Raw genomic sequence first — 82,373 nt, forward strand, 5'->3', positions numbered from 1 at the left:
GCGGCGCCATCAGCCTGACCAACACGTCAACGACCCTGACCATCACCGGGATCGACCAGAGCGGCACGGCCGGCGGCTCGGATGTGACGATCGACCAGACCGGGAGTCTCTCCGTCACCGCCGCCATCTCGACCACGGCCGCGGCCAACGGTGCCATCAGCCTGACGTCGACCGCGGGGATGACGTTCACCGGGGCGGTGACCGCGGGGGGCTCGGGCGATCTGAGCGTGATTGCCAACCAGGCCGGGGTAACGTCGGGGACCTTCGACGGTGTCTTCATCAACGGCCCGACGCTCCAGAGCGGCACGGGGAGCGTGCTCGTCCGGGGGACGGCAGGTAGCAGCGCTGTCGGCGGCAGGGGTGTAATCGTCCAGGGAGGTGGGAGGGTCATCACGACGGGCGGCACGGGCACGGTCACCATCCAGGGGACCGGCGGGACCGCGACGAATGCCGGCCAGGAAGGAGTCGTGATCTCGGGGAGTGGCTTCGTCGTGACGTCCGGCGGCGGCGACGTCTCGATCATCGGCACGGCCGGGGGATTCGGGGCCAGCGCGGCGAACATCGGCGTCGTGGTCAACACGGGCGTCCTGGTTACCGCGGGCGGAACGGGCAAGGTCACCGTCCAGGGGACCGGCGGCGGGGTCAACACGAACAACAACTGGGGCATTCAGGTCCTCGGCACCGTCACTTCGTCCGGCGGCGACGTGATCGTGACCGGGGTCGGTGGCGGGGCCGGGGGCGGGGCGAGCAATGCCGGCGTGATCGTCAACAACCTGATCACGGCGGGTGGAACCGGCACGGTGAACGTCACCGGCACGGGTAACGGCGGCAACGGCGTCCTCGTCACGGGGACGGGGACGGTCATGTCCAACGCCGGCGACGTCTCGATAACCGCCCTGGTCAGCGGACTCGTCGTCAATCCAGGGACCGCGGTGATCGCGCCCGGGGCACACTCCGTGAGTCTCACGGCCAGCAACGGCGTGATCTCCATCCAGGGCACGGTCAGCTCGTCGTCGGGCGCCATCAACGCAACCACGAGCAACGGCCTCTCGGAAACGGGCGCCGGCCGATTCAGCACCACGGGTACGCTCACCGTTTCCGCCGTCACCGGCATCCTCCTGAGCGGAGCCGGCGCAAACTCGGTGGGAGGCTTCAGCGCCTTCAACGCGACGAGCGGCCCCATCAGGCTGGACAATACCGCCGCAACGCTATCCGTGATTGGCATCACCCAGAATGCCACCGGCGCCTCGACGGACGTGACCATCAACCAGACCGGCGACCTGATGATCAGCGGCGCCGTGTCCACCATCGCCGGGAACAACTCGACGCTTTCGCTCACATCGTCCGGGGCGACGACCATCAACGCCGGCATCTCCACGGGCGGCTCAGGGACGGTGACGCTGCAGGCGAATCAGGCCGGCACCACGGCCGGGACCTTCGACGGCCTGACGGTGAACGCCCTGGGGAGTATCACGACGGCGAGTGGGAACCTCAGCATTCAGGCGGTGGGCGGGACGGCCGGCGGCAGCGGGGTGAACATCAACGGCGGGGCAGACGTCCATGTCGGGGGGACCGGGATACTCGGCATCACCGGCACGGCGGGGGGCGGCACCGGCGGCTCTGGCGTGGAGATCTTCGGCACGTTCGGGGGCACGGCCGTCGTAAGCTCCTCGGGCGGGTCGGTGACGGTAACCGGCAACGGCCACCAGAGCTATGGCGTCCTCCTCTTCCAGGGCGGCCAGATCACCGGGGCGACGTCCGGGAACACGGTCCTGGTCCAGGGGATGGCCACGACCTCCGGCATCGGCGTCTACGTCGTGTCCATCTCCGCGGACGTCTCTCAGATCAGCTCTGGCGGTGGGAACGTGCAGGTGGTCGGCTTCGGCGCCGGCACCTGGCAAGGGGTCGTGGTCAATGGGTCCGGCGGACCGAACACGGCATTGATCACGACCAGCGGGGGAAACTCCGTGAGTGTGACCGGCTATGGGGGGGGCATCGGGGCCAACGGCAGCGGCGTGGAGGTGAGCCAGTACGGCGCGATCACGTCCTCGGGCGGTCCGGTCTTCGTCCAGGGTGTTGGTTCCACCTCCGCCTACGGCATCTCGATCGGCGGGGCTGGGTTGCCCGCTTACGTGACGAATCCCGGCGGCGGATCCATCTCGCTGACGGCGGATTCGCTGAATATCGCCTCCGGCGCCAGCGTCTCGGCCGGGACCGGGCCGGTGACGATCGTGGACAATGCGACGGGCACCCCGATCAACCTCGGCGGCGCGGACGTCCTCTCGGGAACCCCGACGCTCGGCCTCTCGGCCGCGGAGCTGTCGGCGATCACGGCCGGCATGCTCTATATCGGCAGCTCGACGAGCGGCGCGATCACGGTCAGTGCGGCCATCAACCGATCCTCGCCCACCGACATGATCCTCCAGTCCGGTGTTGGCGGTGACCTGAGCTTCGTCGGCTCGGGCGTCATCAATTCGGCGGGCGGCAGCGTGCAGCTCTGGACCTCCGGCACCCACGCCATCACGTCCACAACCGGGGCGATCGACGTCATCGCGGGCGCGGGGTCGGTCTTCCTGACCGCCGGCACCGGCGGGATCGGTGCCAGCGGCAATCCTCTCATCGTTTCCGGCACGCTCCTGAGTTCCACGAGCGGCGGCTCCTCCAGCCAGTTCCTGTTCGTGGCCGGTTCGATCACGATTGGCCCGGGCGGCCTCAACCCGGGCGGCGGTGGGACGCTCGAGCTGGACGGAGGGACCTTCACCCTCGGCGGCTCCAACCGCATCAACGACGCCGCGAGCCTCAACGTCAATGGCGGGACGTTCTCGCTGGGCACCTTCAGCGAGACGGTGGACACCGTCACGCTGACAAGCGGCAGCATCACCGGATCGACGGGGGTGCTCACGAGCACGAACACCATCCAGACCCAAGGCGGAACCATCAGCGCGATCCTCGCCGGAGGAAACGGGCTGACCCAGACCACGACCGGCAGCACGACCCTTGCGGGGGCGAACACCTACACCGGCACGACGACCATCAACGGGGGGGCGCTGCTGGTCAACGGCAGCCTCGCGGGCCCGGTCCTGGTTTCCGCGGCCGGCACCCTGGGAGGGAGTGGCTCGGTCGGATCGGTGACCAACCAGGGGACCGTCAGCCCCGGCAACTCTCCCGGCATCCTGACGATCAACGGCAACTACGTCCAGACCGGCACGTTGCTCGAGCAGGTCCAGGGCACGAATCCCGTCACGCCGGACTTCGATCGCCTGATCATCACGGGGAACGTCACCCTGGGGGGCACGCTGAATCCGGTCCTCCTCGCCGGCTACCTCCCCTCCCTCGGGAATTCCTATCAGATCCTGGACAACAACGGGGCCTCGCCGATTTCGGGGACGTTCGCCGGCCTGGCCCAGGGGGCCCGGTTCGTCTTCGACCGGCGATTCTTCACGATCAGCTACACCGGCGGCGACGGCAACGACGTGGTCATCTCGGCGTCGGGCCTGGCCGTGACCAACACGAACGACGCCGGCGCCGGTTCGCTCCGGCAGGCGATCCTCTACGCGAACTCCAGCACCGGGGCCGAGGAGGTCGATTTCGGGATCGCGGGCGCCGGGGTCCAGACCATCTCGCCGCTCTCCGGCCTCCCCGCGATCACGCATCCCGTGACGATCGACGGGAGTTCTCAGCCGGGTTACATCGGCTCTCCGCTAATCCGCCTCGACGGCACGTCGGCGGGGGCCGTCCCCGGCCTCTGGTTCTCGACCGGCTCGGACGGCAGCACGGTCCAGGATCTCGTCATCGGCCATTTCGGCGGCTCGGCGGGGACGGGAATCCTCCTGAACAGCAACAACAATCGCATCCAGGGGAACTTGATCGGCACCGATGCGACGGGTACCGTCTCGGCGGCCAACACGAATGGCGTCTCGATAACGGGGACTGGGAACACGATCGGCGGTGTGACCGCGAATCTACCGAACACGATCGCCTACAACACGGCCGACGGCGTCCAGGTGATCAGCGGCACGGGCAACGCGATCCGAGGGAACGCGATCTTCGGGAACGGCGGGCTGGGCATCGAGTTGGGGACGTCCGGCGTGCCTTCCCAGAACGTCCTCGGGGGTGCGGGGGCCGGGCCGAACCTCTCCCAGAACTACCCGGTCCTGACCTCCGTGACCTACTCCGCGGCCAACGGCACGCGGATCACCGGGGACCTCAACACGGCACCGGGCACCACGGTCTACGTCGACCTCTATTCCAACCCGGGCGTGATCTTGCCGGCCTATGGCCAGGGGCAGATCTACCTGGGAACGGTCGTGGTCACGACGGGCGTGTCCGGCGGCGCCCAGTTCACGTTCAACGCCCCGGCGCTGGGGTTGGGATCGATCATATCGGCGACGGCGACCGACGCGGCCGGCAACACCTCCGAGTTCAGCTTCGATCTCGCGGAGGACAATCCGCCCTCGGCCACCATGATCGCCCGAATCGGGGCGACGCCGGGCACGTCGTTCAACGTCGGCCAGCCGATCACCTTCGACGCAACCGGATCGATCAGCCCGGATTCGTATCCGCTCACCTATTCCTGGGACTATGGCGACCACACGACGGGCATCGGCCTGACCTCGTCTCACGCCTATGCCTACGACGGCACCTACGTCGTCACGCTCACCGTCAACGACGGTCACGGCGGGATCGAGAGCACGACCAGGGCGCTCACGATCAACCGCGTCCCGCTGCTCTTGACCCTGAGTGCCCTCCCCGCCAGCATCGCCGCGGGCACTCCGCTCCTGGTCTCCGGGACGGTGACGGACGCCGCGTTCAACCCGGTCACCATCGCCCTGAACTGGGGGGACGGCTCCGCACCGACGACCCTGAACCTGGCGGCGGGCGTCACGACCTTTTCCGCGTCGCATACGTATCTCTCGGTCCTGCCCGGCGGATTGCCGGCCGCGATCACGGTCAGTGCGGTCGACGCGCCCAATCCGGCCGCGATGCCTCCCACCGCCCCCCTGGTCCCGCTCACCACCAGCACGCCCTTCGATGCCGGCGGTTCGACCGGCCAGCTCGTCACCTCGATCAACGTGGTCGCCCCGCCGATCTCCGTGTCGGGACTCACGCAAACCGCGACCTCGATCCACGAGAACGACTCGATCTCGCTGACCGGCTCGATTGTCGACCCCTATCCGCAGGCGTCCCACATCGTGACGATCGACTGGGGAGACGGAGCGGGGTCCGTCTCGACCGTCGCGCTCAACCCGGGCGTCTTCTCCTTCTCGGGGACGCATCGCTATCTGAACAACCCGACCGGCGTGGCGGCCGGGTCGTACCCGATCGTCGTGACGGTCACGAACGACCACGGACAGGCCGCGACCCTGTCCCGTTCCGTGACGGTCGCGAACGTCACCCCGTCGATCGCGATCCAGGCGCTCGCCCCCCCCGACGCCTCGTCCCTGGTGCCCCTCCAGGCCGTGGTGACCGACCCGGGGACTCTCGATCCCCACACCTACCAGTGGTCGGTCAACGGGATCGCGGTGGCCGGGGCCAATCAGCCGGTCTTCCTGTTCAATCCCAAGGACTTTGCGACGTCGACCGGCGGGACCTATGTCGTCTCCGCGAGCGTCGGCGATGACGTCGGCGCGACCTCACAGGTCACCGCCTCGTTGCTGATCGGTCCCTCGACGCCGGGCCACACAATCGTCCTCCTGGGTGCCGGCGGTGGCCAGGTCACCGTGACGGTCGACGCGCAGCCCGTGGGGACGTTCACCCCCGGGAACTTCGTCGTCTTCTACACCGCGAGCACGGGCAACCGCGTGACGATCGATCCCAGCCTGACCCAGCCGGCCGCGCTCGTCAGCACCCCCGGCGGGTCGAACACGCTGGTCGCGGGCTCGGGGGACGACACCCTCGTGAGCGCTCGCGGCAAGGACACGCTGATCGGCACCACGGGCCCCACCACGTTCGTCCTGGTCCTCACGGGCGACGACCCGGTGCTCCAGGGCTCGACGGGGCTGAACACGATCGACCTCTCGCAGACGCCCCAGGACGTCACCCTGGACCTGGGCCTGACGACCCCCCAGGTCGTCGACTCGGGGGGCGACGTGATCCAGCTCGCCTCCGGCACCTTCCAGAAGGCGATCGCGGGATCGGGCAACGTCACCCTCTACGCCGCGAACGGCGTCGCCTCGACGCTCATCGGCGGCACAGGCAATGCCCGGCTCTTCGCCGGCACCACCGGGAATTCCACCATCATCGGCGGGTCCGGCAACGCGACCGTGGTGGGAGGCGGCGGAAACTCAATCATCTACGGGACGACCGCAGGCACCACCTCGGTCGTCGGCGGATCCGGCAACGCGACGGTCGTCGGCGGTGGCGGAAACTCGATCATCTACGGGACGACCGCAGGCACCACCTCGGTCGTCGGCGGATCGGGCAACGCGACGGTCATCGGCGGCGGCGGGAACTCCATCATCTACGGCTCGACATCGGGCACCACCTCCGTCGTCGGCGGGGCGGGGAACGCGACGGTCATCGGCGGCGGCGGTAACTCGATCACCTACGGCTCGACAGCGGGCACCACCTCGGTCGTCGGCGGATCGGGGAGCGCGACCGTCGTGGGCGGCGGCGGAAACTCGATCATCTACGGGAGCACCTCCGGCACCACCTCGGTCGTCGGCGGGTCAGGCAACGCGACCGTCGTGGGCGGTGGCGGAAACTCCATCACCTACGGGAGCACTTCCGGAACGACCTCGGTCGTCGGCGGGGCGGGGAACGCGACGGTCATCGGCGGCGGCGGGAACTCGATCATCTACGGCTCGACATCGGGCACCACCTCCGTCGTCGGCGGGGCGGGGAACGCGACCGTCGTGGGCGGCGGCGGAAACTCCATCATCTACGGCTCGACATCGGGCACGACCTCGGTCGTCGGCGGGTCCGGCAACGCGACCGTGGTGGGAGGCGGCGGCAACTCCATCATCTACGGCTCGACATCGGGCACGACCTCGGTCGTCGGCGGGTCCGGCAACGCGACGGTCGTCGGCGGCGGCGGCAACTCGATCACCTACGGCTCGACGTCGGGCACGACCTCGGTCGTCGGCGGATCGGGGAACACGACCGTCGTGGGCGGCGGCGGAAACTCCATCATCTACGGGAGCACCTCCGGCAGGACCTCGGTCGTGGGCGGGGCGGGGAACGCGACCGTCGTGGGCGGCGGCGGAAACTCCATCATCTACGGCTCGACGACTGGCACGTCCTCGCTGGTCGGGGGGAGCGGCAATGCCACCATCGTCGGCGGCGGCGGCACCAGCATCATCTACGGCGGGACCGGGAATGACTCGCTGGTCGCGGGATCCGGTCCGGCCACGCTCCGAGGGGGCGGCGGATCGGACATCATCCGCGGGAATGCCGCGAGCTGGCTGATCGAGCAGGTGCCGTCGAACAACGGGACCACCCAGACGGCCACCCTGACCGACACCTCGCTGGTGGTCCCCGGCCACCAATCGGAGACGATCGACGGCGTCGGCCATGTGGTGATCTCGCTCGGCAACGGCCAGTTCCTGCTGGACGCTTCGCAGACAACCAGGGGGGTCAAGCTCATCGGCGGGGCCGGGGCCAGCACCATCCTCGCCGGCTCGGGCGCGGACTCGCTCGTCGCCGGCTCGGGCGCGGACTCGCTCGTCGGCGGGGCCGGTCACGACTCGTATTACTTCGGTCCCGACGCATCCGGGACCGTCACGATCGACGACGTCAGCGATTCCGGCGAGACCCTGGACTTCTCGCAGTTCTCGGCCGGCATCACGCTCGACCTCGAGAAGACGACCCCGCAGGCCGTGGCCCCGGGCGTGCTCACCCTGACGATCACGAATCCGTCCGCCGTCACGCGGGTCGTGGGGACCGCCTACGCGGACCGGATCCTGGGGAACGGCGAGGGCGACACCCTGATCGGCAACGGTGGTGCCGACTATCTCGACGGCCGAGGCGGCGGGGCCACGGTCCAGGGCGCGGCGACCCAGGTGGTCTACCTGAACTTCCGCCCGGGTGCCGTGGACTACACCTCCCAGACGGTCCGGGACGCGATCCAGGCGCGAATCGCCGCGATCTACGGCGCCTTCAGTTTCGTCTTCACGCAGTCGGTCCCGCAGGGCGGCACGTATGCCGAGATCGACTTCAACGTGCCGGCCGGCACGTACCTCGGCGGCGAGGCGACGGCGCTGGACTGGAGGAACCTGGACCTGACCGGCTCGGCGACCGTCGACATCAGCAAGTTCCTCCAGTTCCCCGGCCTCGTCGGCGTCGCCGGCCTGCCGGCGGCGACCACGCAGAATATCATCAACATGTCGGCGACCATCGCGGCTCACGAGCTCGGCCACCTCAGCGGCCTGCTCCACGAGGATGCCTTCGGCGCCATCGGTTCGGGGGTATCGCTCACGCTCCTGGCCGACCCGAACCTGGATGGATTCTATCCGGGCTATGGCGGCCCCTCCGGTGCAACCGAGACCGCCTACCACGTCATGGGCTCTCCGGCCTCGGTGGGCACGTCGCTCTACGACGCCACCCGCGTCACGTTCTTCGGCGAGCGCGAGGCGGTGAAGCTCGCGTTCGCGGACTCGGGGACCACGGTCGTCGAGGCTTCCGGCGCCAACAACTCGGTTCCCACCGCGCAGGCCCTGACGCTGACGCCCGTGGCGGTCCCGAACACGCTCCTGGTGGGGCAGAACGTCGGCAAGGCGTTCCAGGTCGCCGCGGTCGACGTGAATGCGGCCATCACCCTGGCGGACGATGGGACCAGCCACGTCGACTACTATTCCTTCACGGCGACCGCCGGGCAGCTCTTCAACTTCTCGGTCTTCTCGCAGACGCTCACGCGCAACGGGACGCAGGTCATCGATCCGGTGCTGACCATCCTGGAGGCGGACGGCCACACGATCGTCCCTTACGGCTCGTTCGCCAATGGCACGTTCGTCCCGTTCGCCAGCGGTGCCGTCGCCAGCAACGACGACTCGTTCCAGGATCCGGACTCGGTCCTGTACGACGTGACCATGCCCTACACCGGGACCTACTACATCCAGGTCAAGAATTACGTCCCCGTCAATGAGTTCAACATCGCCCTCAATTCGGCCGTCGGCCGCTACGAGCTGTTCGCCTACAGTTTCGCGGCCTCCGGGGCGGGGAGCGGCCTGAGTGCGCTCGAGGAGCTAATCCCCGGCAGCGATCCGGGATCGATGAGCGGAGACACGCTCATCGGCGGTTCGGGCATCGACACGCTGATCGGCAGCTCGGCGAACGACCTGATGGCCGTGGCCCCGGGGGACAAGGTCGTGGCCGGCTCCGGGGCGGCAACGATCGCCCCCCTGCCCTCCGCGCTCAGCGTCCAGGCGGTTGCCGGAGGATTCTCCGGTTCCTTCATCGCCGCCAACGCGTCGCTCTCTTACAGCGTGGTCTGGCACGTCACGACCAGTAACGGGCAGTCCATCGCGGACACTTCGCAGTCATTCGACGCGGGCGAGCTGAGCTCGACCGCGGCCACACCCCTCTCGTACAGCCTGCCGACCTCGGCTCCGGGAGTTTACGCGGTGACGCTCACCGTGACCGATGGTCTCGGGCTCAGCCGGTCCGCGAGGACGACCAGGACGATCGGCACACCGCTGGTCGTCGGCATCTCCCTGGGCAACTCGCCCGTCGTCGGTCCGATCCTCGACACCATCGGAACTCCGATCACACTGACCGCCACCGGCGCGACGACCTATGCGTGGACCGCGACCCTCGACGGGGCGAATGGTCCCGAGGCGACGGGCTCCAGCCCGAGCTTCGTCTTCACGCCGGGCGCCTCGGGGACCTACACGATCAGCCTGGCCGCCACGGATGCGTTCGGGCAGCAGTCCGTGAGCGTGGTCACGGTCCTGGTAGCCGCCCCCAGCGTGCAGATCCTTGGGGTTCCCGCGAACGGCTACGTGGCCGAGGGGTCGTCGTTCTCGCTCTCCTCGCTGACCAAGAATGCCCCGGCCGGCTCGAGCCTGGCCTGGACGATCGCGGTCGGCGCCGGGACGGCCGGGCCGGCCGTCGGCGGATCGAGCTTCACCTACACGCTCCAGGACGTCGGCTCGTACAACGTGACGCTCCGCCTGCTCGATGCGAACGGCCATGCGATCGCGGCGGCATCCCAGCAGATCATCGGGATCGGCGTGGCACCGACGGCGGTCCTTTCGGGCGGACCGACCGGCTCGTCCAGTCCGGAGGGGACGGCCCTGACCTTCCAGGGCACGGCGTCCAGCGCGACGGCCGCCGCGACCGCCCTGGGCTACTACTACAAGTGGACCGCCACGCGGGGAGGCGTGACCTATGCGAGCACCTCGACCGGCACGCTGAGCACGTCGCCCTCCTCGTTCGCCTTCACGCCCGGGCAGGCCGGGACGTACGTCATCCACCTCTCGGCCGTGGACTCGCGCGGCTTCGAGGGCCTGGAGGTCACCCGCTCGGTCGATGTCACCGCCGTCCCGCCGACGGTCGCCATCACCGGGCTCCCCGCCAACGCCACGGCGGTCGTCGGATCGACGCTCTCGCTGGGGGCGTCCGTCACGGCCGCGACGGGTCCCCTTCAAGGCGCCGGCTTCTTCAACACCTGGACCGTCGCGTACGCGGGGATGACCTATGGCCCCTATTACGGTTCCGGGCTGAATCTGACCACCAACGGCGTGGGGCTGTACGCGATCACGCTCAGCTCGGAGGACGCCGAAGGGGTCTCCGGCCAGACGACGGCGGTCGTCAACGTCGTGGACGTCGCGCCCGTGGTGTCTCCGACGGCCGGCAGCCTGGCGGCGACGCAGGGGAGGATTTCGACGTTCGCGCTCGGATCCGTGGCCGGTCCCGGACTGGCCCTCGGCCAGGGCACGCTCCTGGTGAACTGGGGCGACAGCACGTTCTCGTCGTACCCGATCTCGTCCGCGGGGACGCTCCCCCTGGCCTCTCACGCCTACAGCCTGGCCGGCTCCTATACCGTCTCGGTCGGCGTCACGGACGTCTATGGAATGCAAGGCTCCGCGACGCTGACCGCGGTCGTCTCGGGTATCGCTCCCGTGCCATCGATCCTCGGCGTCCCGTCCTCCTGGGCGGCCGGCGTGCCGGTCACCCTGGGAAGCTCGGTGAGCGTGGCTAGCCAGGCCGAGGCGGCCTTCGGCCTGTCGTACTCGTGGACGGTGACGAAGGATGGGGCCGCATACGCGATCCCGGGGAACCCGGTCACCAACCTCTCGAGCTTCACCTTCCAGCCCACGGTGGCCGGCGCCTACGTGATCACCCTCTCCGCGACCGGCCACAACGGCCTGGTGGGGCACGCCTCGACGAGTTTCACGATCAACCAGACGGTCTCCGTCGTCAGCGTGACGGCCACCAGCGCCTCGTACAGCGGCTCCGCGTATGGGGGCTCGCCGGTCACGACCGTGAACGGGACAGCGACCACGCAGGGCGTCGCATACAGCTATTACCTTCAGGGCTCGACCACGCCGATCGCGGCGCCCGTTCATGTCGGGTCGTACACGGTGAAGGCCAGCTACGCCGGTTCGGGCCTCTACACCCCGGGATCGGCCTCGGCGAATTACGCGATCAACCCGGCCTCGACGTCGGTGACCGGCTCGAGCTCGGGGGTGGCATTCGGCGGCTCCAGCCTCATCGCGACGATCACCTCGGCCGCGGGGATCCCGACCGGGAGCGTCTCCTTCTACGACAGCACCACCATGACCGCCCTGGGGTCGGCCCCGGTCGACGCCACGGGAAAGGCCACGATCACCCCCTCGATCCCCCTGGGGGCGGGTGTCCATTCCATCCTCCTGACGTTCACGAGCACCTCGGGGGATTTCAACGGCTCGAGCGCGAGCTTCGCCGTCAACAGCCAGGCGTCGATCTACGTGCTGAACGCGACGGCCTCCGCGGCGATCAGCGTCTCGGGAAGCTCGGTGGTCACCGTGCCGGGGACAATCCAGGTCGCCTCGAGCTCGTCGACGTCCGTCGTGCTCTCGGGCGCCTCGAGGCTGAACGCGGCGTCCATCGGCGTGTACGGCGGGACGTCGGTCTCCGGGAGCTCCGGCTTCAGCGTCACCCCGACCAGGCTCACGAGCCGCCCGGCCGATCCGCTCGCCGGCCTGCCGGTCCCCTCCGCCACCGGCCTGGCGACGAAGGCGGCCGTGAACGTCGCCGCGAACTCGGTCGTGACGATCTCGCCGGGGATCTACCCGTCGATCACGGTCGCCGGCAGCGGCAAGCTGACCATGCAGGCGGGGACCTACGTGATCACGGGCGGCGGCTTCAGCGTCAGCGGCGCGGGCTCCGTCACGGGTTCCGGTGTGTTCATCTACAATGCCGGGAGCAACTACAACGGCGGGTCGGGGAGCACGTTCGGCTCGTTCGCGCTCGGCGGCAGCGGCACCATCAACCTGACGCCGCCGACCTCCGGCACCTATGCGGGCGTCTCGATCTTCCAGTCCCGCGACAATACCCGCCCCATGTCGCTCAGCGGCGCGGCCGCGGCCCAGCTCGGAGGGGGGACCATCTACGCCCCCGCCGCGGCCCTCAGCCTGAGCGGCAGCACCCAGGTCGGAGGGACCGGAGCGGCAAGCAGTAGCCTGATCGTCAGCACGTTGACTCTCACCGGTGCCACCGGCGCCTATCAGTTGGCAAGCGGATCGGCACCGTCGATGACCGTCTCCACCTTCAACTGGATCACCGCCCCGGTGCTGACGCTGGCGGCAGTGGACGACACCGGGGCGGGCCTCGATCCCGCCAAGCTCGCCGATCTGGGCGCCGCGATGTCTTACGTGAACCAGGCCCTTGCGGCCTTCGGGGTGAATCTCTCGTGGGCCGGAGACGCCACGACCGCCGACGTCATGCTCCACTTCGCGACCACGACACCCGCGGGCGGGGCTGATGACGGTGTGATCGGTTACACGACGGCCCAGAACGACGTCTATTTCGTGGATGGCTGGAACTACGCCACGTCCCTCGATCCGGCTCAGACCGGCCCGGATCAGTTCGACTTCATGACCCTGGCGATCCACGAACTGGGGCACGTCCTGGGGCTCGGTGAGAGCGACGATCCCGGCTCGGTCATGTATGAGTACCTGTCGCCGGGGACCGTCCGCCGCGAGTTCACGACCTCGAACCTGACCCGGATCAACACCGACGCCGATCGCTTCATGAAGGTCGCGGCGGCACCCAGCGCCCACCAGCGGGTATCCTTGTCTTCGACTCCGCGGCTCGCCTGGGACCCGGGGATCGTCACCTCGTCTGCGGCCCCGAGCGCGATTCCGGGCGCGAAAGGCCTGGGAAAGAGCGCCGCCACGAGGCCCCGAGTCGCGATCCCATCGAGCCGATCTGGGCGAGCCATCCTTCAAGGCACGATCCGGGTCGACATGGGGCCCTCCGCCGGAATCTCGTCCGATGACTCCAGCCGGGCCGCCCTCATCGACCTGGCGATCGACCAGGCGAGCGTCGCGGGAGGGCTGCTGCCGCGTGTGGCGAAGCGGCCCGGCCGAGGCTAAGATGTGCCCCATCAACACCGACGTGCCACATCCGCTGGGCCTCATCTACGACGACGACGCCTACGTCGAGATCGAGGCGCGCCGAGACCCGACGAGCGATGGCCGTGCCGCCGGCCTCATGGGCCGGCAGGTCGCCGGTCAATCATTCCTCGGTGCCCTGCTCCGCCATGGCACCTGGACGGATCTCGCCGTGCTCGCCCGCCATCCGGGCGCGGAGCGGTCGCTGGAGCGAGCCTGTCGCGAGAATCCATCCGAACGTCCCAGGAGGCTGCATCTCTTCGACGAGAGCCGGCTGCTGGACGACCCGCGGGGCCTCCCGCCCGCCCGGCTCCTGCACATGCCCTCGCCGCTCGATTCGCGCCACGCCTGGGCGCGGCAGTCGATGGGCGCCTCCTCGTTTAGCCTGACGGGGGTGACGCATACCCTCTGCGCCGCGGAGGCCGTCCGCCAGCTCTGCGACATGGTCACCGCTCCGTTCGAGGCGCACGACGCCCTGATCTGCACGTCGTCCGCGGTCGTTCGCATGGTGAGGACGGTGACCGACGACTACGCGGCGTACCTCCGTGACCGGCACGGGGGCTCGCCATCGGTCCGCGTCCGGCTGGAGACGATCCCGCTCGGGGTCGATCTCGACCGGTTCCGTCCCGCCACGCCCGAGGAGCGGGCCGACTGGCGGTCGAGGCTGCGCGTGGGCGACGATGAGATGGCCGTGCTCTTCGTGGGCCGGCTGGCCCATCATGCCAAGGCACACCCTTTCCCGATGTTCCGCGCCTGCGACCTGGCGGCCAGGTCGTCGGGCCGATCGATCCACCTCATCCTGGCCGGGTGGGCGCCGCATCGCGCGATGCTCGACGCGTTCATCGAGGGCGCCCGGACGTTCGCGCCGGGCGTGAAGGTGACGCTCCTCGACGGGATGAACGCCGACGTCCGGTTCGGCGTCTGGAAGGCGGCGGACGTCGCCGTCTCGCTGGCGGATAATCTCCAGGAGACCTTCGGGCTGGTCGTCGTGGAGGCGATGGCGAGCGGACTGCCCGTCGTGGCCACGGACTGGGACGGATATCGCGATCTCGTCGAGCACGAGATCACCGGCCTGCTGGTCCCCACCGCGATGGTCGCCGGCGCCACGACGGGGACCACGGCGAGGCTGCTCTACGGAGCGATCGGGTACGACCAGTTCCTCGCCGAGACCAGCCAGTCCATCTCCGTGGACGTGACCGCCGCCGCCGCCGCGATCGGCCGCCTGGCTGCCGACGAGTCCTATCGTCGCGAGCTGGGAGCGGCGGGCCGGGCGCGGGCCGTCGAGAACTACGCCTGGCCGGTCATCATTGCCCGCTACGAATCGCTCTGGAGGGAACAGGAATCGATCCGCGAGTCGCTGGCAGCCACCGCCCCGATCACGCATCCTCCCGCGATCTACCCGCCGCCGGATCGCTCATTCGCGGGCTATCCCTCGCGCTGGATCCTCGGCGACCCCCAGGAGGTCGCCGCGACGGAACGGGCCGCGAGCGACCTGGCCCTCTTCCTGGATCTGCCGTTGACCCACCACGCCGCCGAGGCTCGCATCGGGGATGCGGGCCTGATACGGAAGGCTCTCGCCGCCGCGAGCCCCCGATGTTCGGTCGCGAGGCTGGACGACCTGTTCGCGTCGGCCGGCGTCGATTCGGGCCGGGCTCGGGCGACCCTGGCATGGCTTCTCAAATACGACCTCCTTCGACTCGTCGACCGCCCCGGGACCGAGTGACCATGCGGATCCTCTTCGTCCACCAGAACTTCCCCGCGCAGTTCGGCCACATTGCCCATCACCTGGCGAAGTCGCGAGGCTGGACGTGCGACTTCGTTACTCAGCCGACCACCGCCGCGCTCGACGGAGTGAGGACGATCCCCTACACGATCAGCGGGGGGGCACGCGAGACCACCCATTACTTCAGCCGGACGTTCGAGAATGCGGTCTGGCACGCCCACGCCGTCTACCAGGCCTGCCAGGCGGTCCCCGATCTCGCTCCGGACCTGATCGTCGGCCACAGCGGTTTCGGATCGACCCTCTACCTCCCGGAGCTGTTCCCGGGCGTCCCCGTGCTGAACTACTTCGAGCACTTCTACCATCCCCACGGCTCCGACCTGGACTTCCGCCCCGACTTCCCCCCCGAGCCTCGAGACTTCCTTCGGGCCTCGACGCGGAATGCGATGATCCTCCTGGACCTGAACAACTGCCGGCTGGGCTATAGCCCCACGCACTACCAGCGAAGTCTCTTCCCCGCCGAGTACCAGCCCAGGATCGAGGTCATCTTCGACGGCATCGAGACGAACGTCTTCCATCGCCGCGAGAACGTCCCTCGGCGCGTGGGGAACCGGGAGATCCCGCCAGGGACCCGGATCGTGACCTACGTCAGCCGCGGCTTCGAGTCGATGCGCGGATTCGACATCTTCATGCGAGCGGCCCGCCTCATCGCTCGTGAGCATCCGGACGTGCTCTTCGTGGTCGTCGGCAGCGACCGTGTCTGTTACGGGGGGGACGAGAAGCACATCCGCCATCGCACCTTCCGGGAGCACGTCATGGCGCAGGATGATTACGACCCGAGCAAGTTCCTCTTCACGGGTCTCGTGCCGACGGACGCCCTGGTCGACATCCTCAGCCTGAGCGACCTTCACATCTACCTGTCGGTGCCGTTTGTGCTCTCGTGGTCGCTCATGAACGCCCTCGCCTGCGGATGCGTCGTCCTGGCCTCCGACACGGAGCCGGTCCGCGAGGTCATCCGAGAGGGCGAGACGGGCCTCCTCGCCGACTTCTTCGACCACGAGGCCTTCGCGCGGCGGGCGATCGAGGTCCTCCGCGAACCTCGTGCGTTCCGAAGCCTCGGGGATCAGGGCGCCGCCATGATCCGGGAGCACTACGCCCTTTCCGCGATCCTCCCGAAGCTGGTCGGACTCTTTCAGCGGGCCGTATCGGGCCCGTGAAAAATGACCTTCGTCTCGACGCTGGTTCGTTCGATCGACACGATCAAGGATCCCCAGGCCAAGGTGACTCGGAGCCACGCCCGATGAGCGAGACGCGCAACCCTCCCGCGGTCGACACGACCGTGATACCGTCGGGAACGCCGGCGGGCGAGACGGTCGAGGCCGCAACGGCCGCCGCGACCGTCGGCGCCGCGGCTCCCTCGATGTCTCCCACGATGGACGTCAGCCCCGGCCCGCCCCGCACGGAGCATCCCGCGACGGTCGTCGGCCAGTCGCCGAGCATGGAAGGGACGCTCCCCGACCGGCGGGCCGATCCGGGCGAGACGCTCGACGAACCGCGCCGGGCGGACACCACGCTCGCGGGGGGAGCGTCCGTCACCGATCCGGGTTCGCGCGCCGGATTCGACCTCGATCTCGACGCCACCGAGGATCCGGATCGGACCGAGGCCCCGACCACCGAGCCGGGAGGAGGGGCCTCCGCGCGGCGTCGGCCGCGAGCGGCTGGCGTCGAGGTCCCTGGCTACGAGATCATCGCCGAGATCGGCCGCGGCGGCATGGGAGTCGTCTACAAGGCGAGGCACGTTCGGCTCAACCGCCTGGTCGCCCTCAAGATGATCCTGGCCGGTGCCCATGCCTCGGACGACCAGATCGCAAGGTTCCACATCGAGGCCCGGGCCGTCGCCCAGATCCAGCACGAGGGGATCGTCCAGATCCACGAGGACGGCGACCACGACGGGCTGCCGTACTTCTCCCTCGAGTTCGTCCCCGGGGGGAGCCTCCATCAGTTGATCGGCGGCAAGCCGCAGCCCCCCCGGGCCGCCGCGTCGATGGTGATGGCCCTCGGCCGGGCGATGGCGGAGGCCCATTCCAAGGGGATCATCCACCGGGACCTGAAGCCGGCCAACGTCCTGCTCACACTCGACGGCAAGCCCAAGATCACGGACTTCGGCCTGGCCAAGCAGATGGAAGCGGACTCGAAGCAGACCCGCTCCGGCGCGATCATGGGGACGCCCTCCTACATGGCCCCGGAGCAGGCGTGGGGCCAAACCCACGAGATCGGGCCTCTCAGCGATCAGTACGCGCTGGGGGCGATCCTCTACGAGATGCTCGTCGGCCGTCCCCCCTTCCAGGGTGCGACGGCCCTGGAGACGCTCGAGCTCGCCCGGACCCAGGAGCCGGTCCCGCCGACGCGGCTCCAGCCCAAGCTGCCGACCGACCTGGAGACGATCTGCCTCAAGGCGCTCCAGAAGGACCCCGCCAGGCGATTCGCCGACGCCGCCGCGATGGCGGAGGACCTGCGGCGGTTCCTCGACGGCGAACCGATCGTCGCCCGCCCCGTCGCCGCCCCCGAGCGGTTCTGGCGTTGGTGCAAGCGGAATCCCAGGGTCGCGGCCCTCGCCGGAGTGATCGCGCTCATGGGGATCGGGATCACCGTCGGGTCGGCGGCGTTCGCCTCCTCGCTCAGGAAGCTCAACGGGGAGCTCACGAATGCCTACACGAAGGAGGAGAGCGCCCGCAAGACGGCGCAGGCCAACGAGCTCGCCGCAATCCAGGCCCGGAACGAGGCGATCGCCGCCACCAAGGGGGCCTTCGCGCAAAATCGCAACGCCCTCGAGGCGCAGCGAGTCTTGAGCGTCCTGCTCAATCAGCGGCTACTCTCGATCCCGGGGACCCAGGGGATCCGCGAGGAGCTGATCAACACGACGCTGACCGGCCTCGAGGCGACCATGGCGTCCCTGGAAGGCCTCGGAACCGTCGCGCCCGATCGGGAAGGGAACGCGCTGGCGCTGAGGACGCTCGCGGGGATCAACCAGCGAGCCGGGCTGATCGCGATGGAGTACGGCAAGTACGACGAGACGGCCCGCTACTTTCGACGCATGGAGGAGCTCGCCGAGAAGCTGGCTGCCGCCGACCCCGGGGCCGTCGAGCCCATCAAGGTGAAGGGGAGCGTGAAGGCGACCGTCGGCGACTTCGAGCTGGACCGGATCGGCGACGCCGAGGCCGCCCTCCGGCACTACGAGGAGGCCCTGGCTCTGCGTCGCGACTGGCTGGCTCGCGAGCCGTCGAACGACGAGGCCAAACGGGGCGTGGCGAACATGCTCGGTGCCCTCGCTCGGGCCCGCCTCCAACTGGGGGCCCCGGCGAAGGCGCGCGACCTCTACCGCGAGGAGATCGCGCTCCGCGAGCAGCTTTCTCCGTCCCTCGCCGGACAGGTCGAGGTCCGACGGGAACGGGCCGGCCTCGAGGACAAGCTCGGCGACCTGGAGGTCTCGCTCGGCGATCCGGCGGCGGGCCGAGCCCACTTCGAGCGGGCGCTCCGGCTCCGCCGCGAGATCGCGGCCGAGAACCCTGGCGAGACCCAGGCCCAGCGCGACGTGCTCCTGTCGCTGGAGAAGCTGGGGAACGACGCGTTGATCGCGCGTCGGGACGCGAGGGCGGCCCTCGCGCCCTATCGCGAGGCGCTCGACGGCTTCGTCGCGCGACTCAAGCTGGAGCCGTCGTCGGTTCAGGCCCGGATGGACGTCGCGCTGGCCCATTACTACGTCGCCACGGCCGAGCTTCGTGCCGGGGATCCGAAGGCGGCGGCCTCTCATTACCGCGCGTGTCGCGATATCCGCGAGGAGCTGGCGAAGGATCCGAAGACCAAGATCAGCACCCTGGACCTGATGCTCGACCTCGCCCGGACCGGCGACCACGCAGGGGCCTCGGAGATCGCCGAGGCGATGATCAAGGAGCCGCCCCTCGATGCACGCGTCTACTTCCAGGCCGCGTGCGGCTTCGCGCTCTCCGCCGGCGCCGTGGCCGATTCAGGCCCGTCCGATGCGAGTGCCCGACAGGCCCGGCACTATACCGACCGCGCCTTCGACGCGCTCCGCCTCGCGCTCAAACGCGGCTGGAGGAGCGCCGACCAGGTCGCGACCGACCCCGATCTCGACCCGATCCGCGCCGATCCCCGGTTCGCGACGCTCCTCGAGGACTTCCGGAAGGCAGGGCCGTGAGAATCCTGGTCGCCATCCCCCATTACTTCGACGCGGCCGGCTCCTCCCCGGAGTCGTTCCGCCACGGTTCCCTGTCTCGCGACCCGGCACCGAGGGCCGCCGCGCTCACCGCTTGCCTCTCCGCCCTGAGGCAGACGTTCGACGGCCCCCAGGTCATGATCGACCTGGCCACCCGCCGAGCCGTCCCGGCGAATCACCGATTCGTGGCGTCGAAGCTGGACATCGTCGTCTGCACGACTCGCGGGTGCCACCTGCTGTCCGGCCTCTCGATTCCCCGGGACGACTACATGCATCAGCCGGCGGACGTGGAGCCGCTCCTGCTGGGATTCGAATGCCACGCCGCCCTGCACGAGCGGATCGGCGACTACGACTACTACGCCTACCTCGAGGATGATCTGGTCGTCACCGACCCCTGGTTCTTCGCGAAGCTCGCCTGGTTCCACGATCAGGTCGGGGTCGAGTCGCTCCTCCTCCCCAACCGGTACGAGGTCGCCAGCGGCCGCGTCGCGAGGAAGGCTTACCTCGACGGCGATCTCGCGCCTGAGGTCACGGCCCCGTTCCAGGACCCGACCGATCGGCCCGAATTGCGGTCGAGCTTCCTGGGCGTGGATGCCCGGTTCGTCCGGCCGCTCAATCCCCATTGCGGCGGCTTCTTCCTATCCCTGGACCAGATGCGACGCTGGGCCCTGCGGCCCGATTTCCTGGACCGCGACTGCAGCTTCATAGGCCCGCTGGAGAGCGCCGCCAGCCTCGGCATGATGCGTACCTTCCGCGTCTACAAGCCCGCACCGGAAGTCGCCAGCTTCCTCGAGATCGCCCATCACGGGACGGGATTCATCGACAACCTGCGGTACTCCTAGTCTGACGACGTTCGGTTGTATCGGACGAATGACGCGAATCCGGGGGGACACTGGATAACTTTGGTTGCAGTTTACTATTCGTTGACTCGATGATAAGCACAGTCTAGTATTCGTATGGGCGATTGAAGTACGACCAAGTCCCATCACGTCCTCGAAGACGTGGCACTCTATCGACCTCGCTTCCAGTCTCGCTCCGCGTGCTCTGAGTCTCCGCTCCCCGCCTCGGATCTCATCCCTTCGCGGGATGCTGGTCCTCGCGGGCTCCCTCCCTTCTCCGGGCGGAGATGTGTCAGGCACGACAGGTCCCGGCTTCCTCCTCGTACCACGGGAGACCGCGCCGCATGCACGCTCTAGCGCACTCCATCCGCATCGGAATGGCCCTTTCCTTCCGGCTGATCGGGGTCGTCCTGGCGATCGGGTTCGCGATCACCACGGTCGCCGCCGACGAGCCGGATCCGAAGTCCTACTGGGACGTCAAGGATCTGCGCCCCGGGATGAAAGGGACCGGGCGGACGGTGATGGTGGGGACCCGGCTGGAGGAGTTCGGCGCCGAGGTGCTGGGGGTGATGCGCGACGTCAGCCCGGGGCGGGACATGGTCCTCTGCCGCCTGACGGGGTGCAACCTCGAGCACGCCGGGATCATTCAGGGGATGAGCGGGAGCCCGATCTACATCGACGGCAAGCTCGTGGGGGCGGTCGCCTACGCCTGGGAGTTCGCCAAGGATCCGATCGCCGGCGTGACGCCATTCCAGCAGATGGTGAGCTACGTCCGGGCCAGCGACCGCCGGCTCGCCGCCGAGTCCCGCGATCGGTCCCAGGGCAAGGGCTTGCAAGCGGCGCGTCTGGCCGTCTTCCCCGAGCTGCTGGATCCCTCCGAACCCAACTCACCCGACGCGGCCTCGCCCAGCCCCGAAGCCCCCCTGCCCCTGGCCGGTGGCGGCATGGCCGGCATGCGGCCGATCGTCACGCCGCTGGCCGCGTCCGGGTTCAGTCCCCGTGCCCTCGCCCAGCTCGAGACGAGCCTGCGCCCGCTGGGAATGGCGCCGATGGCCGGCGGCATGGCCCCGGACCACGTCCTTCGCGAGGAGAAGTCGTGCGCCCTCAAGCCGGGCTCGCCCCTCTCGATCGCCATGGTCATGGGCGACTTCGACCTCTCCGGGATCGGGACGGTCACGCATGTGGAGGGGGGACGCGTCTACGGCTTCGGGCATCCGATGTTCAGCCTGGGCTCCTGCGAGATGCCGATGATGACCGGCTACATCCACACCGTCTATCCTCGCGCCAGCGTCAGCATGAAGATGGGCTCGCCGCTCCACGTCGTGGGGGTGATCGATGCCGACGTCAGCACCTGCGTCGCCGGCCGGATCGGCCCCGAGCCCGACATGCTGCCCGTCAGCGTCCGCGTCAAGACGGGCCGGTACGCGGACTCGAGGACGTACCGGGTCCGGATCGTCCGCGAGCCGACCCTCCTGCCGAACCTGCTGCTCTCGGTCCTGACGAGCGCCATCGACACCGAAGGGAACTTGCCGGAGGAGCTGACGGCCCGGCTCTCCGCCACCTTCAAGATCAAGGGGCAGGAGCCGATCACCCTCGCCGACACGTTCAGCGGCCCGCGGTACGGCGGCCAGTCCGGCGCCTCGACACTCTTCGGGCCGCTCGCGGCGATCGCCAACATGCTCGTGCACAACCCGTTGGAGCCGATCCGGATCGAGGAGATCGAGTGCCTCGTGGAGATCGAGCCGGGGCGGAAGGTGGCCACGATCGAGTCGGTACGACTGCTCTCCGACACCGTCGAGCCCGGGAAGGCCCTCCGCGCCTTCGTGACGCTCAAGCCGTTCAAGGGCGAACGCGAGATCCTCGAGGTCGAGCTGCCCATCCCGGCCGACTTCCCGGAAGGGGCCCACGAAGCCCTCTTCACGGACGTCTCGGGCTCGATCCGCCGCCGGTTCCGCAACGAACCTCCGCTCTCGGAGCCTCGCGACCTGGCGACCTTCATGAGGTCGATCCGAGTGCAGACGGAGCCGCGGCGGACGGCCGTCTACGGCCATGTCGCGACGCCGGAGCGCGGCCTGGCCGTCGGCGGCCACGAGCTGCCGAACCTCCCCGGCAGCGCCCGGGCCGCGTTCGCGTCGCGGAAGGAAGTCGCCCCTCAGCCGATCCGCTCTGACCTCATCACCGCCAGGCCGGTCGGCTGGGTCGTCGAGGGGAGCCAGAGTCTCCGCTTCACCGTGGCCAGGGACCCGGGGCTTTCGCTATCGTGGAAGTGAACCGCCCCGGCCGCTTGGAGTGGCGAAGGTAGACGATTCCAGCTCCTGGACCCGCCCTGGGAAGGGATTTCCGCGTCATGATCAAGCCCCCGATGCGCCTCGTCGCCGCGACCCTGATCGGACTGGCCCTCACCCTGCCCGCGACGGCAAAACTGGAGACCTGGCGGCAGGAAGGCCCGGCGGGCTTCGCCCGGAATCGTCGCGAGCGGATCGTGCTTTCGGACCAGGGCCGCGCCCGCCTCGGGCGCGAGCTCGAGCCAACCGGCTCGCTCCCCGCGGAACGAGTCTGGGACCTGGCACGAGGGAAGGACGGCGCGGTCTATGCGGCCACGGGCGACGGCGGCAAGGTCTTCCGGCGGGACGCAAGGGAAGGATCGACCTGGGTGCAGGTCCTCGCCGCAGCCGACGGTGAGGTCCTCTCGATCGTCACGACCCCGGACGGCCACACCTTCGCCGGGACCGGGCCGACCGGCCAGGTCGTGGACGTGACCGACCCGGCCCATCGGTCCTCTCGTCCCGATCCGCACGTCCAGTACATCTGGGACCTGGCGGCGGACGGGTCCGGGAATCTGTATGCGGCGACGGGCCCGACGGGGCAGCTGTGGAAGCGAACGCGAGCGGGCACTTGGTCGCTCCTCCTCGACAGCAAGGCGAGCCACCTCCTCTCGGTCGCGGTCACACCCGATGGAATCGTCTACGCCGGCAGCGATGGCGAGGGCCTGATCTACCGGATCGAGAAGGACGGCAAGGTTTCGGTGGTTTACGACGCACCTCAATCGGACATTCGTGCCCTGGTGGTCGCGACCGACGGGACGCTTTTCGCCGGGACGGCCGCGGAATCGAACGCGAATGCCAGTCGGCTCGCCGCGCTATTCTCCCCTGCCGCGGACGGGCTGGATGCCGGTCCTTCCTCGGTCGGTGGGGTTCGGTCCTCGGCTCCGACCGGAGCCGCCGGACACGTGGAGGCGGCGAGGGTCCCTCAGGAGCGTGCCCCCCTGGCCGAGCGAAGGCCGACCGCGTCCGGAACCGCCGCACTGAGAACCCTCATGCCGGGCGAGAACGCCGTCTATCGGATCGAGGCCGACGGGGCCGTGCGCGAGATCTTCCGCGCCCGGGCCCTGATCTTCGCGCTCGGATGGTCCGCCGATCGACTCCTCGTCGGGACGGGGCCGGATGGGCAGCTTTATGAGATCCGCGATCGCGACGCGGAGAGCACGCCGCTGGCGAAGCTTGACAGCGGTCAGATCCTGTCCCTGCTGCCCGAACCCGAAGGCGGGATCCTGCTCGGCACGGGCGATCCCGGCACGGTAGTGAGGTTATCCTCCCGTCACGCTGCCCGGGGAGAGATCGTCTCGGAAGTCCACGACACAAGACTCCGGTCCCGGTTCGGAGCCCTCTCCTGGCGGGCCGACACGCCACCCGGCACGACCGTCTCACTCCAGGTACGCACCGGGAATGTCGGCGAGCCGGACGAGACCTGGTCCGCGTGGTCGGCCGAACAGACCATCGCCTCGTCGTCACGCGCCGATGTGCCGGCCGGGCGGTTCGTCCAGTATCGGGCCAGGCTCGCCACAAGCGATCCGGCCGTCACGCCGGAGCTCGCAACGGTCGCCCTCTCCTACCGCTCCGTCAACCTGCCACCGGAGATCACGAAGCTCGACGTCCCCGACGTGAGCGTCGCCGACGGATCGACCCGCCAGGCACGCATCAGCGTCCGCTGGGAGGCGATCGATCCCAACGACGACGACCTCGCCTTCACGCTCCAGGTCCGCAAGGACGGCTGGCCGAGCTGGATCTCGATCACCCCGTCGGCGATCACGGAGAAGAGCTTCAACTGGGACGCGACGACGTTCCCCTCGGGGACCTACCGGATCCGCCTCTCGGCCACGGACCGGCCGTCGAACGGCGAGGGGGACACGCTCACTCGAGATCGCGAGAGCGGCCCCTGCCTCATCGACCACGAGCCGCCGACCGTTTCGATCGACCCGAAGCGCGATCAGGCCGGGATCTCCCTGAGCGATGGCCTGACCCGACTGGCGAAGGCCGAGTATTCGCTCGACGGCGGAGCCTGGACGCCCCTCTTCCCGGACGACGGCCTCTTCGATACGCTTCGAGAAGCAATCACTCTCCCCCTGTCCGGCCTGAAGCCGGGTGCCCACATGCTGATGGTCCGCGGGACCGACGCCGCGGGTAACGTGGGCACAGGGGATGCGCTCCTCACCGTGAAGGATTGATTGATGTCCCCCCGGCTTCCACGACGCGCCGGGGCCACGGCGGCCGATCTTGCGGTGGGCCTGGGCCTGGCCGCGGCGGTCCTCCTCACCGCCCTCATGGCCCTTCCTCGCAGTCGCGAGCAGGCCCGTCTTGCCGCCTGCCAGCGGAACCTGGGCCAGATCGGCCTGGCGCTGGCGCTGTATGACGGGATGGAACGGCACCTGCCGGCGATCGGCAACCTGGAGGTCATCGACGCCTCCTCGTCGCCGCAGGCCGCCCCGGCTGGACCCGGGCCATTGCGGGCCTTGCTGGACACGCTTGGCCTGGAGAACTTCCAGGGCTTGAAGCCGGGAGGCGACCTGCCTCGAGCCGCCGGATCGGTCCCGGAAGAGGGCCCGGTCGCCGGCTTCGTCTGTTCGAGCGACGCCATGGCCACGACTCGCAAGCTCCGCGCCCCGGTCAGCTACCGGGCGGTTACCGGGGGAGACACGCTGGGTCGCGACGGAGCGTTCGCACCGGGTCGGTTGCTCCGGATCGAGATGGCGGAGGCATCGGACGGCGCCAGCTTCACGGCCGCCTTCTCGGAACGGAAGGTCGGCAACGGTCGCGACGAGCAGGGTTACGAGGGCAATTTCGCCGCCGCCCCGGGCCCGATCCCGCCGGGAGGTTGCCCCGAACCCGGGGGGTTGCACTGGTATGGAGACGCGGGCTCGTCCTGGGTCCGGGCGGGCTATCGCTCAACTCTCTACAATCACTCCCTGACGCCGAACGCCGCCCCGTCCTGCGTCGCCACGGACGGAAAATCGGCCGCGATCGGCGCCTCGAGCGGCCACCGCCAGGGCGTGAACCTGCTCATGCTGGATGCCTCCGTGAGGCTGGTCACCCCGACCGTCTCCTCGAAGGTGTGGAAGGAATTCGCCTCCCTGACCGACAATGAGCGTCCGCGTTGAACTCGTCCTCTCGGGATGCACCGATCATGACCCGGCCCGCGCTGATCTTCGACTTCGGCAACGTGGTGGGATTCTTCGACTATTCCCGGATGTATGATCGATTCGGCCGACGGCTGGGCGTCACGGGGACGGACCTGGAAGCGAGCCTGGCCAGGAAGGGAGTGGCCTCGCTCGGGCGCGAGTTCGAGCTCGGCAAGATCTCCGCGGAGGAGTTCGCCCGGCGGGTGTCGGATCTCGCCGGGCTGGACATGGGCTACGAGGAGTTCGAGTCCGAATGGCCGGACATCTTCACGCTCAACGAGCCGGTCGCACGGCTCGTCGAGGGCCTCGACCGGGCCGGCTATACCCTGCTCCTCGGTTCCAACACCAATGCCCTCCACGCGCGGTGCTTCCGGAGCAAGTTCCGGGAGACGCTGGACCGCTTCGATCATCTGGTCTTCTCCTTCGAGCTGGGTGTCATGAAGCCCGATCCGGCCTTCTTCGCCGCGTGCGTCGCCCTGGCCGGCGTACCGGCCGAATCCTGCATCTTCATCGATGACGCGGCGGCCAACGTCGCCGGAGCCATCTCCGCCGGCCTGCGCGGCGTCACGTATCGCGACCCGGCCGGCCTGGTGGCCCAGCTCGCCGACCTGGGCGTCTGCGCACCGGCCGCAAGCCAGGCCTGACGCCGACCGCCGTCCCGAGGGGATCGAAGCTGATCGATTCCGGGCCGGCCGAACCGCAAAGCGCTCGTGCATGATGATATCTTCGAAGTGACTCAACGTAATGGTTAGGCCGATCCTTGCGGACCTCCCCGCCCATGTCGATTTCGAGGATCGGCGCGGAGGCGCGGACGAGGGGGCTCGACGAGGCGGCGAGTCGCGGTCGAAAACCGGCGAGATCCCTGCGGCGGTTTGACTTCTGGGTTCCAGAGGACAGACTCGTACTAACGCGTATTCCCGCGTCGAGCGACCCGGAATTCGTCTGTACAACCCACCTCGCCATCACTTCCTCGAATTCTTTCCCCAAAGGGCTTGACGAACGGAATCGACCTAGTCATCATTGACTGCGTGCATGGAGCCAACCACACAAACACGGTAGCGAGAGTCGCCGGCGGCGCGCCTCGTGGGGCGAGGCGCGGCAATGGCGCTCGACGGGAAGTGGAGCATCCGGGCGTTGCGAGGCCGAGGGGTTTCCCGCGGTCGAGGCGAGCCCGGATGCGGTGCGGAAGCAAACAACCGAGAGGCGTTCGCCGCGGGGTCGGCGGGCGTCGAGGAGCGAGGATCGGTCCGCGGTCAGGTCCAGGAGTCCGTCACATTCCGGTCGGCCGTCGGAGGGGTGCGGGGTCCCGCGCCGAAGGCGGCCGCGGCGGCGAATTCGGGTAGATCATCTTGATCGAGGGGTCGGGGGCGAGCCCGAGGCGCGAGTTCAGGCGTGCCGGGCGGGCCGGCCGGATCCCGCAAGCGAACCGGGGAGTCTGTCGATGGGAAGCTTCGGAGAAGAGAATCGGGGACAGGGACCCAGCCGTCGCCGGGACAGGAAGCATGCCAGGCGGAAGTCGTTCCACTGGCTGGAGGGGCTTGAAGACCGCACCTTGCTGTCGGCGAACCCGTACTACCTGCCCACGACGACCGACCTGGCCGACATCCAGCACGGCCCCATGGCCAACATGGGCGGGTCCCTCGTCAAGGTCTACCAGACGTTCCTCCAGAAGAGCGGCAACACCTCTCAGGTGGCGAGCGCCTATCCGCTCCTCTTCTTCAAGGACAACTCGGTCCTGATCGGGCTGAGCGGCAACGGCAACTTCTCCGGCCTGGTCTCCCAGGCGAAGAACCTGGGGCTCCAGGTCATCAACCAGAACGCGGACTACCAGCTCGTCACGGGCTGGATGCCGATCAGCCAGCTTCCGGCCACCGCCAAGCTCCCCGACCTCATGAGCGGCCACGCCGTCGTCCGGCCCCAGGTGAACGCCCTGGCGGTCAACGAGGGCGACTACACGATGTACTCCAACGTCGTCAAGCAGAACTCGAACTTGACCGGCGCCGGGGTCTCCGTCGGCGTGATGAGCGATAGCTTCAACTACCTGGGCGGCTACGCGACCGACATCAGCACCGGCGACCTCCCCTCCGGCGTGAACATCGTCAAGGAGATCCCCTCCGGGTTCACCGGCACGGACGAAGGCCGGGGCATGGCCCAGAACGTCTACAAGATCGCCCCGGGGGCGACGCTCTCCTTCGCCTCGGGCTATCCCGACGTCGCCGGCTTCGCCGACTCCGTGAACCAGCTCGTCAGCGCCGGCGCGAACATCATCGTCGACGACCTCAGCCTCGCCAACGACCCGATGTTCCAGCAGGGCATCATCGCCCAGGCGATCTCCAAGGCCGTCGCCCAGAACGTGACCTACCTCAGCTCCGCGGGGAACTCCGCGGATCACGGCTACCTGTCGAACTTCCGCGGCGTGAGCGGTACCGTGACCGGCCTCGGCTCCGGCCGGTTCATGAACTTCAACCCCAGCGGCACGTCGCTGACGATGCCGATCACCGTCACCGCCGCCGGCGCGATCATCTCGTTCCAGTTCGACCAGCCGTTCAACACGCAGCAGGTCGACAAGACGAACATGGTCACGTCGCAGTTGAACTTCTACCTGCTCGACCCGACCACCGGCGCCATCGTCTACTCGGGCACGGACGACAACACCCAGACCCAGGAGCCCTTCCAGTTCCTGTCCGGGATCGCCGCGGGCAACTATCTCGTCGCCATCCAGGTCATCAAGGGTCCTGACCCCGGCAAGGTTGAGTTCGTCCAGTTCGGCGACTCGGACATCACCATCCCGCAGACCTTCGGCTCGGCGGGCGGAACCTTCTACGCCACCTCGTTCGGCCACAACGCGGACCCGAACGTCATCGGCGTCGGCGCGATGCCCTGGTGGGCGACCTACCCCGACATCGTCCAGAACCCGATCCGGAACGAGACCTTCAGCTCGTTCGGCCCCCAGATCCTGACCCGCGACGCCAACGGCAACCCCCTCAGCTCGTCGGTCCAGGTCGCCAACCCCTCCGTCACCGGCCCGGACGGCACCAGCACCAGCTTCTTCGGCAACCCGCCCCCGAACGACACGACCCTCTTCAACCCCCCGACGACGACCAACCTCTACGCGATCTTCACGCCGTCTCAGGTCAACACCTACGCCTTCTTCGGCACCTCGTCGGCCGCGCCCAACGTCGCCGCCGTCGCCGCCCTGATGCTCCAGAAGGCGCCGGGCTCGACGCCCGCCCAGATCAAGTCGGCCCTGGAGACGTCGGCCCGGGGGATGAACTCGACCCCCGCCGGGTCCCTCAATCTCCAGTCCGGGTTCGGCCTGGTCAATGCGATCAACGCCATCAACGCGATCGACCTGCTCCGCGTCTCCGAGACCGACCCGGCCAACGGCGCCACGGTCACGACCGCGCCGGGGGGTATCACGGTCATCTTCTCCAAGGCCGTGCAGTTCTCCACGGTCCAGGCCAGCGACCTGGTCTTCACGTCGGTCCCGGCCGGGGTCACCGTGACGCTGGGCACCCCCGTCGCCCTCGACAACCCCACCACGCCGACCAGGGTCTTCTTCCCCTACACCTTCACGCGGTCGAGCGGGACCGCCACCGCCAACGGCCCCTACACCTTCCAGGTGAACGGGCCCATCTCGTCGACCGACGGCAAGGCGCTGGTCCCTTCCGGGAACATCACCTTCACCCTCGCCGACACCACCGGCCCGAGGATCACGAGCGTCGCGACGCTCTCTCGCGTGGTCACGATCACGTTCTCCGAGGCGATGGACGCCAGCACCATCAACCTCAACAATGTGATGGTCCTCCGCCAGAACAACACGGGGAACTGGAACAACGCGATCAACCTCAATGCCGACCCGCGGACCAGGCTGACCTACGACCCCACCACCCGCACCGCCACGCTCGATTACAGTGCCCTCCCCCAGACGGCGTTCCCGTCCGACCGGTACGCGATCGTCGTCACCGACAGCGTGACCGACCAGGTGGGCAACGCCCTCGACGGGGAGTTCAGCGGCACCTTCCCGTCCGGCAACGGCCAGCCGGGCAGCAACTTCAACGACGACCTGGGCTATCTGACCCTGCAGGCCCCCGTGATCACGTCGTTCGGGATGACCTCCGCGAGCGACTCCGGGATCCCCAACGACCAGAACACCAACCTCTCCCAGCCCACGTTCATCGGCCAGGTCTACAACTCGTTCCTGGGGACCGTCGCGAACCTTCAGGTCTTCGTGCAGTTCAACGGACTCCACCCCGAGCTGGGGGGCAACTTCAGCCTGGCGCCCGGAGGCGGCTCGCCGCCGCGCGGGACCACCGGGACCTATGACCTGGTCGCGACGACGGATTCCTCGGGCGCCTTCACCTTCACCGCCCCCGTCCTGCCCGAAGGGTTCCAGAGGGCCAAGCTCGTCGTCGTGGGCGGGGCGGACTCTCCCCCGCTGCCGGGCCTCTCGTCCCAGTTCGAGCGGGCGTTCCGGATCGACAAGACCAGCCCGTCCGTCGTCGGCGTCTCGCTCGTCAACGGCGCGGCCCCCACGAGCCCGTCGCCCAACATCGCGTCCCTGCAGTCGATGCAGGTCGACGTGACCGACTTGGTCAATCAGCTCTACCCCTACATGGGGACGCCCGATGTGGTGCTATTCCCCGCCATCGACCCGACGACCGCGTCGAACATCAGCAACTACTCGCTCGTCCGGACCAACTCGGACGGCACCACGACCGACGAGTCCCAGTACCTGACGAACGCCGCCTTCGTCGCGACCGCGGCCGCGACCTCCGGCGGTTTCGTCACGGCCTACAACGGGCACATCACGCTGACGTTCGCTTCCGGGCTGCCGGGGGGCAACTACTCGCTGGTCGTCCACACGACGCAGCCGCCGTATCCCGGCCTGCTCGACGCCGCCGGGAACAAGCTCGCCGCCAATTTCACCTATTCGTTCAGCGTGGCCACCAACCCGGCCTACGTGACCAACGTCCAGATGCAGAGCACCTGGAGCCCGACCGCCGCCGAAGGCGCGAATACGGTCGGGGGTCCGCGTTCCTACTACGAGGTCCCGTCGACCGACCCGACCTACATCGCCCGCGCGGCGGCCCCGCCGAGCGCCTGGGTGGTCGACCTCTCGACCCCGATCCCGTACACCAACTACACCGGCCTGGCCGCGAACCAGCTCCCGCTGCAGCTCATCGGGTCTGCGGATTCCACCGCGGCGGCGGCCGACGGTGCGTTCGGCACCCTGGGCGTCGCCGGGCTGGGCTCCACCGGCTCGGGATTCCACATCGTCGGCAACGTCTCGCTGGCGCTCTACAACTATGACGCGACCACCGGGACGTCTACCCTCGTGCCGCAGGGCGGCCAGGGTAACAGGCTGGTCCTGACCTACACCGGCGGCGGCAACCTGGCCCCGGATTACTACCGCCTGTACATGCCCAACCAGGTCAACGGGGCCCTGGACACCCGCCTCTTCGACATCTACGGCAACCAGCTCGACGGCGAGTTCCTGGGCGATCAGACGAACACCGGGGCCTACGAGACCCTGATGTCGGACGGGACCTATCGCACCGGCATCTCGGGCGACGGCGTCTCCGGCGGTGCGTTCATGACCGGCTTCGTCGTGGTCCCGGCGGGGAACATCATCTTCGCCCGCCCCGACTACCAGGAGGATCCGCTCCTCTCGAGCACCGTGCCCGACGGCAGCCTCGCCAAGCCGTATTCCGCCTTGGCCCCGGAGAGCAACCCCAACACGGCGCCGGCGAACCCCACCCACGATCCCAACGGCGGCCAGAATAGCAGCCAGTTCTTCCTCTCCGGCTTCAACAAGCAATTCGACCGCAACGGCAACGGGGTGTTCGACCGGTCGGCCCTGTACGCCGCCTCGCAGCTCGCCTTCAAGGGTCCGGTCGTCGTCGTGGCCCTGCCGGGGACGCCCCAGCGTAATCCGGTCACCGGGGCCGTCACCCAGCAGCCGTTCGTGCTCCAGGCCCCGGCCGGCCCCAGCACGCTGATCAACGACGCCAGCGCCTCGGTCCCGTTCGACACCACGCTGGTCTTCACGGCCGGCTCGGCGCTCAAGGCGCAGAACGCGTCGCTGTTCGTCCAGAACCAGGGGAGTGCCCTGCAGGCCCTGGGCGGCTTCTCCACGTCGTCGCAGGTCAATTTCACCTCGTACAACGACACGAGCGTGGGCGGAGCGACGAACAACAACCCGGTCACGACCCCCCGTTCCGGCGACTGGGGCGGCATCGTCTACCGCAGCTACGACCAGGCCGCCCAGCCCACGGCGACCTTCCCGATCGACACGACCCTCAAGGGGATCAACGGCCTGGCCGTCTCCGGCTCGGACGACGTGATGTCGATCGTCAACAACGCCAAGATCCAGTACGGCGGCGGCTCGGTCCCGCAGTCCTCGGGCACCTTCTACAGCGGGATCACGCTGTTCAACGCCCGGCCGGCGATCACCAACGACATCATCACGAAGGTCGGCGGCACCAACGCGGGGCTGCAAGGGGCTATCGGCGCCGACATGGATTCGTTCCGCCAGGACGACACATCCTGGGGCCCGCTCGTCCGCCGCACCACCGTCACCAATAACAGCCTCAACGGCATCTGGCTGATTCCGGAGCGGAACGGCTTCGTGCAGCCGACCAACGCCGTGCCCCTCCCCGACAACCCGACGACCCTCGGCGGGCGGCAGAATTACGTCTTCTTCGAGGCGCTGCCGATCGTCGTCACGGCCCAGCTCATGGTCGGCCAGGAGCTCCTGGTCAACACCGGCGGCGACACCTCCTGGACGGCGGACCGGCTGTATGTGCAGCCCGGCACGATGTTGAAGTTCAACTCGGGCTCCGGCCTCGCGGTCACCAATCCCGACGCCAGCCTCAACGTCGGCTCGCGGTCCTACATCGCCGGGTTCGACCTCGACGACAACTACGGACCCGGCAGCAGCGGCTTCGTCGCCGAGAGCGCGAACGACCCCCAGGTCCTCTTCACGTCACTCTACGACGACGCGGCGACGACCACCCTGGTCCCCTCCCCCATCGACGTGACCGGCGACGGGGCGACGTCCGTGACCTCGGCGATGTGGGGCAGCGTCGGCATCCAGAGCGGGGCGAAGGCCGTCATCAACGCCGCCACCTTCCAGTACGGCGGCGGGGCGATCAACACGCCGACGTACACCATGCCGTCGCAGTCGGTCCTCGCCTTCATCACCAGGGAGACGACCTTCGACACGCCGACCTTCCGCACGGACCTCGGCTCCAAGGTCTACATCACCAACAACAACTTCTTCAACAACTTCGACGCCGCGATGCAGATCGAGCCCAACGGGCTGCTCGCCGGCGATCCGGTCCATCCGCTGGCCTCCGGGCACCCCTTCTTCCGCGGCAACGTGATGCAGAACAACGGCATCGACGGCCTGGCCGTGGTGACCAATCGCATCTTCCTGCACAACGGGACGTGGAACTACCTGGGACCGCTCGAGGCCCAGTCAGCGGGCGGCGGCTATTCCAACCAGGACGTGAGCGCCGTCTGGGATGCGACCGATCTGACCTACGTCCTCCGAGGGACCCTCATCCTCGACAACCGGACGATCCCCTCGGCGGACCCCAACGCGTTCACCGCCGAGCCCAAGCCGACGACCACCCTGACGATCCAGGCCGCCCTGCCGGGCACGCTCCTCGCCGACGGGGAGACGATCCCCAATCCCGGTGCGTCGGTCCTGGTGAAGATGCTCAATGACCTGACGCCCAACGGCAAGGGGACCTTCGGCCAGTTCGGTACCCCCGGCATCGGCGCCAACCAGAACGCAGGCGCCGGTTTCATCGTGGGCGTCGACAACACCGTCGACCCGACCGCGGACGGGCTGGTCGACCCGGGCGTCTACACCCAACTCCGGATCCTGGGCATCGGCGGCAACCAGACCACCGGACAGCAGCGGGTCCCCGTCATCCTGACCTCGCTCCGAGACACCACCGTCGGCGTGACGGCCCGCGGCGTCAAGATGACGGACATCCTGCACAGCACGCCGGCCTGGCAGAGCCAGAACCCCGGCGCCGTGCTGAACACGCCGGCCTCCGGCGACGGCGGCATCATCTACATCGGCGGCAATTCGCTGACCGACTACAACCTGCTGGATCCCCGCGACGGCAGCCTGATCGACAACGCCGATCTCCGCTACCTGACCCGGATCGAGATCCAGGGCGGCGGCATCATCAACGTGAGCAACGACAGCCCGACGCCGGGCTCGTGGTTCAACGACAAGAGCGGCATCAACACGCCGATCACGCAGTTCAACGCCGCGATGGCGATGACGATCTCGAACTCGCACATCGACAGCTTCTCCGACGCCGCGGTCTTCGTCCATCCTGACCAGGCGAACGGGCTCCAGCGGACCCAGGCCGGGGTCATCACGCGAGGCGGCTTCCGGGGCCAGGGCGTCAACCTGTTCATGTACAACAACACGATCTCGAACTCCGGCCTGGCGGGGATCCACGTCGAGAGCGAGAGCGGGGGTGACGACGTCGCCACCGCGCAGAGCCCGAACCAGATCGTCCTGCTCAACAACACGTTCTACAACAACCCCACCGCCATCACGACCATCGCGCCGCAATGGAACGGCACCAACGCGCTCGCCCACACCTACACCTTCGCGATGAACAACATCTTCGTGGGGTCGACGGGCATCGCGGTCAACATCCAGGGGCAGGCGGGCTTCAGCAACCTCCAGTACAATCTGTACTACAACAACGCGACCAACCTGATCGCGAATACGACCGACGGTGACTTCGCCGGCAACAACGGCGTGGTCAACAAGGATCCGCTGTTCGTCAACCCCGGGGCGCTCAATTTCGCCCTCCAGCCCACCTCGCCGGCCATCGACGCGGCCCGCAGCGAGATGGGGCCGTTCCCCGCGGCCAACGTCCTCTTCCCGGCGGTCACGCCCGTCCTCGACGAGCGGGGCGGCATCCGCACCGACCCCGACACCCTGCCCTTCAATCAGATCCCCGGCGGCAGCAACCAGTTCGGCGGCTTCGGCGTGGTTAACGATCCCCGCCAGATCGTGACGCCGCCGGGCTCCGGGAACTTCTCCTTCTACGACCAGTGGGTGGCGGCCCTCCCCACGGCGGACAACGCCTACACCGGGCCGGCGTCCAACGCGGGGACCTATGCCTACACGCCGGTGACCGGCCAGCGCGACATGCTCGGTCTGGAACGGATCGACGACGCGAACGTGAAGAACGTGGGCTTCGGCCGCTATCCGTTCCTCGACCTCGGGGCCATCGAGTACGTCGACCTGAACCCGACGAAGGTGGGGTCGGTCACGGCCCAGCTCCAGGGGAGCACGACCGCGACCAACTTCTACACCGTCGGCGGCAAGGCCGGCGCGAGCTCGACCCCGAACTACCTCTACGTCACCTTCACCAACGCCGTCGACCCCGACTCGCTGAACGCGAGCACGGTCTACCTCCAGGCCCTCGGCGTCACCGGCAACAACACGCCGGGCACGCGGATCAGCCTGGCCGGCAAGCTCGCCTTCGACCAGGCGACGGAGACCCTGACGATCAGCCTGGCGGCCTCCGGTCTGACCCTCAAGACCGACGCCTACCAGCTCGTCCTGGTGGGCAGCGGCGCCCAGGTGATCTCCAACCCGCAGGGCATCGCCCTCGACGGCGAGAGCCTGAGCAACAACAACGACCCGACCACCGGCGTCCAGCTTCCACTCCCCTCGGGCGACGGCAACCCGGGCGGCAACTTCTACAACAACTTCATCATCAACTCGACCCCATCCAGCATCACGCCGGGGACCTTCACGCTGGCGCCGGCCAGCGACACGAACATCGTCGGCGACTTCGTCACCTCGAACAACGTCCCCAGCTTCGTGGGGACCATCTCGGAGCCCAATCCGGAGCTGGTCCCGCTGGCGGGTCAGACCGTGCTGGTGGACGTGGGCGTCGCCTCCGCCAACGCCGACGGGTCGGTGTCCATCGTCTACTTCGCGGACTCGCCGAACATCCCGGCGGCCCTGCTCCCCTACCTCCGCAACAACGCGGGCAGCGCCCTGACCGACTCTTCCGGGGCGTTCAACGTGGCCATCGGGGTCGATGCCGCCAACACCGGCCTCGTGACCAACACGAACCCCCTGAACGACGCCCCCTACAGCGTCGGCACCAGCGGCCAGCTCGTCCCGCTCCCCGGCACGGTCAGCGGCTACTACGTCGCCCGGGCCCGCGTGATCGACCAGAGCGGCAACAACTCGTCGAGCACCGACCCCAACGCCCGGGCCAACTTCGTCGTCGACACCCAATCGCCGCAGGTGAGCATCACCAGCCCCTCCAACGGCAGCGTGGTGTCCACGAGCTCGTCCGCCCAGACGTTCGTGATCAACACGAACGAGAACATGGATCTGACGCACTTCACCGGCGCCCAGATCCAGCTCCTCCTGTCCGCGCCGGACGGGTCGTTCGGGACGGGGGCGACCACGGTCGGCATCTCGAACATCACGGTCACCTACCTGGACAAGGGGACGGCCGGCGGGTCGGGTCGGGAGCAGATCACGTTCACCTCGGCGACCGCCCTGGCCAACGGGCTCTACCAGCTCACGCTGATCGGCTCCGGGTCCAACGGGATCCGCGACATCGCGGGCAACGCCCCGGCCTCCGGCGACGTGGTGGCGACCTTCGCCGTGTTCAACCCGAACAACATCCACGGGCTGTTCGTGGGCGCCGCCGGCTACGTCACCAACCCGAACGCCGCGGCGGGCTCGCGGGCCAACCCGTATCCGACCATCGCCGCGGCGATGGCGGTGGCCGGCGTCGGCGACCGGCTGCAGATCCTGCCCGGCGTCTACACCGAGAACGTGACCCTGGGCCAGTACGTCAGCCTGGCCTCCGCGGCCGTGACCAGCACCGACTCGAACTTCGTGTCGGGGAGTGCCCTGGACACCATCATCCGCTCGCCGGCCGTCGCCTCGGTCGCGACGACGGTCGCGATCGCGGCCTCGAACATGCCGCTCTACTCCAACTCGGCCGGGCTCACGTTCCAGTCGTCGATCACCGGCCTCACGGTCGCGTCGTCGCTGATCGGTGACCCTGCCCTGGGGACGACCAATCCCTCGTCCGTCGGCCTCTGGATCTACAACGCGGCCGTCCTGGTCCAGGACAGCTACTTCATCAACTCCGGGATCGGGATCGCCGTCTACACCGCCGGGGCGACGCCCCCCGCCCCGACGATCATCAACAACGGGGTGATGGGCAACCTGACCGGGATCCAGGTCAACGACCAGGGCTCCTCCTTCGCGTCGACGACCAACGTCATCAACAACACGATCGCGTACAACACGACGGGGCTGAACGCGATCAACTCGGGGAACAGCAGCTCCTCGCAGGTCTACGCGGCCAACAACATCTTCTGGCAGAACCACGACCGGACCCTCAGCCGGCCCGGCGCGGGGGTCATCTCCTCGACCAAGGACAAGGTGGTCCTCAACAACAACCTGTTCTCGGGCAACGGGGCGAGCGACACCAGCAACGCCTACGCGGCAATCAACATCGGCAACGGCTTCGATCCGTCGCTGCTGGGGACGACGGCCGCCGCCGCCCAGTCCAACCTGGGCAACTTCACCGGCTGGCCCGCCTTCGTGGCCCCTCGCGACCCGCGGCCGGGGGCGGACGGCCCGGCGACGTTCCTCCGCGACGCCAACTTCGGGCTGACCTCGAGCTCGGCCGCCATCAACAACGCCCTGGCGAGCGTCGCGACCAAGACCGACATCATCGGCAACGCCGCGAACCCCAATCCGACGACCCGGGGCTTCCAGCTCCCCGGCTACGGCCCCCGCGACGTCGGTGCCTTCGAGTATGTCCCCGCGGGGACGGCCACCACGGGCACCGTGGGCGGCTCGTTCCGGATCGTCACCACGTCGCTCGTCCCGGATGGCTCCTCCGCCGCCAATGGCAGCGAGTTCGACGTCTACTCGACGCCGGACTCCGTGACCGTGAGGTTCTCCGGCTCGGTGGACAGGTCGAGCGTCGACGCCACTGACCTGGTCCTCTCCGGGTCGCTCCTCGGCTCCCTAAACCCGGCCCGGGCGACGAGCGTGACCTGGCTCGACGACCACACGGCCAAGTTCAACCTCTCCGGCCAGCTCAACTCCAGCGGGACCGTGAGCGTGTCGCTGGCGGCCGGCTCGGTGAAGAGCACGAACGGGGCCTCCCTCCCGGCGTACGCGGACAAGGTCTACATCAAGACCGTCCCGATGCCGACCACGCCAACCACGCCGACCACGCCGACCACGCCAACCACGCCCACCACGCCCACCACGCCGGTTGTCAACCCCGTCACGCCGCCGGCCGCCGCCGCACCGACTTCACCAAAGGGCAAGAAGGCCAAGGTGAAGACCCCGACGGCGGCGCAGCAGGCCGCGGCCCGCAAGGCCGCCGCCGAGAAGCAGGCCGCGGCCCGCAAGGCCGCCGCCGAGAAGAGGGCCGCCGCCAAGCAGGCCGCCGCCCAGAAGAAGGCCGCCCAGAAGGTCGGGAAGCAGGCCACGGCCAAGGTCGCGGTCGCCCGCAAGCCCTTCACGTTCGCCGGTCGCTGATCGGCGACGGCTCGACACGACGACACCTCGCACGAAACGGGCGGTCTCCGGACCGCCCGTTTCACGTCCCTGAGCGCTCGGCTCACGCGTCCGGGCGCTCGACGCGGGCCGACCGACCGCCGCGCGGAGCCGGCCGGAAAAAGGTGGGTAGGGCGCATGGAAAAAGCCTCGGGAAGTCCCGAGGCTATTCGCACTCTGCAAGGAGAATCTAGGACCGGCGTACGCCCCTTCGGCTCACTTCTTCTTCCGGCTCGTGTCGCAGGACTCGCCTTCCAGTGCGTCCCGCTTCTCATTGATCACCGGGCACTTCGGCGCCTCCTCGGCGTTGAGCGCGGTGAATTCCTTCCACTCGTCCGGGAGGTTGTCCTCGTGGAAGATGGCCTCCACGGGACACTCGGGGACGCACGCCTCGCAGTCGATGCACTCGCCCGGATGGATATAGAGCATCTGGGCGCCTTCGTAGAAGCAGTCGACCGGACAGACCACCACGCAGTCCGTATACTTGCAGTCGAAACAGGGCTCGGCGACAACGTGAGCCATTCGCGACTCCTTTGTCTGATCGGAACGTCGGCTTGAAATCGTCGTATGATCGCGACGGTGATGCGGTGTGGTGGACAATCCATCACCCGATGAGGCCCATCTTAGGCCGACCCGAGGGCGCGGTCAAGGGTGCCTCGTCGTTCCGCCCCCTCTGGTCATCGGCATGGGGAACGCTCGCGGTTCAGCCCTTGCGGCGTCTCGCACTCTTGATGTAGACCGGCTCGACCGGGACGTCGGACATGCCCTCGCGGGTCGTGCGAGCCACCCTCGCGATCGAATCAACCGCGTCCATGCCGTCGATGACCTTGCCGAAGACCGCGTAACGCATCGTATCCAGGCGATCGTTGTCCTTGAGATCGATGAAGAACTGACAGGTCGCCGAATTCGGGTCGCTCGTGCGAGCCATGGCGACGAATCCGCGCTTGTTGGCCAGGCCGTTGCCCGACTCGTTCTTGATCGATCCGTGAGTCGGCGGCTTCTCCTCCATCTTGTCGTTCACGCCGCCGCCCTGGATCACGAAATCGGGGACGACGCGATGGATGAGCAGGTTGTTATAGAAGCCGTCGTCGACATACTTGAGGAAGTTCTCGACGGTGATCGGGGCCTTGTCAGGATAGAGCTCGATGGTGATCGGCCCGCACGAGGTGTCGAGCACGACGACCGGATTCTTCGTCTGCGACGTCTGCTGGGCCGCGACGGGAGGAGCGAGGGGTGCCCCCATCGTCGCGAGGACCGCGGCGATCGCGAGGGAAAGACGCGACTTGGCCATTTCGGTAGGTGCTCCCGTGCGGCAATCCGATCCGCGTCGCGGCGAGGTGCCGCACGACCTCGCCGCGCGATGTTACTGAGGCTGGTATGGTCTGACGCTAACAGACGAGGGCCGCCCTGTCGAGCGGCCCTCGGCGTCGTCCCGGAATGTCCCGCGGATCGATCAGTTGCCCTGGATGGTCGGCGTCAGCCTCCGCGTCAGGTCCTCGGCATCCTTGGCCATCGCCGGCGTGAGCTGGTCCCGCGAGGCCAACGCCTTGGCCAGGTATCCGCGCGCCCGGGTGGCCCGCCCGGCGTCGCCGGCGAGCAGCTTGCCGAAGTGGTAGTTGAGCACCGGATGCTCGGGCGCCCGCGAGAGGCCCGACTGGTACGACTGCTCCGCTTCGGCCTTGCGGCCGAGGGACTCCTGGATGCTGCCCAGCGTGTCGTAGAATTCGCCGGGTAGGCCGGAAGGGTTGGCGTGCTTCATGAGGTCCTCCGCCAGCTCCAACGCGGGCTCGCTGCGGCCCAGGTAGCTGTGCAGGATCCACGCCTTGTTGTTGATCGCCTCCACCTGCCACGGCTGGAGCTTGAGCACGCGATCGTACTCCTGGACGGCCTTCTCGAAGAGGGCGCGAGACCGCGACGGATCTCGCTCCGCCTCGGCACTGGAGAGGATCAGGTCCCCGAGGTTCAGGTGGGCGACGGTGCTGTCGAGCATCTCGGCCGCCCGGGTGGCCAGGGGCAGGGCGAGCTCGAGCTGGCCCGCCTTGTGGAAGCCGACGGCCGCGGCCAGGATCTGCGAGCCCGATTTGTCGGTGCCGGCGGCGGCCTCGGCGATCCGTCGCGCCTCGGCCAGATCCTCAGCTCGGGGAGGGTTGCCCTCCGGAGACGGCCCGGCGAGCACCTGGACGAGCCTGGCCAGCATGGTCCCATCCTGAGGCGCGGCCTGGAGGCCTCGACGGAGCGCGGCCACCGCCTCCGCCCTTCGGCCCCGCAACTCCGCGATGTCGGCGAGGACGACGTACGCCTCTCGGAATTTCGGGTTGGCGGCCACGGTCGCCTCGAGTCGCGTCGCGGCCTCGGCCCGGGCGGCCTCCTGCTTCGTCGGCCCGCCGCCCGTGCTCATGAGGGCGCGAGCCTGCAGGAGAATCGCGTCGGACCGCTCCGGATTGGACTCGAGGACGGTCCGGGCTTCCGCCAGCGCCTCGTCGCCGCGGCCCAGCCGGAGCAGCTCCTGGCCCATCAGCACGCGGACGTCCGGCTGGCGGGGGTTCCTCTCCAGCGCGGTCGCGCAGCACCTGACCACCTCGGCCGGCTTGTCCTGCCTCGCATAGAGCCGCGCCCTCAGCATCGGACCGGTGGCCGAGGCCGGATCGAGCTTGTCGATCTCCTCCGTGACGGCCAGGGCCCGGCTGAAATCGCCCGCCCGCGCCGCCAGATCGCATTCGCCCTGGAGGAAGACCACGGCGTCGGGGAACTTCTTGCGGTCCTCCCGGATCATCGACAGCGCCTTCTCGTCGAGTGCCTTCTGCCGGTCGGCCCGGCCCGCGGACGCGGCCTCCGCCGCCTGGAGGGAGATGGCCTGGACCAGCGCAGCCGCCAGTCCCGAATCATCCGGGGCTTCCTTCACCAGCCCCTGGAGGACCCGCTCGGCGTCCTCGTACTGGCGACGCTCCTGGAGCACATCCACCAGGAACCGGCGGAAGGTCCCCTTCGGATCGTCCTTGGCCTTCTCCTCGAGGAAGGCCACGGCCTCCTTCGAGTCGCCGCCCGCGTCGATCAGGAGGAACTTCGCCTGCGCGAGCTGGAGCGACTGGGGATGGACGGCCAGGCCCCTGTCGAGGATCGTCCGGGCGCGAGTGCCGGCGTCCGCGGCGGGCGGAGCCTCGTGCTCGATGGCCGCCAGCATCAGGTAGAACTCCCCGGGGGGCTTCTCCGACTTCGCCTCGATCTGCTCGATCCCGCGACGGATCACCCCGGCCCCGTCCGAGTATTGCTGCTTGGTCAGGTGCAGATACGCCCGAGCGACCACGGCCCAGGCATGGGTCGGGCTGGTCTTCAGGACGTAATCGAGCTGGGCGATCGCCGACGCCTCATCCTTGTTCTGGCGATAGAGCAACGCCCCCCTCACCCGCTCATCGGCCGTGGGCGAGCGCTTCGGGTCGTTGAGGATTCCCGCCAGCTCGCGGCGGGCCAGGGGCCACTGGTTCTTCGCCGCGTAAGCATTGATGAGGAGCCAGCGATCGGTGCGGCTCAGGGTGCCGCTCTCGCTGCTCCGCCTCAGCTCCTCATAGCGTCGGATCGCGTCGTCCAGCTTGCCCGCCTGGAGCTCCAGGTTGGCGAGCGAGGACTGGGCGGCGGTGAGGAGGGAAACTCCGGTGTCGACCTCCTTGCTCGGCCGCTCGCGGACCAGGTTTTCCAGGGCCTTCGCCGCCTCGGCGACGGATCCGGCCTTGCCGTCGAGCTGGGCCTTCCAGTACTGGACGACCTTGTTGTCGGGGTCCTTCTTGAGCGCCTCGGCGAAATGCTCCCGCGCCTTGGGGATGCTCCCGCGTTTGAGGGCGAGCTGGCCTTCAAGGACGTCGCCTCCCGCCGCCTCCTTCCACCGATTTCGGACCTTCGCCACGGTCGCCTCGGCCGCCTCCAGGTCGTTCTGCTCCATCTCGATCTGGGCGAGCTGGACCAGCGGGGCGGAGTTGTCGGACCGATCCGCCAGCCCGCCCAGGAGGTCTCGAGCGTCCTTCGGACGCTTCAACGGGCCCGCCAGGACCTGGGCCCGCATCAGGGTCAGCGAGAGGTTGTCCGGATCCTGAGCCAGGAACTCGCGGAGGACGCGGTCGGCCTCTTCCGGCTTGCCGTCCTTGGTGGCGAGGGCCGCCTCCAACCCCGCGAGGTCCGCCGACTTGGGGAACCGCGATCGAGCGTCGCGGAGCAGCTTCCGCGCCTCCTCGACCTTTCCATTCTCCTCCAGGATCAGCACGGCGAGGTTTTCCGCCTGCGGCCCCCCCGCCCCTTTCTTGCGGAGGGCGTCGATCCGCTCGAGCGCCCGATCCTGACGGCCGAGCTGGACGTCGACCTGGGCCTGCCGGAGCACGACCAGCGCTTCGGGAGCCGAGCCCTTGCCCGACGCCTTCTCGAACTCCTGCGCGGCCCGCTCGAGATCTCCGGCCGCCCTCCTGGCCTGGTAGAGCTCGCCCCGCATCTGGTGGAGCGTCGGCTCGGTGTCGGCCGGGATCGCGCCCTGCGCGAGGGCCCGGAAGAGGGCATCGACGATCGGGGACGCCTCTTCCGGATAGCCGGCCTGGAGGATGGTCCATGCGGCCCAGAACTGGTACTGGGGGTCCAGGTTCCCCATCCGGAGCGCATTCTGGAGATACTGCCGGCCGAGCCCCTGCTCCTGATTGAGGACCAGCGCCACGCCGTAACGGGCCTGCGCCTCCGGCAGGTTCGGGAGCTGGGCCGCGGCCTGCTTCAGGTGGGCGAGTGCCATCGCGCGGATCTTGGGCTGGACCCGGGTGGCCTCGGGCTTCTCGCCGGCCTTCGACGCCGCGGCCGTCAGGCCGGACTGCTCGAGCTCGATGGCGCCCCGGAACAGGTTGCCGAGCCCCTGGAACCTCGCCTCCGACGACGCGAGCAACGCCTGGATGTGCGGCTCCGCCTTCTGATATCGGGAGCCGTCGTCCTGGTTCGCGAGCGCCATCTCGACGGCGACGGTGTGCATGCCCATCACCGGCAGGGAGTTCGGCGCCGCCGCGGCCGCGGGGAGCCGCAGGGCCTCTTCCACCACCTGCAGGCAGCGATCACGCTGCTGCCGGAATCTGAGGTGGTCGGCATAGGTGAAATAGACCTGGAGGTCCGCCTTCTCTGACGCCCCCATCACCTTTCGAAAGATCCCTTCGAGCTCGACCTCGATGGCGTCGGCGAGGGGCGTCGCCCCGGTCGTCCCTGCGCCCGGATTGCGATACTTCCCCGCACGGCCCACGAGCGATCGCTGGGTCTGCTCGAGCACCTGGCTCAGCTTCGCGACCCGGCCCGCCGGCAGGTCCGGGGCGGCGACCATCGCATGGGCATGTTCCAGAAGGGTCTTGACCGGCCCTTCAAGCCCTTGCACGGTCCGGGAGGCCTGGATCCGCATCGCCTCCAGGCGAATCCGCGCAAGCTGATCGATCGGGGTGGCATTTTCGGGGAGGGTGATCTGCTCGGCCCGAGACAGGGCCTCGTCGCGGCCGGCCTCATCGTTGGTGGCCTGGGCGAGCCGTGCGCGGAGCAGCCAGAGCCGGATCGGCGCCGTGTTCTGACCCTCCAGCGCCTTGATGTGCTGCCTCACCTCGGCCACGTTCATCGAAGGCGAGTCGAGCTCCTCGATCGCCAGCACGTAGTTCGCCGTGGCGTTGGTCGGCTCGACCTTGAGGACCTCGCGGGCGAAGTAGGACGCGTCGGCCGACTCTTCCCGCGCGATGGCTCCTTCCAGCAGCGTCAGACGCGGCGACAGTGCCTTCTTGTCGAACTTCGTCGCGTCCACGAGATGGACGATTCGCTCCGCCCGGAGCGCCTCCGCCCGATCCGCCGGGGCGGCCTTGGCCCACTCGTCGAGCATCGCGGCGAACTCCTCATGTATCGCCGCGTTCTTGCCCTCGAGCTGGAAGGCCTGCTGGAAGTGGATCTTGGCATTCTCGAATCGTCCCTGGGCGGCCTCAGCCCGGGCCTGCTTGAGGATCCCGGCCGCGGACCTGGGCACGAGCGTCCAGGCCATCGCGATGACGCCGACGACGGCGACTAGGAAGAAGAGGCCGGAGAGGATCAGGAGCGGTTTCCAACGGACGGTCATCGGGCGTTTCTCCTTCGGCTCGAGATGCCGTTGCATCGCGCGCGGATTCGTCCCGTCGGTACGAGCCATCGTGGCTCCCCGGCGGATCCGCCGCGGGATGCGTTGAGGTTCCAGAGGAGATCGTGAGGGATGAATGCGATAGAAGTCCGGTGCCTTCGAAGGGGCACGCGGTCTGGCGGGCCGAGAGCAGGGGAGCGTGCGGAGGTGTGTTCGTCTTGGGGCAATGCCATTTGCCCGATACCTCAATGAGGTCGCATTCCATTGCCGTTCATCCCAGAAGCGGGCGTCTCATACCATAGTGAGTCACGGCCGGGGCATCAAGCGGAATCCGGCCCGGAAATGCAGCGATGCACCTGCCAGGTGGCCAGCGATCCCGAGAAATCTGCCTCCTGCCACTTCGGTTCCCCCTCTCCGATGGCGATCAGAATTGAGTCGGAGTGTCGATCGCCCCTGATCTCCCGAAGACCGAGCCCCTAGCGGACGAGGCGGGTATGATGACATCGCCGTTGCGCACGATTTTCCCCAAACTCCTGGCCGTGGTCTTCATGGCCACTCTCGCTTCCTCAAAATGCAGCGGGCAGCTCACGCCCGCCCAGGCGAAGGCGCGAGCGGACGAGATCGTGAAGGACCTCCGCGAGGCGGCGGCGGAGGCCCGGAAGATCAACGACAAGCCGCTCCGCGAGAAGATCGAGCTGCGACTCGGCCGGGCCGAGTTGAAGGCGCGTGAACTCGCCGACGAGCTCTCTCGCGTGCGACCCGCCGCGACCCCGGGGATTCCGGGGCCCCTCCCCCTTTCCCAGCCGGAGTTCGACAAGCTCCTCCAGGGGCTTCGAAAGGAATCGTTCGACGACCGGAGGCTGGCCTATATCGAGAACTTCGCCCTGATCCGACCGCTGTCATGTGCACAGGCGACCACGCTCCTGAAGTCGTTCTCGTTCGACGAGAATCGCGTCAAGGCGACCAAGGCCCTCTATCCACATCTCATCGATCGCCAGAGCTTCAACGACGTGCTGGGTGCATTCACGTTCGAGAGCGGGCGTGCGGAGGCACGCAAGGCCGTCGGCCTGAAATGAAACGGCCGGGCGCGAGGGGGTGACTCCTCGCGCCCGGGGACGGATCTTGTGGCCTGATCGGTCAAGGCGCCTCGTCCCAGGGAACTACCTCCCCGCCATTGAGCGTCAGCAGCTTCTTCAGCGTCTCCACGCTGATCGTATCCCTGAAGTATTGAACCGAGCCGTCCGCGAACAGGACGTTGGTCCCGCCATTGTGGCGACCGAGGAGGACTTTCGGATCGACGCCCGTCGCAATCTCCCAGTCGTCGGGCTTCGACCAGGTCACGGCGCGGTCGTTGGGGACGTCCACGACGAAGATCGTGCAGGAGGTCCCATCGGTGATCGACTTGATGTCGGTCCCCGTCGCGCCCGGGAAGATCGTGGCCTCGCCTCGAGGCGTCAGGTACGTGGTCTTGCCGGCCGGCGGGGGATTGTCGCCGAGGCCCGCACAGCGGTAGACCGCCGGCAATCGATCGATGAGCGGCCTGTTGTGCGGGCTGTCCCAGGGTTCGTCGAGGTGGAACTCCTTGAAGAGGGTATCCTGCTCGAGGTAGGGCAGGATCAGGACCCGCCAGCTTAGCAGCGGTTTGCCGGCGGCATCCGTCGAGTATGCGGGAGGGAAGGAGTTGTGCACGCTGTGGTAATTGTGCAGGGCCAGCCCGATCTGCTTCAGGTTGGTCATGCAGTCCTGGCGAGCGGCCGACTGGCGGGCCGGCAGCAAGATCGCGCGCGCGGCGACGGCGGCCTTCTCCGGGTCGAGCGTGAGCGTGATCCGATCCGGGCCCACCTCCGGCTTCAATCCGTCAATGATGTTCGCGAAGCCCGGCACATTCTTGGCGATCAGTGGAGACGCCAGGGCGATCTTACGAACGCCCTGTCCTAACTGCTCGACGGCTCGGAGCGCGGCCGCGTCCTTGCCCCGGACGATGACCTGGATTCGAGGTTCCCTGTCGGCGGTCAGCCCGGCGGCGGCCCAGGGAATTCCCCTCGTGAAGGCGGCAACGGGAGCCCCGCCGAGTTCAGCCGGCACCGTCGGGACGATTTCTTCCAGGACGCGTCGCGCGTCCGGGCTGGGCATGACGACGACCTCGGCCACGGTGTCTCCCAGGCCGGCCAGGGCCTCGGCCAGCTCCGGTCGGGCCGGATTGTCGGTGCGCCGCGCACGCTCCAGCTCTTCCCTGGTGCCCGCGAAGACCGCGTTGTGGACCGTCGCACACGTTTCCCAGGCAACTCCCTTCACCAGGCCCTGGCCGCAAAGCAGTTCGCCGATGGCTTTCGCGTCGGCCCCCTGCTCCAACGGGACAACGACCGGTGGCAGCGAGGTGAAGCTTCGGTTCGAGCCCGGCAGGCCGAAGAGGATGTACAGCTCCTTCGCCCCGGCCTTGCGAAGGCCGTCGAGCACGGGCGCGGCAAGCTTCGCGAGGCCGTCGGCCTGGTCACGCTGGGCGACCCAGAGATGCACGAGCCGATCGGCGTCGACCTTCGCCAGGTCCAGCCGCGCCACGGCCGCGACGGCGGCGTCCAGGAACGGGGAGATGGCCGCGGGCCGTGGGTCGTCCGCGGAGACGGCCACGCCGGTCGCGGCCAGAGCCAGGACGAGGGGGAGGGAACGAGGCAAGGTCCGCATCATGTCGTCATTCCTCGGAGTTGACTCACGCAAGGAGACCGCGGGAGATAGCTTCACGATGTACTTGAGCACGAGGTATGGGTTGTTCGTTTGCCCCGCCGGCGCCGGTGCGACCAGCGTGGCGGAGTCGCCGCCGATGGAATACTCATATGGCTTCCCCGTCACGGGATCGGCCGGGACGGGGGCCTCCGAGAGGGCGTCCAGATTGGGCGGGAGCTTCCCGCCGTTCTTCGCGGCGAGAAGGCGGATGGCCTCGAAAATCTGCACCGCGTCGATTTCTCGCTGGGTAAGGGCGGAAGCCTGCACCCCGGCCTGGATCGCCGGCAGGAGCATCCCGAACGGGATCCCGTCCTTGAGCGCCGGCCAGCCGATCCCGGGAATGCTCGCGGAGTGGGTCATGCCGGCCGACGCCTGGGCGTAGGGGAGTCCTCCCCATTTGAAGATCTCATCCCGTGCCTCCTGGTAAAGGAGATAGGAATCGAGTGCGACGACCTGTACGGCCGGCATGGCCTCGACCGTGGCCGCGAGGCGGCCTTTCTCGATGAGCCTCCGCTTGGCCCCGGGATAACTGCGGCCGATGATCGAGGCGAAGACCAGGCGATCGCCGAGGCTCTCGACGGCCCCATGCTCAGATGATCGAGACAACCGGATCCAGTCATTCAAGTAGCGGCTGAACCGGTTGATGATGTCGTCCGAAAAGGCCCGCGATCGCTCCAGCGTCCAGGGACCGGAATCGAGCTGGCTTAGCTCCGGAAAATCCTGTTCCAGGACGACCTGCTCTCCGTCCAGCGACGGCCTGACATCAATCAGTGGCCGGGGGAGATTGGCGATCGCCCAGTAGAGGTTCGGCGACCCGGGCGCCTGGCTGAGATCCCGAAGCGGGCCGGACAGGAGGTTGACGCCGGCACAGCCGATCAGCATGGGGATCATGATCGGAGCCCTCGTCAGGTGGTCGGCGACCGCGAAGCCGGTCCGCAGCCAGTGGACCGCGGAGTCGTACCGTCCTTCCGCGATCTCCAGCCGGGCCTTCAGGACAATCAGCCGGATGAGCGGGCGCATATTCTGAAGCTCGCTGATCAGGAACGTATAGCCGACTGGTCGGTGGTAGTACTCCCAGTCGCAGACCTCGCGGATGCTGCCGAGTTCGACCTCGCTCAGGCAGAAATCGTAGATCGCCAGGTAGTTCCGGATCTCCGCTCGCGGCAACTCGGCAATCGGCATCCGGAGCCAGGACATCGCCGCTTCCTGACTTGGCCGCGGCGGCTGGGCACCCTTCTGTCTCGTCTCCTGGAGTTGGACCTGGAGGTTGATCTCGATCAGCCGCTCCACGGCCCGGTGGTAGAAGATGGCCGCGTTGCCCGGCACCAGCTCGTGCCGGGGCGGCAGCAGCCTGTACCTGAGCGCGGGCACCGGCGCGGCCGCGGGCCTGAGCGTGATCGTCACCGGCGGCTTCTCCGGTGCATCGTCACCGCGGGCCCGCCCCGCGGCGAAGGTCATCGACAGTCCAGCCAAGGCAATCACAACCCACTTCATGACGGACCTCCCGGTTGAAGATATTTCGGGGTATCGGATCGACGAAGCGCCGAATCGGCCGAACGGTCCAGCCCGCCCACCGCGATCGCCTCCGCCCGACTGAGTAGCGGCGTGGCATCGGGCAGGTCCTCCAGGCCCCGGCCAGGCACGAGGGAGCGAAACCGGGCCGACACCGCCTGATCAGCCAGTGGCGACGGTGCGGCCCGAACGAGGATCTCCACCGGCGCGAGCCCGGCGGCGGGTCCCTCCTCGGGAGGCACCGGTCGTTCGACCACGACGACGCGAGGCTCGCGGCGGACCGCCAGCGTGGCCGACTCCGCCACCACCGCGACCGCCAGGGCCGCCGCGACGGATGGCCAGATCCAGCCGCCTCGTTTCAGTGAGGTCGATCGCCCCGCCGCGAAGCCGGCGTCGTACATCAGGCGATCGCGGTTGACCCGGCTCCCGGCGGGGGCCAGCTTGCCCAGCTCCGCCGCAATCTCGGTCAGGTCGGGTCCCGGCGTGTCCTGCGGCATGTCACCCCCAGTCGCTCGCGGATCAGCTCCAGCCCGCGGGCGTAGAGGCGATGGGCCGAGCTCGACGAGCTCGACGTCATCGCGGCAATCTGTTCAAAGGAAAGCCCACCCCAGAGGTGGGCCACGATGACCTCACGCTCGCTGTCCGGAAGCGCGCGAAGCGCCTCGGCGGCGTCCTCGGGCTCGATCGTCCCCGCGGAGCGTTCAAACCACCCGGCGGCTTCCATCGCCGCCTCGTGCCGCCGTCGCCGTCGCGACGCCCGGCCCGCGTCCATGGCCCCGTTCCGGACCACGCGGAAGAGCCAGGCCGCCGGCTCGTCCGGAGGTTCCGCCAGCCCGGCGAGCTTCAGGAACGCCTCCTGGACGACATCCTCCGGCACGTCGCACCACTGCCGGGCGAACAGCTCGAGCGCCGCGGCGTGACGGTCCAGAAGCTCGCCCAGCCGTTCGGGTTCCATAAGCTTCTGCCCTCGTGCCATCCTCGTCCTGTACCCAATGGACGCCGGCCAGGGACAGACGTCCCAGGTTTTCCCGGGGGCGGACTCGAATTCCCGTGCTGGACACGTTGATGGGACTCAAGCCGCTCGGTTCCGCCCTTGCCCCACCCCCCCGGTCGGTTAGAATGGCAACCCTCTGGCCGGCATGACTTTCGCGAATGGGGGCATGGGCGTGCGCGTCGGTTATTTTGACTGCTTCAGCGGGATCTCGGGGGACATGACCCTGGGAGCCCTGGTCGATGCCGGCGTGGACCACCGGGCCATCGAGGAGGCCGTGGCGAGCCTGGGACTGCCCGGGAGCCTCTCCTTCGAGACGGTGAAGAAGGGGGGCTTCCGCGCCACCCACGCCCGGGTTGAGACCCCCCACGAGCACGCCCACCGGCACTTGCACCACATCGAGGCCATCATCGACAAGGGCCGGCTGACGGCTTCGCAGAAGGATCTCGCGAAGAAGATCTTCCTCAAGCTCGGCGAGGCCGAGGCCCGGGTCCACGGCTCGGAGCTGGCGAAGATTCACTTCCACGAGGTCGGGGCACTCGACTCGATCATGGACATCGTCGGCTCGGCCGTCGGCCTGGACCTCCTGGGCGTGGACCGATTCGAGGCCAGCCCAGTGCCTCCCGGGCGGGGTTGGATCAGGGCCGCACACGGGCGGATGGCCCTGCCGGCGCCGGCGACGGCCGAGATCCTCAAGGGCGTGCCCCTGGCCGACTCCCCCGCCGAGTGCGAGCTGACCACGCCCACGGGTGCGGCGATCCTCACCACCGTCGTCGAGCGATTCGGCCCCCTGCCCGCGATCACGATCGAGTCCATCGGCCTGGGCGCGGGGACCCGCGACCTTCCGGAGCAGGCCAACGTGCTCCGCCTCTTCATCGGGACCGTCGACCTGCCCCCATCCGCCGATCGCGTCTGGGTCCTGGAGACGAACCTGGACGACCTGCCGGGCGAGGTCGTCGGCTACACGACGATCAAGCTCATGGAGGTCGGAGCCCTCGACGCCTTCGTGACGCCGATCCAGATGAAGAAGAACCGCCCGGGCGTGATGATCAGCGTCCTCTGCGACGAGGCCAAGATCCCGGCGATGGAGGAGACCCTCTTCCGGGAGACCTCGACGCTGGGCATCCGCCGCTACCCCGTGAGCCGGCACAAGCTGAAGCGGCAGGCGATCGAGGTCGAAACCCCCTTCGGTCCGATCCGCGGCAAGCTCGGCTGGATCGAAAATCGGCCGCCGACGTTCAGCCCCGAATACGACGACTGCGCTCGGGCCGCCTCGTCCCGGGGCATCGCCCTTCGGGAAGTCTACGACGCGGCCCACGCGGCCTACCGCGCGAAGGAAGCCGGAGAGGGTCGGACATCGCCCGTTCCTCCGCCTGCCCACGAAGGGGGCCATGGCCACGCTCCTCATCATCACGAGCATCCCCACGATCACTCCCACTGATCCGTCGTCTCTGGAGACCCGACTCGATTGCCACGGAGGGCCGCGATGGCGGATGGATTCTGGATGATCGTCCTGCTGACGGTGGGCGGAATGTTGCTGGCACTGTCGACCTTCGGAGCCGCTGCCTTGCGGAGATTGGTCCGGATGAACCGCAACAACGGCGAGCGGATCGACGAGCTATCGCAACGCCTCAGGCTCATCGAAGCCAGGCTCGGCGCCGGGGCGTCGACCGTCGTGCACGCCGCGAGATCCGATCGACCCCGGCGGTCCATCCCCCCTGCCACCGGCCCGGCAATCGCGGCCGCGGCCCCCACTCTCATCGCGGTCCCGAACATGGCGGCCTCTCCCATCGAGCAGGAGCAGGAGCCCGGCCCGGGCTCGCCGAGCGAGTCCGTCGGCCGCCACGACGACGTCCGATCGCTGGCCCGGGCGGGCGTGAGCCCCGATCTCATCGCCCGCCGGACGAACCGGCCGGTCGGGCAGGTGGAGCTGATCCTGGCCCTCCAGAAACGACGCCAGGGACCTCGGAGGGCCGGCCCGCATGCACGACCCGAATGAGACCATCGAGGAGGCTCTCGACGTCGCCTCGCTCGACTGCCTCCGCCGCACTCGATCCGCGGTGCTCAACGTCCTGATCGGCGTCGCGGTCGTCGTGGCCGGCTCCGGGCTCTTGCTTCGGAGCAGGCCGGCCGGGGCATGGCCGGCGGAGGCGGCCATGCTCAATCAGGGCCTGCTCGCGGCCCTCTTCGTCCTCTTCGCCGTCAGCACCCTGCTCCGGAGGATGTTCGGCCGGCGAGCCCGGCTGAGCGACCCGCACTCGCGCAGCCCTCGGTTCTACTGGGGACACGTCATCCCGGCCCTGGTCGGCGCCGTGGCGGCCCCCCTGGGCCTGGTCCACGGCTGGCTCGTCTCGCCCCGGGTCGAGACGATCGTCCCGTTCTGGCTCACCGCGTTGCTCCTGGGCGTCCTCGCCTACCCGCGAGGCTATGAGCTCGAGGGCTTCGAGTCCCCCATGGCCTGGACCGAAGGGCGCGCAGGATGACCACCGCCGAGTGCATCGTGCTCTGGGTCTATGCCGTCATCATCGCGGTCTGGCCCATCCGCTATGTCGTCCTTCGCTGGATCCTGGGGCGCACCCGCTATCTGAGCCCGAGCTCGCCGTCGATCGACCCAGCCGCCGCTCCGCTCGTCACGGCCGTCATCCCGGCGAAGGACGAGGAAGCCGTGCTCGCCGGCTGCCTCGCCTCGGTCTGCGCCCAGCGCCATCCGCGGCTCGAGATACTCGTGATCAACGACCGGAGCACCGATCGCACGGGAGAAATCGCGGCCGAGTTCGCCGCGAAGGACGACCGGTTGAAGGTGATCGAGAACCGGACTCCGCCTCCGCCGGGTTGGACGGGCAAGACGGCCGTGCTCGATCGCGCGAAGGACCACGCCCGGGGCGAATGGCTCTGGTTCCTGGACGCCGACACCGAGCATGCACCTGAGTTCCTCGGCATCATGCTCGAGCATGCCCACTCGCAGCGGGCGGCCCTGGTCAGCCTGCTGCCGGAGCTCCGCTGCGAGACCTTCTGGGAGCAGATCGTCCAGCCGCTTGGTGCGATCGTCCTGATGCAGTCGTATCCGCTAGACAAGGTGAATGATGATCGATCGAAGCTGGCCTTCGCCAACGGGCAATCGATCCTCGTCGAGCGGACCGCCTACGATGCCGCCGGTGGCCATGCGCTGGTTCGTGGCCGGTTCGTCGAGGACATCGGCCTGGCGGAAAACGTGAAGGCCCTCGGACGTCCCATCCGGACGGTCATGGTCCGCGGGCTGGTCACCTGCCGGATGTACGCCTCGCTCGGCCAGCAGGTCCGAGGATGGAGCCGCATCCTCTATGATGCGCTCGGCCGGAGCCCCTGGAGGCTCGGACTGCGGCTGCTGGATCCGATCGTCTTCTGCCAGAGCGGCCATGTCGCCCTCGTCGCGGCGATCGTCCTCCTTCTGGCAGGCGGATCCGGCCCGTTTGCATGGTGGCTGCTGGGGATGAGCCTGGTTCACCACGCCCTGATGTACGCGGTCTTCGGCCTCATCTACGACGCCTCGGTCCCGGGATCTCGGTACACGCCGCTGTTCCCGCTGGGGAACCTCGTGACGGACTACATCCTGCTCAGGTCGATCGGCATGTGTTTCACCGGGCGAGTGGACTGGCGCGGGACGCCTTACAGCAAGGCGACCATGCCGGCGACGGAGCCTGCCCGCCGGCGACGCTCAGGTCCGCGGTAGGAACCGCCTCCTCCCGAGCGGCCTGTTCGGTGTATTGTTGAGGTCCACCGAACATCGAGGGGGGGCTCCATGGGAATTCACGCGCGTGGCGGCCAGGCCCGGTTCATCGCCGCGGGCCTGCTAGTGGCGGCCTTGGTGGCCGTTCCGGCTCGGAGCGGCATGGCCGGCGAGGAGGCCGGCTGGATCGACCTGACGGGCGGGGGTGGCCTCGGCGCATGGAGGAAGCCGTGGGGGGCGTGGCTGGAGGCCGGCGATGCCCGGCCGAGGCCAGGGAATGGCCGGCTCCTCGAGCCGATCGCCGGCAAGGGGACGATCGTCAACGGTCGCGACGGGCGGACGAGCAACCTGCTCTCCGTCGAGGAGTTCGGCGACGTGGAGGTGCGCCTGGAGTTCCTGATCCCCGAGGGATCCAACTCGGGGATCAAGCTCGAGGGACTCTACGAGATCCAGATCGTCGACAGCCGATCGAAGGGGGAGAAGAACCTCTCGGGTCGCGAGTGCGGCGGGATTTATCCCCGGGCGGAGCTGCTCCCCCGCTATCGTTACCTGGACGACGGCCATCCACCGAAGCGGAACGCGGCCCGCGCCGCCGGCGAGTGGCAATCGCTCGAAGTCGTGTTCCGGGCGCCCCGATTCGATGGTCTGGGCAAGAAGACGGCCGGCGCCCGCATGGAAAAGGTCGTCCTCAACGGAGTCGCCATCCACGAGTCGCTCGACCTCGGCACGCCGACCGGCCACGCCTGGCACCTGCCGGAGGTTCGACGGGGGCCGTTGCTCCTGCAGGCCGATCACGGGCCCGTGGCCTTCCGAAACGTCCGGGTGCGGAAGCTGGAGTGACTTCGGGCACTCCGCGGCCGAACGACTTCGAATCGTCCGCCGATCGGGATACAATCCAGTGTCGGATCTTCCCAGCGTCCAGGAGCCGGCTCGCTCGAGCTGTTCTCTCGCATGTCGCCATCGCCACCATCCCGGTTGATCGCCATCTCGGTGATCCTCCTGATCCTCTCCCTGGCGCCGCGGGTCAGCCTCGCGCAGCAGGAGCAGGCGGTCCTCTCCGGGATTCAGTATCTCCGGGGCGTGGCCCCCGGCGAGGGCCAGGTGGGAGAGACGGCGATGATCGCCCTGGCGCTGATCAAGGCCGACGTCCCGAAGTCCGATCCCGTCCTGATGCAATGCCTGGAGAAGATCCGCAAACGATTCACGGGCAGCGCCTATGAGCCGCAACGCCATGGCGGCCAGGACATCTACGAGGCCGCGGTCGTGGCGATGGTCCTGGCGAACATGGAGTCGGAGGACCACAAGGGGGAGATCAACCTGGTCGCCACGTTCCTGATCGGCCGCCAGAATCCCAATGGCTCGTGGGATTACACGAACCGTCAGCATGGCGATGCGTCGATCTCCCAGTACGCCCTCCTCGGGCTCTGGGAATGTGAGAATGCCGGATACGATGTCCCCCCCCACGTCTGGGATCGGGCGGCGTCCTGGTATCTGAGCGTGCAAGCCGCCGCCGGGAGCTGGAACTATCATCGCGACCAGCCCGAGTTCAGCGACAACATGTCGATGACGGCCGCGGGCGTGGGGAGCCTGCTCCTCTGCAAGCGGCAACTCAATCGCTACAAGCAGTCGCGGAGGGGGGAGAGCCCGCTGATGACGGTCCTGTCCGCCGACCCGGGCAGCCAGGCCTATCAGATCACGACCTCGATGGCGGACCTGGACCAGTCCGTGAAGAAGGGGATCGCCTGGCTGACCACGAACTTCACCACCACCAACACGACGCTGATCGGCCAGTCGATCTATTACGGCCTCTACGGCCTCGAGAGGGTCTCGGCCCTGGCGGAGCGACAGACCCTGGGACGGTCGGACATCATGGAGAAGGGACGGTCGTTCATCCGGACCAGCCAGAAGCCCAACGGCTCGTGGCAGGCGGCACCCCAGCCCGACGAGCTGAACACGGTCTGGGCGGTCCTGTACCTGACCAAGTCCACGGCCAAGTCGATCCGGAGGGTGATCGACAGGAAGCTCGGGGCCGGGACGCTGGTGGGGGGGCGGTATCTGCCCAAGGACCTGACCTCGATGACCGTCGCGGGCGGCAGGATCATGAGCCGGCCGATGAACGGCGCGGTGGAGGGGATGCTCGCGGTCCTCGAGGATCCCCGAGCCCAGGGCGGGGACGCGGCGGTTGCCGGGCTTATCGAACGGTATCACCGCGAGGGGTCCGAGGTCCTCCGTCCGCACAAGGATCGCTTCCGGAAGATGCTCAAGGACCGTGACCCGGGCCTGCGACAGGTGGCCGCCTGGGCCCTCTCGCGGACCGGGGACCTGGATGTGGCGCCCGACCTCATTGAGGCGGTCAGGGACCCTGACGAGAGTGTTGTGGTCGCCGCGCGGCTCGGCCTCCAGATCCTGAGCCGGAAGATCGACGGCCTGGGTCCACCCTCTCCGTCCACGCCCGAAGAGCGGGAGCAGGCGGCCCGGGCGTGGAAGGCCTGGTATGACGCGATACGGCCCCTCGGCGGCGCGACGGACGACGACGAGATCCGCAAGCCTGCGAGCCGAGAGTCCGCAAGCCAACCGCCGCGGAGCCCGAATCCATGAGCGTCCTCGCGACCGCACCGGCATCGGCCACCGCTGGCGGGCCCTCGACGGCGGACGGCAGCCCACCCGCCCCGCTGGTGCTCGGTGAATCGCTCTACGACCGGGTCACATCGTTCCTGATGGCCGTGATCGCGGGCGCGGCCATGGTCGTCGGGCTGCTCGGGATTGTCTACATCGCCAACCAGGCTTATGCCTCCCGCGTGACGGCGCCGCTGGAGATCATCGAGGTTTCGGGCGGGGGCGGCGGCAGTCCGGACGGGACACCGGGCTCGACCGAGAAGATCGACGTCCCGGGGGCGGATGCCGCCCCGTTCGCCTCCAACAACGAGGAGGAGGCCGGCGACTTCGAGGAGCCCAGCGTGCAGACCACGCCCGGGGCGATGCTCGACGCCGTCGCCGAGGCGAGCTCCGGCCTCGCCGAGGTGGACCTCGGTGCCGTCATGCCCAACGGCGGGGCCGTCGCGACGGGCAGGCGAGCAAGCAAGCTCGGGACCGGCGGGCCGGGCCTCGGCTTCGGGCCCGGCGACGGCGGCGTCGCCCGCGAGCAGCGATGGAGCATCGTCTACAATCCGGGCCAGACTCCCGACGAGTACGCCCGGCAGCTCGACGCCCTCAAGGTGGAGTTGGCGGTGGTATCCGGCCCGGACCAGCTCACCTACGTCTCCAACTTCTCTAGCCCGCAGCCGACGAAGCGGATCGGCAACGGCCGGAACGATGGCCGGCTGTATTTCCTCTGGCAGGGCCGGGGGCGGAAGGCGTCCGACATCACCCTGCTCCGCAAGGCGGGGATCGAGGTCGGTGAGGGCGTGGTCCTCCAGTTCTATCCCCGAAACGTGGAGGAGCAGCTCGCCCAGCTCGAAGTCCGCTACCGGGGCCGCCAGCCGGGCGAGATTCGCGTCACGCGATTCAGCGTCGTGGCGAGGGGAGACGGCTACGGCTTCCAGGTCATCGCGCAGGAGACCCTCCGTTGACCGTAACCATCGCAGGGCGACCGATCGAGCCCCGGCGAGCGCGCCGGGAACCGGACGAACGGCCAGCTCCGAAGGTCACGCCCGGGGCACGGACCTTGACTTACCCGAGTGACCGTCGGAGACGGCACCTGCGGAACATGTGCTTCGCGCGCCAACTTTCTTCCCCCGTAACAGCCCCGCAGCCAGGTCGCCCGCATGGCCACGCTTGAAGTGCACGACGATCAGGGACGCGTCCAGTTCGTGGAGCTGGTGCGCGACCATCCGGCGCTCTTCGGGACGAGCGCCGCATGCGACGTCGTGCTCTCCGGCCGAGACATCCGCCCGGTGCACGGGCGAATCCTCTGGCGCAGGACCCGGTTCCGGATCGAGGCCTCGCCCGATGCCGAATTCGTCGAGGTGAACGGCACGAAGATGGCCTCGTCGAGCCTCCATCAGGGGGACGAGGTACGGGTCGGCGACTGCCGGATCTACATGTTCCGGGTGGACGAGGATCTCGGAGGGGGAGCGAGGCGAAGGTCGCGGAGACACGGCCAGGATGACGCGACCCGCGTGGTGGACGGGCCGGGACGCCAGCCGTCCCACTCGGGGGATGGGGGAGGTCGCGGCGGCGACGAGAAGACGCGCGTGCTGACACGCCCCTCGAAGCTCGAGAGCCCTGCCTGGCTGGAGGAACTGGAAGACGTCGTCCCCCACCGAGACGATCAGGACAACCGGGGAGGCGATACCACGCGGACGGGAGGTCCCGGGGCCGACCGGTCCGATCGCCTGGCCGGACGTCTGCGAGCCTGGGTCGGCGCCCTTCGCGACGGACGCGCCCAGGCGCCGGGGCGAGAGCGCGTCGTCTCCTCCCCGCTGGTGCTCGGTCTGATCGCGGCGCTCTTGAGCCTGATCGCGGTCGGGATCGGCCTGAGGTCGATCATCCTCAAGTCGCAGGCCGAGTCATCCTTCAACCGAGCGGTCGAGCTCATGGAGGACGGCGACTACCGCAACGCGATGAGGGATTTCGACGCGTTCCTGGCCGCCTTCCCGGAGGATCCTCGCGCCGGCAAGGCCAGGGTGCACCGGGCGATGGCCAACGTCCGGCAGTACATCAGCGTCTCCGGCGGGACGTGGAGCACGGCGCTCGAGGCCGCGAGGGAGATGCTCGCCGGCGTCGGGGCCGAGCCGGCCTTCCGCGACAGCCGGCCCGAGCTGGCCGACCAGGTGATCCGGATCGGCGAGGGCCTCGCCGACCGCGCCCGCCGCTCGGCCGACGAGAAATCGCTCCGCGAGGCCGAGTCGGTGGTGTCACTTCACGCCGAGATCGCCGGGGAGTCCGCGACGGCCTTCCTGAAGAAGTCCCGGCTGCCCGACCTGCTCAACGAGGCCCGCGCGGCGGTTCACAAGTCCAAGGTCCGCGCCGCGTCCCTCGCGGCGATGGACCGTGCCCTCCAGGACGGCTCCGCATCCAGGGTCTACGGAGCCCGGGATTCCCTGATCGCGCAGTATGCGGATCTCGCCCACGACCGGGACCTGATCCAGCGCATGACCGGGGCCAATGACCTGGTGAAGAAGGCCGTCACGCTCGACTCCCAGCGACGGGCGGCGAACACGGACGATCACCCGGACGTCCTCGGGCCGGCGACGAGCCTCGTCCTCCGCTCCACGACCGAGGCACCGGCGCCGGTGCAGGCGGAGTCGCTGTTTCACGGCCTGGCGGACGGCATCGCCTATGCCCTCGATGCGAATACCGGCGCGGCGATCTGGCAAAGGCCGGTGGGGCTGGCCGCCCCCTTCCCGCCGGTGCCGGTCGCGGGCGATCCCTCCGTATTGGTGGCGGACGCTCGCTACGATGAGCTGCTGCGGCTCGACGCCGGCACCGGCAAGCTGCTCTGGAGGCTCCCCCTCGGAGAGCCGATCGAGTCCCCTCCCCTGGTGCTCGGCAACGATCTCTTCCAGGCCCTCCCCCGCGGCAAGCTCCTGGTCGCCTCGCTCCGGACCGGCGAGGTCCAGGAGACCCTCGATCTCGGCATGGCGATCGCGAAGGCCCCCGTGACCGATGAGCAGGGACGATTCCTGTACCTCCTCGGCCGTCGGGACTGCCTCTTCATCCTGTCTCGCGATCCGCTCGCCTGCATCGGGGTGGCGTATCTCGGGCACGACGACGGCTCGATCGCCTGCCCGCCGGCGCGGATCGGCCGCTTCCTCATCGCCGTGGAGAACAATCTCCCCTCGGACAGCTCCTGGCGGGTGATGGTCCTGGACGACGACGGTGCGAAGGTCCGTCCGGTCCAGCGCGTGGACGTGGGAGGCTGGCAATGGGACACGCCCGCCGCGTCCGGGTCGATCCTCTGGGCGGCCGGAGATAAGGGGGGAGTCGAGGCGTTTGCCCTGGGAGATTACACGAGCAGCTCTCCGTTGCATTCCCTGGCCAGGTCGAATCCGGACCGGACGTCCGGCGGGCCGGCCTTCGGCCTGGCGCTCACGGAGCGTGAGCTCTGGCTGGGAGGGGTCCGGAGCGGACGCTACGACCTGGAGGCCGAGCGCGGTCGGATCGCGGCGAAGTTCCTCCTGGGCCCGCTCGGTCCCGCCACGGCACCAATCCGGTCGGCCTCGGGCGGACGAGTGGTCGCCATCACGACCCAGGACCCGGCCACGGGGGGTACGCTCCTCTGCGGGGTCGACCCGAAGGACGGCTCGGTTCGTTGGCGGACGATCCTGGGGGCGCCCTGGCCGACCTCGCTGACGCCGACCGCGCGGCGAGACGGCCTGCGAACGATCGGCGAATCGGGCGACGAGACGATCCTGCCCACCAGACGACTCGAGGCCGGGGGCTTCGAATTCCTGCCGATGTCCCGGCCCGGCTCCGCCAGGCTCCAGACCGCCGGTCGGCTCGTCGTCCTGGAAGGGCCCGGAGAGGGGACCGAGGTGGTTGCGCCCCGGGCGGGTGGGTCCGTGGTCTGGGCCCGTCTCCCGGGCAAGCAGGGCGTGGAGGCCTGGCGCAAGGTGGAGCTCCCGACCGCGCTCGCCGCGATGCCGCTGGCCTGGGGGCCCAACCTGCTCATCCCGGGCGTCGACGGGCGCGTCTACCTGATCGACCCGCTGACCGCCGAATCGAGGGCCGAGCCGTTCGTGCCGGTCTACGATCGCGACCGCCGCGGCAGGTGGCTGGCCCCCGCGCCGATCGACGCGACGTCGGCGATCCTGGCCGATGACATCGGCCGGGTCCGGCGGCTGGTGCTGCGGGCCGATCCTTCCCCCCGACTGGTTGCGGAGGCCGAGACCCTCCTGGACAGGGGGATCGTCGCCGAGCCGGCCGCAACCGAGGGAGCGGCCGTCGTGGTCACGGCCGACGGCATGGCCCGCGCCCTCTCGATCCGCGACCTCAGCCCCATCGGGTCGTGGCCCCTGGCCGCACCGATCGTCGATCGGCCGTTCGTCGTCGAGGGCCATGGCTTCCTCGCCGACGCCAGCGGCGGAGTCCTCGCGCTCCGCAAGGACGGGCGGAAGGCGTGGTCCATCCCGCTCGAGTCGCCCCCCCTCGGCGCCCCCGTGGTGGACGGCGATCTCGCCTGGTTCCTCGACCGGGACGGGATCCTCCACGGCCGATCGCTCGGCGACGGCTCGCCCAGGCAGAAGGTGGACCTCCGCATGATCCCCGCCGGCGGATTGCTCGCCGTCGGCGGCCGGACCTTCGTCCCGGTCGCTCGCGGCACGCTCCGCCCGATCGACCTGAAGGCCCTGCTGGGAGGGAAGCCATGACCCGCCGTCGATCCGCCGGCACGCCCCTGATCCACGGTGAGGCCCTTCGATGGTTGGCGGCCGTCCTCTCGACGACCTTCGTCATCGCCGGGGCCGGTTTCCATGCCGCGCAGGGCCGGGCACAGGACCCCGAGGGCCGGGCCCCCGCCCCCTCGCCAACGCCCGCACCCGCCGCAGCGGAGCTCCTCCGCTCGGTCCCGTTCGACCGCATCGTCCTGACGGACAACTCCGTCCTCATCGTCGACCCGGTGAGCCCGCGCCCGCTCCCCCCGATCGACGTCAAGAAGGCCCGCGAGCAGGAGGCGGAGGAGTTCCCCGTAGGGGGGAATATCGGCCTGCCCGGCGAGCCGTCCAGGATCAAGGCGACGAAGAAGAAGGCCGATGACGGGACGCCTCCGGCGGACGACCCGACGCAGGTCGTCAAGGTCCACCTGATGGATAACGTCGACATCCGCGACTACTCGGTCAAGCGGACGAGCATCCGATCGATCGAGTACTTCGAGGACATGCTGCTGGCCGAGGCCGACCGGCTGGTGCTCGCCCGGGATTTCGCCCGCGCGTTCGAGTGCCTGCTCCGGGTCAAATCCCGCAACCCGTCGTGGCCGGGGATCGACGAACACCTGAACAAGCTCCTTTACGCCGAGGGGATCGCGGCGCTCATCGCCGGCGACAGCGAGAAGGGCCTCAGGCTCCTCCGCGAGCTGGTGGGACGCAATCGCGACTACCCGGGGCTGATGGACCAGCTCTCCTCCGCCTACGGCGGCTGGGTCTCTCGCGCGATCGAGCTGCGTCAATACGCCCGGGGGCGGCGCTATCTCCACGAGCTGGAAGAGATGGTCCCGGACCATCGCGGTGTCCGGGTTATCCGGGACCGCTTCGTCAAGCTCGCGCGGGAGAAGCTCGCCGCCGCCGAGGGCCTGGAAGGCCCGGCACGTCTCGACATGCTGGCCGACGCCCTTCGGACCTGGCCGGACATCGAGGGGGGCAAGGACCTCTACGTGAAGGCCTTCGAAGCCCTGCCGACCGTCGTGGTCGCGGTGGATGACGTGGCCTACCCCGTCGGACCATGGATCCGATCGCCGGCCGACGCCCGGTCGACCCGGCTCCTCTACCGGCCGATCCTGGAGTCCGACAGCGACGATGCAAGACAGGGCAAGCCCGCCGACCAGCTCGCCGGGTCGATGGAATCGGCCGACCTGGGGCGGAGGCTCAGCCTTCGGATCCGCCCGGGGATGCCGTGGTCGGACGGCTCACGGAACGCCGCGGCCGTCGATGTGGCCCGCAGCCTGATCGATCGGACCGACCCGAGCTCCAACAAATTCCAGGCCCGCTGGGCCGACGTCCTCGACCGGGTCGCGGCGACCGACGAGGCGAGCCTGGAGATCCGCCTCAAGCGGCCGCTCGTCAAGGCCGGCGCATGGTTCGTGTGGCCGGTGGGGCCGGCCCACGCGGGTATCGACGGGCGGATCGCCACGACGACGACGGAGCGGACCCTGGTGACCGACGGCCCGTTCCGTTGCAAGGCATCGACCGCCGACAATCTGGACCTCATCAGGCCGGCCGGCGCCACGGATCGGGAGCCGCCCGCGGCATCCTCGTCCTCGCTCCGGGTGAAGCGGATCCGCGAGGTGCGGGTCGCTCGCCCCCAGACGGCCGTCACGGCCCTGCTCCAGGGCGACGTCAGCCTGGCGACCCACGTCCCGCCGGACCAGATCGGGGCGCTCCGGGCCAATCCGGAGATCCGCGTGGGGCAATACGCCAGCCCGAGGTCGCACGTCCTCGCCATCGACGCCCGCAATCCGCTGCTGAGGAATCGATCGCTCCGCCGCGGGCTCTCGTACGCGATCCCGCGGAAGGCGCTCCTGGAGGAGACGGTCCTCCGTCATCCGACCGACGACGCCAGCGACGTGGCCGACGGGGTTTTCGGGAAGGGGTCTTACGCCAATGCCCCGGACGTGAAGCCGCTGGAGTTCAACCCCGCGCTGGCCATCATGCTGGTGGCCGGCGCGAAGAAGGAGATGGGGGGCTCGCCGATCGAGCTCAAGCTGGAATATCCCTCGATCCCGGAGGTCCGGGCCGTGGTGCCCCGGCTCACCGAGGCCCTCGAGCAGTCGGGTATCAAGCTCCAGGCGGTGGAGGTCCCCGAATCCAGGCTCGAATCCGAGCTGCGGAGCGGACGTCGATTCGACCTGGCCTATCGGGCCCTCCGCTGCGATGAGCCGATCCTCGACGCCGGGCTCTTGCTCTGCCCCGGCTATGATGCGCCGCCGCAGGCCGATGCCCTGGCCTCGGCGGCGAGCCCGCGGATCCTCCAGCTCCTGCTCCAGCTCGATCGCGCCACGGAAGTCTCCACCGCACGCGGCCTGGCGATTCAGATCGATCGTGAATCGCGCGACGAGCTCCCGGTCATCCCGCTCTGGTACGCCGCCGATCATTACGCCTGGCGGACCCGCCTGAAAGGGCCGGCCGAATCCGCCGAGTCGATCTATCAGGGCCTCGAAACCTGGGAAATCCAGCCGTGGTTCGCGCGCGATCCCTGGAGCAAGCCATGAGCCGTTCCACCGTGCTCCACGCCGTCGCCGCGATCTTCCTCCTCATCGTCGCCGCGCCGAGGATTCGAGGGGAGGAGAGCCCTGCTCCGGCCAAGCCCTCTGCGGCCGCGGCGAGCGAGCCGATCGATCGGCAACCGTACCGGATCGATCTCCACCTCGCGATCGACCCCTCCGCGCGGATCGACCGGGGGGGACGGACCAGGCTGATCCGGGAGTGGCAGGCCCTCGTGCATCGCTTCGTCGGCCCCCCCTGGCTGGTCAGCGTGGCACCGAAACCGAGTCCGCTCGCCGACGGGGACATGGAGGACCTGGACGGCGAGACGCTGGCGAACCTCGGCGCGTCCGCCGACAAGATCTGGCTGGTCCGCATCTCGGCGGCGCAGGGCCATTCCGGACTGTCTTTCCGGGGGCGTGAGTACGACACCGCGACGAGGAGACTCGGCCCCATCCAGGAGGCGCGGGCGACCGTCGTGGGCGACGCTCCCCGCGCGCTCATGCAGTTCGTCCTCGACCTGTTCAACCCGACCGCCGTGATCACCGGCCAGGAGGGCGGCCGGGCCCTCCTGCTGGTCCGCGGCGCCTCCGTCACACCGGCCAGCGATCTCGGCCGCGTGGCCTCCAAGGGGACCGTCTTCCTGCCCTTGCGGCTCGTAACCACGAAGGACAACACGACCCTGGTCCGTCGAATCCTCTTCTCCTACCTCCAGGTCGACGAGATGGTCGGACCGGTGGCTCGCTGCTCGATCGTCTCCGCGCTGCGAGATCCGCTCACCCAGAGGGTGTCGAGGCCCAACAGCCTCGCGGCCATCGGCATCAAGCCCGGCCGAAGTCCGATCCTGCTCCGATTCCTGACGCGTGGGGACCAGGCTCCGGCGGCCGGATACACGCTCACGTCGCGGGCCGTACCCGACGGTCATCCGCAGGAGATCGGCATGACGGATCGAGCAGGCCGGATCACCCTCAAGCCGGAATTCGCCCCCGGACTCGTGATTCTTCGACTCCTGGCCGCCAATGCCGAACCGATGGTCGAGATCCCCATCATGCCGGGTGAGGGGGGAGACGAGCGGGACATCCCCTTCGATCCCAAACCCCTGACCGTCAGCTATCAGGTCAAGCTCGAGGCGCTCCGGGACGAGGTGATCGACCTGGTGGCCATTCGATCCCGATTGGAGAAGCGGCTGGAGGCCAGGCTCCAGGGCGAGGACTACGAGGCCATCGAGCAGGGGCTCAAGGAGTACTCGACCCTGCCCCGCCGTGACATCTTCGCCCAGAAGCTCGAGGCCCTGAAGAACCAGGCCGCCAAGGAGGAGGCCAGCAGCAAGACCGCCGTATTGACGAAGAACGTGCAGGCACGCTTCAACGAGCTCCAGGCCCTCATCGATCGCTACCTCGCCGACGACGCCTTCGCCGGCTATACCGACGCCCTGGAACGAAAGCGCGCCGAGAAGGGCGGGGGAAAAGACTCGACCGATGCCTCCAAGAAGAAGACAGCCCCTTCCGCCCCGAAGGCCACAAGTCTTCCCGCCACCGCGGCCCCGGATACTCCTCCCTCATCCGGTCCGCCAGGCGTTGCCGCGCCCGCGGCTCAGACGCCTCCCGCTCGGTCGAAGACCAGCGACGACAATCGGCCGAGTGAGCCGTTCTGATCGTTCGTCGACCGGACGCGACTATTCGCCGAAGTCGACATTCAGCTCGGCGGATTCAATCTCCTTGTCGCTCGCCGCGTCCGCCTGCGGCGGCTTGGGCCTGGACCGGGTGAACAGCTTGGAGATCATCGCCCCGCCGCGAAAGAGTCGAAGCAACGCATTCGGTGATAGGCTGTCCACATATCCGTACCAAACGGTCACCATCCGCACGAACTCGAGCATCTTCTCGAGCTGATCGCGGGTGTAACGCTCGGATTCGCCTCCGGCCTTGGCTTCTCCCACGCAGTGCTCCAGCAGGGCGATCGTCGGATCCATCTCGCGACGTTTTCGCTCCGCCATGATCACGCGGAACGTGTCCATGACGTCCTTCAGCGCCTCGAAGCGGTCGCGACGATCGCCGATGCTGTGGACCCGCCGCACGACGCCCCACGTGATCAATTCTCGCAGGCTGGTCGAGACGTTCGACCGGCTGACGTCCAGCAGCTTGCTGATCTCCTCGGCATCCAGCGCCATCGGCGAGACGAAGAGCAACGCGTGCACCTGGGCCATCGTGCGATTGATGCCCCAGGCCTGGCCCATCTCCCCCCAATGGAGCACGAATTTCTGCGCAGCCGGTGTGAGATTCACGGTTTATTCCGCCCCGACAGGATTTTCTATTCCTACAGAAATCCTACTCGCCAGCAAATGATTCAACAAGAGTGGAGAGATCATCGAGAATCACAAACTCTGGCAAGATTGTCGCGACGGAACAAACCGTCGGAAAGGGCGCGGGTGTTTTCGAGCTCAGGGCGTCACCGTTGCCGCTTCGACCGGCACCGAGGGTGCACCCTCCGGCTCCTTCTTCTTGTCGAAGTCGAGGGACGCAGTGTTGATGCAGTATCGCAGCCCGGTCGGGGCGGGGCCGTCGTCGAAGACGTGGCCCAGATGGGCGCCGCACTTACGGCAGGTCACCTCGGTCCGGACCATCCGGTGACTGTGGTCGGTGGCCGTGGCGACCCGCGATTCGTCCTTCGGCTGGTAGAAACTCGGCCAGCCGCTGCCGGAGTCGAACTTGCTGTCGGATTCGAAGAGGGGCTCGCCGCAGCAGATGCAGCTTCATGCATCCGATCGCATGCGAGCAGATCCTCCGCCGTGAGCGAACGTGCGGGCGCCGGGGCGGATACACGCCCGGGCTCCGCGGAATTCTACGTCCCGGGGGCGAGCCGTCGGCAATGGCGAGAGGTCAGGATTTGGGATGAAACATCCGGCAATAAAGCGCGAGCATACGCTCCACCATCCGGGATCGACCGTAGGGATAGAGCTGGGGGCGAAAGCCGCCGGCGGGGCGTTCGAAGACGGCGATCGGCTGGACGAACTCACGGAGGCCTGCCGCGCCGTGGGTCCTCCCGAAGCCGCTCGCCTTGAACCCGCCGAACGGAGCCCCGGCATGGGCGGCCGGCGTGACGGCATCGTTCAGGCTCACGCTCCCCACCTTGAGGTGTCGGGCGACCTCCCGCGCGGCCCTGCGGTCACGTCCCCAGACGCTCGCCCCCAGCGCATAGTCGCTGGCGTTGGCGGCGGCCACGGCCTCGGCCGGGGAGGCCACGCCGCGGACCAGCAGGAGCGGTCCGAAAGCCCCGGCGAGTGCGGCTTCCGCCGCTCGGGTTTCCGCGAGCAGGACGGTCGGCGGGTAGAATGCCCCCGGCCCGCCGAGCGGCTCGCCTCCGGCAAGGACCCTGGCGCCCGACGCGACCCCGGCCTCGATCATGCGGTGGAACCGCTCCCGGGCCGCGGCGTTGATCATCGGGCCGACGTCCGTGTCCTCGCGCGTGGGGTCGCCGACGCGGAGGGCCCTCGCGGCCGCGGCGATCTCGTCGGCCCAGGGCCGCGGGTCGCCCACGACGAACACACGCTTGACCGCGACGCACGTCTGCCCGCAGCCGACGAAGGCAGCCCAGGTGAGGGCCCGCACCGTGCTTGCCCGGGGCGCATCCGGCAGCACGATCGCCGCGTCGAATCCCGAGAGCTCCGCCACGCCGGGGACGCCGCGCTCGCCGAGGGAAGCAAGGACCCTGCGCCCGGTCGACACGCCGCCCGTGAAGACCCCCTTGTCGATCCCGGATTCGATGAGTGCCTGGCCCACTTCCGGCCCGCCGTGCACGGCCGCGACCAGGCCGGCCGGGAATCCGGCCTCCTCCAGCCCCTCCTGCAAGGCGCGACCGGTCGCCGCCGCCAGCTCCGAGGGCTTCCAGACGACGGCGTTGCCGGCCGCAAGGGCATGGGCTATGGGCGTGGCATTGAGGAAGAGCGGGTAGTTCCAGGTCCCGATGATCCCGATCACGCCCAGGGGGGCCTGCACCTGACGGGCGGCCCCGATCAGCAGGAATCGCTGCCAGGAGGGGCCGATTCGTTCGCTGCGGAGCAGGCGGCCGGCGTTGTGGACGGTCCACCTCAGGTTGTCCAGGGTGGGGATCACGTCGCCGGCCATCGCCTCGATGCGGGGCTTGCCGATCTCGTCGCGGATGAGGTCCGCCAGGAGCTCGCGATCCCGGCTGAGGATCCGCCACCATCGGGTCAGTACCGCCTTCCTCCCGTTCCAGGAGGTGGTCGACCATGCCACCTGAGCCTCGGCCGCCCGCCCGACGATCGCCGCGACGGCATCCCGGTTCGTGGTGCCGGACGACCCCACGCGGGCGGCCGGCGGCGGCGAAATGGTCCTGGCCAGGTCAACCTCCGGGAGCATCGACATCTCCGGCCTCGTTCCTCTTCACGCACCCACCCCGGGTGGTGCCCGCCTCCTCCCGAAGGGAGAACGGTCCGATCCCGAGACCATGCTACGCGACCGCCGGAGACCGGAACAGTCCGGCTTCGTTCCGCGACGGCAACTCATGCACCGCCAGATGCCGCGACCTTGGGTCGCGGAACCCGATTGCTGAACTGCTTTTAATTCGATAACTCTTGCGTTCCACGACCGAACCGTCCGAAGATATGATGGATAAGGATCGACTCATGCCATACGGGCTCGTCTCTCGCTCGCAACCGGATTCAGGCGGTGTGGCCGGACAGCGGGAGGACCGGATCTCCTCTGGTCGTCGCGCCTGCGTCGAAGCCTCGCCATGATGGGATGGTGTACCGGGACTGCCATGAAAGAGAATCCGCTCGAAAAGGATGCTGAGACGGATGCGGGCGATCTCCAGCTCTGGGCCGGATCCAGCCAGAGGGCCTTCCTCGCGTCGATCGTCGAATCGTCGCAGGACGCGATCATCGGCAAGTCCCTGGACGGCACGATCCTGAGCTGGAACCGTGGCGCGGAACGGATCTTCGGCTACGCTCCGGAGGAGATCCTCGGGAGGCCCATCACGACGCTTGCCGTTCCGGGGCAGGAGGCCGACATCCTCAACGTCCTCTCGCGGGTCGGTCGCGGCGAGCGGATCGAGCACTATGAGACGATTCGCCGGACCCGAGACGGCAGGGACATCAACGTCTCCCTGACGGTCTCGCCGATCCGCGACGACACAGGGGCTATCGTCGGCGCATCCAAGATCGCCCGCGACATCACCGAGAAGAAGAAGACGGAACATCAGAACCTGACCCTGCTCCAGGAAGTCCAGAGGGCGGTCAAGGGCCGGGACGAATTCCTCTCCATGCTCGCGCATGAGCTCCGCAATCCGCTCGCCCCGCTCCGGAACGCGATCCACCTCCTCCAGCTCCGCGGCGACGACCCCACGGTCGTGGAGCGCGTTCGCGCGATGATGGAGCGTCAGATCAGCCACATGAGCCGATTGATCGGAGACCTGCTCGACGTCTCGCGGATCACCCGGGGGATGATCCGGATCGAGCCGGAGCGGACCGATCTCGTCCAGCTCACGCGGATCGTCCTCGAGGACCAGCTCCCGGCCTTCCGTCAGGCGGGGACGGCCCTGGTCACCGCGATCCCCGACATCCCGATCTGGGTCCACGCGGACAGGACCCGGCTGTCGCAAGTGCTGGATAATCTCCTGGAGAACGCTCGCAAGTTCACGGATCCGGGCGGAGAGGTCTCGATCGAGATCGCCGCGGACCTGCCCGGGCGCGAGGCCGTCGTGCGGATCAAGGACACGGGGATCGGGGTGGACCCCGACATGCTGCCGCGGATCTTCGAGGTCTTCACCCAGGCGGACCTCAGCCTCGACCGCCCGCGCGGAGGGCTCGGGCTGGGCCTGGCCCTGGTGAAACGACTGATCGAGCTGCATGGGGGCACCGTCCAGGCCCGGAGCGAAGGCCGCGACCGGGGGTCGGAATTCACCATCACCCTCCCCCTGGAAAACGAGCCCATGGCCCTGGCCGATAGCCCGACGGGACCGGCCGCGAAGGGTCGGCATCTGCGAATCCTGGTCGTGGAGGACAACCGCGACTCGGCCGAGAGCCTGCGGATGCTGCTCGCCACCCGCGGATACGACGTCAAGCTCGCCTTCACCGGGCTCGAGGGCCTGCAATCGGCGAGGTCGCTGCGGCCCGACGTGGTCATCTGCGATATCGGCCTGCCCGAGATAGACGGCTTCGCCGTCGCTCGAGCCATCCGGGACGATCCCGTGACGCGGGACATCCGGCTCATCGCCATCACTGGCTACGGCCGGGACGACGATAAGAAACGGGCTCTCGATTCCGGCTTCGATACCCACCTGGTCAAGCCCGCCGATCCCGAGACGCTGCTCACCCTCATCTCCTGACCCGCCGGCGGGATGCCCGGGCGGCGTCCCGATTCCCACCGTTCGGATCACCACCGCGGCGGCCGACCGGCGACGGCATCACGCACCGCCAGGCTGACCAGGTCCGCGTTCGCCGCCCGGCCCATCCTCCGCACCACCTCGGCGGCAATGGCCTCCACGCGGCCACCGATCCCGGCCGCGAAATCGCGCCCGAAGCAGTGATCGAAGCGGGCGATCTCGATGAGCCTGGCCGCCTCGCCATAAGCCCGCCGATACTGCGAGCAGGCATCCGGATCGGTCGCGTCGATCATCGCCACACCCTCGGCGACCGGGTCGCCCTGACATCGAGTGTATGCCAGGCGACACAACTGAACCAAAGACCACTCGGGACAAAAATACACTTCAGTCGGGGTGGTTGCAAGCGTCGCGACGGGACGGTCCCGGCTATTCCGGAGGCATGACCGGCGTGCTAAGCTCCACGGTCGTTGCACCTCGGCTCGTCGGCACGCCGATGAATCCGGGCCGCGCGGCCGGAGCGGGGAGATGCCCTCCTCTCGCGCCGCCCGCTTCCTCCCCTTCCCCCGCCATTGACGTTGGAGGCAGAGATGACCGATCCCCAGTCGAACCCCTCGCGACGCGGGTTCATGAAGACGACGGGCGTCGTGGCCGCGGCCTCGGCGTTCTCCCAGGGAGGCGTCCCTCTGGTGCACGCCGGGGAGAGTAATACCATCCAGGTCGCGCTCGTGGGATGCGGCGGCCGCGGCACGGGCGCGACCGAGAATGCCCTGGAGACCAAGAGCGGCCCGATCAAGCTCGTGGCGATGGCGGACGTGTTCGACTCCCGCCTCAAGGAGAGCCTCGAGCAGATCAGGAAGGATCGCAAGGAGGACAAGGTCGACGTCAAGGATGACAGGAAGTTCATCGGCTTCGACGGCTACAAGAAGGCCATGGACTCACTCAAGCCGGGGGACGTCGTGATCCTGGCCACGCCGCCGGGGTTCCGCTGGGTCCACTTCACCTATGCGATCGAGAAGGGGCTGAATGTCTTCATGGAGAAGCCCGTCACGGTGGACGGGCCGACCTCGAAGAAGATGCTGGCCCTGGCCGAGAAGGCCACCCAGAAGAACCTGAAGTGCGCCGTGGGGCTGATGTGTCGCCATTGCAAGGCCCGCCACGAGCTCATCGACCGGATCCGGGGCGGCGCGATCGGCGACCTCCTCACCCTGCGGGCCTACCGTCAGAAGGGGCCGGAAGGGAACACGCCGGTCCCTCCCAAGCCCAACGACATCAGCGAGCTGCTCTACCAGATCCGCAAGTTCCACGGCTTCCTCTGGGCCAGCGGCGGGTCGTACAGCGACTTCCTGATCCACAACATCGACGAATGTTGCTGGGTCAAGGGCTCGTGGCCGGTCGAGGCCAAGGGGAGCGGCGGCCGGGTCTATCGGGGCGACGCCATCGATCAGAATTTCGACACGTACTCGGTGGAGTACACCTTCGATGACGGGTCGAAGCTCTTCCTCGAGGGCCGCAACATCGACGGCTGCCATTCCGAGTTCGCCAGCTACGCCCACGGCTCCAAGGGCATGGCCGTGATCTCGTCGAACTCGCACTCCCCGGCGAAGTCGCGGATCTACAAGGGGCAGAAGCAGGCCAAGAAGGACCTGGTCTGGGCGTTCCCCCAGCCGGAGCCCAACCCCTATCAGCTCGAGTGGGACGACTTCATCAACGCCATCCGCAAGGACCAGCCCTACAACGAGGTGAAGCGCGGGGTCGAGGCGAGCCTGGTCACGTCCATGGGCCGGATGGCCGCGCACACCGGACAGGTCATCACGTTCGACGAGATGCTGAACTGCCCCCACGAATTCGCGCCGAACCTGGACAAGCTGACGATGAACGGAGCGGCGCCGCTCCAGACGAACCCCAACGGGAAGTATCCCTGGCCGGAGCCGGGGATCAAGCGCGACCGCGAGTTCTGAGCTCCACGGACCGGAGCGATTCGAGAGTCTGCCGGGGGCGACGGCCTCGGTCTCCACCGTCGGGATGGATCACCGGGGTCGTCCGTACGAGCGACGACGGATCGCCTTGCGGCCGGGGGCGATCGCGCGGTCGCGAGGATTGTATGAGAGAGGATGCCGGGTCCGTCGGCGGTGGCCACGACCGGCCCCGCGCCGGCTGGCGATGTCCGGGCGCGGGCCGGTACACTACCCCAACCTGGCGGCATATCCTGACCTCTCTCGGAGCCCCCGCATGCCCGGCCTGCTCAGCGGACTGATCCCCGCCTGCCATACCCCGATGGACCAGACCGGAGCCCTTTCGCTCGCGCAGGTCGACGAGCAGGCCATGCTCCTGCGCGAGTGCGGAATCCGGGCCGTCTTCGTGGGAGGGACCACCGGCGAGTGCGCCTCCCTGAGCCTCGACGAGCGGATGGCCCTGGCCGAGCGCTGGTGTGCCGCCGCGGGGAGTTCGATGCAGGTCGTCGTCCATGTCGGCGACAACAGCCTACCCGAGGCCGTCCGACTGGCGGCCCAGGCCCGCGACGTCGGGGCGGCGGCCGTCGCGGCCGTCGCGCCCAGCTATTTCAAGCCCGCCGGCGCCCTCGAGCTCGTCGAGTTCTGCGCGCCGATCGCCGCCGAGGCCGATCCCCTGCCCTTCTACTACTACGACATCCCCGGGATGACCGGCGTGCGCCTGGCGATGTCCGACTTCCTCCGCCAGGCGAGATTCCGGATCCCGACCTTGCGCGGGCTGAAGTACTCGAACGACGACCTCCTGGAGCTTCAGGAGTGCATCCGCCTGGACGGCGGGGCCTTCGACGTCTTCTTCGGTTCGGACGAGTGCTACCTCGCCGGGCTCTGCCTGGGGATCCGGGGTGCGGTCGGGAGCACCTACAACTTCGCCGCCCCGCTGTACCAGAAGATCACCCGGGCGTTCGAGGCCCGCGACTTCACGACAGCGCGGGCACTCCAGGGGACATCCATCGACCTCATCAAGGCACTTCGCCGACGAGGTTTCATGGCCGCGTCGAAGGCCGTGATGGAGATGCTGGGCGTCGACTGCGGGCCCGTCCGGGCCCCCCTCCGCGGCCTCTCGCTCGACGAGCGGATCTCCCTGTGGGAGGAGATCGCGCCGCTCGACGCCTATCCTCGACCGCTCCGCAGGCCCCGTTGACGTCGCGCCCAGACTCGGCCGATCCGTCGGCTCACTCGTCGAGGGGGAAAATCTCGACCTTCCGGAACTCGACGGGGTGGCTCTCCGCCTGGAGCGAGATGTAGCCACCCTTCACGGCCTTGTCGCCGCCCCGGTCCGCGGCCAGCCGCTTCGCGTCCGGGTCGCTGGCGTCGAGGATCGGCCGATCGTATTCGATGACGAGCTCGCCGTTGACGAAGTGCTTGATGGTCCCGTCGCCGTGGGCCTCGACCTCGATGGTGACCCACTGGTCGCCGTCGTAGGTCTTCGAGGTCGAATCATTGCAGTGCTGGGTGACGAGTTTGTCCTTCATGTAGACGTGGGTGCCAGGCGTGCACAGATTTCCGGTGGAGCGCTTGCCTCGGCCGGATCCGCCCAGGAACTGAACTTCCAGCGAGACGGGGAAATCCTGGTCCTTGCGCATCGTCTCCGGCGGCTGGCAGTGGATCATCGCCCCGCTGTTGCGGAAGGCCCAGCTCGGGCCTCCGGGGACCTGATCGCCGACGAACCGGTATTCGACTCGAAGCTTGTAGTGGGAGAAGGGGTGCGCGTAGAAGAGGTGGCCGAACTCGCCATTGAACTTCGTGTAGCGGTCATAGGCGACGATGATCTTGCCGTCCTGGACGCGGAAGGTGTCCAGGTAGTTCTCACCCAGCGCGGAGCCCCTCAGCTTGGGAGTCCACCCCGTCAGGTCCTTGCCGTTGAAGAGGCTGGTCCACTGTCCCTTGGGCGGCACGGGGACGGTTTTCGTATCGTCCGCGGGCAGTTCCCGCCCCAGTGCCAGGGCCGCGAGTCCGCACCACGCCATCCGCCAACAAGACCGTGCCATGACCAGGCCCCCGAGGGATTCTCTCCACGATGCGAGCCATTCGACTCCTCAGGATGGACCGCATCGGGGTCGGATTCAAGTCCTCGCCGCCCTGCGTTCGATGATCAGGGGTCATTCACGCTCCAAGCATCCTCGCGGGCCCCTTGACATCCGCGATCGCGGGACTAGGATGGATTCTCCTGAGTTGAGCGGACCGCTCCTCGGGCCGGAGTGGTGGAATTGGCAGACACGCTAGCTTGAGGGGCTAGTGGGCTAACCATGCCCGTGCAGGTTCAAGTCCTGTCTCCGGCACTATTCGTTGAAGGGGTCGCGTCGGTTTCGACGGGACCCCTTTTTCGTGCGCGAGAGGCTCGCCATGACTCCACGATGGCTGGAATGGGCTCGTCGGATCGACGCGATCGGGCAGACTGGTCTGACTTTCAACCAGGATCCCTACGATCGCGAGCGTTACGAGATGCTCCGCAAGGTCGCCGCGGAGATGATGGCCGAGGGTTCCGGCGAAGCCATGGAACGGGTCGCGGAGATCCTCGGGAGCGACGCGGGGTATGCGACTCCCAAGGTCGATGTCCGCGGCGTGGTCTTCCGGGATGCCAGGATCCTCCTCGTCCGGGAGCGAAGTGACGGCCTCTGGACTCTTCCGGGAGGCTGGGCGGACGTGGGCGATACGCCGGCCGAGGCCATCGTCAGGGAGATCCGGGAAGAGTCCGGTTTCGAAGCCAGGGTCGCGAAGCTGCTCGCCGTGCTTGACCGCGATCGTCAGGGTCATCCTCCCCACGTCCATCACAGCTACAAGCTCCTCTTCCTCTGCGATCTCCTCGGCGGTGCCCCGACGACCTCGCACGAGATCCTGGACGTCGGCTTCTTCGCCGAGGATCGGATCCCCGAGCTTTCGCTCGACCGAACCCTCCCTTCTCAGATCGCCCGCGCCTTCGAGCATCTCCGGGATCCGGACCTCCCGGCGGATTACGACTGACCCGCGGATCGCCTCCGAGCGCGAGCGATCGGCGGGTGCGTTGCAAACCGCCGCGAAGGCCCCGATACTGTCTTAAGCCCGAGGGCCGGCCACGGTTCCTCGGCCCTCACGCTGACACCCCGGAGCTTGCCGCCGTCGTGCCCCGCCTCTTCGAGTGGCCCGATTACTGGCTGCTGACGGACTTCTCCGCGCACATCGGGTTCTTCCTGGGCCTGATCTTCCTGGCGCACCTGATCCGTCAGCGACGCTCACCCGCCAGCACCATGGCCTGGCTGCTGATCATCCTCTTCCTGCCCTACGTTGGCGTCCCGCTCTACCTCATGCTGGGCGGGCGTAAGATGAACCGCATGGCACGCCGGAAGCCGCGCGTCTATGACCGCGTCGGCCCGGCCGATCCACGAAGAATCGAGGGCCATCAGGGGACCGAGCGATTCCTGCTCTCTTATGGAGTCCCGCCGGCCCGCGAGGGGAACCGGCTGGAGCTGCTGACGCAGGGCGAGGTGGCGTTCCGAAGGCTCGTCGAGCTCATCGATTCCGCCACCTGCTCCATCCATGTCACGACCTACATCCTAGGCCGCGGGAGGGTCGGTCGCGAGATCGTCGAACGCCTGGCCCGACGGGCCCGCGACGGAGTCTCCGTCCGGCTCTTGCTGGACAGCGTCGGGTCGCGGCGAGTACGCCGGAGCGACCTCGCGACCCTCAGGGAGAGCGGCGCGGCGATCGCCTACTTCATGCCGGTCCTCCACGTCCCATTCCGGGGGCGAGCCAATCTCCGGAATCACCGCAAGATCGTCATCGTCGACCGTCAGGTCGCGCTGACGGGGGGCATGAACTTCGCCTGGCCTTACATGGGACCGGACCCCGAAGCGGGACTCTGGCGAGACCTGTCGGTGGTCGTCCAGGGGCCCGCCATCGTGGACCTGGATGCGCTCTTCCTATCGGACTGGAAGTTCGCCACCGGCGAGGTACTCCAAGGGGGCTATCCCGGACCGGACGGCGAGCTGGAATCTCACGAGCCCACGCCTCCTGCCCTGACCGGCTCTCTCGGAACGCCCAGCACGGTGCAGGTCGTCGCGAGCGGCCCGGACGTTCCCGACGACCCGCTCTACGAGACGCTCGTCTCCCTGATCTTCGCGGCCTCGAAGCGGATCTGGATCGTCACACCGTACTTCGTGCCGGACGAAATGCTCGCGCGGGCGCTCACCCTGGCCGCCAGGCGGGGTGTGGACATCCGCCTCATCGTCCCGCAGCGATCCAATCATCTCTCGACCGACCTGGCGCGAGAGAGCTATCTTCGCGACCTCCATGAGGCCGGGGGGATGGTCTTCCTCTACCAACCGGTCATGATGCATGCGAAGGCCGTCCTCATCGACGACCAGCTCGCCGTGGTCGGCTCGGCCAACATGGACAACCGGAGCCTCTTCCTCAACTACGAAGTCGCCCTCTTCGTGTACTCGCGGGAATCGGTCGAGGAGCTCGCCACGTGGGCGCTGGGACTTCAGGCGGATTCGCTCAGGGAGTTGCCCCAGCCCGGCTGGTTGCGAGAGCTCGCGGAGAGCGTCGTCCGGCTCCTTGCACCGCTCCTCTGACCGATCGATCGGTGTCAGCCCCCTCCTGACCGCTTCCGTCCCATCGCCGCACGCCTCAGGCGGACGTTGAGGATTGGAGATGCTTCCTTGATCGAGAGCGCGGGCCGCTCGGGGCCGACTTCGGGCGAATCTGGGGACATCTCGACTCGCTCCTGCCACCGCTCGTCGAGCCAGCCCAGGAAGGCCGCAACGTCCGAGGATGATGTCTTGTCGGCCCCAGCCCCCTCGTTTGCAGTCGGTGCAGGGATCGCCCCATCCACGCCGCCTTCAATCTCCTCGCCGCCGATGGTCACGATGGCCGTGTCCGGGGACTTGATCCGGCCCAGGATCCATCGCATCGCATGGCCGTAGTCCCAGTCGATCCTGAGACGGATTTCGAACCGCGAGCCGTGGAGAGTCGCGATCAGGTCGGCATGATCCGCCGGCACGAGTGCCCGAACCAGTGCGGTTAGCTCCTCGGCCGCCTGCGCGGGGCATCTTGAGAAATCGATGTTCAGCGCGAGCGACCTGGACTCGATCGAGATCTCCGGGAAGAGCAACGGGAGGCCCGATAGCTTCTGACCCAGTGCCTCGATGGCGGATCGACATTGCAGAGCTTCGGGATGAGCGAAGTGGAATGCGGGGCCCTCGATCTCCATCCCCTGATTGGCGACGTAGACGAGCCGTGGATCCTCGATCAGCGCCTTCATCTCCGACAGGGATCGGCGGTCCATGACGCAGGCGAGCACCCCTTCTCTCGAGGCAATCTCGGCGATCCTGGTTCGAAGCTCAGGGCTTAGCGACCGGTCGCCGGTGGGCGAGAGGCTCTCCTCGAGCCCTCTCTCCAACTCCAGGAAGAGGATGAGGCTAGATGCCCCGGCAACCCTCGTTTCGAGCTCATGATGCCCCACGTCCATAAGCTGCGCTCTCATCGTGAAATGCCCCGTCGTCCGCGTTCCGGTGTTTCGCGTGATTCGCGAGTTGCTCAAGCTTCCATCACGAGATCCTCGATTCCGTCCGCCGAATCCGGCAGTTCTCCGCCTCGGTGGGAGCCGACGAGTCTCTTGAGCAAGGGTGGTGCCAGGAACGTCGTGACGAGGACCATCAAGGTGACGCCCGCGAATAGACTCTCGTCGAAGATCCCCGCCGTCATCCCCATCTGACCGAAGATCAGGCCGACCTCGCCGCGAGGGATCATCCCCACGCCGATGATCGATTTCCTCCCCTTGAACCAGTAAGGGGCATATCCTGCAAACAGCTTGCCAAAGATACCCACGAAGATGAGGACGCCGCCGATCAGGAGCGCCCAGCGCCCGTCGGCAAGCCTCGGGTCGAGGTAATGGAGGTCGACCGAGGCCCCGACGCCGACGAAGAAGATGGGGACGAAGAAGTGGCCCAGCACGGTGACCCCGTGCTCGATCTCGTGGGCCCTGGGCACCGCATTGAGGAGCAATCCCGCGGCGAACGCGCCGAGGATCAGGGCGGAGCCGGCGCGGTCGGCGGCCCAGGCCAGCGCGAGCGCCAGGATCAGGGCCAGGATGGTCGGGGTGCCGGGCATCTCGATGAGCCCGGCCGCCCGCAAGAGCCAGGGCATGAGGAGCTTTCCGGCGAGGATCACGACGATCAGGAAGCCGAACGCGACGGCCGTCGTCCACGCCACGCTCCCGAGCGTGGGCGACGCTCCTCCGGCCATCCCCTTCACGACGGTCAGAATCACGAGGCCGAGCACGTCGTCGATCACGGCCGCGCCGAGGATGATCTGTCCCTCCTCGGAGCCCAGCTTGCCGAGGTCGGAGAGGACCCGCGCGGTGATGCCGACGCTCGTGGCCGTCAGCGTCGCCCCGGCCATGATGGAGGCGATGTCCACCATGCCGAGCAGCCGGCAGGCCCCGTAGCCGAGGACGAAGGGGAGCACCACTCCGGCAACCGCCACGACCGTCGAGGTCTTCCCGGCCTTGAAGAACTTCGGCAGCTCGGTCTCCAGTCCGATCGCGAGGAGCAGGACGAAGACCCCGAGCTCCATGAGCATCTCCATGGTCTCGTGGTGCATGTCCACCAGCGCGAGCCCGGACCGTCCCAGGATGAGGCCGGAGATCAACTCGCCGAGGACCGCCGGTTGGCCGAATTTCTGAGCAATCGCCCCCATGACCTTCGCTCCGGCGAGCATGACGGCGAGCATGGCGAAGAGTTGGGGAGCTTCCAGGGAATGCATGAGCACCTGCCTCGCGAGCGTCGAATCACGTTCAGATCGAGAGCCTTACGGACTGGCCTTTCGTTACAACGACCATACCAAGGAGGCGACAGGCGAGGACTGCGGATCCCGCCGTCTCCGGCGGGAAATCGTCGATCGACGACGCACGCGTCATGCATGCACCTACGCTCGGCCTTGTCCGACAAGGGGAATGACGTGTAAGATTCGTACTGTGTCAACATGTTCGTCTCCCGCGGGTGGCGGGGCGAGAGTCGGAAGGCAGCCCGCCCGGGAGGCGGGGGCAGGAGACCCATGAAGCGACGCGACGACATCAGGAACGTGGCCATCATCGCCCACGTGGACCACGGCAAGACGACTCTGGTCGACGCGATGCTTCGCCAGTCCGGGCAGTTCCGCGCCTCTCAATTGCAGGGCGAGCGGATCCTCGATTCCAACGACCTGGAACGAGAACGCGGCATCACCATCCTGGCAAAGAACATCGCCATCAATTACGGCCCGACCAAGATCAACCTGATCGACACCCCCGGCCACGCCGATTTCGGCGGCGAGGTCGAACGGACGCTGCAGATGGCCGACGGTGCGCTCGTGCTCGTGGACGCCTTCGAGGGGCCGATGCCCCAGACGAAGTTCGTCCTCCGCAAGGCGTTCGAATGCCACATCCGGCCGATCGTGGTGATCAACAAGGTCGATCGCCCCGACGCCCGCCCGAACGAGGTCCTGAACGAGATCTTCGACACGTTCGTGGAGCTCGGTGCCAGCGACGAGCAGCTCGACTTCGCCTACATCTTCGCCTCCGGCCGGTCGGGATTCGCCTCGCATGATCCCAGCGTCACCTCGGGCGACGTGCGGCCCCTGTTCGACCTGATCCTGGAGCGAGTCCCCGGGCCGGTCGTGGATCCGGACGGGCCGTTTACCATGGTCTGCACGACGCTCGACTACTCCGAGTACGTCGGCCGGATCGCCATCGGCCGGATCGCCTCGGGGAAGGTCCGGCGCGGGCAGCGGGCCAATCTGATCAAGGTCAAGGACGCCTCGACGCCGGGCTCGATCGACGGCCTCCTGCTCTTCGACAAGCTCGGCCGGGTCGAGGTGGAGGAAGCGGAGGCCGGCGACGTCGTCGCGGTCGTCGGCCTGGCCACGGTCGAGATCGGCGATACGATCGCGGATCCGGAGGTTATGACCGCCCTGCCGCGGATCGAGGTCGGCGAGCCGACCCTAACGATGCTCTTCCGGGTCAACGACTCGCCGCTCACCGGGGAGGGCAAGTACCTGACCAGCCGCCACCTCAACGATCGCTTCCAGCGCGAGCTGGAGTCGAACGTGGCGCTCAGGGTCGAGCCGACCGAGGACGGCGATGCCTTCCAGGTCTCCGGCCGCGGGCTGCTCCACCTGTCGGTCCTCATCGAGACGATGCGGCGCGAGGGCTACGAGCTGGCGGTCGGCAAGCCGGAGGTCATCATCAAGAAGATCGATGGCGTCGATCACGAGCCCTACGAGTTCCTGGTCGTCGACGTCCCCCACGGCCACATCGGCCCCGTCATGGAGCTCGTGGGCGCCCGAAAGGGCGAGATGAGCAAGATGGACGTGAAGGGCGCCTATGCTCACATTGAGTTCCTGATCCCTTCCCGCGGCCTGATCGGCCTCCGCAACCGGCTCATGAGCGCCACCCAGGGCGAGGCGATCATGCACCACAACTTCCACGACTACCGCCCCTTCAAGGGAGAGATCCCGAGCCGCCCCAACGGCGTGATGATCAGCATGGTCCGCGGCCAGGCCGTTGCGTTCTCGCTGGACAACCTCCAGCAGCGCGGCACGATGTTCGTCCAGCCCGGTGACGACGTCTACGAGGGGATGATCATCGCCGAGAACGCCCGCAACGAGGACATGGTGGTCAACCCCGCCAAGGAGAAGAAGCTGACGAACATGCGGGCCTCGGGCTCGGACAAGAACGTCCTCCTCAAGCCCCCTCGCCTCCTCACCCTCGAGATCGCCCTCGAGTACATCGAGGCCGACGAGCTCGTCGAGATCACCCCGAGCAAGATCCGCCTGCGGAAGAAGGTCCTCAGCGAGGAAGCGCGGAAGCGGAGCGAACGAAGCGGCAAGAAGGTCGGGGTCTGAGCACTGATCGCGACCGCGAACCGGTGCGGACCGGCCGGCAACGGACCGGCTCATGCACTCAGACAGTGGAAACCCTCCGCCTCTCCCGCTCGGCGGGAGAGGCTTGGAGTGAAGTCGGGAAAGCCTGCACTTGCATCGTGATCGTCGCGGGATCGCGCCGCTCAAGGCCCGGGCCCCAGCGCCGCCACGGTGCTGGCCTCGGACTGATTCCGGCCGGCCTCGGCCCGCTTCTTCCGGATCCGCTCGTAGAAGCGAACTTCGAGTCGCTTCCCCTTGAGCGCCTCGCGTGATTCTCGGGTGAGCTGCACGCAGGCCGCGAACTCGAGGACCACGCCGACCATCGCCAGGATCGTCGGGATGAAGGCGACGTTGTTGGAGAAGAACGAGTCGATGGCCATGGTCAGGCTCGTCGCCACGAAGGCGGCGAGCGATAGGTAGAGCAGCGACAGGGCGATGTGGATCCGCTCGACCCGCCAGACGTTCCGATGGAGCTCCTCGGTCACGAACGCGACCCGGTCCTCCACGAAGTCCAGGCTGCTCCCCGAATGGCTCAGGCCGTCGAGCTCGAGGTCGAGGTGCCGAATCCGGTCCGCCACGCGGGCCATCCGGTTCGAGGTCGAGATGATCAGCGACCCGTTCGAGGTCATGAACAGCGCCGGGGTGATCATCGCCGTCAGGATCGAATAGCTTTCCGAAGTCGTGGGCATGGTCCGCTTCACTTCTCCGCCGCGCCCTGGCCGGACTTCTGTGCGTCGACGACCGCTCGCATCCGCTTGCGGAAGACGTGCGGCGGCTCGAAGGCGAGCGGCGGGTGGCCCTTCGCGGCGGCCGTGACCTCCGCGGCCAGGGCGGGGAGGCCATTGTCCCCGTAGAAGCTGACCGTCTCGTCGCTCAGGCCCGCCTTGATGACCAGGACGGAGTAATTCTTGCCATCGAGGATGAGGTAGCCGAGCGTCCTCTGGTAGGGGTCGAGCATCGCCGCGCGGATGAGCTTCACGTCGCTGGCGACGGAGAAGGCCCCCCGGGCAAAGGCCCGTCCTTCCGGCCCGAATGGCTGGTCATAGGGGATCGAGTGCTCCTCGTGCCGGGTCTCGGGCGTGTCGATTCCGAGGATCCGGACGGTCTCCTCGTCATTCTCGCCCCACTTGATGACCACGGTGTCGCCGTCGTCGATCCGGATCGTCGCCGGATCGACGACCACGGGGGCGCCGTGTGGGCGTGTCTGGGGCTTCTGCTCGACCTTCCCCTGAACCCTGGGAGGTTCCTGGGCCGAGCTGGGATGGGACGCGGCCATGGCGAGTCCGATGCACAGGCAGGCGGACGTTGCGGCGATCGAGGCGGAAGCGCGAAGACTCATCGTGGGGCTCTCTTCGGGGTATCGAAGCGGAGGCACTCCATACAAGAGTAATGCACGATGATCGAAGATTGCTACCGGAGGAACCGCTTGCGAGCTGAGGTCCGGCCATAACGGCATGAGATCGCGCCGCCGGTACGAAGAGGTCGACGACGGGGAGAATGGCCCGCCGGATCGATCAGGCAGGCTGACGGCTCCAGCAGGGCTCGCGGGGCGGTCCGCCTCGGCATTTCGCTCGGCGAAGCGTCCTCTATGATCGAGACGGCATGGCCGTGTCGATGACGCCGTAATTCGCGAGGCGCGAGCACCCAGGCGGCCAGCAGTGGCGAGCGCCGTTCGTCCACTCGATGTTGAAGCGTCGGATCCGCGCCGCGCTCCGGGCGCGGAGGGGAGGCAGCCTCTCCGGGGAGATGTTCCTGCCAGCTATGACGTATTACGTGATGATTCTTCGAATCGGGATATTTTACAGAGTATTACCTCGGCAAGGAAGAAGATCACCGTGATAGGGCTCTTACCGCTGACAGGGAAGCCGGCCCGCATTCAC

41 protein-coding genes, 1 tRNA gene and 1 pseudogene (1 of these 43 cut by a window edge) are annotated in these 82,373 nt (G+C 68.2%); 28 read left to right on the plus strand and 15 right to left on the minus strand.

Going from position 1 to position 82,373, the window contains the following annotated elements; genetic code table 11:
- From G6O54_RS01025 to G6O54_RS01070, 10 genes are all read left to right on the plus strand, one after another.
- On the plus strand, positions 1-13,517 hold the 3' portion of the coding sequence (locus G6O54_RS01025; protein WP_165219276.1) for a PKD domain-containing protein. 2,362 nt of this gene lie to the left of the window's left edge; only the last 13,517 of its 15,879 coding nucleotides appear in the window; the start codon falls outside the window, past its left edge; the stop codon is at positions 13,515-13,517.
- 1 nt (position 13,518) lies between these two features.
- Positions 13,519-15,258, plus strand: a complete 1,740-nt coding sequence (locus G6O54_RS01030) for a glycosyltransferase family 4 protein (RefSeq protein ID WP_165219278.1) — start codon at positions 13,519-13,521, stop codon at positions 15,256-15,258.
- A gap of 2 nt (positions 15,259-15,260) precedes the next feature.
- Entirely contained in the window at positions 15,261-16,472 is a 1,212-nt protein-coding gene (locus tag G6O54_RS01035; protein WP_165219280.1) for a glycosyltransferase, read from the plus strand.
- Positions 16,473-16,555: 83 nt separating this feature from the next.
- A complete protein-coding gene (locus G6O54_RS01040; protein WP_250846652.1) occupies positions 16,556-19,471 on the plus strand; it encodes a serine/threonine-protein kinase in 2,916 nt (971 codons plus the stop codon).
- A complete protein-coding gene (locus G6O54_RS01045; protein ID WP_165219282.1) occupies positions 19,468-20,331 on the plus strand; it encodes a calcium-binding protein in 864 nt (287 codons plus the stop codon). Before G6O54_RS01040 ends, G6O54_RS01045 begins: the two co-directional genes overlap by 4 nt.
- Before the next feature lie 341 nt (positions 20,332-20,672).
- Positions 20,673-22,598 carry a SpoIVB peptidase S55 domain-containing protein gene (locus tag G6O54_RS01050; RefSeq protein ID WP_250846653.1) on the plus strand — a complete coding sequence of 642 codons (1,926 nt, stop codon included), beginning with the start codon at positions 20,673-20,675 and terminating at the stop codon, positions 22,596-22,598.
- A 77-nt stretch (positions 22,599-22,675) separates the two neighbouring features.
- Positions 22,676-24,832 (plus strand): hypothetical protein, encoded by a 2,157-nt coding sequence (locus G6O54_RS01055; protein WP_165219284.1) that lies wholly within the window; start codon positions 22,676-22,678, stop codon positions 24,830-24,832.
- A 3-nt stretch (positions 24,833-24,835) separates the two neighbouring features.
- Positions 24,836-25,762, plus strand: a complete 927-nt coding sequence (locus G6O54_RS01060) for a DUF1559 family PulG-like putative transporter (RefSeq protein WP_165219286.1) — start codon at positions 24,836-24,838, stop codon at positions 25,760-25,762.
- A 26-nt stretch (positions 25,763-25,788) separates the two neighbouring features.
- The gene (locus G6O54_RS01065; RefSeq protein WP_165219288.1) at positions 25,789-26,427 is read left to right on the plus strand and encodes an HAD family hydrolase; all 639 of its coding nucleotides are present in this window, start codon (positions 25,789-25,791) and stop codon (positions 26,425-26,427) included.
- Between the two features lie 797 nt (positions 26,428-27,224).
- Positions 27,225-38,369 carry an Ig-like domain-containing protein gene (locus G6O54_RS01070; protein WP_205678638.1) on the plus strand — a complete coding sequence of 3,715 codons (11,145 nt, stop codon included), beginning with the start codon at positions 27,225-27,227 and terminating at the stop codon, positions 38,367-38,369.
- A gap of 234 nt (positions 38,370-38,603) precedes the next feature.
- On the opposite strand, the gene G6O54_RS01075 is transcribed toward G6O54_RS01070, so the two are convergent.
- From G6O54_RS01075 to G6O54_RS01085, 3 genes are all read right to left on the minus strand, one after another.
- The gene (locus G6O54_RS01075; RefSeq protein WP_165219290.1) at positions 38,604-38,909 is read right to left on the minus strand and encodes a ferredoxin family protein; all 306 of its coding nucleotides are present in this window, start codon (positions 38,907-38,909) and stop codon (positions 38,604-38,606) included.
- A gap of 181 nt (positions 38,910-39,090) precedes the next feature.
- Positions 39,091-39,630: a peptidylprolyl isomerase gene (locus G6O54_RS01080; RefSeq protein WP_214654223.1), complete on the minus strand. Its 540-nt coding sequence runs from the start codon at positions 39,628-39,630 to the stop codon at positions 39,091-39,093.
- A 210-nt stretch (positions 39,631-39,840) separates the two neighbouring features.
- The gene (locus tag G6O54_RS01085; protein ID WP_165219292.1) at positions 39,841-44,487 is read right to left on the minus strand and encodes a tetratricopeptide repeat protein; all 4,647 of its coding nucleotides are present in this window, start codon (positions 44,485-44,487) and stop codon (positions 39,841-39,843) included.
- 494 nt (positions 44,488-44,981) lie between these two features.
- Here G6O54_RS01085 and G6O54_RS01090 point away from each other — a divergent pair, with 494 nt between their 5' ends.
- Positions 44,982-45,560, plus strand: coding sequence for a proline and serine-rich protein 1 family protein (locus G6O54_RS01090; RefSeq protein WP_165219293.1), 579 nt, complete (start codon positions 44,982-44,984; stop codon positions 45,558-45,560).
- A 61-nt stretch (positions 45,561-45,621) separates the two neighbouring features.
- On the opposite strand, the gene G6O54_RS01095 is transcribed toward G6O54_RS01090, so the two are convergent.
- The 3 genes from G6O54_RS01095 to G6O54_RS01105 are packed head-to-tail and all read right to left on the minus strand — an operon-like array spanning position 45,622 to position 49,672.
- On the minus strand, positions 45,622-48,699 hold the full coding sequence (locus G6O54_RS01095) for a DUF1559 family PulG-like putative transporter (RefSeq protein WP_165219294.1): 3,078 nt from the start codon (positions 48,697-48,699) through the stop codon (positions 45,622-45,624).
- Positions 48,696-49,214 (minus strand): hypothetical protein, encoded by a 519-nt coding sequence (locus G6O54_RS01100; RefSeq protein WP_165219295.1) that lies wholly within the window; start codon positions 49,212-49,214, stop codon positions 48,696-48,698. The genes G6O54_RS01095 and G6O54_RS01100 overlap by 4 nt, the downstream gene beginning before the upstream one ends.
- Complete coding sequence (locus tag G6O54_RS01105; protein WP_165219296.1) at positions 49,184-49,672, minus strand: RNA polymerase sigma factor; 489 nt, start codon at positions 49,670-49,672, stop codon at positions 49,184-49,186. The genes G6O54_RS01100 and G6O54_RS01105 overlap by 31 nt, the downstream gene beginning before the upstream one ends.
- Before the next feature lie 205 nt (positions 49,673-49,877).
- Between G6O54_RS01105 and larC the strand changes: the two genes are divergently transcribed.
- From larC to G6O54_RS01155, 10 genes are all read left to right on the plus strand, one after another.
- The gene (gene larC, locus G6O54_RS01110; protein ID WP_250846654.1) at positions 49,878-51,149 is read left to right on the plus strand and encodes a nickel pincer cofactor biosynthesis protein LarC; all 1,272 of its coding nucleotides are present in this window, start codon (positions 49,878-49,880) and stop codon (positions 51,147-51,149) included.
- Between the two features lie 45 nt (positions 51,150-51,194).
- Positions 51,195-51,707, plus strand: a complete 513-nt coding sequence (locus G6O54_RS01115) for a hypothetical protein (RefSeq protein WP_165219297.1) — start codon at positions 51,195-51,197, stop codon at positions 51,705-51,707.
- A complete protein-coding gene (locus G6O54_RS01120) occupies positions 51,691-52,191 on the plus strand; it encodes a hypothetical protein (protein WP_165219298.1) in 501 nt (166 codons plus the stop codon). Before G6O54_RS01115 ends, G6O54_RS01120 begins: the two co-directional genes overlap by 17 nt.
- On the plus strand, positions 52,188-53,417 hold the full coding sequence (locus G6O54_RS01125) for a glycosyltransferase (protein WP_165219300.1): 1,230 nt from the start codon (positions 52,188-52,190) through the stop codon (positions 53,415-53,417). The genes G6O54_RS01120 and G6O54_RS01125 overlap by 4 nt, the downstream gene beginning before the upstream one ends.
- Before the next feature lie 69 nt (positions 53,418-53,486).
- Entirely contained in the window at positions 53,487-54,254 is a 768-nt protein-coding gene (locus tag G6O54_RS01130) for a 3-keto-disaccharide hydrolase (RefSeq protein WP_165219302.1), read from the plus strand.
- A 111-nt stretch (positions 54,255-54,365) separates the two neighbouring features.
- A complete protein-coding gene (locus G6O54_RS01135; protein WP_165219304.1) occupies positions 54,366-56,012 on the plus strand; it encodes a HEAT repeat domain-containing protein in 1,647 nt (548 codons plus the stop codon).
- Positions 56,009-56,983, plus strand: a complete 975-nt coding sequence (locus G6O54_RS01140; RefSeq protein ID WP_250846655.1) for a hypothetical protein — start codon at positions 56,009-56,011, stop codon at positions 56,981-56,983. The genes G6O54_RS01135 and G6O54_RS01140 overlap by 4 nt, the downstream gene beginning before the upstream one ends.
- Before the next feature lie 195 nt (positions 56,984-57,178).
- Complete coding sequence (locus G6O54_RS01145) at positions 57,179-60,724, plus strand: outer membrane protein assembly factor BamB family protein (protein WP_165219306.1); 3,546 nt, start codon at positions 57,179-57,181, stop codon at positions 60,722-60,724.
- Entirely contained in the window at positions 60,721-63,276 is a 2,556-nt protein-coding gene (locus tag G6O54_RS01150) for an ABC transporter substrate-binding protein (protein ID WP_165219308.1), read from the plus strand. Before G6O54_RS01145 ends, G6O54_RS01150 begins: the two co-directional genes overlap by 4 nt.
- Entirely contained in the window at positions 63,273-64,922 is a 1,650-nt protein-coding gene (locus tag G6O54_RS01155; protein ID WP_165219310.1) for a hypothetical protein, read from the plus strand. Before G6O54_RS01150 ends, G6O54_RS01155 begins: the two co-directional genes overlap by 4 nt.
- 21 nt (positions 64,923-64,943) lie before the next feature.
- Here G6O54_RS01155 and G6O54_RS01160 read toward each other — a convergent pair whose 3' ends face one another.
- The 3 genes and pseudogenes from G6O54_RS01160 to G6O54_RS01170 form a co-directional block, all read right to left on the minus strand.
- Complete coding sequence (locus G6O54_RS01160; RefSeq protein WP_250846656.1) at positions 64,944-65,549, minus strand: GbsR/MarR family transcriptional regulator; 606 nt, start codon at positions 65,547-65,549, stop codon at positions 64,944-64,946.
- A 156-nt stretch (positions 65,550-65,705) separates the two neighbouring features.
- A pseudogene (msrB, locus tag G6O54_RS01165) lies at positions 65,706-66,014 on the minus strand (peptide-methionine (R)-S-oxide reductase MsrB); the annotation flags it as partial.
- Between the two features lie 130 nt (positions 66,015-66,144).
- On the minus strand, positions 66,145-67,650 hold the full coding sequence (locus tag G6O54_RS01170) for an aldehyde dehydrogenase family protein (protein ID WP_165219312.1): 1,506 nt from the start codon (positions 67,648-67,650) through the stop codon (positions 66,145-66,147).
- Between the two features lie 394 nt (positions 67,651-68,044).
- Between G6O54_RS01170 and G6O54_RS01175 the strand changes: the two genes are divergently transcribed.
- Positions 68,045-69,610, plus strand: a complete 1,566-nt coding sequence (locus G6O54_RS01175; protein ID WP_165219314.1) for a hybrid sensor histidine kinase/response regulator — start codon at positions 68,045-68,047, stop codon at positions 69,608-69,610.
- A gap of 47 nt (positions 69,611-69,657) precedes the next feature.
- Here the strand turns inward: G6O54_RS01175 and G6O54_RS01180 are convergent, their stop codons facing one another.
- A complete protein-coding gene (locus G6O54_RS01180; RefSeq protein WP_165219316.1) occupies positions 69,658-69,900 on the minus strand; it encodes a hypothetical protein in 243 nt (80 codons plus the stop codon).
- Between the two features lie 294 nt (positions 69,901-70,194).
- On the opposite strand from G6O54_RS01180, the gene G6O54_RS01185 reads away from it, so the two are divergent.
- Both G6O54_RS01185 and G6O54_RS01190 read left to right on the plus strand, forming a co-directional pair.
- On the plus strand, positions 70,195-71,565 hold the full coding sequence (locus G6O54_RS01185; protein ID WP_165219318.1) for a Gfo/Idh/MocA family oxidoreductase: 1,371 nt from the start codon (positions 70,195-70,197) through the stop codon (positions 71,563-71,565).
- A gap of 271 nt (positions 71,566-71,836) precedes the next feature.
- Positions 71,837-72,757 carry a dihydrodipicolinate synthase family protein gene (locus tag G6O54_RS01190; protein ID WP_165219320.1) on the plus strand — a complete coding sequence of 307 codons (921 nt, stop codon included), beginning with the start codon at positions 71,837-71,839 and terminating at the stop codon, positions 72,755-72,757.
- Positions 72,758-72,788: 31 nt separating this feature from the next.
- Here the strand turns inward: G6O54_RS01190 and G6O54_RS01195 are convergent, their stop codons facing one another.
- Positions 72,789-73,604, minus strand: coding sequence for a 3-keto-disaccharide hydrolase (locus G6O54_RS01195; protein ID WP_165219322.1), 816 nt, complete (start codon positions 73,602-73,604; stop codon positions 72,789-72,791).
- A 204-nt stretch (positions 73,605-73,808) separates the two neighbouring features.
- On the opposite strand from G6O54_RS01195, the gene G6O54_RS01200 reads away from it, so the two are divergent.
- The 3 genes from G6O54_RS01200 to cls all read left to right on the plus strand — a co-directional run bounded on the left by G6O54_RS01200 (position 73,809) and on the right by cls (position 76,166).
- Positions 73,809-73,895, plus strand: a tRNA-Leu gene (locus tag G6O54_RS01200).
- Positions 73,896-73,959: 64 nt separating this feature from the next.
- The gene (locus G6O54_RS01205) at positions 73,960-74,577 is read left to right on the plus strand and encodes an NUDIX hydrolase (RefSeq protein ID WP_165219323.1); all 618 of its coding nucleotides are present in this window, start codon (positions 73,960-73,962) and stop codon (positions 74,575-74,577) included.
- 137 nt (positions 74,578-74,714) lie between these two features.
- Positions 74,715-76,166 carry a cardiolipin synthase gene (gene cls, locus G6O54_RS01210; RefSeq protein WP_165219324.1) on the plus strand — a complete coding sequence of 484 codons (1,452 nt, stop codon included), beginning with the start codon at positions 74,715-74,717 and terminating at the stop codon, positions 76,164-76,166.
- 14 nt (positions 76,167-76,180) lie between these two features.
- Here cls and G6O54_RS01215 read toward each other — a convergent pair whose 3' ends face one another.
- Both G6O54_RS01215 and G6O54_RS01220 read right to left on the minus strand, forming a co-directional pair.
- On the minus strand, positions 76,181-77,077 hold the full coding sequence (locus G6O54_RS01215; RefSeq protein ID WP_165219325.1) for an HAD family hydrolase: 897 nt from the start codon (positions 77,075-77,077) through the stop codon (positions 76,181-76,183).
- 53 nt (positions 77,078-77,130) lie between these two features.
- The gene (locus G6O54_RS01220; RefSeq protein ID WP_250846657.1) at positions 77,131-78,357 is read right to left on the minus strand and encodes a cation:proton antiporter; all 1,227 of its coding nucleotides are present in this window, start codon (positions 78,355-78,357) and stop codon (positions 77,131-77,133) included.
- Between the two features lie 291 nt (positions 78,358-78,648).
- Between G6O54_RS01220 and typA the strand changes: the two genes are divergently transcribed.
- Positions 78,649-80,475 (plus strand): translational GTPase TypA, encoded by a 1,827-nt coding sequence (gene typA / locus G6O54_RS01225; protein ID WP_165219326.1) that lies wholly within the window; start codon positions 78,649-78,651, stop codon positions 80,473-80,475.
- 161 nt (positions 80,476-80,636) lie between these two features.
- Here the strand turns inward: typA and G6O54_RS01230 are convergent, their stop codons facing one another.
- Positions 80,637-81,182 (minus strand): DUF2721 domain-containing protein, encoded by a 546-nt coding sequence (locus G6O54_RS01230; RefSeq protein ID WP_165219327.1) that lies wholly within the window; start codon positions 81,180-81,182, stop codon positions 80,637-80,639.
- 8 nt (positions 81,183-81,190) lie between these two features.
- Entirely contained in the window at positions 81,191-81,832 is a 642-nt protein-coding gene (locus tag G6O54_RS01235; RefSeq protein ID WP_165219328.1) for a thermonuclease family protein, read from the minus strand.
- Positions 81,833-82,373: the final 541 nt, after the last annotated feature.

The organism is Aquisphaera insulae (genome assembly GCF_011064615.1).
GTDB classification, from domain to species: Bacteria; Planctomycetota; Planctomycetia; order Isosphaerales; family Isosphaeraceae; genus Aquisphaera; species Aquisphaera insulae.

Bases quoted from the DNA above. Each gene is read 5' to 3' on its own strand.
- G6O54_RS01030 (WP_165219278.1), top strand. From the start codon at position 13,519: ATGTGCCCCATCAACACCGACGTGCCACATCCGCTGGGCCTCATCTAC.
- G6O54_RS01035 (WP_165219280.1), top strand. From the start codon at position 15,261: ATGCGGATCCTCTTCGTCCACCAGAACTTCCCCGCGCAGTTCGGCCAC.
- G6O54_RS01040 (WP_250846652.1), top strand. From the start codon at position 16,556: ATGAGCGAGACGCGCAACCCTCCCGCGGTCGACACGACCGTGATACCG.
- G6O54_RS01050 (WP_250846653.1), top strand. From the start codon at position 20,673: ATGCACGCTCTAGCGCACTCCATCCGCATCGGAATGGCCCTTTCCTTC.
- G6O54_RS01055 (WP_165219284.1), top strand. From the start codon at position 22,676: ATGATCAAGCCCCCGATGCGCCTCGTCGCCGCGACCCTGATCGGACTG.
- G6O54_RS01060 (WP_165219286.1), top strand. From the start codon at position 24,836: ATGTCCCCCCGGCTTCCACGACGCGCCGGGGCCACGGCGGCCGATCTT.
- G6O54_RS01065 (WP_165219288.1), top strand. From the start codon at position 25,789: ATGACCCGGCCCGCGCTGATCTTCGACTTCGGCAACGTGGTGGGATTC.
- G6O54_RS01070 (WP_205678638.1), top strand. From the start codon at position 27,225: ATGGGAAGCTTCGGAGAAGAGAATCGGGGACAGGGACCCAGCCGTCGC.
- G6O54_RS01075 (WP_165219290.1), bottom strand. From the start codon at position 38,909: ATGGCTCACGTTGTCGCCGAGCCCTGTTTCGACTGCAAGTATACGGAC.
- G6O54_RS01080 (WP_214654223.1), bottom strand. From the start codon at position 39,630: ATGGGGGCACCCCTCGCTCCTCCCGTCGCGGCCCAGCAGACGTCGCAG.
- G6O54_RS01085 (WP_165219292.1), bottom strand. From the start codon at position 44,487: ATGACCGTCCGTTGGAAACCGCTCCTGATCCTCTCCGGCCTCTTCTTC.
- G6O54_RS01090 (WP_165219293.1), top strand. From the start codon at position 44,982: ATGACATCGCCGTTGCGCACGATTTTCCCCAAACTCCTGGCCGTGGTC.
- G6O54_RS01095 (WP_165219294.1), bottom strand. From the start codon at position 48,699: ATGAAGTGGGTTGTGATTGCCTTGGCTGGACTGTCGATGACCTTCGCC.
- G6O54_RS01100 (WP_165219295.1), bottom strand. From the start codon at position 49,214: ATGCCGCAGGACACGCCGGGACCCGACCTGACCGAGATTGCGGCGGAG.
- G6O54_RS01105 (WP_165219296.1), bottom strand. From the start codon at position 49,672: ATGGAACCCGAACGGCTGGGCGAGCTTCTGGACCGTCACGCCGCGGCG.
- larC (WP_250846654.1), top strand. From the start codon at position 49,878: ATGGGCGTGCGCGTCGGTTATTTTGACTGCTTCAGCGGGATCTCGGGG.
- G6O54_RS01115 (WP_165219297.1), top strand. From the start codon at position 51,195: ATGGCGGATGGATTCTGGATGATCGTCCTGCTGACGGTGGGCGGAATG.
- G6O54_RS01120 (WP_165219298.1), top strand. From the start codon at position 51,691: ATGCACGACCCGAATGAGACCATCGAGGAGGCTCTCGACGTCGCCTCG.
- G6O54_RS01125 (WP_165219300.1), top strand. From the start codon at position 52,188: ATGACCACCGCCGAGTGCATCGTGCTCTGGGTCTATGCCGTCATCATC.
- G6O54_RS01130 (WP_165219302.1), top strand. From the start codon at position 53,487: ATGGGAATTCACGCGCGTGGCGGCCAGGCCCGGTTCATCGCCGCGGGC.
- G6O54_RS01135 (WP_165219304.1), top strand. From the start codon at position 54,366: ATGTCGCCATCGCCACCATCCCGGTTGATCGCCATCTCGGTGATCCTC.
- G6O54_RS01140 (WP_250846655.1), top strand. From the start codon at position 56,009: ATGAGCGTCCTCGCGACCGCACCGGCATCGGCCACCGCTGGCGGGCCC.
- G6O54_RS01145 (WP_165219306.1), top strand. From the start codon at position 57,179: ATGGCCACGCTTGAAGTGCACGACGATCAGGGACGCGTCCAGTTCGTG.
- G6O54_RS01150 (WP_165219308.1), top strand. From the start codon at position 60,721: ATGACCCGCCGTCGATCCGCCGGCACGCCCCTGATCCACGGTGAGGCC.
- G6O54_RS01155 (WP_165219310.1), top strand. From the start codon at position 63,273: ATGAGCCGTTCCACCGTGCTCCACGCCGTCGCCGCGATCTTCCTCCTC.
- G6O54_RS01170 (WP_165219312.1), bottom strand. From the start codon at position 67,650: ATGTCGATGCTCCCGGAGGTTGACCTGGCCAGGACCATTTCGCCGCCG.
- G6O54_RS01175 (WP_165219314.1), top strand. From the start codon at position 68,045: ATGAAAGAGAATCCGCTCGAAAAGGATGCTGAGACGGATGCGGGCGAT.
- G6O54_RS01180 (WP_165219316.1), bottom strand. From the start codon at position 69,900: ATGATCGACGCGACCGATCCGGATGCCTGCTCGCAGTATCGGCGGGCT.
- G6O54_RS01185 (WP_165219318.1), top strand. From the start codon at position 70,195: ATGACCGATCCCCAGTCGAACCCCTCGCGACGCGGGTTCATGAAGACG.
- G6O54_RS01190 (WP_165219320.1), top strand. From the start codon at position 71,837: ATGCCCGGCCTGCTCAGCGGACTGATCCCCGCCTGCCATACCCCGATG.
- G6O54_RS01195 (WP_165219322.1), bottom strand. From the start codon at position 73,604: ATGGCACGGTCTTGTTGGCGGATGGCGTGGTGCGGACTCGCGGCCCTG.
- G6O54_RS01205 (WP_165219323.1), top strand. From the start codon at position 73,960: ATGACTCCACGATGGCTGGAATGGGCTCGTCGGATCGACGCGATCGGG.
- G6O54_RS01215 (WP_165219325.1), bottom strand. From the start codon at position 77,077: ATGAGAGCGCAGCTTATGGACGTGGGGCATCATGAGCTCGAAACGAGG.
- G6O54_RS01220 (WP_250846657.1), bottom strand. From the start codon at position 78,357: ATGCATTCCCTGGAAGCTCCCCAACTCTTCGCCATGCTCGCCGTCATG.
- typA (WP_165219326.1), top strand. From the start codon at position 78,649: ATGAAGCGACGCGACGACATCAGGAACGTGGCCATCATCGCCCACGTG.
- G6O54_RS01230 (WP_165219327.1), bottom strand. From the start codon at position 81,182: ATGCCCACGACTTCGGAAAGCTATTCGATCCTGACGGCGATGATCACC.
- G6O54_RS01235 (WP_165219328.1), bottom strand. From the start codon at position 81,832: ATGAGTCTTCGCGCTTCCGCCTCGATCGCCGCAACGTCCGCCTGCCTG.